Raw genomic sequence first — 99339 nt, 5'->3', positions numbered from 1 at the left:
AAGGGGAAGATTGCCGCGGCCCTCACGACACCCCCGGGTGCGGAACTCCTCGCCAGCCCTCTCGCCATCCAGAAGACCGAAATCCTCGCAGCGAAACAGGATAGGGAGGTCCCGAAGGGCGGGGTCAAGGCCGGCGCCGAAGGCGTTGGTTCTACCCACACGTTGACGGTTGTAGGCGCTGCGGGCCTGGCCGCGGCTGGAGCCGTTGGCTTCGGCTTCGCAGCGCGCCGCCGTCTCGGTCAGCGCTGAACACACCCAGACACCGGACAATCGTCTGAGCCCTTTCGGGCATGCAGGTCCCGCCCAGCGCGGGACCTGCATGGAGGCATCCGTGAATAACACCCCCACTCATAGCCGCCCACGTGCCCGCATGGGTTCTATTGCATCGGCACTCGCGGCAATAGGCTCACTCGCAGCGTGCGGGACGGTTCTACCACCGGAGCCGCAGGTCCGCAGCACAGCATCGTCCCCAGGGCCGGATATCTCCAAGGAGCTTCCGAGATCCCGGCCGACCGGAATGAGGATAACCTCAGCTGGTGTAAAAGCGGCAAAAATGGTCGACCTTAAACTGGACAATTGGGGAGCACTAGGCGCCCCGAATCCCGACACCGCTGCCGACACGCCTGGCTGGTGGAAGGATAGTGTAACCCCCGGAGAAAAGGGCGTCGCTGTGCTTGTTGCCCACTTCGACACCATTCACGGCCCTGCTCTGATGAAGAACGTAGAGAAGATGAGAATCGGAGACGCGATAGACATACCGCGAGCGGATGGCCGAACCGCCACTTTCAAAATCCATGAAATCGAGAACATCGATAAGGAAGCATTCCCCACTGGCAAGGTATACGGCCCCACTCGCCGGCCCGAGCTGCGCCTCATCACCTGCGGAGGTGCACTTAAGGACGGGCACCGGAGCAATAACATCATCTTCTACGCTTACCTGACCAGCGTGAAGCGAGGTGACATGAATTGAGGATGCAAGGCGTTTGAGTCGGCTGCGGGCGATGGGCCCACCACGATCGGCACCCTGACCATGTGTTGGACGCCGTCGACCAGCGCGGTGAAGTCCCGCTCGCCCATGCTCTGCCGCTTGCCCCCGACCGCGGGGAGGGGTGCGCTGGCGGTGCACAGCCGGGTCGGGGAACCTGGCCGCATCGCGATCCCCCGGGCTGCCGACAGCCGTCTCGAGCGGCTCGAGAACGAAGCCGGTTACCCCCGGACGGCCGCCCCGCAGCGGCCCCGCCGGTTGTAGCCCCCGCAGGCCGCCCGCGTCCGTATACCTCCGCCCAGGGCGTCACCGAATGGAGGGAGGTCACCCGCTCGCGTGTCCGCCGCCGTTCACCCTCACGCGCGCCCCAGCGCGGGCCAGCCCCGTGGCGATGGCGGCACCGATCCCCTGAGTGGATCCGGTGACCAGCGCGGTACGTCCCGTCAGATCGATGGCGCATGAGCGGACCTGTCCCTCGCATGGGTGTGATCAATAGTGATCAATGCCCTACCCGGTCCGCAGCCGGTGCCACGGAAGTTCCCTCTCTCGGCATTCGTACGGCTCCGGATTCAGCCGCACTCCCGGCGTCCTTTCGGCAGCGGCTGCCCATATGGGGCAGGGGCTGCCGCTGTCCGCGACGTGTGCGGCTTGGTCTTAGAGGGCATTTGATCTAGGTAATTGGTGTTTTGGGATGTTCTTGTGACTGGAGGCGTCGACGGTCGTTGCCAGGGGCATGACTGCTCGACGTGCGTATCGCAGTGACGTCTCCGATGCCCGCTGGGCGTTGATCGAGCCCGTGTTCGTTGCCTGGCGGGCCGCCCGTTCCGGGCCTGGGGCGGCAGCGCGGGTGCATGATCTGAGAGAGATCGTGAACGCGATCCTCTACGTCAACCGCACCGGGATCCCGTGGGAGTACCTGCCGCACGACTTCCCGCCGTTCAAGACCGTCTACGACTACTACGCCAAGTGGGAGACGGACGGAACCACCGAGCAGGTCCACGACCTGTTGCGGGACAGGACCCGGCGGGCGAACGCCCGAAGTGGGCAGCCCTTCGCCCATCTCCATGCGTTCCGCCGGCTGTGGATCCGCCGGGAAGTCCGCGACGACATCCACGAAGCGTTCCTCAGTCTCGCTGCCCACTGCTGGCGACGGCTGAAGCTCTTCCGATAGTAGTCCTTAGGTTCCGTCGAGGTGATCATTGCAGGGGTGTGACCGCCGCGACTGCCCCTGCCCACCGAAGGCCCCTGAGCGTCCCCCAGGTGCCTCTCCACGCTCCTGGGCTCGCTACTGGCAAGGATGTTGGGTCCCCCCTGGACCGGCCGACCTCAACTGACCTGGCCTCGGCCCTCCCCGCGGCGGTGAGGACACGGCTGAAACGGACTCACCATCGTGCCGTCACGCCGAAACGCATCGCCGTCGAGCAAGCGCCCCGGCCAACGGGGCTCCCCCCGGTATCGGAGCCTCCTGTAACGCGTGTGTGGGAGCTGTTGACCGCCGCCCGGGAGAGGTCAGGGGCACGGCACCGCGCAGCCGTGCCAGAGGAGTTTCGTGCGGTGCTGGACAGACGTCGGCCTCGGTCTGCACGGCCAGGCGCCGCCAGCAGGTCATGCCCGACCGAAGCCCAGTTCCTGCGGGAAGGGTCCACGGCGATGCCGATGTGACGCACGAAGAGGATGCCCTGGAAGACCCGCCTGTACGAGGCCGCTTCCGCCCCGGATGACGAACCCGGCATTTCACTCTCGGCGGTAGCAGCTCGATTACCGCCCACAGCTCGATATCGGCTTCCCACGGCTTCTGCCGAGCCACCCGATTTACTCGGATCAAGTGCTGAGGACCATACCAGCCCGAAGATCACTTCATTAGACGTCGTTTCCTTTGGTTGTGTGGGTCGTTGTGCTGGGCATGACGAGTCTTGCTGAGAGGTTGGTGCCGGATGAGTTGTGGGAGTTGTTCCGCAGGGTGGTGCCGGAGACGGTGGTGATACGTCCGCAAGGGGGCGGCCGTCGATGGTCGGGGGACCGTGAGTGTCTGGCTGCGATCGTGTTCGTGGCGACGTCGGGGTCACGTGGCGGCAGGTCCCGCCGGTGTGCGGGCCGGCCTGGCCGACCGTCTACCGGCGCTTCGCGCGCTGGAGCAAGGACAGAGTCTGGGCTCGTCTCCACCGGGTCATCCTTGATGAACTCGGGGCCCAAGGAGAGCTGGACTGGTCGCGTTTCGCCATCGACTCGGTGAGTGTCTGGGCCCTCAAAGGGGGCTCCTGACGGGACCGAATCCGACCGATCGCGGCGAGAACGGATCGAAGATCCATCTCGTCACCGACCGGTGCGGTCTGCCGGTCGCGGTCGCCATCTCCGCGGCCAACAGCCACGACAGCCTCGCACTGCAGCCGGTCGTCGCGTCGATACCGCCGATCCGCAGCCGCCGCGGACGTCCGGACAAGCTCCATGGTGACAAGGGCTACGACTATCCCCATCTGCGGCGATGGCTCCGCGGCCGGGGAATAACACCTCGGATCGCCCGGCGCGGTGTTGAGAACTCACATCGTCTGGGACGCCACCGATGGGTCGTCGAGCGGACCATGTCCTGGCTCTCCGGCTACCGCCGGCTCCACCGCCGCTACGAGCGCAAACCCGAGCACTTCCTCGCCTTCACAGCCATCGCCACCAGCCTCATCAACTACCGACGACTCACCAAGTGAAACAACGTCTTAGGGGCTGTAAGTGGGGGCTCGATCCGCAGGACTCTGGTTCTGAGCGGGTGCGCTGGGCAATCCCTTCAGTCTCTACGCCCTGTGGACCGCGGTCGTCCTGCCGTCCATCAGTAAATCCCGTCCCCGGCTTCAGCCGGGGGCGGCTCCGAAGCCGGACCCGAGATCCGGGGCCCCGTCAGTGGTGGACTGGCGGCGCCGTGGCCAGGCGGCCTGTCTGCACCCACACGCCCGGCTGTGTGCGCTTCAGACACCGGCCTTACGGAGCTGGCGGCGGGAGGCGACGTTCAGTTTGTTGTAGACGTGGCTGAGGTGGTATTCGACGGTTTTGGGGCTGAGGAAGAGTTGCTGGGCAATTTCCTGGTTGGTGTTTCCCTGGGCAGCGAGGTGGGCGACGGTGTGTTCCCGTTCGGTGAGAACGGCCAATGGATCTTGCTCGCCTTTAAGGGCATCAGTATGGAGGGGCATTCCAAGGCGGGCTAGGGATTGTGAGGTGCGTTCGGCGTGAGGTTTGGCGCCGAGGGCGGTAAATAGCCGTTGGGCTTCGGACAGATGGGTGGCTGCTTCGTGGCGGTCGACGGGTTTGCCGGTGACCAGGAGAAGGTGGGCGTAGTCGCGGTGAGCGAAGGCGCGGTGCAGGGGGATGTCGTCACCGTGTGGTTCCGGGGCGTTGAGGGCGTTCTGATAGTGGGATCGAGCGCCTGTGCTGTCGTGGTGGGCGGTGGAGAGACGGGCATGCAGCCAGAGCCGGGTGCAGGCCAGGGCCGGGACGACGGCGCCGTCACTCCGGGTGGCAATGCGGTCGAAGGCGGCCATAGCCTCATTAGCCCGTATCAGGTCCCCGGCGGCAGTGGGGGACCGGGCGTTGTCGGCAGGGGCATGGGCATCGATCAGCAACGGGGCCCAGTACAGGGGCCACTCGGGGGTGGTCCCGTTGGAGGCTGCCGGGTCCAGATCTTGAAGTGCCTGCGCCATGGTAGGGCGGTCGCCACGGACCTGCCCGAGCAGCGCCTGCGCCATGACCGGGAAAATGGCGCTCAGTTTAGGGAAGAATGACGTGTGCTGCCAGGCGGCGCTCAGATGCTCCATTGCCTGATCGTCGTTGCCCTGCTGGGCGTGGACCATCGCGGTGATTGCGTGGCTGGGAGCCAACGCGAAGGGCTGGTCGGTGGCTTCGGCAACTACCAGAGCCTGTTCGGCGCTGATCAGTGCATCTTCCCACTCCCCGGTGAGGGCGCGGGCGTATGCGAGCATGAAATGCTCCGCTGGCAGGGCCGGTATGTCCGGGTCGTTGCGCTGCCGGGCAATGAGTGTCGTCAGGTCGTCTATTCCAGCCCGCATCTCTCCGGTGAAAATGCGGCAGGTTCCGCGCCACAGCAGCAGGGAGCTGTCACGCTGTGGCACCTGGCTGGCGTGCTCTGGCAGGCCGGCCTCCTCAACAACTGCAAGCGCGGCAGGGGGGCCTTCGCTGAAGAGCTCGCCGTTGGCCAGCAGGCCCCGGGCGAAGTGGCTGGCTGGGCCGGGCGGGGTCTGCTGCAGCAGTGGCCGCATCACTTCCACGACACGCACACCCTCGGCCTTCATGACGTATGCCACGCCCAGCCAGATAGCGGTCAAGGCCTGAAGATTCGGATCGGTCGCCGCATCGTGGGCGCGGGTCAGCAAAACCACCCCCGTCTCCGGATCGCCTCTTACAGCCGCGAGGAAACCGAGGACGGCGTCGCGTCGCGGTGAGGGCTTGCAGGCTTCTAGTCTGTCGCGCAGCCCGTTGACCCGTGCCGGGGATTGATTCGCCAGCAGGAGACCGGTGACGGCAGTCAGGAGGTGTTCTTCACGCTGAGCGGGGGCTGGCGTGAGGTCAGCGGCCCACAGCAGCAGCGTCGCCGCGCGGTTGACACGCCCCCTTCCTGCCTGGCGGTCAGCCTCAGCAACGAGTTCGCCAGCCAGGCCGGTATCGGTGCCACTGGCAGCAGCGACCCGGTGTGCCCAGGCCGCTTCTTCGGAGACCAGAGCGCTGGCAGCCTGATGCAGGTCGCACCGGACCGGTGGAGTCAGTGCTTGGTAGACCGCCTCACGCTGCAAAGCGTGGTGGAGCTGTACTGGCGTGGTGGATTCCTCGGGTCGCCAGGACACCAACCCGGCCTGAAGAAGCGGCTCCAGCGCGGCCACCGGATCCTTGACGGCCGCCAGCGTCCCGGCCTGGGGCAGTGGCACCGTCGCATTCAGCACGGCCAGTGCCTCCACCAGCCGCCGCGACTCCGGTGGCAGCACAGCTAGTTGACTACCGATCGCCCTCTCCAGCGAGTCAGGCACGGGCAACGGCCGTGAAGTGTCCTTCAGTTCCTCGACGGACGCCTGCCCCAGCAAGGTAAGCAGATGCAGAGGATGTCCCCCGGTGTGCCTCATCAGGCGCTCCACACCGGCTTCGCGCAGTCTGACACCAGTCTGCGCCTGTACCAGTGCCTCCACCTCGCGCTCGCCCAGCCCGGACAGGCGGATGGCTTCAACCCGCTCCACCCCCCGCATCAACCTCCGCAGTGCCTCCTCCCCGGCGGCCTCTCCCTCACCGGCCCGAACACTGGTCACCACCAGCACTCGCTCTGACCACAACCGGCGCAACACAAACCCCAACGCCGCCAGCGACTGCTCATCCCCCCAAGAGGCGTCATCCAACACCAACGCCAAAGGCGCGTTCTCCGCCGCCGCAGCCAACACGCTCAGCAGGTGTGCCCCTACATTCAGTGGCGAAGCATTGCGCCGCAGCAGTTCTGTGAGTTCACGCATTTCCGCAACTGACGAAGGTAGTCGCCGCAGCCACTGGTCCACCGCGCCATACGGCCAGTCCTGCTCGCTGCGATCACACGCCGCCCAGCACACTTCAAGGCGGTCGGACCCCTCCCGGAGAGCCTGCCGGACCAAGGCGGTCTTCCCGATGCCCGCTTCCCCCGCCACCGTCACAAGCCATGGATCACCTCCCACCGCCCGGGCCCGGCAACCCTCCAAAACCGCCAGCTGAACTTGCCGCCCCACAAACGATGGAACACCCGTCTGCTTCCCGGCGCTTCGCCCGCCTGCCACGCCGCCACCAGCATCCCACTGGCCCCCTGCCGAGATCACAAGAACCTCCGAGGAACGCAAGCCTGGCCATCGGTGCCCTCAATTTTTCCATTTTGACATGTTTTGTTGAGTAGCGCCTGCCACCCCGCTGGGCGATGGACGGGTGCCTATGGCCGGTCGGGGCACAGGCGGCAATGGACGGTCAGGGTGTCGATGAGGGCGAAGGCGGCGGAGGCAAGGAGGAGAGATGCGATGTGGTCACCGGTGCCGGTGCGGGCGGTGATGTCGGCGGCATGGAGTGCAGCCGGCAGGTGCAGGCACTTAGTACTCCAGCAGTGGTTCGTGTCCTGAGCTGGTTCTTTCAGGTAGTGGCTGTGTTGGGCGGTTGCTTGGCGTCGTCGGCGCCAGCGGGACCACTTCAGTGCGTGATCTCTTTGAGGGTGGTCGGTGTGTTCGGTGGTGGGGGCAGGGGATGTTCCAGGAGCCGGCGGATCTCTGCCACGGTGAGGGGACGATCCTGCAGGTGGGGTCGTTTTCTGCTGCCCCCTTTACCGTCTCGTCGGCGGCCAGGCCGGCGAGCATGGCCAGCGTGATGTGCCGGTACCAGCCCACATACCGGCGGACCTCGTACTCGATACCAGCGGACCTCGTACTCGTCCAGGCCGCACTCGTTCTTCGCGGCCTGGAAGCATTCCTCGATCGCCCACCGCATCCCGGCCACGCGCGCGAGGTCGGCGATGGTGCAGGTCACGGGAGCGTAGGCGAAGTAGTAGGTGATCTCGTCGGGCCGGGTGAGGCTGCGGCGGGCCAGTACCCATCGGTGACGGGTGGGCTCGTCCCCGTCGAGAATTCCGATCGACGGCAGCCTCGCACTCGCTCAGTCATATACGCGCGGTCCCTTCGCCCCGTCACCGCAGGAGAGACGCTGCCAGGCGTCATCGGGTGCCCCGGCGATCAGGTCGTCGATCCGTCAGAAGCCGGCCAGACTCTTGACCTGCTGAGACTTCGGCACCGCGACGACATACCCGACCTCGAGCTCCTCGAGCAGACGCCGGAACTTCCACTCCTGGGCGTAGGCTTCGTCCGCTGTCACCCACGAGGCGGGCAGGCCCGCGGCCAGGCAACGGGTGACCCTCGCCTTCGCGATTCGCCCTTGGTCGCGAAGGCCCGCTCGTCCGGGATCTTCGCGGCTCTGCACCGTTCCCGGTCGCCGGTCCAGGCCTTGGGAAGGTACAACTCCCAGTCCACCAAAGCCCGTCCGCGGCTGGTGGCGTAGGCGGCGAACACCCCGATCTGGCAGTTGTCGATCTTTCCCGACGTGCCGGTGTACTGCGGGCCCACCCCGGCCGAGGTGCTGCCCTTCTTGATGAACCCGATGCCGTCGACGATGAGTACACCGCCCGGCCCGAGCTTGCCGGCCACGCAGTCTCGGACATCGTCACGCAGTGCGTCTGCGTCCCACACGCTTGAGTTCAGCAGCCTCTGGAACCCGTCAGGAGTGCGGTGACCTGCATACTCGGCCAGCTGCCAGCCGTTCTTCCGAGCCAGCGGTGCCAGCAGCCCCCGCAGGTAGTCCCGCATCCGCCACCGCAGATCCGCCCGGGCGAACCGGCCCGCCACCCGAGCAAACACCGACTCCAACTCCGCAGCTCACCCCTGAGCCTCAGCCATCCCCACCATGCCCAGACAACGACAACTAGCAGATCGTGTCCTGAGCTGGTTCTCCGCTGCTAGTGGCAGTGCCGGGCGACTGCCTGGTGTTGTCGCCGCCAGTGGGACCAGTTCAGTGCAGTTCGAGGGTGAGCCAGTCCTCTTCGGCGGCCCAGACCCGCATGGCCTGGCTCCAGTGGGCGGACAGTCCGTCCCAGACCAGCACCACCCGCTCCGCGCGGTAAAACACTTGAGCTGTTCCAGGACCTCGATCAGAGCGGTGGTGTCGTAGCTGCTGGGCTGAGGTGGAAACACAGGCGCGGACCGCGGTCGGGATCGGTGGCGTGATAGCCGAGAGCTGCGGCCATCGAGGCACGCTTCCGCTTTTGAAACGCGACCACTCATGCGCGATCCAGCGGGCGATCTCGGACTCATCCCGTGCCACCGCCCGACGTTCAGGCCGCTGCAGACTCCACCCCAGCCGGCCGGTCAACAGCCGCCACACCGACGCCCGCGACAACAACACTCCCGCCACCCGCTCGACCACCAGGCCGACCCGCTCCAACGTCCACGGACCAGCCTCGAACCCGTGCGCCTGGGCCCCTTGCTCCAGCGCGGTCCGCACCTGCTCGACCTGGTCGTCGTCCAGCTTGGGCGGCCGGCCCCTGGCCGGGCGCCGCCGCAGAGCAACAGTGCCCGCCCGCTTCCCACACCCGTTTCCACAGCCGCACGCTCTTGTCGCTGACTTCCAGCATCCGTGCGATCTCGGCACTCGAGCGTCCTCGCTCGAACAACTCGGCCGCCGCACACGCCGGGCCTCGGCCAACTGTGGCCGTGTCAAAGGAGGAACGACGGATCGGAAAGCGACAAACGATGAAAGTTTCATTTTGACAGCATGTAGCGTCTTCGCCGGACAATAGCCACGCCAATAGTCGCAATGCCGAGTACGGCGAATGATCCGAATGACAAGTATGCAATGTATGTGTGCAGAAGCCCTCTGGACAGGTAGTAACCAGCGGCCACGCTGGCGACGGCGCAAATCGCACGGTCTAGTATCGATTCCATTGAAAGAAGTGTGGACCTGGGGGCAGTATCCGGGATTGCTTCGTTGATCTGGCCCCGCTGCAGCGGATAGGCAAGACCTCCCGCAGCCGCGAACAAGCACAGAAGGCCAACAGAAGTGAGGGAGCCCGGAAAGCTGAGCGCCGCGAGACTCAATGCCATGAGGCCACTCAGGCTGGCAACCGCCAGAGACGCACTCATATGCTTGAGCAATATTCTCGGACGGGAAGAGGAGATTGCCTCGCTGATAGCCATTGCGGACATCACCGTTCCGTGCTGGCTTACGGGAATTTCGTGATCCAGTAGTATTGGCTGAAATAGATCAGACTGGCATATCCGCACGAGTGTGAAAAGACTGACGCCGAGGAGCATCAAAGGCCCCAAGAGCGGTGCTTCACGGAATGCATGAATGATTCTTAGAATGGTTCCGCATTTGGGTTCCCGTGCGTTGGGGCGTGCGACGGGCCGAAGACTGGCCAGTCTCAGAGAAAACGCGAAGGCACCTGCGGACGACGCGGCGCTCAACCAGTAAGGTGATGAATGGACAAAGGAACTGAGCACACTGCCGACAGGCCAGCAGATCACCTTTGCGGTAAGGCCGAGGGCTCTGGCGTTCCCTTCGGCTTGGATATAATGGTGGCTATAGTCATGTCCGCGCAGGCTCTCGTAGAGATAAGCACTGCTGGCGCCCGAGACGAGGGACCGGGCTCCTGCTATGAGAAGAAAATGCAGGCCAAATCCGACAACAGTCGGCGAAGCTACGGGTACAAGATTCGCCGCCGTCATGACCAAAGCGCCCAAACGCATGCACCGGCGCGGGCCAATGCGATCCGCAAAGAGCCCAGTTGGGAATTCTAGAAAGCAAAATGCCGCGTAGTAGGCGCCCTGAATCAGAAATATCTGACCATCCGAGAGGCCGGCCTCTCTCTGGTAGGTATAAAAAATCGGCAACCACCAGTGCAGGCCGAACAGTATCTGAAATGCATTATTGGTAAATAGTAGTCGCCTGACAGGGAGAGGGTGATCATTCCGGCGCTTAAGCAGTCGCAGCGGTGCTGTTCGAAGCGTCACGAAGATACCTCATCTCCCTAGGTCCGACTGCTTTGTATGAGCGCGTCCGTACTCGTTTACACCGAGCCAAGGGTGAGGCCCGGCGGCAGTGTTATCGCGGCGTTCAGGCAGGGCAGCGGCAGGATGCGCAGCTGCCCTGCAGCAGATGTTGCTATGCGTGTCCCGCTCCCGTGCAGATCCAAGAAGGATGAGGAATTAGGGAGAGCCTGAGACGCTGCACCCAATTACGGAGCGTGGAAGGGGCGCACCTGGAGTATGTTCACGTAACCGACCTCGTCGATAATCCATTCGATGTCGAGACGGTGGAGGGAATCCTGATCCCGGAGGAACTGCGATTGGAAAAGGCGCCCTGCCAGAGCCAGGTCGGCCAGTTTACCCCTGATTGCTGCGTCAAGATCGCTGGTGGAACTTCCAAGAGAAACAGTGCGCCCACCACCTTCGACGGTGTTAAAGAGGTACTCCAGGGGCGTGACCGTGCCGTCTACGACGGCCGCTGCCGATCCGGGTGAACAGTTCAGATAGACGTTACGGAAGTCGTCAGGCATTCCTGGGTTGCAGGTCACCATTACGCCGCCGACTTGCGCAGGCACGTATTCTTGGACAATGAATGCCATGCTGGCCAGGTGAAAATCGATCCCGGCGTCGTGGCGCATTCGGACACTTCGTGCGGAGTACAGAGAGGCCCATACAGTACGCACAGCATCGATCAGCTGACGTGCGTCGCGCACATCCGGGACTGAATCGTAGAGGCCTGCTGCCGAGAAGCCGGGAACATCCTCAGCGTTAGACGACGACCGGACTATGAGAGGCCAGCGATCTCCGCAGTATTTGCTGACTCCGTCGACTACGGAACTCTCCACAGATGGCGGTAGATCCGAGGTGAGGATCATTTTGCGAATTTCTTCGCAGGCAGCATCGACAGCGTCAAAATCATAGTTGTTGAGCGCTTCATCGAGACGGCGCAGCGTCGTCTCAACAGACTGAGACTGCTGGATATGCTGCTGCAAAAATGCGAATGAAGCAGCAATGCCACGAGGCACTCGAAAATTCTCAGCGAGAAGGGTGCGAGCCTTCGCATCTAGCGCATCTGTACTCGTGAACGTGGTTCCCAGCCGCTGCGCCAAGTAGCAGAGCAGGTCCTTCCTCGGAGGGCGAGGCGCCGCGTAGTAGGCGAGAAGCCCAGTACCGCTGCCTTGTTCGATGACGCGAGACAGCTGCGCTAGGTTTGCCGCCTTGGTGCCGAAGTGTGATTGCTCATGTACCTCGAGCTGTTCCAGCGGTTTGACGCTCATGCAAACGAGATTCGGAACAGCAATCTGCGGGGTCCGCGTCGTATGCGCCACCGCTGAGTAACCTGACGTCTCGCTGGCGGCTTCCAGAGTGACGCCCCGAGGAGTCACCTCGTAGCTAACGAACTCTTCATTGAGTCGTTGCCGCTTCACCTTGTGCTCGATATTTCGGATGATGGCGTTGGGAACGCCCCACCCTGATGCCAGCATGTTGGTGTGCGACAGCGGGCTTGTAGCATGGCCGCTGATCAGGCCGGCGACCCGGGGAATGTCTTCGGGAACCGTGGGCATAGCAACGATGTCCCGCGTGGTGAGGGTGTCGCGCTTCCGGCGGTATTCCGCGGGCGTAGCAAAATACCGCAGTCGGCCAGTTGCCGAACCGAAGTTCAGGTTCACCGTCTCGGCGAATTCGTGCAGTTGATGGCTGGAGATTCGTGGGACGACCTCCTCGGGAACGAGCTCTAAGGCCTGTTCCTGACTGTGGCTGGCTGGCATGAGGTAGAGGTCCATGTCATCCACGAGACACTTTCGCACGAAACTGTAGAGTTCGGTCACCATGATGGCCGGCATAGTGTCGCTGTCCGAGGTCTCAAGGATCATTACGGAGCCCGATGAGTCAGGACCGTTTGATTTACTTCCCACTACGCGTGGAATCGATCGCAGTGAGAGAGTAGCCAGAAGAAAGCGGCGATCTGTGGAGTCATAGAGCAATGTGTTGATCTCGTCGATGTTCTCCTCTATCTCCTCCGCCCTCATGCCGAAAAACCGCTTGCCGACGTACACGGCATGAAAGCTATGAACCGCCGAATCCAGAACATGAATTTTGCGTTCAATGAGATCGACGACGATCTTCACATAGCGATAGCCGGCCAACGTGCCTGAAAGGCTCTCGAATATCGACATGTCAAGTAGATGGCCGACGTGTGTCCGGTCCGATTGAAGCGTGCTCCGCATTCCCGAGTCGCACATTTTTCCGTTGCTCCTATTCCATGTCGGCTGTCGTGAATGAATGCAGGCCCTGACGTTCCCATCGCCTCAGCGTTTGGTAATCACGGTCGACGAGTCCATGGTCTTCTGAAGCTAGATAGACGTGACCAGGACTGCTGGTTAGGTCCGTAGTCGGCTCCAGAAGAGAATACGAATCGACGTGTGAAACGGTACAGACCGCAGTTTCCAGCGAATCGATGGCTGTTGCTGCCGACGGGTTTGCAAGCCCCCGCTCGTAGTTTATAAAATCAACATTTCGCACACTGCTCGTCCACGCAATCTCCTGTTCGTCAAATGCCGCCCAAGCGTCACTGTCCACCAGCGCCGTGACGAAAAGGCTCACCTGTGAAACGCCGCAGAATTTCTCGACGATGTGGGGTCGAGTCCCTCCGCCTAGCCTTGCGCCAGTCTCAATGAAGACAGGGCCCCGAGAAGTCAGCATCACTTCCGTGTGGGCCGGTGTTTCAGTTATCCCAAGAGCGTTGAGAGCGCGATAGGTGAAGTCGCAGAGTATTTTGCCTTCATGGCTTGTTGTGCTGATTGGTTCTTCGAAATCGTAAATTGGAGTGCTGAGGGATGATGTACGCTTGTGATACCGCCAGATTTCAGCCGTCTTATGGTAGCCGTCCTTCGATACAGTATTTATGAAATACTCATCACCGATTATTCTCTCCTGCGCCAGGAATTCGGTATTCTGCTGCCCGAATACATTTGCCTTGCTCAGGATGCGTTGGCCAGCCTGTCGCACTTCATCATCCGAGCGGCAGAAATGCACATTGTCTGATGCGGCACTGGACATTGGTTTCAGTACGACATCGGAGTGTCCAGAGTCGCGATACCAGAAGAGAGCCTCCTGTGCTGTTCTGCATACCCTTCCGCGCGGGACAGCCAGGCCGGCTCCTTGGACAATGTCAGCCATCAGCTGCTTATTCCGGCGGGCTTCTCGGAGAGCAGGATGATTGGACGCAAGGCCAAGGGCCATAGCAAGCTTCTCCGCCAAGCTGACCCCGGATTCGGCGCCGGCTACTACGTGAGTGACCTGGCGTTCCATCAGCTTGTAGGCAAGCAGGAGCACGTCAGGTTCATATCCTAGGTCCTCGGCGTAATGCAAGGTGGAAAAGGTTCTCTGCAAGTAGTCCAGCGGAACTTCCTGACTGCGAACGTGCAGGCATTCTACGCCAGCGTCCTGCAGGCGTTTCGCCAGAATCGATCCCGTGGAGTACCCGTCAACTATGGCTGCACGCATAAATCTTCTCCGATCGCACGTGTCCCTCGGGACCGACTGATTCGAGAGTCGCTCAAGGGATACTGGCTGTTGTATTCACCTATTAGGGAGTCGACGTCGTGCACATGAGGCGCTTCAACGCCACCGGTCTCAGGACGGGCAGTCGACGGAGCGGAGCTCCGGGGCCCGGCTGAGTCGGTAAGGGGCCCGTTGCCGTTTGGCGCGAGCATCAGGAGCGCACTGGAGGCAGCAGAAGCGTGATCCGCAGGAGGTACGTCTTCAACGAGGGCTCCGTGCCTGCTCTCAACCGTCACGCTGAGCGATGACTGGTGGGTGAGGCGAGAGCACGAGCGCGCGCTGAGGTGCGGCCAGACCGGCGGGGACTGACTGGCTGTGGCGATCGGCCGAAGTCGCCACGGAGGGCGGCTGTGGATGCGGCCGCCAGCGATTGTTGCGTCTCTGCCCGGTTGACGAGGGCGCCGGCCTCCCCTGCAGGCGCGCTCAGGCAAAGACCGAGGCTTCGATCAACAGGTGCGGATGCGCCCGAGTCTGCGAGCCGACACGGCGTCGTGGGCAGAGCGTTCACGCCACCAGAGCGTCCTGCCGGCCTGATTCACTCGCGGGGGCCCGACGCCTTCCCGCTCGGCCTCGCATCCGCGGTGCCGGGGCAGACGCCAGCATCCAAGGAACCAGGGCAGGCGAGGCTCGACGGCGACAGCAGGTTCGCCCTCAATGTGCACCGGGTTCGGGTCTATTGAAGGGCATTCCCCTCGGGGATGCATTTGGTGCCCCTTTGGAGGCTGAGCGTGTGGTACCGCCTTGCTTCCCCATTTGAGGCAGCATCTGGGGCGGGTTGCTCTGCCGACCCGCCCCTTCCATGTGGCTCGTACTGGTCGGATCCCGACACGACGGAGGCTGGTGCCCCTAGCACCGTTGGGCCGGCCCTCGCATGTCGATCGGCCGGCACCTGGCGCGTTACTGGTTTGTGCTTCAGGGATCTGCCCGATGTTTGCCGAGGTGCGGTTGCACCCGCTCTGACTGTCAGGTGGACACCACGCAGGGGGAGGGGAATGGCTCCCTGCTACCCTTCCAGAAGCAGCCCTGCCCTTCGGGCAACCCGGATCCCCTGATGCTGCGCGCCGAGTGCAGACCCGCCGTATGACAGAGCGTACGGTCGCTTCGCAGTCTGACGGAAGGACGGCGTCCTCGACTAGCTCAAGGGCCTCTGGAACTGGCTGGGACGCGAAGCTGAGGGCCAAAAGGCTGAGGCGAGCTGACGCATGCTGAATGCCCGGAAAACGGCTGCGAATTCGAACGCAGCTATGACATAGCCCGATACGTGCTGCCTTATCCCGCGTAGCTACGCCTTGGAACTGTTTTCCTGCCAGCTCGGGTACCACCGCCACCCCACCCCCCCCTGACGGCGGAATCTGCTTTCGCCGCCCCAAATCCTCGTTCTGCATCGCAGTGATCGACTCCACAAGCCAACGCCTCACGCACAACTCCACCCTGAACTGGCGCGACATCTGGCCCCTCAAACCGAACACCACCGTCGAGACTGGCCGTATGACCAGCGTGAGAACGGCCTAGTCAGCCAAGCAGCTTGACGGCCAGGACATCCCCGGACGGGCCCCGGGGGGTCTGTGCGATTTTTCCCCGTTCCGGACAGGCAGGCCAACCCTGGAGTCCTGGGCACCGGGGGGGAAGGTCATGCTGACTCCTTCTTGGGTGTGAGCTTGACTAGTGCCGTAGCACGTACGACGCTGCTTGGGTGCGTCTACCCTATGAGCGGCTGGGCAACTGCAGTCAGGGGCGGATCCGTCGAATCCTTTACCGTTTCAGTCATGCTGTTCGCCCAAGCTCGTTCACACTGGGGTCAGGCACTGTGTGACCCGGCACAATGTCCCGGTGAGCCTCTTTACCTGCGCGAACTGCGAGCACCTTCTCACCAGCGATCTCCAGGAATCACAGGCCTCCCCGGCCAGCGACCACCTCTCGGACCATCGCATCGCCGACCCGCGGGTGGCGCAGGGCACCTATGCGATCAACTACGACGCCACGCTGTTCGTCCTGCATCCTGACGACGTACCAGGCAACGCTCTGCATCCCGACTCAGGGCATCGCGGCGGCTGCTGCGGACTTCACGGTCAGGACGGCCCCAACCTCGTCTGCGCAGACTGCGGTGCCGAAGTCGCCACCAAGGAATCGGACTGCTGGACCGACAACCTGGTAGCGCTGATAGCCGCCGCAGTCGTCAGCCGCACGGGATCTCCATCCGGAACCCGCTGACTTTCGGCGCCACCTCGCACACGTTCGCCGGAACATGTGCGCTTTCCCGAAGGGCTTGTTGCTGGTCACGATCACCGAGGCGCGTTCGTAGCTGCCCGAGATGAACTGGAAGAAACAGGTTCGCTGCCTCCGGCTCGAACGGGATGTAGCCCACTTCGTCTACCACGATCAGCGGGATGCGGCCCAGCCGGGTCAACTCGGCGCCCAGACGTCCTGCTTGGTGGGCTTGGGCGAGCCGGTGACCCACTGGGCGGCAGTGCCGAAGGTGACCCGGTGGCCGGCCTGGCAGGCCCGGATGCCGAGGCCGGCGGCGAGGTGGGTCTTGCCGATGCCGGGCGGCTCCAGGAAGATCACGTTCTCCTTTCCGGTGACGAGGTCCGAAGTGCCAGATGGGCGATCGCGGGAAGGGAAACGCGCCGCCCGGATGCGTTCTTCGGCTCGGTGGGAGTCGCGGGCGGCGACCTCCCGCTTCAGGCATGCGGCCAGATACTTCTCGTGGCTCCAGCCCTTGTCGCGGGCCTGCTCGGCGAGGCGTGCTGCCGCGTCCCGCCGAGCCGGGGCTTTCAGGGCCTTGGTCAGATAGATCAGTTCGGAGCCGACGTCGCGGCTGGGCCGGGCCTGGCTCGTGCCGCTCTTCGTGCTTATCACGCTGCCACGAGCCGACGGCTCCCTCGTTGTCCCAGACCAGCACCCTGGGAATGGCGGCACCCAGCTCGGTCAGCAGCCGCCAGTGCCCAGCGATCAGACCGGCCGCTGACCTGGACGGCAGCATCCGCGTAGTGATCCACAGCGAGTAGCCTGCGAGCATGACCAGCAGCGGACGGCCGACCTGGCCGAAGCCGAGCGAGATGTCGGCCCGGCGGGAACCACAGGTGACACTCGCCGATCTCGCCCGGTTCATAGACCGTCCGCCGCCGGATCCGCAGGCCGAAAGGCCGACCGCAAGTCCCGGACCCGGTCCTTGAGCACGGTCAGCCCGCGGTCCCAGCCGATCCGCTCGGCGATCACCGTCGCCGGCATCTCGGGCCACTGCTCAAGCAGTTCGCGGATCTGTGGTTCGACCGCGTCCACGATCGACCCCTTCGGCGCCCGCTGGTACTTCGGCGGAGCATCGTCCGCGACCGCTCTGCGGATGGTATTCCTCGAGATTCCCAGCTTCCTCGCGATCGCCCGCACCGGCATCTGCTCGGCCCGGTGAAGTCGGCGGATCTCCGCCCAGTCCTCCACGCTGATCACCACTGCTCCCGGCCTGACTCAACGAGCCAGACCCTGAAGGGGGGGGCAACTTTTCAAGCGTCGCCACTGGTCCACTTTTACGCCATCGCCGACAAACGAGACCTATCAGTGCATATTGCATTGCAATGACCAGACGTGCTGCGGAACCGCATCAACCTTTGCTCGGTACTCCGTGCGGCGCGGTGCGAGATAGCTTCGCCCTGTGAGTCGACGTGGGCTTGGCTGTCTGCATGATCGGTCCTCCCGGCTCCGTGCCCGGGCCTCTTCCGCGACGCGACATGGCTCACGTGATGGAGTGCCTGTGCATCGAGTGTCGCTCGAAGGCCGCTGGTCGGAGCAGTGAGGAGAGATTCCCGGGGGTGGGCTGTGCTGATCGGGTCTACTCGTCGGACTGGGTACCGCCGGATCTTTGTATCCGGGTGAGCGGTTGCCTCGCAGCGTGCAGGGTCTGCCTGTCACGGACGCCCATTCCCTGCCGGGACCTCAACCCTGTTCTCTTATGTCTGACTCCAGTGAACGCCGCCGCCCAGATCGGGGGACCGGGGTGTCTCCCTAGTCCTGGCCACGGTGCTGCCTAGGGACGCCACCAGGCACGACCGGGGGCGCCAGATCGCCGGCCTTCGTCCTACGCGGGGACGGTTCGGCTCGCCATATCGGCGTTGTGCGTGCCGCAGAGGAGACCCTCATGTTTTGATCTGCTGTGGCACTCATCGAGGACTACGCCCTCATCGGGGATACACAGACCGGAGCCCTGGTCGGCCGGGACGGCTCGGTGGACTGGCTGTGCCTGCCCAGGTTCGACTCACCTGCGGTCTTCGCTCGCCTGCTGGGCACCGAGAAGCACGGCTTCTGGCGGCTGGGTCCGGCACATGCCCGCAACGAAGCCCCGGCGCGGGCGGTTCGCCGCAGGTACCTGCCCGACACGCTGGTGCTCGAGTCCGAGTGGGACACATCGCGTGGCACGATCCGAGTGATCGACTTCATGCCCCCGCGACAGGGCAGCCCCCCGCAGCTGATCCGGGTTGTCGAAGGCGTCCGCGGCCGAGTGCCGGTGAGGTCAGCCCTGCGGACGCGCTTCAGCTACGGCCGCGTCGTTCCCTGGGTGCACAAGCACGACGGACGCACGGTCGCCGTCGCAGGCCCGGACTCCCTCTGGCTGGATGCCGACACTGACACCTACGGCAAGGAGCTGACCACCTACGCCGACTTCACCGTAACTGCGGGCCAGCGGATTTCCTTTGCCCTGAGCTGGCAGCCCTCCCACCTGAAGCCCCCGGCCCCACCCGAGGCCGAAGCAGTACTAGCGGCCACGGCCGACTACTGGCGCACATGGGCCGGCCGCTGCACGTACCACGGCCCATACGGGGATGCCGTCGTCCGCTCGCTGATCACTCTCAAGGCTCTCACCTACGCGCCCACAGGCGGGATCATCGCAGCCCTGACTACCTCCCTGCCCGAGGAGATCGGCGGAGTGCGCAACTGGGACTACCGCTTCACCTGGCTCCGGGACGCCGCCATCACGCTGTCCTCACTCCTGGGCACCGGCTACCGCGAAGAGGCAAGCGCTTGGCGTGCCTGGCTGCTGCGCGCCGTCGCCGGCGACCCGGAGAACCTGCAGATCATGTACGGCATCGCTGGGGAACGGGAACTAGGCGAGACGGAACTCGACTGGCTGCCCGGCTACGAGAGCTCCCAACCGGTACGGATCGGCAACGGCGCCAGCCGCCAGCTGCAGCTCGACGTCTATGGGGAGGTCGCCGAGACCCTCCATCTCGCCCGGATGACCGGTCTGGCCCGCGATGCCAGCGCCGCTCGCCTCCAGGTCACGCTGATCCGCCACCTGGAGAAGCACTGGATGGAACCCGACGAGGGCATCTGGGAGATCCGCGGGCCGCGACGCCACTTCGTGCACTCCAAGGTCATGACCTGGGCAGCCGTCGACCGCACGATCAAACTGATCGAAGCGGGAGATGCCGACGGCCCCCTGAACCGATGGCGGCAGCTGCGTCAAGAGATTCACAAAGATGTCTGTGACAAAGGCTACGACCCAAAGCGCAACACCTTTACCCAGTACTACGGTTCGAAGGAACTGGACGCCTCACTTCTGCTCATTGCCCATGCGGGCTTCCTGCCCCCGACCGACCGCCGTCTGATCGGCACGATCGAGGCGGTCCAGCGCGAGCTATCGACACCGGACGGCTTCATCCTCCGCTACCCCACGGCCGGAAACGTGGCCGGGGTCGACGGACTTAAGGGCGACGAGGGAGCCTTCCTCGCCTGCTCCTTCTGGATGGCCGACGGCTTGCTGATGATCGGCCGAGTCGACGAGGCGCGTCGGCTCTTCGACAAAGTACTCGCCCTACGCAACGACCTCGGGCTGCTGGCCGAGGAGTGGGATCCGCAGCTGAAGCGACAAGTGGGAAACTTCCCGCAGGCATTCAGCCACGTCCCACTCATCGACACGGCACTGCGGTTGGCTGCCAGCGGCAGCTACGGCGACTATCTGGCCGAGTTCACCTGACGCACCATGCGCGACGCTGTCCCGCGCACTGGCCGGCCAGCTGACAGAGCCGGGCTCCGGCTCCCCGACGGTGCACGCTCCTCCGATCAAGCGCCAACAGCCCGTAGTTGCCACGCCGACCCGGCCTGACCACGCAGGTATGGGCCGGGCCAGCCCACGCCCGAGCACGCCACGTCACCGACCGTCCCTGCGGCGTACACGCGGATGGGTGGCGGCCGCAACAGGGGCAGGCGAACCACGTCGTGGTTGGTGCTCGCTGTCGGTAGCCATCGGCGTGGAGGCGGGGTTGCCGACGCGAGGAGAGCCGCGGTTGCGTAGCGGGGTACACGGGTCGGGCTGTCGGTCCGTCGTCGCGGGTGGGCACCGGTATTTCCTGTCCTCGTTGAGCTCGCGGGGCTCTCCGATTTGGGTCTTGACATCCCCGATGCGGTGCCTAGGTCGGGAAGGAAGGAACACCCGAGGGCGATGGCGCTGGTTGGAGGCTACTCCCTTAGGCGCCGGCAGCACCTCAGCGCACCCGACGTGCGTTTGTACTTCTGCTGACTGCCCGCCCTCCGAAATCCAACGATTGAGATCGCGGCCGTCCGGCGACTTCTCGACAGGCCGAAGGCGAGGACCAGCGCAGGGACCGAGTGGCTATTTGCCATCGACGGGTCTGCAGCCTGGGGCCGGGAGGCGCCCTGCGCCGGCAAGGTGTGGGAGGCCGAGTTAGCGGAGCTCGCGCCGGAAAACAGTCAAAGTATCGACTACACGGAAGCAGTAAGCAGTCAGGAGGCGAAGGGCAGCACTGTTGCCGGGGTCGATGTAGGCAACCACGCGCTGTGCACCCGTGTCCTCAGCCAGTGCGAGGCACTGATGCAGCAAGCGGCCGCCAAGCCCCAATCGTCGCCGGTCGGGACAGACGTGCAGGTGCCAGAGCAACGCCGTGCCGTCCACCGGCGCGAGCAGCACCGCATCGGCCAAGGCCTTTCTGCCTGAGCTGATGCGCACCCGCCAACCACTCCCACCGCGGAGAGGAATAACTGCCACAGGAAGTTCACGGTCGGGGAGTGGCACGGACTCGAGGTCGTCACGGAGGCTGTCCAGACCGTCCACGAGCAGGTAGCGCTGGGAGGTATGCGGGACGAAGTACGCGGCCAGGAGCGCGTCGACGACGACGGCCTGGCGCCGCACGGTTACGCCCGGCACCCCGGCTGGCGCTGACAGCCCGGGATAGGGAAACGCATACACACAGCGCTCGCCCAGAATACGGCGGGCGTGAGCAAGCAGCGCCCGGGGCACAGCCGAGTCTTCCGCGCAGAGCCAGTGGATCAACCCTGCGCCGTCGCAGGGCCGGACGGAAAGGCACACCCCGCCCTGCACCGTTCCGTTCGTGTCCACGGCCACATGGACGGCTGACTGAGGTGGAGACGGTGGCTGCTCGTTCGATTCGACGTGCAGAGCACGATCACCCGGCAGCAGGGTCCGGTTCAGCAGCGCTAGCAGCGGAGATAGATCGTCAGGCCTGTATGGGCGGATCACCACACGTGTGGCGGCGCTCACGGGGGTTTGCTCCATCTGGATCTCCAGTGCCGTGCATACGCACCAGCTGTAGGCGCCCAGGCAGCGGGCCATTAGGCGGGGACGGGCTGGCCGTCAGTTGCATTCCGCTCGGCGTGGAAGCTGCTCGTGGCCGAGACGTGGTGTGGGATCAGGTTGCCTACCTGCACGCTCCCGCAAACAACGCGGCTTCTGGCTGCGTCAGATGACGCGCTGCAGCTGGCAGGGAATCCTCGGCCAGCGAAATGACCGCACTTCCAGCCAGCCGTCACGGACTGGTGTCAGGACCTGGAGCTTGTTGGGATGCAATATGTAGGCCCATTCTGCGCCGACCTCTTTCGCCTCCACTGGGTCCAGCGCCCACTCCTTGTGCTGAGGCTGCATGCCGTGGCAGTAACACTGGTTGCCGCGGTAACGGAAGCCGTCGCCCTTGAAGCCGGCGGGGAGGCGGAAGTCCTGGCCCAATCGGTACCACCCCGCCGGGTGCGCGTCGATCAGATATTCCTGCGCCTTCTCGACGTTCCCACGGAAGTGCATGGCCACGGCCCGCAGGATGAGGTTGGACTGGCGCCCTGGATGGCCACCGCTGACGCAGTAGCGGCCGATGAGCTTCTTACCGACGGGCTTGGCAATATAGGACGTGGACATGGCGACCTCAGGGATGAGAAGCGGTCCCGGGAAGCGCCTCGTGGACTGGCCTGTGGCACCTTGGCCGGGATTTTTGAGGCGCTGCCCGGCTGAGAACTAATTGAATCATTGCTCGCAAATCGGTCGACTGTCCCTAGGGGATCCCCCTAGGGCTTGCCCTGGGCGTCCCTAAATGCGCGCCGTCGGCATCTCACCCATCGAGGGACGGGATCGAGCTGCTCAACACGGTGACCGCTTCATCGGGCCAGGTCACCCGGGACCTCGAGGAAACAAAGACTCGGGCAAAGCGCTGGGCGACCCGTGACGATTCGCCTGCACGTCAGGTGCCATGGCTGATCTTGACGGTGGTGCGGACCTGTGGGGACCCTTGACTCCGGGCTCGAATCGGCTTGAGGGTATGCCGCCAGCACTGTGCCAGCAGCTCTCGCGGGAGGAGGCCACACCCGGCGTCCTGGAGTAGAGCAGTCGGAACGGCGGGGGTCGACTGCACCGATAGCGTCCGTACTGTCCGGCTTGGCGTCCTGCTCGGCACAGACCACGCCGGGCCGGCGCGGCGGCGAACTGCCGTATCGATCCGTCTCATGCCCGGGCCGAGTCGGTTACTGTTCGTCGCCCCCGAGGGGGAGTAGCGCGGCAGGCTGCTGCCTAACAGTGGGCCTCGAGACCTGGTGCATCTGCGTAGGTGGTACACCTCCGCACAGCTCGCCGGCGGCCTCGGCATCTGCACGTGCTGGTGAGCCCGGTCCCGACCACGTCTTGTTCGAAAACGCCGAGCGCAACCGGTCGGAAGTGCCGGGCCGACCACTCCCGGAAGCGCGGTTGAGGAGGCGCGCGGCTAAGTGTCGTGGCGGATCTTCTCCGGGGCCCGGCGCAGTGCACCGGATGCCGTCCGCCGCTGCAGCCATCCGCACCCGAAGCGGAGGTGCTGACAGGCTCACTTGCTCCAGAGACCCCGGCGCCGCCACAAGGCAGACAGGTCGGTACGGGTTGACAGGTCTGCCTCTGAGGGAATCGACAGCGGTCCCCGTCCTTGCCTTAAGTGCCGCCCTTCGGCTCGAGAGAGACGCCATCCTGGGCTATCCGCCCACATCTCCAGTCAGGTGTCTTGATTATGCTGAAGGATAAATCGGAGTACGCCGAACTCCTCACTGCTCTGGGTCGTGACCATGTGTGGGTGAACCTGTCATTCATGACGGATCCGACCGACAATGAGCAGATCTGGAGAGACTTTCTCTCGTACATTCAGGAGAACGGCTACCTGCTGGGTGATCTGCTCCTTGACGTAGTGGACTATAGCGAGACGGACAAATGGCCGTCCTTCTTCCAGCTTTCCCTTACTGTGGATGTGCTGGATTGGAAAGACTGGGGAGACAAGTTCCGCGGATGGCAAGCTCGGCCCCCGCTCGAGACTCCAGGCGCGGAAGATTGGCGCGTCTGGGAGTTTCAGTTCCCGGAGGCACCTGGAGACTGGCGTACGCCGAAGAACTGGGAGCAGGCGGGAGTGTGGCCGACTGATGACATTCACCCTGACCTTCTGTGGGACTCCAGCCGCGAGATGTTCTACATGCAGGACCCCCAATCAGGTTTGTATAGCTTTACCACGAATAAGTCCGACTGGATGTCCCAGGATGAAGCCGACCAGATCGTGGCAGGTCAGGACGCCAGCAGTATTCTCGACAACGGCTATGACGGGGAGTCACCCCAGCCGGCGTCGGAATATGCCGAGGAATTCTTCGAGACTCACACACCCGCCGAAGCCGTCGAGGCCATTCTCCGGACCCTCTCGGCGTCATGGACGAGCTGATACCCGATGGTATATCACGGACAGTCCAGTTTCCTGCCGCATGAAGGATGAATGCGATGAGTACGCCACCCTACTCTGACTTGAACAGCTCTGCTGAGAAGGTTCCCGACCCGGCCCAGGTCGCCAGAGTCCTGAAGAACAAATACGGGATCGTGCTGGTGTACAGCAACATGGACCAGTACAAGCAGGAAATGATGGAACTCCGCGACGAACTCATGCGGGCGGACCGGGTCCGTCAGGACTGCAAAACCTGTGAAATGGACTGGAGCCATGCCACGCAGGATTATATGCAGAAGTGGAAATCTGTAGAGAGTGCGCGCACGGAATTCAGAAAAGGTTCTGCCGGCCCGTTCGTCGATACTGCAGTCGCGTACTTGCGTGCACTGAACGAAGCCAAGCGGTCAGCGGAGTCTTTCACGAAAATTGCAGACAGGGCCATGAAGCTCAGCGCGGAAGCGGAAACATTTCGTCAAACCACAATGCCACCCATCCCAGATGCCCGCAGGATGGCCGGTGAACTCCACCGACGGTACAGTGGGCAAGCTGCCAAGACGCTCTCCCTCATGGCAAAGACTGCGAAAGACGGGGCCTTGGAGGTTCCAGCTGCAGCGAGAGCAGAAGGCCAGGCTCTGGCAGGTAAGTGGGCCACACTCAAAGCGGCCCTCACAACATCCGCGACCAATGCGGCGCACGCATACCAGGCTTACGTGGACAATCCCAACGAAATCTTGGCGAAAAAGCTCCGCAACGCGGCAGATCAGCTCGCCACAAAGGTCACAGAGAACGGCGCACATAGCGACTTGATGGACTCGATCACGAGGCTCAAAAACGCGAGCAAGGCTTTGTCTCGCTACGGTGCCCCGGAAGTGCCAGCTGAACTAACTGAGGCCTCCAAACAGCTGGAGGTATTCCGGAAGCAAGCGGGGTACTACAAGACCAAGGCCAACGCGACCCTCCAGCCAGCCAGGCCGGGACAAAGCATCACGCCGAAAGTCGCAGAGCAGGAAAACAAATCTAAACCGGTCTCGTCGGCCCCGCGCTCAAACGCAGGCCCTTCCGCCGTCCGGAAGCCGCCTGCTCCAGTCACGGAATCCATGTTCGAGATCAAATCTCCGGATGGCAGCATCGAAACAATGCGCATCAACCACACGCGCCCCCTTCATGGGGTACTCAAAGAATCCTGGGACTTGATTTATCGCGCAGATGCCAGCCGTACCAGCTATTCGGCACGCAACGGAGTTCCTGTGTTCCGACTCTCTCCTGGCGACTGGACTGCGAAGAACCAGGGGTCCGTAAAGGAAATGCAAGCGAAAGGTGCGGAGCTGTCCTTCGTTACTCTCGGCGGCACCCTGTACGTTTGTCCCGTCAGTCATGTAGATGTCGAATGCTACACCTTCATTCAGCGCTTTATCAGTGATATCTCCGGGCGCCTCAAGAGCGTGGAAAGGAAGGGAAATATAAGCGTGGGGACCATCACTAGAAAATACAAGTTCGGCCTCAATGGTGATTACTTCGAAGTGAAGGCGGCCGACGACGAAGTGTACGAAAAGGTAGCTGAAGTTGTAAGCAAGGCCTTCCCGAAACGGAAGGTGAAGCGTGCTCCTGAGCCGGACTAACGCAAATGATCGGCGCTCTGGTTGGGTCTCCACTCCTCCGGAGTGGAGATCTGATGCGTTCTCACTCGCCAAAAGAGGCGATCTAGTGGGTTCGTTTGGCGATGGCTGGTTTGTCCGGGCTAGAGTAGGCGAATTGTGGCCCCCCGATGATCAAAAGTACGCCCCGGGCAGTACCCGGCCTCGGCAGGTGAGGGGATTGGCGCCACCGGCTGGGCTCCCTTGCCCGTCCTGTGCTTCGGCGGAGCCACCACGCTGGTCAGCATCGCCCGGCTTGCCGTGAAGCCCACCCTCGAACTGCGGCCACGGACTGGGCCTCCCCACGCCCCAAGCTCCGCGAGCTCTTCGCGATGCCAGGCCAAGCACGGAACCGTGCTGGTCGTGGTCGATCAGCCGGCCTCGATCGGGGCCTTACCTTTGGCGGTCGCACGGGGCATGGGCTGCCCGGTTGCCTACCTGCCGGGGCTGACGATGCGGCGCCGACCTCTGCCCGGGCGAGGCGAGAACGGACGCGAGGGACGCGTTCATCATCGCGGAGGCGGCCTGCGCGATGCCTCACACGCTGCGGGCGATCGACGGCGAGGACGAGACGATCGCCGAGCTGGAGATGACCGTCGGCTTCGACGACGACGTGGTTGGCGAAGCGACCCGCGTCGCCAACCGGCTCCACGGCCTGCTGAGCCAGATCCACCCGTCGCTGGAACGGGTGTTGGGGCCTCGATTGCAGCGCCCGGCCGTCCTGACGCTGCTGGAGCGGTTCGGGTCCCCGGCCCAGATCCGCAAGGCCGGACGGCGGCGGCTGGTCACCCTGCTGCGGCCGAAGGCTCCGAGGATGGCCGCGCGGCTGGTCGAAGAGATCTTCGCCGCGCTGGACGAGCAGACCGTCACCGTTCCGGGCATCAAGGCTTTGGGAAAGTACTGCCGTTGCAGTCCGTTCCGTTCTCGTTCGAGCCTGGCGGGGCCGCAGAAGTAGACCGGGATGTCGGTGGCCAGGGTGGCGCGCAGATGCAGGAGCATGACGTAGCGGGTGCAGCGTTCGACCAGAATGCCGATGGCCGAGGCACCGTTCTTCCCGATGATGAGGCCGCCTTCCCAGTGCCCGGGGATGTCCGATCCGCCGCTTCCGCGGGCCGTTCGATGATCATGACCATGGGGGCGGAGAGGCGGGGCTGGCGTTGCTGGACCTGGCGCCGGGGTTTGCGGCGGACGCGTCCAGATCGCAGGGCGTGTGCGACTCCCCGCCGCAGCTCGCCGCGGCCCTGGACGTAGAGGGCCTGGTAGATCGTCTCGTGGCCACGTGCATCTCCGGCCGGCCGAGGAACTGGACCCGCAAAGCGTGGCGGATCTGTTCCGGGCTCCACCGCAGCCCCAGATGCTTCTGGATGAAGTCGCGTAACTGCTGGTTCAGGGCGATCTTGCAGGGCTTGGGGCGGGGACCGGCGCCGCATCAGCACGGCCCTGGGCGGCATGCGGCCGGTAGTACCAGGTGCGGTAGTCATGCAGCCGGTCCGGTTGCGGCGGATCTCGGGGCTGGCGGTGGAAGGGCTTCGGCCCAGCTCGGCCGCGATCCGCCGGATGGTGGCTTTCTCTCGCAGCCGGTCGGCGATGTGGATGCGTCGTCCTCGCGCAGGTATCGGGAGGGGCCGCAGGCCTCTGCTGCCGGCCTGTGTCCCGGTGGCAGTGGTCTGCGGCCCCTTGTCGGCGTACACGTGAACGTGCATGGCCGCGTACGGATGAACGTGCAGAGTTCCTGATGTGCTGAGGTTCAGGGTTAGGCACTCTGCTGCCTGTTGGTCGAGGTCGCAGAGATGGAGTGGCCGTGGTCCTGGATCCGCAGCGTTGGCTGGAACTACGGCGTTTTCGTGGCCTGGTTGAGTCCGGAGCCATGAGCCTGACCGAGGTTGCCAAGGAGACGGGCCTGAACTGGCGGACGGTCAGCAAGTACCTGGCAGCCGACGGACCTGCCGCTCCTCCGCGCCGGTCGCCGAACGGCAGGTCACGGGCCAGGGTGATCGACGAGTTCGCGCCGCTGGTCGACTCGATGCTGCGGGCGGAGATCCTGATGAAGGCCGCCGTGATCCACGAGCGGCTTGCGGCGGAGTACGAGTTCACCGGCAACTACCAGCGGACCAAGCTCTACGTCCAGGAAGCCCGGCCCCGGATCGCCGAGGAGCTCGGCATCACGCCGAATGAGCTGGCGAGCATGCACCGCCGTTTCGAGGTGATCCCCGGCGCCCAGGCCCAGGTGGACTGGGGCGACGAGGGCAAGATCCTCGCCCACATGGGAATCCCGAAGGTCTACTCCTTCCACATGACGCTGTCGTACTCGCGCGACCCGTTCTGCTGCTTCACCACGAGCCAGGATCTGCAGACGTTCTTCGACTGCCACCGCCGCGCGTTCGCGCACTTCGGCGGCGTCCCGATGACGATCGTCTACGACCGCACGAAGACCGTCGTGCGACGCCACGTCGCCCCAGGTGAGGCGGTTCCGCTGCACCCGGAAGCGGTCGGGTTCGCCGGCCACTACGACTTCGACATCGACGTCCTGGCCGCCTACCGGCCCACGGGCAAGGGACGTGTCGAGCGGCAGGTTCTGATCGTCCGCGACCACGTCCTGTCCGGTCGGTCCTTCTCCTCCGTCGAGGAGATAGACGCCGCCTTCGCCGCATGGGTCCCGCAGCGGCGGGCTCAGGCCCACAGGACTCACCAGCAGATCATCGGTGAGCGGGCGGCCCGTGATCACGTGGCTCTCAAGCCTCTTCCGCCGACCCCTTATCTGGTGGCTGAGCGGCACCTGCGGCCGGTCGGCAAGGACTGCCTGGTCGCCTTCGGCGGCAACCTCTACTCGGTGCCGGCCCGCAGGGTCCGCCCCCGGCAGCTGGTGGAGATCCGGGCCACGAAGTCGCAGATCATGCTGCATTCCACCATGGCCGACTCAAGCGGCGAGACGTTGCTGGCGACCCACCCGCGGGCGATCGGCCGCGGGGTCCGCGTCGTCGAAGAGGCCCACTGGGACGGCCTGCCCGCGGGCAAGGGACGCCGGACCACCACCGGTGATGCTCTCCCGCAGCCCCGTCGTGAGCGTCCTCGGGGCGAGGAATCAGGGCCTTGGCGGGCTCTGCTGAACCGGGCTGCGGCCACCCATATCGAGGTCGGTCGCCGTCCGCTGTCGGTCTATGACGAGCTGACCGGAACCCGCCCCTTCACCACCCACCCGAGCGCGAGGGAAACGTCTTGAGCGAGCTGGTCTCCACCCGCATCCGCGACACGGCCGGCAAGCTCGGCCTGCCCCACCTCGCGGAAACCATCAGGGAGTACACCCGTCGGGCCGACGAGGGGAAGATGGGCTACCTCGACTTCCTCGACCTGGTGTTGTCCGAGGAGCTGGCTGTCCGCGATGACCGCCGTTTCCGCCAGGGCCTGCGGCTCTCGAAGTTGCCGCACCATAAGACGCTCGACGAGTATGACTTCTCCTTCCAGCCCGAGCTCGACCCGCGGAAGGTCAAGGACCTCGCCACTCTCTCGTTCGTCGAGGGCAAGGCGAACGCCGCTCTGCTCGGGCCGCCGGGGGTCGGCAAGACACACATCGCCGTCGCCCTGGCGGTCGCGGCCTGCCGGGCCGGCTACTCGATCTACTTCACCAGCCTCGACGACATGGTCCGCAACCTCAAGGCCGCCGAGGCTGCCGGCCGTCTGACGAACAAGCTCGGAACCTACCTGCGGCCCGGCGTTCTCGTGGTCGACGAAGTCGGCTACCAGCCCCTCGAACGAGCTGAGGCGAACCTGGTCTCTCAGGTCATCTCCAAGCGCTACGAGAAGGGCTCGATCATCCTGACCTCGAACAAGACCTTCAGCGAGTGGGGCCAGGTCTTCGGCGACGAGGTCCTCGCCACCGCGATCCTCGACCGACTCCTCCACCACTGCGAAGTGATCTCCATCAACGGCCCCAGCTACCGACTCAAGAACCGCCTCCAGGCCATCGAGCGAGAGAACGACGTGGCCTGACCAGCTGTGATCAGGACACCGGGTCCTCGTCCGGCGGGATGAACGCGTCGGCACTATCGGCATCCTCGACATGCCCCTGGGCATCGACCGTGATGGCTGTCGCCCGCCCCTGCGACGTGATGAGCCAGGCCAGCACCTGTTCCGTCAGCGGCGTTCCACCCGGGCCCTCGTCCTTCCAGTGCACCCGCCACCCTCCGCCAGGCACTGCGGCCACGACCTGGTCGGCTCGCTCCAGGTGGGAGAAGTCCTCGTAGTCCGTCACCGGACGCAGGGCACCACGCTTGGGATCGACGACCAGGGCTGTCCCGGTCGCCTGGTCCCAGCCCTCCACACGCACCATGCGGCCGATCTCGGTGTCGGTGCCGTTGAAGATCGCGGTCCAGCCGGTCTGATTGAAATAGCGAAGAGACACCGCTCCATCATCTCGAACCACGACGCTCGCGCTTCACAGGACTCTTTGCTCTGCACGTTCATCCGTACGCGGCTCTGCACATAGGCGAGTACGCCGACACCCCTGCCCGGCCGGTACCGTCCGGCAGGCTTCCTTGTTGCTGTAGCCCTGCTGCTGAGCCGGAAGTATGCGCCCCGTTCCCGGGACAGCGGCTTCCGGCCCTGCGGCTTAGTCCGGTCCTCTCGGACCTCGAACTCCATGCCACCCATCAGCGGGGCGTTGCTACGACCGCTAGAACTCAAGCATTCTGGTCATCACAGCAACCAGAAGAAGCTCCGCCGTCAGGCGCGACACCTGCCCTGACGCGAGAGCAGGCTCCACCACGCATCCGTGACAGGGCGAGGGGACCCCTCCGTAGCATCGCCATGGGCCTTAGCCGCCAGCCGGGCAGGACGAACATCGTGACCGCCACTACCGGTCACGAACCGACCATGCGCTCCGCCTGCTCGACCTGAAACGGGAGAACGCATCAGCCTGCCCCGCAGCCCAGCACGCCGCGTGTGCTGGGCGGGCTCGTGTCCGCCGGGGCCAGACCCATTCCACCGTCTCGACCTGTGGAGAAGCACAGGCACTACGAAGACGCTCAATAGTCAAGGTCGAGCTGGCTTATGTATTCCGCTACATCGTCCGGGATGTCTCCATCTTCCTCTGCCAACCTTTGTAGATTACGCGATATTACGTCGCGAACCGTCTCGCTGGCAGCCGTTATGAACTCAGGCTCATAGTAAGCCTTGCGGTACTCCGGCGTGGACGAAATCCAGGAATTGAAAAAGGCTTCCTCTCCGGTTTCGGAAATTTCCCACTCTCCCACCCTTCCATACACCCAGGCGTTTATCCGCTCATCTTTCATGAGGGCGGCTTGCAGTGCGTCATCCAGCGCCTGGAAATACGGCCAAGTGGCATCTGGGTCGTCATTGACAGATTCCCAGAGTTCTTCTACCGCTTCTTCCAGCTCGGCGATAACAGTTTCATCATGATCGGTACCATAGGCCGAAGAGTTCGGAGCCGTCGAATCGGACAGTTCAGAGAGGCAGGGGAGGTAGTGGAACTGCCCGCTTCCTATAACCTCCGGATCGGCAAGAATTCCGTTACAGGTGTGCTTCCCGCTCTCGTCGAGGCACTCGTCAGGAGTGTCCGCCTCGCAGAACTTTCGAGATTCTGAAACAAATATTAGATTCGCACTCGCATGTGCTGCGTGCCTCGTGAGCTGTTCATCTTCTTCTGTGTATTCAGGAGTGGTTTCATAGTTGCGCACATAACACGGCCCGACGGCCTGCCAAACCGATCCTCGAGCGGCATCCTCACCAAGAATGAGGAGCGACAGTCTGTAGTCGACGTCCTCTCCCTCCACCGCGTGAAAATGAATTGTCACCCCTTCGGGAACTTTTGCGTCCGGAGTGGAGTCTGAGTAGGCTCCGTGTCCCACTACGAATGTGGCCATTTCTCCTCCAGATTGAGATTACCGATATATTCTCATTGATGAGTCAATTATGTGAATGCCCAAAAGGGAGGGCAGGGAGGCAAAAACAGGGCCCCTTGATGCCGGTGAGGCTCACTCCTGCTGGCTGGAGATAGCCCTGCTCGCCCTGGACCTGACGGGCATGATGCCCATGCCCGTCAACGGGAGGTGCGCCTGGTTCTTACACGACTGCCTAACCGCTGGCGTCCGTACCAGGCATCATCCAGCCGCCCGGCCGTGGCTGCTCGTCGGCGGTCCTGTCGAAGGTGTTCGTCGCAAGGGGATCGCAACTGACAGTGCTGCCTTCCCCGCGACAGCTGTCCCACGGGGGCGATGCTGACCGGCTAACGGTCCCGGCCAGCTCACCAAGATCCGTACATGTTCTGCCACGGAATGCTTTCCATGGAGAAGACGTAGTCGACTTCACGTACCGACCAGCATTGAGAGAAACCCTGCAGGAGGGAGTCCTTGACGGATGAGTCATTCACTGCCTCGGTGCAGAACACTTCGAGTTTCTTGGACTCGGTCGTGTCGGTGCTGACAGTGATAACACGCACAGTTCCCATGATGACGGAATTGAGTCCGCTGGAAGAATCCGGGGAGTCAGGTACGGAGTCGCAAAGGTAAAGGTCTGTCTCGTTGGAACCCCGAACCAGCGCAAAATAGATGTACTTGTTGACCGCCTGCTCGATTGCGTCGGTGGGAGTCAGGGCCAGGTCCCGCAAGTATTGAATGTATTCAAGGCCGCTGGTGGTCATGTCAGGGTATTCCCCGTACTCCTCCGACCAGTCCGATGAGCTGCTGGTGTCATCGAATTCGCTCATGGGCTCCTCCTTATTTGCCGGGAGTCGCTGTTGTAGAACGATGTGCTACAGCGACACCCATAAATTCCGGCGCACGTCGTTCGTCATGTGTCCGGGCCGGTGTGCAGTTCCTCTCCGAGTGAAGCGAAGTCTCGGATCCTTCGGATGGGCCTATAGGGCAATTCAAGGAGCAGGGTTTATGGCGCGTCAGGCGCCCCTGTCGGAGCGGGCGATTTGTGCAGGGCCGGGCGCTGGACCCCGAGTCTGCGTCCGGCCTGCAGAGGCGGCCTCCCCTTCGCGTACATCGAAGAGGACTCTCTTAAGGATCAGAGAGGGAAGCAGCTCATCCCCTTCTTGGCTCCGCAACGGTGGGGGACCGTAGTGCCGCCAGAGTTGTGACTGTGCTGCGGACACTTCAGGAAGACGGGCTCAGGAAGGTCTCAGTGAGATGATCACTGTGACGTGCTGATACCAGTAGGGGTGGCGCCGACGGACGGCGGTCGGTGCTCTCCGCGTCAGCGGACCGGTCGTGGTGAAGGAAGGCCCCGGCACAGAGCTGCGGCGGGGGGTCCACCAGCGCTGCTGGTCCTGTCCAGGAGGCGCCGCGCAGCACACAGCGGTCATCAGGGAGTTACACAGATGCTGGTGCGAAACCTTCCCGTTTGACGGTCACCTTGCGTCTTTCAATGTCCGTCGCTTCCTGATCGGCGCAGTCGCCCGGGAGTGGTGTTGAGCTGTTGGCGGAGCAGCGTGGCGAGGGTGGATGCGTTCTCGTATCCGACCCGGCGAGCGACGGCTTCGGTGGAAAGGTCGCTGGTGCGGAGCAGGTGGATGGCCTGTTCGAGCCGTATGGCCTGGGCGAATCGCAGCGGCGAGACCCCGACCGCTTTGTGCACGGCCCGCTGCAGCGTCCGCTCGCTCACACCGACGGCTTTCGCGGCCTCAGCGACAGGCGACGGCTGACTGAGGTGGCTTCGTACCCAGTGCTCGAAGGCGCTGACAGTGGGGTCGGTGCGGGCAAGGTGGCTGGGGATGGCGTATCCAGCCTGGCTGGGCCGGTCGTCAACGACCAAGTATCGAGCTGTGAGCTCGGCGAGTGCCGGGCTGGCGTGCCGCACGAATGCCAGAGCGAGGTCGAGGTGGGCCATCGCGGCACCGGCAGTGGTCACGTTTCCGGCGTGGGAGAGCATGCGGCTCTCGTCCAGGGTGACCTGGGGGTATCTCTGCCTGAAGGCGGGAGCCAGCCACCAGCTGGTGGTTGCGCTCAGCCCGTCGAGGACTCCCGCCTCAGCGAGGAGGAAAGTACTTGTGCAGGCCGCGGCGAGCGGTATGCCGCGGGCCCCGGCCTGACGGAGTATCTCGCGTTCGGGCGCGCGTTCTGGCGCAGCCACCCAGTCGACCAGCGCGTCGGCCATCTTGGGGCCGGCTCCAGGCACGACGAGGAGACTGGGCGCAGGGACGCTGTCAGGGGAGACGGCTTCGACCAGGTGACCGCAGGCGCTGCGCACGGCGCCCCGGCCGCTGACCAGGGTCAGTTCCCAGCGCGGAGGAGGATGGGGCAGCTCGGTTCTCAGCTCGTTGGCCATCTGCAGCACGTCGAGAACCGTTGCCAGGCCGGAATCAAATAGACCGTCAGTAACCAAGATGGACACGTTCATGGCGGGAACAGTAAAGCATTCGACGGATCCGCCGCTGACGATGGTTGCTCAGCCGCCCATACAGTGGGCGTGTCGAACCGGGTCGCGTCAGCCGTGATACCGCTTCATACCGGCTACAGCAAGGAGCCAGCATTGACCGCCGCCGTTGCCCAGGTGACCGGGGTCGGCCTGAATTCGTGGATCGAGGCCAATCCTGCGCACGCTTGCAAAGACGAGAGACTCTTCGTCGATGCTTTCGCGGGCTCACAGGGAGATCCCTACCGTTATCTGGTTCGCACTGTGCCTCGGCCCGGTAATGTTCGGCTTCTTCGACGGGCGTGGCAATGATGATGTCCGCCACGCTTATCATGAAAGTCGCATCGTGGCCGCAGTGACGGACAAGACCCGCAGCTACTCGATACACACCCAGGACCTACGGTGCACGTCTTGACCGCTGAGTTCCCTGACTGACCATTCATTGCCGGTCGGAATTGGGATGGCGGACTAGATTAGCTGAGTGCTGCAAATGTACACCGGCCTTCGCTACGGCACATGCACGGATCACTGCCGGAACAGAAATGCTTCATGGCTACTGGCCACTCCGCTACTCGTAGTTAGGAGTTCCATGAACAAGATTTCACTGCGCCGCCTTCTCGCTGTAGGTACGGCCGCAGGCTCCGCCTTCCTGCTCGCCGCTTCACCGGCGTCTGCGTACGACTACACGCCGACCGAAGCGATGATCCTCTCGTGGCGCCCCAACGGGGTAAACACCAACGCGCAAGCGATGGACTACTGCCGAAAGGTGGGAATCGGAACCGGGGAGAGACAGTGCCGGATCGTCTCATTCTACGAGACCAACCGGGAAAGCGTTGACCTCAACTACAAGAGACGCGTCAGCGAGTATGTCTACTCCTGTCCTGGGGTGAGCGGTACGACGTCAGTGTCCTTCACCAACACGCGCACGGCGTCATTCAGCACCGGGACGACCGTCAGTACGTCGCTGTCCGTCGCCGTCAAGGTCGCCCCCTTCGGTGTCGGCACCGACGTCTCCCTCACGTTCGGAGTCGCACAGTCGTTCAACTGGTCCTGGGGATCCATGAGCTCACAGACCCACACCTATGGCATCAACACGAGCCCGGGGTGGGTGAACTGGATCGACTACGCAGTCGATCACGGTACCGCACGCGGAATCCTCACGGTGGATGTTCCCGCTGAACTCAGCACCAACCCCTACCGGATGCGGGGCGGCCAGTTCCAGTTCCCCGAGAAGATCACCGGTGACCTTACGAAGCCGAATACCCCAGACGCAGAGATCCTGCAGAGGCGCGGCTTCGTCCTCAACGGACGGCCCATGACCGTCGGCGAAAAGGAGCAGTGCGGCGCTGGGGGACAGTTCCCCACCGCGCCGCCCAGCACGCAGCTCGGCAAGGTCCTTGGGACTGCGTGACAACAGCTGACACGGTATGCCGCATCGTGGGTGAATGACGAGCGGCAGGCTGGCATCAGGAACACTTCGTGGTTCCGCCCTTGTTAGGGAGGCTCCGGAAACCACGAAGTCGGGCGCAGGTCCTCTTGCCACCTCCCCCCGGGCAGGACCGAGCCCATGCCGTGCCCGGGTCCGTGGCTGGACAATCTCCAGTCCCGGACCCGGCCATGGTAGGCAACTGTGTCAACGCCAAGGGCCGCACACGAACAGCGCCCGGCCCATGATCGGAGGACGATCGACCCGGCCATGAACACAGGAAGGTGGCCAACGCCCGACTCCGAGAAAGACATCGAGATGACAAACGGTACGAATCGGCCTCAGGGCACGTAAACGCAATGACGATCCGCTTCGATCCTGTGGGCTGCTTCGCTGAAGTCACCGAAGAGCATGGTGAGCGTCTCAACCCGATGCCGGCCGGCCACCTGCCGCTGATCGGACAGCCCGCGGACACTGCGGCGATAGACGAGACAGCGGCGCTGCTGTCGGGGTCCAACGACTGGCCCGATGCCCTGTCGGCCGCCAGCCCACCCCGGCACCGCACAGACCGACCGCGAGATTGCGCGGTCATCTGGAGTTGATCGGCGAGGGCGAGACAAAGGCCGATGGCCCGGCGAAGAGGGGTATCCCTTGAGTCGGCACAGCGAGCAGGGGATCCAGATCCCTCGCCCCTCCCACACCGCGCACACCCTTCACTGACCCGGAGGACCAGCATGGTCGCCATGGCAAGCAGACATCAGGATCGAGCGCTGAGTGCCGCGTTCGCGACGTGCATCAAGCGTCATGAATCGGTCCCAGGCCGTATTGCCGACGGTGACGCCTCTTGGCCGCAGCGACTCCGCCCAGCTCTTCGCACCCACCTCATCCAGTGGGGCTGCGGGGACCTGGTCGAGACTGCCGAGCTGCTCCTCACGGAGCTGCTGACCAACGCCCTTCGCCACGCCGCCGGACCGGACGTCCTGGTCCGCGCCTACCTCCGCGGCAGCGAGTGCGTGATCGAGGTGAACGACGGATCCCCTCGTCGCCCGGAGCTACGGTACGCCAAGCCCGACGACGAGAGCGGCCGCGGACTTCTCCTCGTTGACGCCCTTGCCTGCTCATGGGGCACCAGCGACGACGGCGCCACGACCTGGTGCACCCTCCCCTCACCGAAGGAACCAGCGACGATGCCCCCCCGCACCTGCTGAGCAGGTCCTACAATGAGGCGCGCCTCCAAACGCACCGGGCAGATCGGATGCACATACCTGCACTCCGCACGCGATGACTCTTCCCGCTTCGCCTACACCGATGCTTGAGCGAGGAGAAGGCCATCACCGCCGTCGCATCTTCATCCCACCACATCGCACCGGTATGCCGCTGTCTCACTGGTAGTGGTGCCTGCCCTGATGCGCCAGCCCAGGGGACCCGTGGACGCACACCATGCTTGCTATGGGCGGCGCCGGGGCCGGTTCAATTCCGGGTGACGGTCGTGGCGCGCTCATGAAGGAGCATGAGCACGGATGTCGTGCGTGATCGGCTCGCCCCGGCGGAGCGCCGGTCGCGCCCCGCGAGAACGAGCGGGAGTCGGCGACCTCCTAGTACTCCAGCAGCGGATCGTGTCCTGAGCTGGTGTGGTTCGTTGTCCGGACATGGTGGGGATGACGGATGGTGTGGCTTGGGCTGCGGAGTTGGAGTCGATGTTCGCGCGGGTGGCGGGCCGGTTCGCCCGGGCGGATCTGCGGTGGCGGATGCGGGACTATCTGCGGGGACTGCTGGCGCCGGTGGCGAGGAAGAATGGCTGGCAGCTGGCTGAATACGCAGGTCACAGGACCCCGGACGGCTTTCAGAGGCTGTTGAACTCGAGTGTCTGGGACGCGGACGCGGTCCGTGACGACGTGCGTGATTACGTCGCTGAAAGGCTTGGTCCGGGCGGGGTTCTGATCATCGACGACACCGGATTCATCAAGAAGGGATCCACCTCGGCGGGGGTAGGCCGGCAGTACACCGGCACGTCGGGGAAGATCGACAACTGTCAGATCGAGTGTTCGCCGCCTATGCCACAGCTCGTGGACGGGCTTTGGTGGACCGGGAGTTGTATCTACCCAAGGCCTGGACATCGGATCGGGAACGCTGCCGGGCGGCGAAGATCCCCGACGAGCGACAGTTCGCGACGAAGGGCGAGCTCGCCGAGGCGATGGTCACCCGCTGTCTGGCCGCTGGATTGCCCGCGGCGTGGGTGACGGCGGACGAGGCCTACGGCCAGGAATGGAAGTTCCGCCGTCTACTTGAAGAGCTCGGCGTCGGCTACGTCGTCGCGGTTCCGAAGTCTCAGCAGGTCAAGGGCCTGGCGGGGTTCTGGAGAATCGACGAGCTGATCGCCCAGGCACCGGAGGACGCCTGGAAGAGGATCTCCTGCGGCGACGGTGCCAAAGGCCCGCGAGTCTACGACTGGGCCAGCGCGAAGTTGCCGGCGATCGGCTTCTTCGATGGGGACACCCCGACGCACAACCGCTGGGTGTTGGCCCGCCGCAGCCTGGCCCGGCCGGACGAGATCGCCTACTACTTCGCATACGCGCCACTGGCCTGCACCGTTGCCGGCCTCGCGAGGGCGGCCGGAATGCGGTGGGCGATCGAGGAGTGCTTCCAGGCCCCCAAGAACGAGTGCGGCCTGGACGAGTACGAGGTCCGCCGCTAAGTCGGCTGGTACCGGCACATCACCCTGGCCATGCTCGCCCACGCCTTCCTCGCCGGCCTGGCCGCCGACGAGACGCTAAAGGGAGCAGAAACGACCCCACCAGCATCGTCACCCTCACCGTGGAAGAGATCCGAAGGCTCCTGGAACATCTCCTGCCCCAGACCAGAACCCAGCGCGACCCTCGAGATCACGCACTGAACTGGTCCCACTGGCGCCGCCGACGCCAAGCCAACGCCCAACACAGCCACTACCTCAGAAGAACCAGCTCAGGACACGATCCGCTACTGGAGTACTAGGTCGTGTCCGTAAAGTGGATCGCTCGTTGCTCCGTTCATGGTGCGACGGCATGAGCTTACGGATGAGTCGTGGGCAATGATCGCTCCGTTGCTGGCGCCGGTCCCGCATGGGCAGACCTGTGCGGGACCGGCGCCAGGTCGTGAACGGGATCTTGTGGAAGCTGTCCACGGGTGCGCCTGGCGTGGCCTGGCCGTGGAAGACGGTCTACGAACGCTTCCGGCACTGCTCCGCCGACGGAACCTGGGACCGCCTCCTGGCCCATGTCCAGCAGCATTCCGACGCGGTCGGGCAGGTGGGCTGGACGATCGTCTCCGTCGACTCGACCACCGTCCGGGCCCATCAGCATGCTGCCGGGGCCCGAAAAGGTGCCTCTATGTCCTTTCGTTAAGCCGTAGTGGGTGTGGGCGGTTGGTAGAAGGCGCCGTCTCGGAGCATGGCGAACAGGAGGTCAATGCGGCGTCGGGCGAGCGCGATGAGGGCGACGACGTGGTGTTTTCCCTCGCGGCGTTTGCGGTCGCAGTAGGCGCGTGATTCAGGCTGAGGCAGCGAGGCGAACGTGGCGAGGTAGAAAGCCCGCTTCAGTTGTTGCCGCGTTTTGAGGGGTGTTCTCCACGGATGGATGAGCCGGAGTTCCGGGTCACGGGCGCCAGGCCGGCGTAGGCGGCGAGGTGGCCTGCGGTGGCGAAGCTGCTGCCGACGTCGATGAGGATGCGGGCGGCGGTCCTGATCCCGATGCCGGGCATGGAGATCAGGACCTGGGAAAGAGGGTGGGCGTCCAGGAGTTCCTCGATCCGGGCGGCGAGGAGTTTTCTCTGGCTGAAGGACGGCCTGGAGTGAGCCGGCGAGACTGGGGACGATCAGCGAGGCGGCGTCGGTTCCGGGGACGACGACGGTCTGCTCGTCGAGTGCGGTGAAGATGTCGTCGACCAGCCGCTCGGCCATGCGGGGCGCCTTCGGCCGTATCAGCGTGACCAGACGTCGCCTTCCTGCCTTGCGGATCGATGAACGCGTCCCGGGCGTCGGTCTTGGTCTCGCCGGGATACAAATCAGCGATCCGCCGCATCGTCAGGCCGGGTAAGTAGGCCACTTGGCAACCCGCATCGCGGGCAACCGCCAGTGGAAGGGCCCCGATGGAAGCCGGCTGATCGACTACCACCAGCACTTTCCCGTGCTTGGCCTGCAGTTTCTCGAACAGCTCCCGCAGCTGCGGTTCGCTGTTGGGAAGCGGCTTGTCGAACACCTTCTTCCAGCCCGGCTGACGGCGGTGGCGTGGGACGCGGAAGAAGTCCTCGACGACGTGAGTGGGTATGTCGTCGAGCATCTCGGTGACCGGGACGCGGTGTTGATCGTCGACGACACCGGATTCCTGAAGAAGGGGGTCCGGTCGGCCGGTATTCAGCGGCAATATTCCGGAACCGCGGCCCGGACGGAGAACTGCCGGGGTCTTCCTGGCCTATGCCGGTGCCCGTGGCTGCACGCTGATCGACCGGCGCCTGTATCTGCCCGCCTCATGGACCGACGATCGTGACCGGTGCCGTCGGGCCGGCATCGACGACGGGGGCGTCTTCGAGACGAAGGTCGCGATTGCCAGGGCGATGGTCCGCCGGGCGATCGAGGAGAAGATCCCCTTCGGGTGGGTACCACGGACACCGGCTACGGCTACTCGAAAAGCTGGCGGACCGAGCTCGAGCAGGCCGATGTCTTCCACCTCATGGCCACCACCCGGCACGACACCGTCGTCACCCGCTGGGCCATCGACCGTCCGGATCACGACCTGTTCCACGACCTGCCCAGGCAGAAGTGGAAGCGCCGGTCCTGCGGCAACGGCTCTCACGGCCCACGGGTCTTCGACTGGGCGAGAGTCGAGGTCAGGCCCTGGCACCGGGAAGACCGGCGGCATTGGGTGATCGCCCGCCGCAGTGTCAGCCGACCCGAGGGGATCTCCTACTACATTGCCTATTGCCCAGACGGCACCACCCTCGACCAGTTGATTCGCGTCGCCGGCAGCCGATGGGCCGTCGAGGAATGCTTCCAGTCCGCGAAGCAGGAATGCGGCCTGGACGACTACCAGGTCCGCCGCTACCCCGGCTGGCATCGCCACATGACCCTGGCCATGGCCGCCACGCCGGCGGCTTTGTCGAGCCGACGGGAGACCGGGTAGGCGCCCCTGGCGGCGGGCAGGGTGTAGGGGTTGCCCCAGGTCCACCACCACCCTTTTGGTGCAGCGGGTGAAGGTGAAGCTTGCTCATTCCGGTCCCCGTGGGAACAACTGCCGCAGGTGGCGTTCCGCGTTGGCCGTTGCTGCAATACGACGTCGAGCGGGAGCCGTTACCCATGATCCCGCCAGTTGCCGGTGATCATTGCACGAGTGCGTTCACCACCATCCGATCATGATCCGCGATCAAGGGCTGGGCCTCTCACCTCACACCGTGCACGAGCTCGCGAGGTGACCGTCTCTACGCGTCCGGGTCAGTGGTCTGGACATGACGTGGTGGCCCTGGGCTCGGGCGCGTAGGACTTGACAGGCTCCTGGGCCTGGGAGGCGCCCTGACTTGAGCGGGAACCAAAGCACCTCGGGAACCCTTTGAGACAGAGCCGGGGTGGCAGAAGGTGGCATGGGGCACTGCCGATGTCAAGGGCAGGACCGAGACAAACAATTTGCTCCTTTCGCTGTCCAATCGGGCATGTCGAACTCCCAATGCGCGTGGAAAATTTGGAGCCTAAGGCGTGCCGTCTGCGGTCCAGACTTCCTCCGAGAAACGACTGGTGGGACGCGCCGCTACCGAACGGACACACATCACGGGACCATCATGTTGAACTTTCAGGAAGTTCTAATTCGTCTGGCTAGCGAAGATGACAAAGTTGGAAAGCTCCTCAGAGGGCATGAGGGCGATTTTCCCTCATTCGAGCCCGAAGATAAAGAAAGCGTAGTTGAAATCTACAACGCGGACGGCTTGAGTGACGAAGAGAAGGCGGCAGAGCTCAAGGTTCTCTTTGCGAAACTCGTGGAGCCAACGTTTGAACTCGATTTCGCCCCCGCTGTCGAGGAGTTTGTCAAGGATGGGGGTCAGCTCGACGAAATGTGGAATCAGATAGAGTCTGAGATTTGGGGCGCCTATCTGATGATGGCAGAGAAAATGGGTGACAGTCGATTGACGGAAGAGGAAAGGTCGAACGCGTCAGCCGAACTCGTTTATGCGCTGCGCCAGTCTCTCATAGAGGCACTTGAGGAGACCCTGCAAGAGCCCGGAGCGTGGGACGGGGAGGACCTGGCTAGGGCGGCGGAGGAAGCTCTGCAAGGATAATCTTGTAACGAAACACTGATCAAAGGATTGCATCATGGGGACACCGCGTCGGGTCTACTCCAAGAGTGAGTTCAAGGCCATATTTGCGAAATGGATTCGGGCGCAGAGGGCGATTCAGTACAGCGTCATCCTGCAATACTATAGCCGTGCACAAAATGGGGGTTATGTGTACAACGGTACCAGTCGCACTGATGCCCTGAAAACGAAGCTGCCCGATGTGTGGAGCAAGGGTTCATCGATTGCGACCGAAGGTAATGCAAAGGCGCTTGATGAGTACCTGGAAGAGATGATTGCTGGGTGGGTTTATTCTCTTTCTGAACCCGAGGAGAAGGAGGAGAAGGAGGAGAAGGAGGAGAAGGAGGAGAAGGAGGAGAAGGAGGAGAAGGAGGAGAAGGAGGAGAAGGAGACTTCCTTCTATGGTGACGGCAGTGAATTCGCGCAGGAAGGCGGGGCGGGAGTGGGCTCCGGGGGAGGCGGGGGTGGGGTGGGTTCCAGGGGAGGCTACGACTGGAATTCCGAGTCGGACGACAATTATGACCGGACCACGGACGGTAATACGGTGTTTGCCGCGAAGGATTATCTTGCTGATAAGAACTTCCTGCACACTCTGCAAAAGTACATCGCGGACGAATTTGAGGATGAGAGGGGCCAGCGCGCCAAGGCTGTACAGGTCCTGCGGAGTGTCCGAGAAGAAAATTCTGGCTATGTTACCTGCGCAGAGATCATGGCGGACCGTGTTGAAATGCTGTACGGCTTCGCGGGGAATTTGTTCTCGGATCATATCGGAGATCACTATGATGACATTCGCGATATGCTGAAGCGCCCGGCCACGGCTGAGAACCTCAGGGCCATAGCAGAGAGGGAAACGGAATATTGGCACAGCATAATCCTTCACTCTCCGCTTGCCGGTTCTGCGGGCCGCCTGCTCACAGCTAATGTTCGCTACAGCCTTCTCATTGGGTCGCTGGAGGATCACAAGAAGAAGCATCCAGACAGGTGGAGCTACTGAGGTTTTCGGGTTGTTGTCGGGTGGTGACGGTTGTTGATCCCTGCGGTATGCCGGTGGGGTGAGGTATCCAGAGGGCGGGGGACCTGACCGCTGAGCGTGAGGCGTTTCGTGAGGGATCCGGTTTCAGGCCGGGCAGAGGTTCGCGGCGGGCGAGAAGACGGCGATGATCGCGAAGGATCTGCGGGTGAGTGTGCGGTCGGTGGAACGCTGGCGTCGTGCCTGGCGCCAGGGCGGCATGGAGGCCCTATGAGCTCGTACCACGATCTTGCGGGCGGGTGCAGGTCAGCCGTAACCGGTATGACGATTGACCTGCTCGTGAGGGCGTGAGCGTCAAGCCGTGGGTCGTGGACGACGAGTTGTGGGCGATGATCGAGCCCATCCTGCCGCCCTGGCCTGAGCACTCCCCTGGACCCAAACCAGTCCCCGACTGGCTGTGCCTGCAGGGTGATCCCGTGGCAGCAGCTGCCATTGGAGCTGAGCTTCGGCTCCGGCCAGACCTGCTGGCGGCACCTGGAGCGATGGCGGGCAACCGGGGTCTTCGACAAGCTGCACCGGATACTACTGTCGGAGCTGAACGCGGCCGGCGAGCTGGACTGGAGCCGCGCGTGCGTGGACGCCTCCCACGTGCCCGCGAAAAAGGGGGTACCGCGACGGGCCCGTCGCCGGTCGACCGCCGCAAGACCGGCAGCAAACACCACCTAATCACCGATGGCGGCGGCATCCCACCCAAGGTCATCACCACCGCGGCCAAACGTCAACGACGTCACCCAGACCCTCGCCCTGGTCGACGGACCTTGCTGTCTGGGAAGGCGATAGCCAGCGGAGGTGGCACGACCGGTCCCTGTCGGTCACCAGCCGTCGGGTCTACGCCAGGACTCCTGCCCGCTGCGGGCCACGAGTGTGGTCAGGATGTGGTCAGGCGGCGCGCCACACGCCCCAAGTACCCCCAGAGAGGCTCATGTGCGTTCCTTGGGGTGGACGGGTCGGTCGCTGCCAGCTCTTCTCATCTGCCCAGTGTCACCAGCGCCACGATGCGCCGTGTCGGGTTGAGCGCCGTCGTGACCGCTTCGGACTGCAGAGCGTGGTTCACCACCACCGGCTGTGGTCGGCTTGTTCGGCCATCAATGCAACAACCCCGCTCTCAGCGCGGGATCCAGCGCCCCAGCCTCATCCGAAACCTGAGCGACCTATTACCAGCGGTGAGCGGGCCGTCGCTTTCACGAGCCCCGGGCTCCTTCCGGCAACCCGGCCGGCTGCCGCACCACCGCACCCGTCAGCGAGGACGACACTGGCAGCCGTTCCCGTCCCTGCGCCACGGACTCCTCCGGAAACTCGGCGAGCAGCGTGCTCACGTACAGTGCGTTGCCGTTTGTGTGCTTCCACAGCCGCTCCGCCGTCCAGCATCCAGCAGACTTGTCGGAGCAGGACTGGCGCTGTGGAGTGCTCAGCCCGCTAGGCGATGTCTTCAAACGATCTTGTCTGGTGGATCATGGTGGGGTGTTCGTCGCCATGAACTGTCTGATGCCGAGTGGGAGTTCGTCCGGCCGTTGCTGCCCGAGTCGTTGCGGGGGCGGAAGCGGCTGGACGACCGCAGGGTCCTGAACGGGATCGTGTGGAAGTTCCGGACCGGGACGGCCTGGCGGGATGTGCCCGAGCGATACGGCCCATGGGCAACGCTGCACACCCGTTTCCGCAGGTGGGCGTTGGACGGAACGTTCGACCGGATGCTCCGGGCCGCCCAGGCCAAAGCCGATGCGGCCGGCGACGTCGAATGGCTCGTCGCGGTCGACTCGACCGTCGTGCGCGCTCACCAGCACGCGGCCGGGGCCCGAAAAGGGGGCTTCGCAATCCGGCACTCGGCAGGTCCAGAGGCGGGCCGACCAGCAAGATCGATCCACCTGGCCTGCGACGGCCGGGGTCGCCCTCTCGCCTTCGTCGTCACCGGCGGCAACACCAACGACTGCACCCAATTCACCGCTGTGATGGAAGCCATCCGAGTGCCTCGGATCGGCCCCGGACGGCCCCGCGTCCGGCCTGATCACGTCCTGGGCGACAAGGGCTACTGGCTCCGCCGCCATGGCATCGCGCACACGATCCCGGAGCGGGCCGACCAGGCCCGCAACCGGGCCCGGCGCGGCAGCCACGGAGGCCGCCCGCCGGCCTTCGACCGCGAGGCATACAAACACCACAACGTCGTGGAACGGTGCTTCAACCGTCTCAAGCAATGGCGAGGGATCGCCACCCGATACGACAAGACCGCCCAGTCCTACGAAGCAGCCGTCACCCTCGCCTCACTCCTGATGTGGGCCTGACATTTGACGACAGAACCTAGTAGTGCTTCGTTAGGTCTGCTGCCTGGGAGGCCGCGCACGGTGTCTAGGATGCCGAGCATGGTGACCATCGATGTAGCTTCAGTCGCAAGTGAGGACGAACTGCACCGACTGCTGCAGCGAGAGTTCGACTTTCCGGACTTCTATGGTCGGAACTGGGCTGCCTTCTGGGACGCCGTCAGCGGCCTCGTCCTGGTCCCTGAGCATGTGCGTTTCGTGGGTTGGAATCCGTTGGTTCAACGTGTCCCGGAGGGGGCGAGGATGCTGACCGACTGCCTTGACCGATACCGCGACCTTTATCGGCCAGGTCTTCGGGTGGAGTACTTGTAACCGTGACGATCACTCCGTTGTACTGACAGATCTCGGCCGCAGGTCATGCATGTGCCGGTCCAGCACCGCAGCAGGCCCTGGAGGGTGTCGAGGACCTGGTAGATGGTCAGGTCGGCGTGTGGGCTTTTGGGTCGAGCCGCCGCAGGGTGAGGAACGCCTGGGCGGCGGTGACGAGGGTGACGTGGTGGTGCCAGCCGCGCCAGGTGCGGCCTTCGAAGTGGTCCAGGCCGAGGCCGTGCTTGAGTTCGCGGCAGTCGTGTTCGATCCGCCAGCGCATCTTCGCCCAGCGGACCAGATCGCCGATCGGGGTGGAATCGGGCAGGTTGGAGATCCAGTACCCGGTGGGAGCACTCGCCCCGTCGGGCCATTCCACCAGCACCGACCGCACCGGCAGGACCCCGTCCCACCGGTAGTGGCCGCCGCCGGCCTGCTGGGCGGCCCGCAGGGACTGCTTGCCTGCGGGCCGCACCCGCAGCACCGCGAGGTCATCGCCCCTTTGCTGCCCTGCCGCCAGGTGACGCTCGTGAAGCAGGACACCGGTGTCTGGCCGGCCAGCAGCGGCAGTGACTGCGGCTGGTCGCGATAGCGCGGCAGTGTCGGTGGCCCCAGTCCGCCATAGGCAGGCTGATGCGGTTCGGCCGACTCAGGATGGGCGACCTCCTTGCCCGACAGGGCCAGAACATAGGACAGGCCCCGTTCCTCCAGGGCCAGGCGAAAGGGTGTGCTCGTCCCGTATCCGGCGTCGGCCACCACGACCCCGGAGGGCACCTTCCAGTCGGCGAGCGCATCGAGCAGGCCCAGGGCCAGGCGCCACTTCTCCTGGTGCCCGACACCGTCAGGCACCCCGGCCGCCCTGCGGCGATCAGGATCATCGGTCCACTCTCTGGGCAGATACAACTGCCAGTTCAGCGGGCACGACGCGGTGTCGGTCGCCGCATGCACGCTGACCGCGACCTGGCAGTTCGACCGCTTGCCCAACGCACCGCAGTATTGCCGGGCCACCCCGACCGACCGCCTCCCGCACTTGGGAAACGACACATCGTCGATCACCCAGACCTCAGGCCTGATCACCTCGGTCAGACGCTCTGCGATCCGCCGCCGGACCGGCAGCGGGTCCCACGGCGACTGGTTCACGAACTGCTGCAGGGCCTGCATGTTCCCATCCGGCAACCGCTCGGCCATCGGCTGGATCGACTTCCGCCGCCCATCCAGCATCAAGCCCCGCAGATAACACCCACCCCACCCACGCTGATCCCGCCGCGGAAGCGAAGCGAACACATCGGCAACGAACTCCGACAACTCACCCCGGAGCCCTTCCACCTCCCCAAGCCTCATCCCACCAACGTGTCCACAACCAGGCGAGATCACTAAAGGTAACGAAGCACTACTAGTCGTTTGCGTGGTGATCTCACTCATCACACCGGCGACCGAGGGGCCCTGGCCTGTCACACCCCCGCCCATCAGGCCGTTTCACCATCGCGGCACAGGATGAAAAAGGTCCGCTGGCGAGACCACGACTTCAAAACTGCCGCGCTCAGGGAGTCCGCTTAGACCGGCAGCACTGCACGATCCACTGCACGAAGAGGACTGCCGTGGCGAACTGCACACTGCAAGCCTTGCACGAAGCGCAAGGAGCTCCGGACAGCATGTACGACCCTCAACCATGCGGGTGGGTGGGTGACCGAGAGCACTGCGTTCAGAGCCGACCAGGGGAAGGCAGGCACCGCGCTGTGATGCACCGTGCTCCGCGAGCGCCCACGAAGAACACCCAATGGATGCTGAGCAGCCACCGCATTGTGCTGCTGCCGATCACCCCAGCCGCTGCTTCCGACCTTCTGGCCGGTGGCACTGGGGGATTCACTTGGGTCCCGGGAGCCCCGCGCCGGGGCACGCTGGTGACCGCGCGCAGACTACTTCGGTCCATTGAGCACGGCACCTACGACGCGGCATGGTGTCCTTATGTCATCATCCGCAGGGAGGACGGCTGTGCCATTGGCGGCATTGGCTTCCACGGAGCGCCACAGAACGGCCGAGTCGAGATCGGGTACAACCTTGCCGAGTCCGCGCAGGGCAGCGGCTACGCCACCGAAGCTGCACGTCTTATCACCTCGCACGCATTGGAGTGGTCGGGAGCGGAGGTCGTGGTTGCCCGCGCAATGCCGGACAACCATGCGTCCCAAGCCGTTCTCCTCCGCGCAGGATTCACTCTGGAAGCTGTGACCGGAGGAACTCTTCACTTTGCTTTCCACCGCAAGCCGGCCCCGCCGTGAGCTGCGAGCTCCTTCCCCGGCCAGCAGCGGCGCGGATGATGGACGTGGTGGGTGATGCAGCAGCGCCGTGCGGCCACCGGCCGTCCGCATCGTGTCGCGGGCTGAGCCCGTCGCTGCGGGCACCTTGGTGGGAATCACCGAAGGACGACGAGGCGAACGTGTACCGCCACGGCCTCCGCACTGTCGGTGTCAACTCGACCGGGGCGACCGGGTAACGCGCAGGTCCCCGAACTGACGGCCCGGCATCGGATGCAGGAATCTGGGGGCTTTGCTGGATCCCCGTAGGCCAAGGCGCTTCGACCTGACCCGGACACCCTGGCACAGCAGGCCCCCGCTCTCGGCCCCTGATGGACTGCGGTGCCGCACGAGTAAGGTGAAGGCCAGTTCGGCGGTCGCGCACACGAGATAGGACAACTGTGCCAGCTGGCAGCTGAGGGAGACGGGTAGTGACGAGAAGCCGGACCCCGGGCCACTAACCTCGACCCTGTATGAGGGGACTCGTCAGCTAACAGGTGGGCCCTTCCCTTTCGTGGGGACGGAATGGCTGCGGGGCGGCCCAGGAAAGCAGTGCTGTGCCGGGCGGGGGAGCTGACGAACTGTGGTGACCAGCTGGCTGTGGCGGAGAAGCAGCGCCGACGGCGCGGGAGGGCGTGTCAGCTCGGCGGTTTCCGGCGAAAGGAGTCACGTCCTGCAGAGGGTCACCAGGTACCGCCCGTTCTCTCCGGAGTGGGTGTCCACCACCTGCCACCCGGTACCGGCAACGACGTCGGAGAATTCGGGGATCGTACAGAACAGCCGATCGACCCACCTGCTGCGCAGTTCACCGTATCGAATGCGCACCCGCTGCTGACCGGGCATCCGACCGCGCAGTCGATTCCACTCCCGGTAGCGGATGTCCTGCTCGTGGCCGCCGCAGTAGGCAGCAGAGTTCTGGCCGACGATACGCGCGCCGGGCGCGGCGAGCACGTGCAAAGCAGTCAGGAAGTTGGCTGCCTCCCGGCGGCTGCTGAGCAGGGCGAGGTTGTTGCCGTACAGGAGGAACGTGTCGAAGCGTCCGGCTGACGGCGTCTTCGCGTACTGCGCGACCGTCCCGACGAAACAACTGCGCACTCCGCGTTGGACGCACACATCGATGGCGCCGGGTGAGACGTCCAGCGCGGTGACCGACAACCCGGCCTGTTGCAACGGGACGGTGCATCGACCCCCGCCTGCACCGATGTCGAGGACCCGGCCACGCGACAGCGTCAACGCGTCACGCAACTCCGCCGATTCCTCAGCCGACTCGAAGTAGCGGCCCGCCGGCGCGGCGGATACGGCTCCGTCCTCGCGCTCCACCGTCTCCACCGCGCCCGGCGCACCGCGGTCGACGAGTCGCTGCCTCCAGGTCTCCTGGAGAATCGCACCGTAGGCGTCCCGCAGGTGTGCCCCAGTAACTTTTGGTTGCACTGTCGCCCCTACCTACTGGATTGGCGACCGGCTTGGCGGCCGCGGCTCACTCAAGAATCGTGCCTGTTCCTCCGGGTCGCCATGCTCATCCTCGTTCGTCCTCGTCCGTGTCCGGAGCATCATCTGGGACCACGGCATCAAAGATATTCATGAGCATGTCACGCAGTTCGTCTTCAGTCGCGCTGTCCGCATCAGGAGCAAGATTGTCATCCATGGCGGTTCACCCTTCCATGATTTCCGTGGAAAATTGGTTCACAAATTTGCAAGCGTGCGAAGCTGTCCGCCCAAAGCCTGAGCCGCATTTCGGGTCGTGCCAAGCAAGGTGTTGATCGCCGCGATTTCAACCTGGTAACTGTTCTGCACGCCGGTGCATCCGGAGATGTAGGCCATGAAATCTCCAGAAACGTACGAAGCGGAATCGTATTTTGCCACAGACCGCGTGCTTGTGTAGTAGCGCTCGGCCGCTGCCCTGGTGCCACCTAGATAAGCTTGGGCGATATCCACACACGCCCTGCGCAGTCGCTTGACGAAGCTATCTAGAGAAGTGTCCCAGGCGGCGGGTTGAGCTGTAGAAACTGTGGAGTTGAGGACGTTAGCAAATCTCAATAGTTCGGCTACGTAGGATTCTGCCAACTCGTTGGCAGACGCTCGTCGTTCAGCTGCCGGTTTACCGCGTGTCGGACTGGACAGCACACGGGCGAGATATTCGGAGAATTCATTTTCCAGCCTGTCTTGCATGGGGCGGACGAGCGCTGGGACATCACTCTCACTGCTCAGCCCGGCCATCTGCAACAGCCTGAGCAGCCGAGGAGTGCCGTAGGAATGCTTCTCGCGCAGCCAGTCGAACATGTCGGCCTTGAATGACAAGAAGAGGAGCCATCGGATCGGTTTGAACTCGCTGAAGATTGTCTTAAGCTGATCCTGTGCAGGGGCATCAGATTTGTGTACGTGATACTCATCCTTCACGTAGCGCTTCAGGGCATCCAGTACGACATCCGATTTGAGGTTTTTCATCGGATCACGTTTCGTTTCCCCTTCGATGTACTTCTTTTCCTTCTCTGTTCGGGCGTCGGCGGGCCGGGTAGGTGCGGTTGTTTCAGAGCCGAGGGGAACTTTTTCCTGGTGGTATATCGAAAATATTTGAATGTACTTATTGGAAGCGCCGAGCCTCGTCAGTTCAGGCTTGCCTTCGCCGTCGATCGATAGCCGCAGTGCGCCGCTGCGCTCCTTTGAACGAGACCTCAGTTTTCTTCCGCTGTTGATCATGGACCAGTCGATGTCTACATGGGACTCATTGTCGCCCTCGGTCAGATATCCCATGCCGGAGAATTTCAATTCACCGGGCTCGTGGAAGAGGTTCTTGTAGCGGATGTCTGCATCTGACCAACGTGTGATGCGAGCACTTCTGAACTGGTACTCCTTGTGGACCTCTCCGTTCTCGATGTAAGGAAATTCGATGACCTGGCATTCGACCTGAAGCGGAATGATGAACTTCTCCTTCTCCCCCAGAAGCTTGTTCAGCAGGTCCTCCGCCTTGCTGTACTCAATTTCATTCTCTTCGGCTATTCTCCTCTTAAGGTGACGATCCTTTATTGGCCGCTTCTCGTCGCCAACGGTCGACGATGCCTTGGCGCCCCTTGCTGTGCGGCTCTCAAAGACCTTCCTTGCCGCTGTCCTTGCACCGAGGGCTGCTGTCGCTCCCATGACGGGGGTGCCGACGGCGCTGACTCCCCCGCCGACAATAGCCGCTTTGACATTACTGTCAAAACTGGACCTGCGGATAAGGACGAACGGAATGAAATAGCGCGTACATTCAGCCCGAAGAACGCCTCCCTGCTTGCGCTTGATCACTTGGATATACTCCGCGGTCAGAGTGGATGCTGCAGCGCCACCTTCAATTGGGACTGGCCCCGTCTGCCCTATAACGAAGTTGGCGAAGTTGGCGAGGTTATTGGCCATCAAAACACCGGTCGCCCCGGCGCCGATGATCGTGATTGGGTCCATTCTATCCTCCGAAATCCACTGAGTTGCCGGTGGTAATAGACTTGCTAGTCCTCGTCGTACTCGGCATCCGCGCTCATAAGTAGAATGAACTTCTGCACAGCATCCACTTCAGCGACAGACATATCTTCGCCCTTGTGGTAATTTAGCACGCCGTTCTCCAGTGTTTTTGCATCGATGTCCCCGAGGGTGATCCAGCCGTCCTCGCCGCCGTCGGCTTCCTCTTCGGCTTCGTCGTGCGAATTGCTGCCGCGGTCGCCGCCAGATGCCGGAGCTTCAATATTCCGGCTCGGCAATGGAGGGGCGACATCCTCAGCACCGGCCACGACAATGCCATACCTCGCCAGCGCGGCAGCCTTGTCCGCGCTCTGCTCTATCTCCGCAATGAACGCAGCGGCGCCGATTTCGGCGTGCGCGGATTTCGCGTATTTCAAGAAGTATTGCTTGAAGGGGCCCCACTCGTTCTCCTTGCCGCTCCATCCGCCCCACCCCCCAGCAAGAGCGTCATACCAGTCCTTCGGTTCATAGGACGCCCACTGATCAGCGAGTTCGGGTCCGGCGGCGACATTTTCTGCGACCGTGATGGCTACACCGCGTTCCCTGAAAGCCTTCACCCGGTCCGGCTGCTTTTCAACGTAGTCAAGCAATTCTGTCGCCTGAGGCAGTATGTTTTCGTGCTCGGCGTACTGCAGGAAGTAGTACCTGAAAGAGTCCCACTCGCTGTCATCTCCAGTCCATCCCTCCCAGCCCTTGCCGGTCACCTGAGTAAGATGCATATACCACTGACCCGCCAGTTGGGCATCCCATGGCAGGACGAACTTGTCGTATTTGGCTCGAAATTCCTCGGGGGAAAGTTCGTAAATCCCTTGAAGTACATCGCCCTGGTTGCCAACCTCATGCTCCATGGTTTCGATGAAGGTCATGGCGACATCGTCCGAGAATCCGTTTTCGTAAGCCCTGCCGATCAGTGAATCCTTGAAGAGGCGCCAATCCTGGCCGCCGAAATACTTGAAAGTCTCACAGAGGACGCTATGCCATGCGTCAATGCGCCCGGGATTTTTCAGTTCGTCATGGGTTTTCACTGAAACTATGGCTCGGTCTATATCTTCCATGCCGATTCACCTCCTCGAAAGATCAGCTGCTATGCATGCTGTACCGCCCGGGCGTAGATGGCCCACCAAGAGCATTTCAGGCCCCACGTCCCCTCCGCGGTCCATGTAGGAACCATTTAATGCAGTCTTCGGTGCCCAATGGTGCACTTCTCCCCATAAGCCTTCTGATCTACCGTTCCGTGAGACAGATGGAAGGCTGATGGGGTCGGCGGATCACCGCCGGTCCCGCCGGCCCTTGACCAGCGCCGCCAGGAGACTCAGGGCGTGCCCCCGAGACTTTGTGGTTGCGAGGTGAGTGAGAGTCGCGGAATGCGCTGTCATGTCGGGTCGTCGGCGGACGCAGTGCCGGAGACAGGTTCGGTGATCAGGCGAATGCCAGGTTCATCTGGCGAGACAGGAAGAGCCGTGCCCGTTCCCTCTTCTTCCTCCGTGCTGTCGGGCCTGGAGCGGTTGACCCGTCCCCTCTCACCGCGGCTGCTGCCGACGTGGTTGCACGGCCCGGCTCCTGTCCGCCCGGGCCGCGCAATTGGCGGTCCCCTGGTACCTGTCGTGGCCGTCCCCAGCCACGCGTGTGCCGGCCGGGTCGCTGACCAACCGCAGTGGGCACTTCGCCTGGTGGGCTTCACCGTCGCCGCCCCCTCACGAAGGAGATCACCGCGCCGCAGCCGGCGGGTGATGCGGCTGACGGTCCACCTCACACCGGCACCGTGGCCGCACAGCGACAGACCGACGTGAGGAGCAACAAGAGCCCAGCGTCTCCGCTGCCGGAAGGACCTGACCGGCGCGAAGACCACGACCGGCGGCGGTACTTCGCCCCAAGCACGGCGGGCGGCGTGCCACCGGAGCACAGACCGCCAGCGGGATCCGGAGGCACTGGACGATCGAGAACCCCACCATGTGACGGTGTTTGCCCAGGCAAGCGGGGAGGAAGAGGAGGGCAGGGAACTTCGCAAGTCCAGCCCGGACGGGTAGACCAGCATGCGAAGCCTCTGGTGGGCAGGGGCTCTTCCTGGTTGCAAAGCCAGCTGCCAGGGACTTGGCTGTCAGCCCAACGGCCCGGCTCGTCAGCAGGGTTGGAACCTCGCTGACGTCAAACGCGCAGGCGGTCAGCGGAAAGAATCGCCCCTGAGTAGACACCGATGAATGGTATGGATGCGGATAGCCTCGGCCATGATGGACGTCACGCCAGACCAGCCGGCGAAACTGTCACTTCCCGAGGGCGCTGATGAACGTGTGGAGAGAGTCAGGGTTGATGCACAGTTTTCGCAGGGAGAGGATGCTTCTGGGCGCGATGACACCGGTCGTTGCGCTGATCCTTGCATTTTTTTTGACGTCCATCGTACTCGTCGCTTCAAATCACAATCCGATCGAGCCGTATCTCCTGATGCTCCAGCAGTTGTCGCGTCCGGGTATTCCGGTCCTGATCATCAATCTTGCGTCGCTCTACTACTTGGCTGCCATCGCGGTCGCCCTCGGCTTTCACATGCACTTGTTCAACATCGGTGTCGACGGCCAGTACCGCCTCGCCGCTGTGATGTCCGCCGTCGTAGGGGCGAGGATCGCCTTGCCCGGCGCTCTGCAGATCCCGCTCCTGATTATTGTCGCCATGGCAACAGGTGCTCTGTGGGCTGGCATCGCGGGTGTTCTTAAGGTTACTCGCGACATCAGTGAAGTCGTGTCCACCATCATGCTGAACGCGATCGCCAGCAGCCTGATTATCTATCTCACTCTCCCAGAGGTATGGGGGGTGCCTGTAGGCAACAACATGACGACAGGCGTCTTGCATGAGTCAGCTTGGGTCCCGGGCATCGACCTGGGGCAAGACGTCGGCGAAATTTACGGCCTTGTGTTCCTCTCTGTCGCGCTGGGTATCGCTTACCGGTTTCTCCTCGCGCGCACTCGCTTCGGCTTCGACCTGAGGGCTACTGGCGCTTCCAAGAGCGCTGCCGTGGCCTCAGGCGTCGACACCAAGCGGACGATTATGATCACCATGTTGCTGTCTGGTGCTATTGCGGGCATGTCCGGCCTGCCCTTGTTGCTCGGCGCCTCGCACACCTTCAGTCTGGCTTTCCCGTCCGGTCTGGGCTTTACCAGTATCGGCATTGCCTTGCTCGGCCGCAGCAACGCCGCCGGGATCGCCTTCGCTGCTCTGCTGTGGGCCTTCCTCGACAAAGCCTCGCCCGCCCTCGACTACGCGACTCCAGTTGCGTACGAGAAGGAGATCGTCGCGATCATGCAAGGTCTGATCGTCTTCGCAGTCGTCATCTCGTACGAGGTCGTAAGGCAATGGGGCCTGCGCAGGCAGCAGCGGCGAATCGGTGCTGAATTGGCCGCGTCTGCCGCTCCGAACGACCAGCGGGCATGACGTCGACTCTTCTCCAGGCCGCATCGGATCCTGTGGGGCCGACGGTCGCGGAGTCGGCGCCAGAAGACATCGATGCGTGCGTTCCCCAGGGCTGTGAGGGATTCGCATTCATAACAGGCTCCCCGCCGGCAGACACACGACGCCCCAGCCGACGGTGCCACTTCCTTCCACCGTCCCTTGGTCGGGCGGTGCCGCCCTCAGAGTCTCACGGCAGCCGAAAAAGATGGCAATCGAAACCATTCATCCTGTATCCACGCGACACTGCCGCTTCGGCCAGCCGGGCGGCACAAAGAAGGTAGGACGGCATCATGTCGACCGTGATCGCCCTCGCTCCGCAGGCAGCACCGTCTGGCAAGAGAAGCAGGCGAACGCTACGCACAACGCTCCTGATCATCGCAGGCGTGCTGGTACTGATTTCGGCCGTTCGTCTGATCACGGGTGCGAATGGGATCGACTCGCCCGGCCAGATGTCCAGCGCACTGAGACTTGCCGTGCCGATCGGTCTCGCAGGCCTTGGCGGCCTGTGGGCGGAGCGGGCGGGAGTCATCAACGTCGGCCTTGAAGGCATGATGATCTCCGGTGCCTGGTGCGGAGCCTGGGCCGGATACGTATGGGGCCCGTGGGTTGGCGTCCTCTTCGGAGCCATCGGCGGCGCGCTCGGCGGCGCCCTGCACGCCATCGCCACCGTCACGTTCAACGCGAACCAGATCATCTCTGGTGTAGCGGTGAACATTCTTGCTGTGGGGACCACCCGCTACCTATCGAAGTTTACCTTCGCTAACACTCCGCAAGGGTCCGCCAAGCAGTCCCCCCCGATCGACTCGATCGGCACCTTTAGCATCCCGCACCTGTCTGCCTGGCTAGACGCACTCAATGCGAAGCACTGGTTCCTCATCTCAGACATCGCGGGCCTGCTCGGTGGGCTGGCCACTGGTCTCTCGCCGCTCACCGTCATCGCGGTCGCGTTCCTGCCCGCCACATGGTGGTTGCTGTGGCGCACAGCCTTCGGTCTGCGGCTGCGCAGCTGCGGCGAGAACCCGGTAGCGGCGGGGTCCCTCGGCGTGAACGTCCGCAGGTATAAGTACATCGCTGTCATTGTTTCCGGCGGCTTCGCTGGCCTCGGCGGCGCGTTCTTGTCCATTGTGGCCTCGAACCTCTACGTGGACGGACAAACGGCAGGGCGTGGCTTCATCGGTCTGGCCGCGATGATCTTTGGCAACTGGCGGCCTGGCGGCATGGCTCTCGGCGCCGGGCTGTTCGGCTACACGGACAGCCTCAACCTGCGCGGCGGACTCGTGAACGTCCATGCGTTGATTCTTTTCCTGGCGCTTCTGCTGTTGTGCGGAGCGGCCAGCCTGGCCTGGAGGAAGAGGTATCTCGCCACTGGCTTCACCACGGCCATGGCTGTTCTTGTCTTCCTCTGGTACGTCACCACCGATGAGGTGTCACGCCAGCTCGTCACGGCTGCTCCCTACATCGTCACCTTGATCGTTTTGGCCCTGACAACACATTCCCTCCGGATGCCGAAGGCGAACGGCAAACCCTACCGGAGGGGACAGGACTATTGATGACCCGTCAGTCCTCTGCCCGGGCTGCAAGTAAATCTGTCAAGCGCGCGCTGCAAGTGTCCGTGCATGGTTCAGCAGGCTTGGCCCTTGCAGTGGGGTCCAGGTTCATGATGGCCATCTAGTGCACTGCAAAGGCGGGGGTCTCGTTGGGGAAGTAGCCACGGCCTCGACCACCCCGGTTCCGGGCACTCGGGTTGACGGACTCGATCCCGGTCGTGATGCAGACGAACGGCGCGGAACTCGGCGTCGAACCGGAGGAGCGGCACGAACTCCTTCCCCGTATTCCCCAGTGCCAGACGACCGCCGGGCACTCCCGAGACCACGCGTCAAGATCCGCGGACCGCTCGAGCGCGACATACCCGGTCGCAGTGGTGTAGAAATTGGTTGAGGACCGCTGCGTCCTGCGGCGACTGTGCAACTCGGTCCCCGCCGTCGATGACCTTGTCAGCCGACCGTCAACTACCCGGTCCAAGGGCCGGCTTGCAGGCAGAGTGAGACATGACGTCTTAGAGGGCATCTGATCTATGTAGTTGGTGTTTTGGGATGTTCTTGTGACTGGAGGCGTCGACGGTCGTTGCCAGGGGCATGACTGCTCGACGTGCGTATCGCAGTGACGTCTCCGATGCCCGCTGGGCGTTGATCGAGCCCGTGTTCGTTGCCTGGCGGGCCGCCCGTTCCGGGCCTGGGGCGGCAGCGCGGGTGCATGATCTGAGAGAGATCGTGAACGCGATCCTCTACGTCAACCGCACCGGGATCCCGTGGGAGTACCTGCCGCACGACTTCCCGCCGTTCAAGACCGTCTACGACTACTACGCCAAGTGGGAGACGGACGGAACCACCGAGCAGGTCCACGACCTGTTGCGGGACAGGACCCGGCGGGCGAACGCCCGAAGTGGGCAGCCGTCCGCGGCCGTGGTGGACGCGCAGAGCGTGAAGACCTCGAGCAATGTCGCCGAGGGCAGTCAGGGCATTGATGCCGGCAAGAAGATCAAAGGGCGCAAGCGTCACCTGATCACCGACACCCTCGGCCTGGTCTTGACCGTCCTGGTCACCGCCGCCTCGGTCCACGACTCCGCCGGCGGCAAGCAGGCCCTGACCGAGCTGGCGGCGGCCCATCCGAGCGTGACCAAGGTATGGGCAGACGGCGGCTACCAGACCAGCGTCATCCAGCACGGCGCCCGCCTCGGGATCGACGTGGAGGTGGTGCAGCGACCGAAGGAGAAGGGCTTCCAGCCGCTGCTCAAGCGGTGGGTGATCGAGCGGACCTTCGGGTGGCTGATGCAGCACCGCCGCCTGGCGCGTGACTACGAAGCCCTGCCGCAGAGATCCCGGACGATGATCCACTGGGCGATGGCTAACAAAATGAGCCGCGAACTCACCGGAGAATCAACACCAACCTGGCGAATCGAAACAGACATCCCACCCACAACGGCGTGAACATTGATCAGATGCCCTCTAAGAGGTCCTAACAGAAGCTGTTGATCATGTGGCTGTCGGCCTAGTTGCTTGTTGGCCTGTTCGTGGCGAAGAGGAGTCCCGCACGGCTCCGGCCTCGGCATTCACCGTTGGGTTGTCGAGCGCACCATCGCGTGGCTGCACGGCTTCCGACGCCTACGCGTCCGCTGGGAACGACGCGACGATATCCACGAAGCCTTCCTCGGCCTCGCCACCTGCCTCATCACCCGCCGACACGTCTAACGCCCTTGTTAGGACCTCTTACTGTGGGTTCCTACGTCCGCTACTGCTAGGCGGTACTGGGGCGGTTGACTGCGCCCCGCTGCCACGCAGCATCGGCCCGGTGGGCGATGTTGCGGAAGCCGTTGTGGGACGCGTGCATGGTCGTCCCGCCGGATTTGCATGCGAACCCGCGTGTTTCACCTGGTTGGTGCGATGGGTGTGCTGGCACTCGGAGCACTGGCGGGAGATGTTACGCGGGTCCACATAGACCACAGGCACACCTGCCCGCCGTGCCTTGTACTCGACGACCGCGCCAAGCAGGGCGAATGCCCAGGAGTGAGTTGTGCCCGCTGGTCTTTCCTGGCCTTGACCCTCTCGCCGGAAACCGGTCAGGTCTTCCAGACCGATTCCCCGGAGTTGCGTTCAGCGGTGGCGACGATCTTCCCGGCGATGATGTGGTTGCGCTGGGTCGCGTACCGGGCTTCCTTGCGCCGCTGGCGCTTGAGGACCCGGGCGACCGGCGGAGTGGGTGACGGCGGACGGGGCTTACGGTCAGGAGTGGATGTTCCGCCGCCTGCTCGAGGAGCTCGGCGTCGGCTATGTGGTCGCGGTGCCGAAATCGCAGCAGGTCAAGAGCCGGGCCGGGTTCTGGAGAATCGCCGATTTGTTCGCCCAGACGCACGAGGAGGTCTGACAGCGGCCCTCCTGCGGTGACGGTGCTTAGGCCGTGTCCTATGTGGTGAGGCGGAGAAGTCGCTTGTAACAGCAGAGGGCTGCGGTGGGGCCGAGGAAGGCCAGGTAGTTGCGGGGATGACGTTCGTAGCGGTGGTTGAGTCTGCGGTATCCGGTCAGCCAGGACATGGTCCGTTCAATCACCCACCTGCGGCGTCCGAGCCGTTCTGACGACTCGATGCCTTTGCAGGCGATGCGGACGCCGGTGCGTCGGCCGCGTAGCCATTTCCGCAGTTCAGGTATGTCGTAAGCCTTGTCGGCGTGCAGGCGTTGGGGCTTGAGATGACGGCCGCGGTGGGAGTCGTGTCTCCTTACGTTGTTCCTGGGTTGATTCCGGTCACTCGTAGGATCGGAAGGCCCAGGGATGCTGGGTGTGGCTGCGTGTCTCCAGCCCAGTGGTGGCTTCAAACGATTGGCCGCCTGGCATCCCGCGACGACTCGACCACTCAGGGATGCGCGCGACAGGATCGCTCGGTAAGGACAAGCTGGCGATGTCGTCTGCTGGGACAAATACAGGCAACGACTTCGGAGGTGGCCGTGCCCGAGCTGTGGGTCGGTACGGACGCGGGCAAGGCCGAGCATCACTGCGTAGTGATCGACGCCGACGGCACGCGAAAGCTGTCGCGGCGTGTGGCCAACGACGAGGCCGCAGCACTGTTCAATCTAATCGGTGAGGTCCTCGCGCTGAGCGAGGGCGAGCCGGTGACCTGGGCGATTGACCTCACCGCCGGCGGGGCCGCGCTCATGATCGCGCTGCTGACCGACAACGGGCAGCAGGTCTTATACATCCCCGGCCGCACCGTCCACCACGCTGCCGGCTCCTACCGAGGTGAGGGCAAGACGGACGCGAAGGACGCATTCGTCATCGCGGACCAAGCCCGCATGCGTCGTGACCTCCAGATGATGCGCCGTGGCGATGAGATCGCTGTTGACCTGCGCATTCTGACCTCGCGCCGCCTGGACCTGGCAGCGGACCGAACGCGGGCGATCAACCGGCTGCGGGCCCAGATGCTGGAGTACTTCCCCGCCTTGGAACGCGCCTTCGACTACAAGACCTCCAAGGCCGCGCTGGTCCTCCTCACCAGCTATCAGACCCCGACTGCCTTGCGCAGGATCGGTAACAACCCACTTGCGACGTGGTTGAAAAACCGCAAGGTCCGCAATCACAAGGTCGTCGCGACCACCGCGCTTGAGGCCGCTGAGGCCCAGCACACCGCTGTTGCTGGGGAGAAGGTCGCCGCCGCGGTGGTGGCGAAACTGGCGAGGGCGGTAATGGCCCTCGACGAGGAGATCGCCGAGACCGACGCCCTGATCGAAAGCCGGTTGCACGACCATCCACACGCCGAGGTCATCCTGAGCTTGCCCGGCGTCGGGCCTGTCCTGGGCGCCGAGTTCATCGCCCATGCCGGCGGCGACATGAGCGTTTTCGGCACCGCCGACCGCCTCGCTGGTGTCGCCGGCCTGGCTCCCGTCCCCAAGGATTCTGGTCGCATCAGCGGGAACATGCGCCGACCACGGCGCTACTGCCGACGCCTTCTGCGCGTCTTCTACATGTCCGCTATGGTCGCCGCCCGATGCTGTCCCGTCTCAAAGGCGTTCTACGAGCGCAAACGAGCCGAAGGGAAGAGCCACAAGCAGGCCGTCATCGCCCTCGCACGCCGCCGCCTGAACGTCCTGTGGGCACTCATACGCGACGGCCGCCCCTTCGAAACCACCGCACGCCGAACCCCATCGTGCTGAGCTGAGCCACTCACAGCCATTCACCAGCCAACCTTGACAACTCCATTGGGAATCGTTTGGTGACCGAGCTCCATGGGCTTCAGGGCCTGGCTGTCGTAGGTGTTGGCGGCCGAGAGGCCGATGAGGATGGGCAGTCCGTTCGCGTCCGACAGGACGTGCATCTTGGAACCCGCCTTGCCCCGGCCCACGGGGCTCGGACCGGTGAGTTCGCCCCCTTTTTTCGCCCTCACGTGAGCGGAGTCGAGGACCGCTCGGGAGAGATCGAGCAGGCCGGCGTCGTCGAGCCGGTACAGGATCGCCTCGTGCAGCCGCCCCACACGCCGGCTCTGGACCAGATCAGGAACCGGCGGTGTGCGGTCAGCTTCGAGACCCCGAAGCACGGTGGCAGGGCCCGCCAGGCGCAGCCGGACACCAGCACGTAGATGATCGCGGCGAACAGCGTCTCATCAGGCGTGTCCTGCGTCCCACCACCCTGAGGCCGCACCTTCGACGGCGGGATCAAAGGCTCCGCGATCTCCCACAACCCGTCCGGAACAATCCAACTCCATGTACCCCGCCCCATGACGAACCCAACGACCGCCTCAGCACATAGGACACGGTCTAAGCGTGTGCTGGTTAGGCTGGAAGAGGTGTTTGCCTCCTCTGCGGTCGTCTCAGGTCATACCGGTACCGAGGACGCGAGCCTCCTCGCGAGACCGCAAGGAAGGAAACGGGGCGCACACCGGCCCGATCCCCGTGGACCGGAGGAGCCAGGTTCCAGGTGCCCATCCCGTCGGACGCGGATCAGCGAAGAACTGAAACTCATGGCCAAGGATCGCCAAAGAACGAGTAATTCGCCTCACAACGCCGCCATTCCAGAATCCAGCGCCCTATATGCGAAAGAAGCGCATAGACCACCTGACCTACACGGATTCCCTACGGTGGGAAGCGCATCTGCGGGCGCATGGCCAGCAAAGGGATTGAGCAAAGTAACCAATTTGGGGGATGTGCTGCTGGGTCTAGAGCACACCATGCCGTGGCTTGCCCCGGCTACTTGTCCAATCGGCCCCCACAAGGCCTGCGACTGATCCTCTCGTCACAAAGGACAGTCAGGACACGCCCCAGGCTTTGAGGAACGTGTCCTTATAGGCGTCAGAGCCGTACCAATCGATAGTTGCGTACGCGGCTGGTGTGAGGGTGAGACCTTTCACAGTGTCCTTGTTGAAGACGCGGGTCACAGCCGGCACCACCTGCACACGCTGGCCGGTCAGCATCCGGATAATGCCATCGGCGTAGGACCATCCTGAGTAGACAGGACTGAGGCCCACATCGACGAGCTGAGTGCCGGCAGCCACGCGTTGCAGGGCGTCAAGGTTTCCGTTGCAGGAGGCCAGTTTGACCTTGGATGTGAAACCGGCCGATTGAATTCCCTGGATTGCCCCGGGGGCACCGGAGTCGACTTCGACTGCGACGTGAGTAGTGTCGGGGTGCTGCAGCAGCGCCGCGCTGACCATGGAGGGCAACTTGTTGGCTTCGTATGTTGAGTACTCGACGTCGTGCAAGGTACAGCCGGGACACTGCTCGGCGATAAATGCCTTCGCGTAGATCGAGGCGTTGCGAGTCAGCGAGGAGTTGGTGACCCCAACATAAAGGATCTTGGCTTTGCCGCCACTATCGACCATGATCGACTCCATGGAGAGCTTCTGGGTCAGTTCGAACGCGGATGTCACGTCATAAAAGGCGAGGCGAGAGGATGATGTCCGGCCGCCACTGGGCGCCTCGCCGGCAACTAGCACAGGGATGTCATGCGAAAGCAGGTTGTCGAATCCAGCAGAGACGAGCGAGTAGTCGATGTAGGCGGTGACGACCGCGTCGGCATGCTGGGTTACTGCCTGCGACATGCACGAGGCGATAGTAGTGGGAAGTAGTTGCCCATCACATACGTGGACGTCGATCCCGACCGAAGCAAGTGCGGACTGCATCGCGGATCCCGTGGCAGCCGCCACGGGGATGGAGGAGCTGAGTGGGATGTACCAAACACGTTTACCTTTGAGGCTGATCACCCTGGAAACAGGTTTGATCGCAGGGTAACTGGTGAGTGGTGGGGAGTGAGCGGCAATATCAGCTCTTGCTTCCGTGAGTGCTGTCGCCGTTGCAGCGACTGACGCCTGGCTGGAGGGGGTGCCGCTGCCGCATCCACTCATGATCAGAACAGCCATCACCGCAGACGCAGCAATCCAGAACCAGCTCGGTCCCCCTGTTCTGTTACTCGACTGACGCGTCACAGTGAATTCCTTCCTCGCCATTCGCGGTGTGCGCGGGAGCACATTCCAGCCGTTCGGCTTGATGGCGAGACTCATGCACCCGAGCGGGAAGATCAAGGACATCCTGCGCCCATCACCCGAACAGATGCGTCGGTTGCCCGGGCTCTGCCGCCCGCCGGCAAGGATGGGGCTCGCTCTATTAGGCCCCTGAGGTGTTTCACCACGCGGGCGATCAGTCCGAGTTTGGCCGCCAGCCTGGCAACGGTATTCACCGAGACGTGCAGCCCTTGGGGCGGCTGCGGTGCCGCAGCTCGCCGCGTAGGCCCCCGGGCGAGGGAGTGCAGTGAGGAAGGGACGCAGGAGCGAGTGGCCGGTAGGAGCTTTCGACCTGGGGGAACTTGTCAGCCCAGGTCCGCTGTCAGGAGTAGGCGTTCGCGCTCGGCCCGGGGTTGGGCCAGCTTTGAGGCCAATACCAGGAGCGGGCCTGCTCGCTCCGCCGCCCGGTGCCGGCCTGCTGCCGGGCCCCGGATCTCCAGCTCAGCCGCAAGGCGGCCGTCGTGAGGTCCGGCAGAGGCAACCCTGTGTGCCCACGAGGCAGCCCGGTCCACCATCGGGGCCGCCGCGTGCAGAGCCCCGCGTGTCCCGGGACACGCCCCGCGAACTGCGCTACTTCCTGTAAGGCATCCCCTTCAGTACCAGGTGGCACGACCGCTCCCTGTCGGTCACCAGCCGCCGGATCTACAGCAGGTGCTCCTGCCTGCTACAGGCCACGAGTGCGGTCAGCCCAAGTACCCCCAGAGACTTCTCATCTGCCAGTGCTCGTCCATCACCAGCGCCACGGTGCCGTCGTGTCGGGTTAAGCGCCGTCGTGACCCTTCGGACTGCAGAGCGTGGTTCACCACCACCGGTGTGGTCGGCTTGTTGGCCACCAACGCAACAACCCCGCTCTCAGCGGGGCTCCCAGCCTCATCCGAAACCTGAGCGACCTATTGCCAGCGGTGAGCGGGAGTCCGACACCGCCGTCGCTTCCACCAGCCGCCGGGTTGCCTCCGGCAACCCGGCCGGCTGCCGCATCACGGTACCCGTCAGCGAGGACGACACTGGCAGCCGTTCCCGTCCCTGCGCCACGGACTCCTCCGGAAACTCGGCGAGCAGCGTGCTCACGTACAGTGCGTTGCCGTTTGTGTGCTCCACAGCCGCTCCGCCGTCCAGCAGACTTGTCGGAGCAGGACTTGGCGCTGGGGAGTGCTCAGCCACCTGCTGGGGACAGGATCCACACGTGGTCCAATCCTCTGCTGAGTGAGGGATCGCTGTTCGATGGCCCGTCCCATTCGATGGCCCGTCCCAGGTGGGAACGCAGTTTCTGGCGCCGCTCGGCCAGATCCAAGCCGATGGACCAGAGCCCGCAGAACGGTGAACTGCTTGATTCCGGTTCACTCAGCCATTGCCGTACGGTCTTGCCGGCTCCCGCCTCTCCCTTGACCAGCACCATCCATGGTTGGCCCTCTCGCGCCCCTGAGGCATACGCCCGCAACTGGGACAGCTCGCTCACCCGACGAACGTGCTCCCCGCGCCTGGTGAAATTTCATGGGCTGGCGCCTTTTCGGTGAACCGGCCCAGGCATTCCGTTCTACAAGAGAAAGGTCATAGCATTGACAAAGGAAGATGCCCGTGGTGTGCATGTGCTGAGGAGTTCAGCGGTCTGTTAGTACCGCTGTCATCGCCGGAGCGCGTCCGCGAGCAGTTCCCGGCAGGCAGCAAGGTACGGCCGAGCCCCGAGCCCTTCGAAGCCGCGGTACGCACGATGCAGATGCTCGATGGCCCGGGTGTCGTCCCCCAACAGGGAGAGGACGCGCGCGTAGTCCTGTTCGGCACGCGCTAGTTGTAGGGGCACCTCGTCCGAACCGGAGGGGTTCGTTATCGCGGCCTGGTACTGGTGAGCGGCGCTGGAAAGGTCGCCTCGGGCTTCAGAAAGCCGGCCAGTGAGCCAAAGGACGGCTGCCGGCGGATCCTGTCCAGAATCGCCGCGAAGTCGCTCCAGTCCGGCCTCGGCGTCAAGAAGGCTGGAGCAAGAGATCAGCGCCTCGATATGGAGCGGAAGCCACCATGCGGCGTAAACCTCACGCCACCCGTTCGGACCCGGCATGTCAAGCAGAGGTGACAGCGCACGCAGCATTGCTGGGTGGTCGCCCTGTGCCTGTGCCCGAACGGCACGGGCCATGGCTGGGAAGAGGACGTACTGTGGGGGGCCCGAGCGGAGACAGGCTTCCGACTCGGCGATCCACTCGGCCGCGCGGCCCCATTGTCCCCGGGAGGCGGCTACGAAGGCCGCTAGCGCGTACGAGCGAACGCATGCCCATGGATGCTCGAAGGCCACGGCGAGCGAGATCGCACGTTGCGCCGCTTCGTCGGCATCCTCCCAAGCCCCCATCCAGTAGTGCGCGGCGGCGAGGCTGTAATGGGCGAAATCACCGGTGAACGCCGAGGTACGCCCCTGCTTCTCGGTCGAGAGGGCCTTGAGGGCGTCGTCCCGTCCCGCTTCCAGCTGACCGACGAGGATGCGGCAGAGCGAGGCCCAAGCGAGGAAGTATCCACCGACGTGAATATGGGCTTCGGCCGGCTGATTGGTGCGGTCCGCGGACAGACTGTCCAGGTATGCGACGACAACGGCCGGGCCGTCTTCTAGGAGCCGGGCGGACAACAGGTTCCCCTCTGCCTCGCTGACCAGGTGAGACGCATGATGGCCTATGGCCATCGCTTTGCGCTGCATCCGCATCGCAGCGGTGCCGAGACCGAGCCAGACGTAGAGCGAGGCGAGTACGCCACCGGCTTCGCGGGCGACCCACTCCAGTCCCGGATGGTCACAGGTGGTGCGTATGACGCTGGACAGAAGCCGTTCGGCGTTGACACGGTCCCCCCGCCAGGCCGATGCCATGCCGAGTGCGCAATCCCGCAGTGGGGAGGGCGCGCAGTCCGCAGCGGAGCCCAGCAGCGGCAGAGCCCGGTCCGTACGGCGTGCGGAGAGAAGGTGAACCACTGCGGTGAGCAGACGGCACTCGCGGCTTTCCCTGGTGTCCGACAGCTCAGCGGACCACAGCAGCAAGCTGGCGGCCAGGTCCACGTCTCCGTCCGCAATCCAGCGCTCGGCAGCGTTCTCCAGACCGCTGGCGATCTGAGCCATATCTGTACTGTCCGCTGCGGCCACCCGATGCATCCACTTCGCCGGACCGGTGACCGCAACTGCCGCGGCCCTATGGAGGTCCCGCCGGCGTGTGGGGCTGAGCGCAACGTAGATGGCATCCCGCTGGATGCGGTGCGGGATGGAGGCGGTCACGACACCGTCGTGGACTGTCTGTACGACCAGGCCTAGATCAACGGGCTGCCGCAGTGCCTGCTCGGGATGCGTTACGGAGGCGACGCGGCCGGCGACCTCGACGGCGACCGCCGAGTCGAAGACCGCGAGCGCCTCGACCAGCCGCCGGGCATCAGCATCGAACGTGCGGAGTCGGCTGTGCACCATCGCGGAGAGCGTTTCGGGCATCCGCGTGACCCATTGCATGTCGTCCGATCCGGCAGGGTCGGCATGCGTGAGCACGGACCGCACGTAGAGGGGGTTTCCCTCAGTACGCCGCCAGAGCTTGTCCAGGGCAGCTTGACTCCACTTGTGTCCCGGTACGAGTGCACGAGCGAACTCCGCGACTGCGGCGGCGTCGAGACCGGGCAGGACGAGCTGAGTGCGATGCCCCAGGCCCAGGCCTTTGAACAGCTGGTTTGCGAGGTCAGTCGAGCCAGGGACGGCTCCCGTGTCCAGGGTGGCGACGAACAGCACAGCGCTTTCCTGCAGTCTGTCCAGCGCGATGCGCAGGGGCGGCAACGACCGCCAATCGGCCCACAGCGCGTCATCCATGATGATAGCCAGCGGCCGGATACTCGTAAGGTCATCAAGAAGACAGGCCAGCTGGAGGCCCAGGCTGAAGGCCGTGGCTTTGAGCTGACGTTCGGGTACTACCGATAGGTCGTCCAGCAGGGGGTAGCGCGACAGCAGTTGTCTGGGCACATTGCCCAGCAATTGGCTCACCAGCCCCAGGGACATATGCTGCTCCGCGGGATCGCAGATCGCCCGCAGCACGGTGAAGTCTTTCAGAGAAGCGGCAAAGCACTGGCACAGGGCAGTCTTTCCGCATCCCGGGGCACCCTCGATCGACACTGCGACGCCTTCACCCGTTCTCACCTGATTGGCGATTCGCCGCAGTGTCGCCAGTTCTGCCGAGCGTCCGAACAGGACGCTTCCCGCACGCGATGGCGGGGGGTCGTGCTGCGGACGACGATGCATGGAGACCACGATCCAAGCCTAGCCACGACCTGCCGTGCCGGCACTGAAGATATGGATCCAATTCCTCCGCCTGGAGATCATGAGGCTTGGGTCCGCTCGATCTTGTGCAAGGGCGGCGGATGGGCTCGCCAGTGATCGCTTTCCCCCAGGGCCAGGGACGTGGTCAGAGTGAGCCTCAGCAATAGCGCGTCCCTCTGCAAGAAGATACGAACGCACCCGACACTCGCCCTGCCCGGCGGATCATGGCGGGAACCAGGATCTGACAGCCGCAGTCCTGGCCGTGCAGCGTGGGCCCCTTGTCGAAGCTCTCTCGTCACGCACCATCTCGACCGGTATGTGAGGGGCTTCTTGCCTCGACGCCTGCCCGTTCGCTTGCCGAATTCTTGGTCTGAGACTGCACCATCAGTTCCAGCGATCGCCGTCTCTGACGTGCCCACTCTCTCGCGACCGATGTGGCGCTGCTGCCAGATGTAACGCGACAAAACTAGCCGTTTGGCTTGTGGAACGGATACACGATGGAAGAAGAAGACCCGGGCACCGTATATCTGGACACGGACACCGTTGAAAAGCTTAAAGATGCTATCTGTGATGCCCTCCTCGACGAAGATGAGCCCTTCAGCGAGGAACTCAAGGAACTCAGCCAGCAGATTGGGGCGCTGATATTCGAAGACGAGCAGTGGTTCCGCTACGATGCGCCGAGAATCGTCTCAATCCTACTGCCGTGGCTGGACGCTCGCACTGCTGAAGAACTCAAATCTCACCTGGGGGCAGATTACTCCCCCGATGAATTCGTTCCTTGGCTTCGCTCGATTCTCGCCGCATGGATCGAATATTCAAGATCTGCAGCCGGCGCCAGTCGCCACGAAGGGGAAATATCGAATATCGGAACACTGAATACGGACTTCGATCGGTATCAAATTCCAGGAACAGAATTCTACAAGTACGATTCCGCCACCCAGACGTGGCTGTACTCCGATCGCGATGACGCCCCGGAAAGATCATGGGCGCCTTTGGAGCAGCGCATGGATGAGACCCGGGAGGGATTGACGTCGACTTCTCTGCGCGGATACCCGTACCCCGAAGGCACTATTCGGGGCACAAGATTCTACGCAATGAAGATCGACGGTTCCTACGTATTCAGCGACCGCGAGGACGGCCAGGACGACGACGGATGGCAGCCCTATGCGTACTGGCAGGAACTCCATGATGCCGATCCCTCGGGGATCCGCGCCCTGGAGAGTCTTACACAGGTGATCAGCGAGGCGATTCTGAACGTTCCCGGAGCGGCTGACCTGTCCGATGACGAGATCCTTAAAATTACCTACCTCGCGATGAGCAGGCTATCCAAGCAGTGATGAGACACGACCCACTTCCGTGCACCATACATCACTCATGGAAGTCTGGGCAGCATCGTTTTGCTCGGCGGGACATGGCATGGAGATGACCCATGGAAGAGAAAATTCAGGAAACCCTGGAAGACGAGATCTATTCCCGCGCGGTGGCGGCTGGACTCACCGCGCTGGAAGACCGATCAACGTCTTCGATAGCGTCGTCCGTAAAGAAAGGTGCCAAACTGGCACGGGAGCTAGGAAGAGCTATTCGGGAAAAGGAGGTGGCAAAGAAGGACGAGGTCGCCGCAAAAGATTTCGAGAAGTCCATGAGGGATTCAAACCTCCAGAAAGACTCAGAGTATGCTGGCTTCTCTAAGGATCTAGACACGGAGGCCATTGCTCTGGCTGGAAATGTCGAAGGATTTTCCACCGACGCGAACACAATCGTCGTACTCCCAGCCGGATGTGTCGGGAATGCCGGATTGTGTCTCACCAGGGCAGACGCAGTCGTGAACATAAGGACGAAGCTTCGGAATGTCTACATTCCAAAGATGCTCGACATGGGAATCTCTCGTGACTACATAGGCTGGCTCAAGCGGATAAATCTGTACACAGTCGTTCTCGACGAAGTCGAGTACAAGAACAAAAGCAAGGGCAGCGGGATCGTATTTCATGAGTGTGGGCATGCGAAGCTGATGGAGGGGTCTGAAACGGCGGGCGTCTTCTTGATCGAATTGGAGACCTTGCTCAAGACAAGTGGCAAGGGTAAGACGAGAGAATACCTTGACAGCGTCAGAACCGCGGCATACATCCGTGACCCCTTCTTGAAGAACGGCTCAAACGAGAACAAGGTTGCCGTACTGAAGCTTCTCTACGAGCTCTACAAGGACGACAAAGAGACCGAGAAGACCTTCTGGACGGAGTACGCCCACAATTGGAACGAACACAAGGAGCTCCAGAGCGTAGCAAAATCGCCTGTCATCACCAGGTCCCCCAAGGGTTCCACCATTTTTGGTACGCTCATCGAACTGAAGGCGCAAGTTCCGACAGCTGACCTTGTGGGACCCAATTCAAGGATTGCACCTATTACCGCAGACGCCGGCGATGATGTGGAGTTCGCGGGGCGGAAGTGGAGGGTACTTTCGAAGGAGCTGAACAACATGGGAAGCTCCGTTTGGAAGCTCGAGGCAAGCGGTGATTGATATTCCCGCATGGAGCCATTCCGGTACGATCAGGGAAGAATGAGTCTTTTCAGGGTAGGCAGCGATCGGGTGCCGGTCCGGATATCCGCAACGCACGAGGCTTCCGTGCCAGTGAGATAGATGTTCGCAGTCGCAACCCGCGGCACAGGCGCCTCGCGTTCCTATCCTGCTCACTCGACCTGCCTCACACGCCGGTCGAGTGGGGTCATCGTTATCACCACTTGTGGGGGATCACCACCCGTGGGGACGACCGCCGCCCGCAAGCTCCCGACCGGCCAGCCGAGTTGTCGACACGAGGTGGATCGCGAGGCCGGTCGGGACTTCCTTGTCGAGCTTGATCGGGAATTTCTTGAACTCTTCGGCCCGGTGTCTGCGGTGAGCTGATCACTCTGCCGGTGGCGACCTCGAGTGCAGTAAGCATTGTGGTGGTCCCGGCGCGGACGTAGTCGTGCGTTGCCCGTGCGGGAACCCGGGCATCATCGGCAGGATCGGTTGTGACCTGTCCAGGGGATTTCTCGTCCAGGCAGAACACCAGTGCCCGCTCGGGCGGGTCCAGGTAGAGCCCTACCACATCGTGGACCTTGTCGATGAAGTACCGATCGGTCGAGAGCTTGAATGTCTCCGACCGGTGAGGGTGCAGGCCGAACGCCCGCCAGATCCGCTACGCCAACGACTGTGAAAGCCCCCTCTCCTTCGCCATCGACCGCGTCGACCAATGCGTCGCGTTCTTCGGCGTGGACTCCAGCGTCTTCGTGATGACCGCGGCTACCTGTTCGTCGGTCACCCTCCGGGGCCCGCACGGACGCCGCATGTCACCCAGGCCGGCAATCCGGCACTGCACGAACCTCGACCGCCAACGGCCCACCGCATGAGGTGTGGAACCAAGCCGCTCCGCCACATTCTTGTTGGAAGCGCCCTCGGCACGCCAGGATGATTCGGCACGCAACGCCCGCGCTTGCGGCGTGGCACGACACCGGACCCGCTCTTTGAGTGCAGCACGTTCCTCGACCGACAGCGTCAACTCGGCCTTCAGCGGCCCCACCCCCGCCATGCAACAAGCCTGCACATCTGAGCAGAATTCCAGGCTCAGGACACTAGCTAGTAGGCATGATCATCGGAGATCAGTTGAGCTACTGACAGATCTGCAGAGAACTCTGCCGCTGCCCGGCTCCGCCACAAAGGAGCCATTCCTCCCGGGGCTGAAGCCCCGGGCTTCCTGGCTAGATTGAGATGGATCTCCCCTTGCCCGGCCACGACCTCACCGCGGTTGCACCCACCGGAGCATCCGGATCTGTCAAGGCCAAACGCTGCTGCTCTTGCCGCCCGCGCTTACATAGACCGGACCTTGGCGGAACGGCACCCCTCAGACGCACGTCAGGCCGCGACCTCACACCGGTCCAGCTAACCGTCAGCCGAGCGCGGAATCGCATGAGTGACGCCGTGCCGGATCTTCCCCAGATCCCCGTGCAGCCCAAATCGAATTTCGTCAATCTCGCCGCGTCCACACCCTGGAGCGGCATCACGGAAAAGGGTCCTGATCGCGACGGGATCCAAGGTCCGTGCCTTCCTCCAACTGTCGGTCGCCACCATCGGTGGATGCCAGCCCAGGCTGCGCCTGTCTGGGGCCGGCCTGGCATGCGCCCCCTCCCCTGCGTCGGCGTCCATGCGCTTCGCCGTCGAGGCCGACGCCGATGTGCTGCTGCTCCCGACAGCAACGGTCCCTCCTCCCCCCCCCGCACATGCTCACCGCCTCCGGCTACGGTCCCGGCCGTCGCCGAACGCATGCGCAGAAGACAGCCAGCCGGAGTGGGTACGGCTGGGAGGAAGAGGAAACATGGCCAGCTGGCGATCTAGGCAGTGTCCTGGCGATCATGCGCGAAGCCAGATGACGAGTGCGGCTGCGGTGACGGTTCCGAGGAAGACGTAGCCGCGCTTGTCGAACCTGGTCGCGACTGCGCGGAAAGTCTTCAGCTTGTTGATCGCCCGCTCGACGGTGTTGCGCTTCTTGTAGCGATCCTTGCCGAAGACGGGCGGTCGGCCCCCGGCTTTGCCGCGTCGGACACGGTTGGCTGCCTGGTCGGCTTTCTCCGGGATGACGTGCCGGATCCCGCGTCTGCGTAGGTAGCGGCGGGTCCGGCGGTTCCTGTAGCCCTTGTCCGCGCTGACGCTGTCCGACTTGGTGCGAGGCCGGCCCAGCGTCAGTCGAGGCACGCGGATTTTGTTCATGACCTGCTCGAACTGGGTGCAGTCGGCGCGCTGACCAGGGACAGCACGCGGCAATGGCCGTCCGCGCTTAGATGGAGCTTGGTGGTGAAGTCGCCACGCGAGCGGCCGAGCGCCTCACCTCCCGCACCACCTCCGCCAGCCGGTCGACCAGTTCCGCCCGGATCCGAGCGGTTCTGAGCGCTGCAGCGGAGCCCCTTTTGGGAACGGGTGGCGGAGCCTGCCGGGCGCCGGCAGCGTGATAGTGCGCGCGCACGGAGGTCGAGTCAACCGAGATGTCCCAGTCGATGTCACCTGCCGCGTCCGCCTCGGCCTGGACCCGCTTGAGAAGCAGCTCCCACGTTCCGTCCGCCGACCAGCGGCGATGCCGCTCGTGGACCGTCTTCCACGGCCCGTACCGATCCGGCAGATCCCGCCACTGCACGCCCGTCCGAATCCGGTACAAGACCCCGTTCACCACCTGCCGATGGTCCCGCCACCTGCCACAACGGCCGTTGCTAACCGGCAGAAGCGGCTCAAGCCGCTCCCACTGGGCATCCGTCAGATCGCCCCGACTCCCCATAGCTGTCTCAACGAATCACGCGCTCGGCGGACGCGGCTCACGGTCGATCCTCTCGGCGCTGGCCAGCAGTTCCGGGTGCAATCGGCGTCGGGCGCTGAACAGCTCGATGCCCAGAAGCCGTCCGTGTGAGTCGTAGTCGAGTATCGCTGTGTCGTCCTCGGCAGGTACCTGCCGGACGCCCTCTCCTGGGGCGATCGTGTCGACAAGGTAGATGTACGCCATATCCGCCGATGCGTCGTACTCGACCCGCATTACTGGCCTTCCCCGTTGTTCGCCGACCTGGGGTGTCAGGTCCTGGTCTCCCGGAGAGCGTGCTGACGTCGAAGATCGCCAGGACAGGCCCTAGTCGCCGTGGGGTTCGGGCCAGAGTTTTTCCGAACGGCCGTAGTCGCCGTGGGGTTCGGGCCAGAGTTTTTCGGAACGGCCGAGCATGCCATGACAGCCGCGGGGAGAAGCTTTCACAGCCTGCTGACAGCCCCACGCCCCGGCCAGCCCGTATACGTCACTGCGCGCCGAGCGGCGAAAGGGCGCAAGATGCATCATGGGGGCATCTGATCGGCGGAACCTTACGTGAAGGGCGCCTGTCATGCTTCTGAAATCCCAGAGGGCCAGGTTCTCGCAAGCAGCCGTGACAGTTGCGATTGTCGCCATCGCTGCATCTGGCTGCGGCGACTCCGGCTCCAGCGGCGGTGCCAATGAGCCCGGCAAGTACTCGGGCAAGGGCGTTGCGCTGGCATATGACCTCGGTGGTAGAGGTGACCAGTCCTTCAACGACGCCGCGTATTCCGGTTTGGTGAAGGCCAAAGAGGACTTCGGTATCGGCGGCAGAGACATCGAGCCGCAGCCCGGCGAGTCCGACGCAGACAAAGCGGAACGCCTGACCCGACTGGCCGAGGAGGGATACAACCCGGTGATCGGCGTCGGCTTCCTTTACGCGCCGGTCCTCAAGGAAGTCGCTGAGAAATACCCGAACACCACGTTCGGAATTGTCGACGACGAAACGGTCCGGGCCAAGAATGTAGCTGACATGGTATTCAACGAGGAACAGGCCTCCTATCTCGCAGGTGTCGCGGCAGCCAAGACGTCGAAAAAGGGCCACATCGGTTTCGTCGGTGGTGTGGACATCCCAGTGATCCACAAGTTCGAAGCTGGGTACGTCCAGGGCGCCAAGTCCGTTGATCCGACCATCAAGATCGAGTCGCAATACCTGACCGGGACGCCGGAGGAGGGCGGCTTCTCCAGCCCTGGCAAGGGCCAGGAGGCGGCTAACGGCCAAATCGAAGCGGGCGCCGACGTGCTCTATCACGCGGCCGGCCTGTCTGGGCAAGGTGTGATCAGAGAAGCCGCCGACAACAAGATCTGGGTTATCGGCGTCGACTCCGACCAATACAAGCAGAAGTCGTTGGCCGCGTACAAGGAATACATCCTCGGATCCGCTCTCAAGAACATCGGTGGAGCTGTTTACGACCTTGTTGAATCCGTGTATGAGGGTAAACCTCTGACGGGTGTGGTCAGTGGAAACCTCTCCAACAACGGAGTTGGCTTCGCCGACTCCAACCCGAGGTACAAGGAAATGACAAACGTCGTCGACGCCGTTGACCAAGCAAGGAAGGGCATTGTTGACGGCAAGGTCACAGTAAATACCAGCTGAATCTTCATCCAGGGCGGAAACAGGGAGAAAGATTGACGTCAAGCTAAGAGGGGCGTCGCACCCACCCGCCCTTCGATGTCGCTCTGATCTTGTCGGCAGTGGAGTGCCAAGAGTCCGCCTGATCGAAAGGACTGGGGCCGCGAGAGGGGTTGCGCGTGATGGCTGCGCCAGATGCGGAGGGCACGTTCGTCGGGCGCGAGACGGCGCTGTCGCGGCTGCGGCGGTGTGCCGTGGAGGTGCGCGCAGGCCAGTCGTGGGCTGTGTGGGTCGAGGGGGAGCCGGGGGTCGGCAAGAGCGCGTTGGTTCGGCAATGGCTCGGTGATCCAACACTTGAGGGGTTCACTGTGCTGTGGGCCTCGGCGGACGAGTCGGAGCAGGACCTGGCGCTGGGGGTGGTAGGACAGCTGCTGATCAGGGTCGACTCAGAGGTAGCAGAAGATTTTCCGCTGTTGTGTGGGCGATCGCCAGCAGCGGCGCCGCTTCAGGTGGGAGCGCAGCTTCTGGCGCTGATGGGTCGGCTTCAGGTCGGCGGCCCCGTGGCGTTGGTAGTGGACGATGTGCAGTGGGCGGACGAAGAGTCGCTGCGAGCGCTCGGGTTTCTCGTACGTCGGCTGGAGGCTGATCAGGTTCTGACAGTGTTGGTGGCACGTAGCGGGCAGGAAGGACTGTCGAGCATCCGGCGGCTGGTTACCGATCGGGAGTGGTCGTATCAGCTGATGCTTGAGGGGCTGGATGCGCAAGCGGTGGCCCGGTTGGCTGAGAGAGCCCTAGGGCGCACGGTGAGCGTGAAGGCAGCTGAGCGATTGTGGCGTCACACCCATGGCAACGCCCTGTATGTGCGTACGCTGCTTTCGGAATTCTCGGCAGAGTCGCTGGTAGAGGGACGCGGGCGGCTGCCGGTCCCGTCGTCGCTGGCAGGGGCAGTGCTACAGCAACTGGCCGGGCTGCCGGAAGCAGCCCGGCGGCTGGTGGAGGCAGCGGCGGTGCTGGAGGCGCGCTCGCCGCTGGCACTGGTGACCCAAGTCAGTGAGGTGACGGATGCGGTCGGGGCACTGGAGTCGGCGCTGACCGCTGGCCTGGTGCAATGGTGGCCAAACGAGCCGACCACACCAGTAGCCATGCACGCATTGCAACGGGACGTGGTCGTGACGAATATGGAACCGAGTCGGCGGCGGGCCATGCATACGACGGCGGCCCCGCTGGTGGACCGGGCCGCATCGTGGGCACATAAGGTTGCCGCGGCAGGAGGCCTCGATGACCAACTTGCCGATGAGCTGGAGGCCGAGGCTCGGCTGCAGGCCGAAGCCGGAGCAGTCGAGCGGGCGGCCACACTCATGGTGTGGGCCTCCAACCTGGCGAGCGCCCGCGTCCGGCATGAACGCCTACTGCTGACCGCCGCCGCACAGCTCACCTGGGCCGATAAATTCGTCCAGGTCGAGTCCCTCCTGCCCGCGATACGTGCCTGTGCCCCTTGTCCCTTGCGCTCCCTCGTCCTCGGCTCCTATGCCCAAAGCCGAGGGGCCGCGGCTCTGGGCGAAGCGGAGGCGGAGCTGACCAATGCTCTCACTGCCGCCGCGTCCCGTCCGGATCTTCGCTGGGCGGCCGCTATGGCAGGCTTTTGGCTGGGCTGGCTGTACCTTCCCCAGGAGCGCTATGGGGAGTCCGTCAGCACTCTGGAATACGTGTGCGGGCTTGACGGGGTTGATGAGGACCTCGCCCATCGGATCGCCGGTGCCCTTTGCATCACTCGTAGCTGCCTCGAGGGTCCGCAAATAGCTCTTCACCAGTTCTCGCATATCGCTCGTGATGCCCCAATCGGCCGACAAACGCCTTCGGGGCCGTACATGCTGGCCGTACGTGGCCTACTCCGGGCCATCGCCGGGCAATTGGCTAGCGGCGCCGAGGATCTTGGCACTGCGCTGCGACTCTCGCACACCAGTGGTTACCCTGCCATGGAGCAGCACGCCTATGTACATCTATCATGCGCACAGTACTGGTTGGGCGAATGGGACGAGGCAATCATCAATGCCGACCATGCGATAACGTTCTCCACAACGGAGAACCGTCCCCGTACGTTTCCCTTCGCTTACACGGCTGCTTCCTTTGTGCCCTCCGGACGGGGAGAGTGGAGTAAGGCTGAACAGCTGCTGACCGGGATAAGGCGCTCGACGGAACTGATGGGAGGTCGGGGCTACTTCGAACCCCTCCCCGCGATCGCCGAAGCGGTCCTTGCACAGGCTAAGGCTGATTACCGCGGAATGCTCATCGCGATGCAACCCATTCTGGCTGCACCCGACAAGGGCCTTTCCATGCACTTTAGGACGTGGTGGCGACCACTGCATGCGGAGGCCCTGATTGGCAGCGGCGCGTTCGACGAAGCGGACCGGGCGGTTGGCGCATTGGAAGACCTCAGCCAGGACGCCCATCCGCACCTACAGACTGCGGCGGCTTGGCTGTCCGGATGGCTAGCGCATCAGCGCGGGGATCTCCAAGAAGCTCGGACTCATTACGAAAGGGGCCTTGGTCCTGCGGCTGATCGCGATGAGCCCCCCCTGCACCGAGCACTGCTGGAAAATGCCCATGGGCGCCTGCTGACCGCTTGCGGAGCCCCTCCCGAGGAAGCCCTCCACTGGCTGCGCGCGGCTCACCGACGCTTCACCACACTAGGTGCCGCTCCCTTCGTAACCCGCTGTGCAGCTGACCTCAGCGCTGCCGGCGTGACAGCCGCGGCGGTCCCAGTCGGCGCCAGTGCGCTCGCACAGCTGACCCATCGCGAACGCGATATCGCCCACCTCGTCAGCGACGGTCTCACCAACAATGAGATCGCAGACAAGCTGTTCATCAGTTCCAAGACTGTCGAGTACCACCTCGGTCACGTGTACGCGAAACTCACCCTTACCAACCGCCGCCAACTCCGCCGCCAACTCCAACAACAGACATCCGGATGAGCGAGCGTTTTCAGCGTTGCCTCTCCAGGGTGGGGACGGCAGCGGCGATTGACGTGAGGCGGTTCGGGCTGCATCGGGCCCGGCGGAAGATCCGGCAGGACTCCACTCGCGCGATGCCCCGAGGGGTGGGCGTCTGAGCGGGTGGTGACCCAGGGGCCGGTAGGCGAGATCCACAGCAGCCTGCCCGCGGGATCTGCTACCACCTGCACGTTCACGCCGTGGCGACACCAGGTCCACGAGCGCCCGCTGGTGAGGCGGGAGCTTGCAGCGGCGGTCACCCTCACGGGTGACGATACCCACTCGACCAGGGCGTGAGCACAGGTCGCGTGCGGCAGGATAGGGACCCAACGAGGACTCCACGCTGATGAGTTGAGACGGAGAAGGACCGTCCGGCCAGGACGTGGTCGCGGACGATCAGGACCTGCCGCTCGACGCGGCCTTTCCCGGTGGGGCGGTAGGCGGCCAGCAGGTCGCTGTCGAAGTCGTAGTGCCCGGCGAATCCGACCGCTTCCGGGTGCAGTGGAACGGCCTCGCCCGGGGCGACGTGCCTGCGGACGACGGTCTTGGTGCGGTCGTAGACGATCGACATCGGCACCCCGGCGAAGTGGGCGAACGCCTGCCGGTGGCAGTCGAAGAAGGTGGCCAGGTCCTGGCTGGTGGTGAAGCAGCAGAACGGATCCCGCGAGTAGGACAGGGTCATGTGGAACGAGTAGACCTTCGGGATCCCGACGTGGGCGAGGATCTGACCTTCGTCTCCCCAGTCGACCTGGGCCTGCGCTCCGGGCACGACCTCGAACCTGCGGTGCAGGCCGGCCAGCTCACCCGGGCTGATGCCCAGTTCCTCGGCGATCCGTGGCCGGGCCTCCTGTATGTAGAGCTTGACCCGCTGGTAGGTGCCGGTGAAGCCGTACTCGGCCACCAGCCGCTCGTGCACCACGGCACCTTTGATCAGAATCTCGGACCGCAGCATCGCGTCGATCAGCGGCGCGACCTCATCCACCATCCGCCGACGGCCGTGTCCGGGCGCGGCCCGACGGGGCGGGGCGACCGGTCCTTGAGAGGACAGGTACTTGCGGACCGTGCGGCGGTTGAGCCCGGTCTCCTTCGCGATCTCCGACAGGCTCATCGCCCCGGACTCGAACAGCCCGCGGAAGCGTCGAAGCTCCATCCAACATTGCGGGTCCAAGACCACGGTTAGCCGCCCTCCGCCACCCTTCACAGGCCGGCAGCAGACTGCCCACGGTCAAGCTCCGGTACGTCAAGAAGTGGGCACGTTCATCCGTACGTGACTGGGCACGTTCACGGCTCTGGCAAGATTTTCGTAGCCGGAGATCATCTCAGTGAGATGGTCGACCGGTCCGCATAGCGGCGGCGAAGGTGGGCCATCAGGACGACGCGGTGGCGGAGGAGTGGGACGCCAGCCCGCCCGGCCATGATCCGTTTCTGGGGCTTGACGTCGGTGATGCGGCCTTCGTTGACCCCGGAGTTGTAAGGGGTGGTGATGCCCTGCGCGACGGCGTGCCGGTCTCATGCAGGGCTCCGGCGAGGCCGGCGAGTGGGGCCAGCCCGCTGTTCGCGAGGTCGTTCAGCCAGCCTGGCAGGGGTGCGGCGTCCCGGTTGTCGAGCATGGTGGCGAAGCGGCGGACCAGGTCGTGGGTGAGCTTGAGTTCGGGACAGTGTTCGAGCAGCCGGGGCAGGCGTTCGTTGATGTGCGGGTTGCGGTGGCGCGGGTGGGTGGTGATCCAGCGGGCCGCTTCGCGAGGTGAGGGTGGTCGCTCGCGTGGCTCGTCGATGGGCAGGCCCTGCCGGAGCGGCGCGACGGCCACTTTCACGCGTTGGTAGTGGCCGAGGTAGCCCTTGGCCTGCAGTTCTTCGTGAAGGATCTTCGCGCTGTGCTGTCCTTCGTCCCAGCGTTGTCGCAGGTACTCGAGGTAGGCATCCATGGTGGAGGGCTTGCGGGGTGGCCGGCGCATCACTTCCTGCCAGGTGCAGGCGCGCGCGTACTTGCCGACGGTTCTGCGGTCCAGGCCGAGTTCGCGGGCCACGGAGCTATGGCTCCGGCCGGTGCGGGTCAGAGCATGGACAGCCTCGAACAGACTCTGGGCATGGCGCCCTGCCCGGGTGTTCGCCGCAGCGTCCTCGGTGGTCTCCTCGACCGGTGGGGGGATCGCCTTCACTGACCGTGGGCAGAGCCGCAGGCAGGCAGCCGCGATGGGCAGAGGCGATGTCTTGAACTCGGCGGGACAGGCCCTGCCAGAGGTGAAAGCGGTCGCTGACCTGCACGGCTTCGGGGGCCCCGGCCGTGATGCCCTGCCGGTAGGTGAGGGAGCCGTCGCGGCAGGCGACCTCGACGCCCGGGTGCTCTCGGAGCCACCGTCCGAGCTGTTCCGCATCGCGTCCTTCCCAGAGGGTGAGCGGGAGCCGGGTGGTGGCATCGACCAGAAGCGTGCCGTAGGCGCCGCCGTAGAGCGCGAAGTCGTCGACCCCCAGCACCTGGGGCGTGACAGTGGCGGCAGCGGCACCCGCATCAGCTGGGACAGGACGGCGACCCGCGAGAGCCTGATGTTCAAGATCCGAAGCATCCGGGCTCCGCCCCGGCCAGCCAGCACCACGCCGACGTCCTCCACCAGGCACTGCAGTCGCGGTGTCCGCCGCTGATAGCGCGCTGTCAGGCCGGGTGCTTGCTCGGCGAAGGTCACCTTCGGGCGAGTCGTGTTCTCGCAGTACAGACGGCGCACGGACAACTCGACGCGCAGAGGCCGGCCCGCGAGGTGACGTCGGCCAGGCTCCGTACATACCGACTGTGGCACCACACGCTGAGCTGACCGCATCCTGTACATCTCGCCGGTTCACCCGATCTCGTGTGGGCGCCGACCGTCACCGCGGCATCGGAGACCTCGCCCGAGCTCACCAGCACATCAGACAACTGCGGTAACAGACTGGCCAGTTCAACAGAGCACAGTCGCAGGCTGCCCGCTTTGCAGACCGGCCGACCATGCCACCGAGATGATCTCCGCCTACGAAAATCTTGCCAGAGCCACGTTCCCGTGTACGCCGACAATCCCGCCTCCGCCACCGCAGATCCGCCCGGCCGAACCGGCACGCCACCCGCGCAAACACCGACTCCAACTCCACAGCCCACACTCGGGCCTCAAGCACCCCCACCATGCCCTGAAACGACTACAACCAGTTCAGGACACGATCCGCTGGTGGAGTATTAGGGGGTTCCGATTTGAACCGGTGATCCCGCTCCAGGAGACCGCAAACACGGTCAGATCTCTGTCCGCAGAACGCTAGGCTCCTCATCGGGGGAGCCCGGCGGGCTAAGGGCGCGGCGCAGCTGGCGTCGGGATGTGAGGTTGAGTTTGGTGAAGATGCGGCTGAGGTGGTACTCCACCGTCTTGGGACTGATGAATAGCTGGCGGGCGACCTCCTGGTTGGTGTGCCCTTGGGCGACGAGCCGGGCGATGGTGTGTTCGCGGTCGGTGAGATTCTCCGTGCCGACAGCGGCAGAGGGAGCGGCGATGCCACAAGAGGTCAGGTCTGAGGCGGCGCGTTCGGCGTAGGGATTGGATCCGAGCTGGGCCAGGGTTGCGTGGGCCTGCTTTAGGAGGGCGGCGGCACCGGCTCGATCCCGATTGGCTAGGCGGAGGCGTGCAGCGGTGTGCTGAAGCAGAGCTCGCTCCAGGGGCGCATCATCGCTGGCAACGGAGATATCCAGGCCTTGCTGGTAGGACGCCCGCGCGGAGTCCAGGTCGCCGCGGGCTTCGGCCAGCAGTCCGGCGATTCGGGCCACAGCCGTCCGCAGCCAGACAGCCTCTTTCCGGCCGAGTTCTCTCAGACGGGCGACAGACTCAGCCGCCTGATCTAGGCGGCCGGTGCGGACCAGGGCCTCCGCCCACAGCACCCACCAGTCGTAGTGAGGCCAGATCGCGACCCAGTCCCGGTCGGTATCCTTCAGCGCCTCATACATAGCGGAGGGGTCGTCGTGTGCCCGGGCTAGCAGCGCCGCCGCAACGTCCGTGAGGCCCCCGAAGACTGCAGGGGCGGGGGTCCAGGTACGGCACGCCTCCAGGTGCTCTTGCGCGGCGCGCCAGCGCCCCTGCGCCGCCGCGATGCCCACGGAGTACCCGTGCGCGACGCCGTGGAAGGTGTGCATGCCCATAACCTCTCCCTCGGCGATCGCCTGCTCGGCATCTGCCATTCCCTGGTCCCACTCGCCGAGGCGATAGCGGCAAACGGCGAGGTAGCAGTGCGCGTAGATGCGCATGATCCGAGTGGCCTTCAATGCGGGCGCCACGACGGCTGCCAGGTCGTTACGCGCGGCTCTGAGTTGGCCCAGGCCGAGGCGAGCCATACCTCGGCCCACCAGCACCAGGGCGTCGGCTGCGTCAACGCGTTCCCGGTCAGCTGGCAGGCATAGCTCATCCTTGATCACACTCAGCGACGCAGAGGCTCCGTGCCCCCACAGTTGCGCACAGGTGTAGAGCCAGCGGGCCTCCTGCATCGCGTCCGGCCATGTGGCGCCGTCGGTGAACACCTGCCGGTGCAGGGCCAAGACCTGGTCGAAGTCAGCCAGGTTGGAGGCGGCTGTGGCCTGCCACACCCGCGCAAGGGTGGCCGTATCTGCATCCCCCTCGGCCTGGGCCTCGCGCTGCGCTTGGTCCAGCAGCCGCACCGCGGTGGTGAAGTCCGTCTCTCTGTATGCATAACGGCCCAGTAGCGCCGTGCGTAGCGCCCGCGGGGCGCAACGCTCAACCCGCTCGCGCAGCGTCCGTGCTCGCTCAGGGTCGTAGTGCACCAGGCTGTTGGCGTGCGCGGAAGCAGTCAGCAGGCGCTGTTCGCGCTGCTCACGAGTGGGGGACAGATCAGCCGCCCAAAGCAGCAGGGTTGCGGCTCGTGAGACCTGCCCGGCCGTGCGCTGGCGATCAGCCTCCCTCTCGAGCGCGTTCGCCAGCGTCTGGTCCACCGACTGGCTGGCTGCCACCCTGTGAGCCCAGGCCGCGTCCGCGTTTACCGCTTCCACTGCCCTGGCATGCAGTACTTGACGGTGCACAGGTTCCATGGCCTGGTCGACGGCCTTTTGCAGTAGTGGATGTGCAATGCGCACTGGAGCAGACGGCTCGCTCGGTCGCCACAAGGCCAGCCCTAGCTCCAACACAGGTCCGAGAGCCTCGGCTGGATCTTCTGAGCCGGCTACCTGAGCAGCCACTGCCAGCGGTACCTCCGAGCCAAGCACTGCCAGAGCCTCGGCCAGCCCACGACTTGCCTGGGGCAGGGCGGCTAGCTCGATGCGCACTACCGAAGCCAGCGAGTCGGGCACCGGCAGGGTGGTCTCTGCCGCCAACACCTCTGGGGGCATTGATCCCAGCACCGACCGCAGATATAGGGGATGTCCGCCGGTGTGCTGCCACAACCGCTGGACTGCTCCGCGCCCTAGCTTTCCTGCACCCGCTGCCCGCGCAAGTTCTACCACGTCCGCCCGTTCCAGACCGGCTAGCCGCAACGTCACACTGTGTTCCATACCTGTTACCATGCGCCGCCACTCCTCCATCACAGGCGAGCCTGCATGCGCACCAATGCCCCCTGCCCCTACCCCTGTACGGGCTGTAGCCACAACCAGCACGCGATCCGCCCACAGTCGGCGCATGACGAACCCGAGTGCCTTCAAGGAGGCCTCGTCCGTCCACTGCACATCGTCGACGACGAGCGCAACGGCGGTGGCCTCCTGCATCACTCCTAGTAGCTGCACCAACTCTGCCCCCACTGCCACCGGCTGCACCGATGGGCCCAAGCGGTCCCCCAACAACTGGGACTCCTTGAGCAGCGTGGGCTCAACCTGCCGCTGCCACTGTTCCACCATGCCGAATGGCCAGTCCCGTTCCACCTCATCGCACTGAGCCCACCACACGCGGAACCCATCCAAGCGTTCCATCGCTCGCCGCACCAGCGCCGTCTTGCCGATCCCCGCCTCCCCCTCGACTAGTACTAGCCACGGAGTCTCCTTGTGAGCCTCCTCCGCACAACGCGCAATTACCCCCAGCTCCGACCTGCGCCCCACAAACCCTGCATCGGCAACCTCGGAATCGCTCAAAGTGGACATAAAGCCATTAAACCTGGCGTATGTGGTGACGTCGTTGTGTTTGCCAAGCCTGTCATCGTGACCAAGGCTGGCAGCTCTGTTAGTTGCGATGTGGCACGGATCGAGCCGTTGATGCCGGCCGATCCGGTCCGTGGTCGGCGATGGGCCGACCATCGTCGAACCCTGGAGCCATCGCGTGGAAGTACCGCACCGGCTCGCCCTGGCGGGACCTGCGGGAGGAGCTGGGCTCATTCCAGACCGCTCACAAACGTCTGCTCAGGTGGGCCGTGGACGGCACCTGGGAACGTATTCTTGCCGTGCTCCTGGCAGCGGCCGACGGTGCTGACGACATCGGTTGGACTGTGTCGGTGGACTCCACCGTCTGCCGGGCTCACCGGCACGGCGCCGGAGCCGGGAAAAGGGGGCGCCGTTTCGGGCCGAGCCGGATGACCATGCTCTCGGACGTTCGCGCGGCGGCCTAACGAGATGGTGCGTGATAGCGGATGAGGCGTGTTTCTCCTGGCCGTGGCTGTTGTCAGTCGGTGGTGGTGCGGTCGGAGACGAGGCCGGCGATAGCTCGGTAAGTGACGGGCAGGACCTCACGTCGGTGTGTCCAGCGGGTCAGTTGCTTCCAGCGTTTGTGGTCGGCGAGGGCGTGTTCGACGGTTATGCGCTGTGAGGAGTGACGGTGACGGACTCGGCGTCGGGCTTCAAGGACCTCGGGCGGGCTGATCTTGTTGCCCTTACTCGGAGGGGATGGCCCGAAGTTTCGCACCCTGCCGCCGACGCCGACACAGGTTATCGATCCAGCATGCAGCACCCTGCGCACCGCACTTCCAAGAGACAGGCTCTAGTGCGTATTGATCCGCAGGGTTGCTGACGCGGCTGATGGGCGGGTGTCCGTCGAGTGCGGTGTGGCAGCGGTGGTGGTTGTCGGTGTGCAGGAAGTCTGCCAGGGCCCCGGTCCGCTCCGTGTTCGATGTGTAGGGCCGCCGCAGGTAGGCCCACTCGTCGAGCAGGGTGTGGTTGAAGCGTTCGACCTTGCCGTTGGTTGTGGCCGGTAGGCACCGTGAGTTTGCCGGTTGCGCCGAGGTCGGCGAGGACGTTCTTCCAGGCCAGGCCTTTGCGGTAGGCCCAGGCGTTGTCGGTCAGGACGCGGTCGATCCGGTCGATGCCCTGGCTTTGGAAGAACATTGGCCGCGCGGGTGAGGAAGTTTGCGCAGGTCGCGACCTTCTAGTCGGGTGGATCTCGCTGTAGGCCAGTCGGCTGTGGTCGTCGGCGGCGGAGTGGACATAGTCGTAGCCCATGCTGTTGCGGTGGCCCGGCCGGCCTGGCGGCCCAGCGTTCTGTGGCCGCCGCCGTCGGGGATCCGGCCGAGCTTCTTCACGTCCACGTGGATGAGTTCGCCGGGGTGTTCTCGTTCGTAGCGGCGGATCGGCTCGCCGGTGGGCCGATCCAGCCAGGCCAGGCGGTTCAGCCGGTGGCGGACCAGGATCCGGTGCACGGTCGAGGCGGGAAGGCCCAGGATCGGGCCGATGCGTGCCGGGCCGAGTTGCGGCTTTGCCGCAGGCCGCAGACGCGCTCTACCAACGCGGCCATGGTCTGGTGCGGGGCCGGCTCGGCCGGTCGTGCAGACCTGCCTCGCCCTCGGTCCGCCACCGGCGGTTCCATTTGTGGGCCGCTGCCCCGGAGATGCCCATCTCGGCGGCCACATGCGCGGCCGGACGGCCTGATCAGACACGTTCGACCAGCAGTCTCCTACCGAAGCCGGTCAGCCGGGCATTACGGTGGGTCACGAAGACCTCCGTGCGGTGAGTTCCTAGACAGCTCCCACCACACCGGAGGCCTTCGCCATGTTCAAGACCAGACCAGTGTCAACAACGCTCGTGATCAATAGATCTAGGTCCCCCAGCTACGGCAGTCGGTGGCGCGGGTCCGGGGATCCAGCCGGCCGGCGTGGCGGCATTACCTGTGGCCGGGATGAGCAACTCGGCGATAGGGAGCGTGGCCAGTGCGGTCATCTCGGGGCAGCGCCGACGAGCTGGCGCGCAGGACTTGCGGCGCTGCGTCGAGGCGGTCAGCCAGGTGGGCAGCAGGCCGGTGATGCGGCGTGGGCGGGAGGTCAGCCTCGACACGGCCGGAGTTGATGTAGCGGACCAGGAGGTTCGCACTTCCGATTTCCGAGGTAACCCATCTCTCGGAGCAGAGTGGTGGGGACGGCCGGTTCCTCCGTGCGGCGTCTGTGGAAGTGTTCGCGGTAGGGATCGGCCCGGCCCGGCCGATAGGTGTGGTGCGGATCAGGCGGTCGGGCTCGCCGTGCCGTGCGTAGCGTTTGACGGTGTTGTTCAGGGCCAGGCGGCGGGAGCACTCCAGCGGTCCGAACCCGTCATGGGCAGCGTCTACGCGAAACGACCCCGGACGATCGTCGTGACGGTGACCGCGAGGACGAGGCCGGCTCCGTAGAAGACATCCTGTACCCAGCCGGTGTATCCCAGCACTTGGAGGCCGATAACCCCGGTTTCCAAGAAGTAGACGCCAAGAAGAGTGCCTATTGGATTGAACTGGCCCGGACGCACCACGGCAGTGCCGAGGAAGACTGCGGCGAAGGCCGGGAGCACGTAGTTAGTGCTGCCGGTCGGGTCCAGGCCTCCGACGGTGACCAGAAGGACGAGACCACTGAAACCAGCGAGGACGGCACCAGCGATGAAGCCTGCAGCACGGATACGGTCCACATTGATACCCGCTAGTCGGGCCACTTCCCGATTGGCTCCAACGAACGTGGCATGGCGGCCTAGTGGGGTCCACCCAATTGTATAGGCAAGGATACTGCACAGAACGAAACTGTAGTAAAAGGAAAAGGGTAATCCCAGGAAATGGCCAGTAATCAGCCTACTGAGAGACGGGCTTTGCAGCGAAACCGTGCTCGACGATGAAATGGCTTCTGCGAGGCCTAGGTACACGCTGGCCGTTCCCAATGTCACAATCAGCGACGCCATTTTGACCTTGACGACGAAGAACGCGTTCATCATGCCGCAGCACGCGCTGACCACCAGTGCAGCGAGGCAGGCGAGCCACACATTGACATCGCCCAAAGTGGACAGGACGGGAATGATTGTGGCGGTCAGTCCCATGATGGAAGCGAACGACAGATCGAACTCGCCTGTAAGGAGTGGGCAAAGCGCGGCAAGCGACAGGAGAATGAGCGACGGTTGTGAGCCCAGGACTTGCTTCAGTATCGAGGGACGGAGGAAGACGGAAGGAGTTAGGGCTCCATAGATGATAATTATGGCGAGCCAGACAGCGAGCAGACCGTAGCGGGAGGCGAGGCTCTGCCAGATGGCCGCGGTAGTCACCCGGGGCGCGGAGCCTCCAATCCTTGTCGGCACTAGCCCTCACTCTGTTCATCGGTAGCCTCGCTGGTCCGGTAGACCTCACGCAGGATCGTGGAGGCCTTGACCGACGGGGCTTGCCTCAGCCCACCGCTTGGGTCGTACACAAGCACCCGATCGCAGACCGTTGCCAGATCGTTGGGCTCACTGCTCACCAACAGCACTGCCGCGCCCGAATCCGCAGTGGAACGCAAAGCGTCTAGGATTACCATGCGGGCTCCGACATCGACGCCCTGAGTGGGCTCATGAAGAACCAGAAAGAGGGGCCCAGCGGCCAGCCACTTGGCAAGAAGCACTTTCTGCTGATTGCCACCGCTAAGTTGTTTGACTTGCAGACGCATGGGTGCCGATGGCCTGATGTCCAGGTATCGCGTTGCGGCTTCGCATTGCTTGGATTGCCAAGAATACCCCATAAACCAAGGGTAGCCGTGGGTCTGCAGCGAGGGAAGGCAGATGTTGTCTCGAACGCTCAGATCGTAAGCGAGGCCAGCCCGTTCACGTCGTTCAGGGACAAGTAGAACACCTTCGCGGATGCAGTCCGCCACTTCGACACGCCTAAGGTCTATTGACTTGGGTCCGAAGCGCAGCTGGCCAGCTGACACTGGGAGAGCCCCCGTCACAAGTTGCGGGATGTCCTCGTACCCGCTCCCAGGGAACCCCGTAATCCCAACGACTTCCCCCGTGGCAACGGCGAAGCTCAGCTCCTCGACTCGGTCACCGCTCAGACCTGTGACCTGAACGGAGCTGAAGGGGGGGAGGACCTGACGAACCCTGCCGGGATAATGGACCTGCGGGGGCCGTCTAAGCGGCAACGCTTGCTGCCCTAGTATGACGTCGGCGAGGCGGCTTGTGGTCAGCGTGTCGGTCGTCAGGCCTGCAGCGACAACCAACCCGTCACGCAGGACAGTGATGCGGTCGGTGACCTGCAACAATTCAGACAGGTTGTGGCTGATTAGAAGGACACCACCCCCTTCTTGAGCAATTCGCCTCAGGAGCGCATGGACTCTGGCCAGTTCAGGCCCAGCCAAGGCGCGGGTCGCTTCGTCCAGGAGGAGGAGACCTGACCCGGGTTTGCGATTGCGGATCGCTCTCGCGATAGACACTTCGGCTCGCCGCGCCGGCGGCAGGTCACCGACGCGGGCAGACGGATCCAGCTCCACGCCCAGGCGCTCCAGGGTCTCCCGCGCGAGGTTGTCACGCGCCAGGCGATCGATTCGTCTGCTCCAACGATGGACCGGGAAACCACCGACGCAGATGTTGTCCGCGACGCTGGCATCGTCGAACAAACCGAGTTCCTGGTGCACCGCGGACAGTCCTGCGGCCTGCGCTTCATTCCAGTGGACCGGCAACCGCACAGGGTCCCCGCTGACAAAGCAGCGGGCACCCGGATCGGGGGTGAGGACGCCAGTCAGGATACGCACGAGCGTTGACTTCCCCGAGCCGTTCTGGCCTGCCAGGCCATGAATCTCGCCAGCCAGGACGTCGAGACTCACGTCGCGCAGGACCTCATTCGAACCGAAAGTCTTGTAGAGGGCGCATACCTCTAGCAAGGGTGAGCACCCGGACATCAGGGGTTGTCCCACGCCGTGCGAGAGGTGGCATCGTGGCCACGTCGGCCGACGCAGAATGTGGCCGCAATGACATGCTGCGTGCGCGCACGATAGCTCATGGGCGGCAGGCCCGCAGCGGCGTCTGCCTGCGTTGCACTGCTGGTTGGGCCATCGGGCTCCATACGGGAGGCGGTCTCCGCACCGCTGTGAGCGACCCTGATCGGATCACCGATAGGCGATACATGCCAGAAGTTGGAAGATGACATCCTGCCAACGATCCCTCCTCCTAACGCTTTTCGCCTGATATTAGCCGACGCGGGCCCTTGACCAGTGGTAACACGACTGCGGTACCTCAGACGGCTCTACCTCGGTGAGAGGGATGGCCGTGGCTGTAATCGTGAGGGCCCCCTGGACCAACTTGCTGCCGTTTTTAGACGACAAGGACGCGCACGTTTCCAGAACCTGGTCGGCGCCCCACTTGATCCGGTTCAGCAGCCGGTGGATACGGTCCGGGCCTGCGTGCACGGTCTCATCGCCAGCGTCCAGCCGTCTTGCGCTACAGCGGAGCAACCAGCCTGTCGTCGACGGGTGAAAAGAGGACCACGGGCGGCGAATCAAAGCGGGCCATTGCGTGATCTCTTGATCATCCTGACTTCTCTGGTACGGGAGTCAGGAGGAAGAGAGGTGATCGGCGTGGAGGACTGGGCTGAGATCCGCCGGCTGCACCGAGCCGAGGGCCTGTCGGCCCGGGCGGTGGCACGGCAGTTGGGGATCTCCAGAGGCACTGTCCTGCGGAGCTGACCTCGGACCGGCCGCCGGTCTATCAGCGGCCGTTGAAGGGATCGGCGGTCGACGCGGTGGAGCCGGTGATCCGCGAGCTGCTGAAGCAGACGCCGACGATGCCGGCCACCGTGATCGCCGAGCGGATCGGCTGGGACCGCGGGCTGACCATCCTCAAGGAGCGGGTGCGCGAGCTGCGGCCGGCCTATCTGCCGGTCGACCCGGTCTCGCGGACGGTTTACTCGCCCGGCGAGCTCGCCCAGTGTGACCTGTGGTTCCCGTCGGCTATGGACAGACGGGTCGGCCCCCGGCCCTGGTCATGGTGTCGGGCTACTCCAGGATGATCACCGCGCGAATGCTGCCGTCGCGGACCACCGCCGATCTGATCGACGGGCACTGGCGGCTGCTGACCGGCTGGGGCGCGGTCCCGAAGATGCTCGTCTGGGACAACGAGAGCGGCGTCGGCCAGGGTCGTAGCCGCGGTCGGCAAGCAGTGTGTCCGGTCGTCGCCTCGGCCAGCCGACCAGGCCCGCGATGGACGGGATCTTCGCGGGCAGAGACATCAGCTGGGTCTCATCGTTGAGGCTTCCGCCGGTCAGCGACACGGCGAGCGGGATGCCCCGGCCGTCGACGAGGACGTGGTGCTTGCTGCCCGGCCGTGCCCGGCCGACCGGGCTGGGACCGTTTTGGGCCGCGTCGAGTGGCCCGGACATGGCTGGAGCCATCACCGTCCGCGACCAGCTGCTTGGCCGGGCGCAGCTGCTCGAGCAGGCCGCCGGTTCGCTCAGCGGAGCCGGAGCCGGAGCCGGGCGAGGCTCTACCGCGTGATCCTTGACGACCTCGGTGCGCGATCGACCCGAGCAGTTTGCGGCTGCAAAAGAGGGGTCGACTGGGGTGGAGTCTGCAGCGCCCGGAGCGTCGCGCGGTAGAGCGGGACGAGTACGAGATCGCCCGCTGGATCGCGCACGAGTGGCCGCGCATCAAGAAGGGGCGGTGAACACACGTGCCTGGATCGTGTTCCTCGACGAATCAGGCGTCTCGCTACTGCCCCAGGTCCGCCGCACCTACCCCGCGGCCGCACCCCGCTCCTGCGGCATCGGCTGAACTGGAAACGCGCCTCGATGGCCGCGGCCCTCGGCTACCACGCCACCGACCCGGCCGCGGACCGCGTCTGTGGTTCCATCTCAAGCCCGGCAGCTACGACACCACCGCCCTCATCGAGGTCTTAAAGCAGCTCAAGGCGTTCTACCGCGGGGAGCGAGTAGTGCTGGTCTGGGACGGCCTGTCCGCCCACTGGAGCCGTGCGATGAGGGCCCGGGCCGCCGAACAGGACTGGCTCACGCTCGAGCGATTACCCGCCGACGCACCCGAGCTCAACCCGGTGGAACTTCTGTGGCGAACTCGCCAACGTCGCCGGCGACCACCTCGCCGATGTCGCCGACGCCACCGAACAAGGCATCCACCGCATCAACCAGAACCAGCAGCTGCCCTGGTCCTTCCTCACCCACACCGGCCTGACCATCCAGCCACCAACCCCACGGAACTAACGAAAAGAACAGTAGAGGTCGTTTTCATCTGTGATGCTCGTACCCCTAACGATTCATGGACTGCGGGATCGTGGTGGCGGTGAGGTTGTGGGGGCGGTCGGGGCACTTCGGCCGGATGGGGTGACAGGTGGGGCGGTGTAAGGCTTGTTCCTGTCTCATCCCGGGACGCCCGGCCTCCCGAACAGCTGACGCAGCCGCGGTTCGCTGTTGGGCAGCGGCTTGTCGAACACCTTTGCCCGCCGGAGTGATGGCTGTGCCATGATGTTCGCCCTTGTCGACGTCCAGACCTAGGTAGATGTCGATCTCGCCGTCGTGCTGCATAAGCCCTCCCCAGCAGGTCCCCTCCCGGCCTCGCCTGCGACATCAGCGTGCCGGCATCCACGTTACGAGGGCCTGCTTCACCTCGACGAACAAGGCGAGCGGTCACGCCCCTCTGCCAATGCCTCTTGGCCCGGTGACACCACTTTTTCGACCATGATCGACAAGGGGCGCAAGTCATGCCGGACCTGGAGACCGGGAACCCCATTGCGGGGCCACGAAAACGGTAACGGGGCGAACACACAGGTCCGAGCCTCGTGGACCGGGGCAAGCTGGTTCCAAGATGCACGTCCTGTCGGACGCGAACGGACTGCCCCTCCTCGTCGGCGTCTCGTCCAGGATCACGAAACGAGACACGACCCCACCGCGGCCGCCACTTCAAGCCCCAGCGCGTCCACGCGGACAAAGCCTACGACCGCGCCGACCCGCGGAAATAGTTGCGTGGCAAACGTATCGGCGTAGGGATCGCCCGCAAAGGCATCGAGTCCAGCGAACGATTGGGCCGCCGCCGCTGGGTCATCGAGCGGACGATGTCCGGCTGTCCGGCTACCGACGTCTAAGCCCTCGCCACGAGCGCGATCTCCGCAACTACCTGGGCCTTCTCGGCCTCGCTGCCGCCCTCTGCTGCTACAAACGACTCGTCCGCGTCACCACGTAGGAAACGGTCTTAGACCGTGAAGGCCGTCCTCTCCCCTCGATATCACTCGTCGTGCGGTAGGAAAAGGCTCGGCAATTCGGTCACTCCCATCCTGCCTGTTGAGGTAGCCGAAAAGCGCCGATCGGCTTCCCTCGAGGGAGGGCTTTTCCCTTCCCGGGCGCAGCATAATTGCTGATTGCAGCCCGGCGCATCGCGTTGAAAATCCGCCCCGCTTGGGATGAAAGCCGAGTATGCCAGTAGCTGATGGTCCTTAGGGCGGCGGAAGGAGTCCCGGCTGTGTCAGACATAGTTGAGTGGCCGGACGGTGAGGGAATCCCAAGGATCGTCCCCGAGTTGCCTGAGGACGTGGACGTCCTTGCTGTGTCACTGCTGGAATGCATCTGTATTTATGACTACTCCGATCTCGGTGATCTTGTCGACCGGCTTGAGGCGGCTCAGGCCCGAGAGGAATATGCGAGTTACGCGAAAGAGATCCAGGCTGCGATTGATTTAGTCAGCGGGATCGAGACATACAACGAGCGCACGCGACTGATCAGAGACATCGAGAGCCGTCAGGATGCTGCAGAGATCCTGAGTGTTGTGGTTGGCGTGATTCAGTCAGCTGCCCAAGAGCTTGAGGAGCACGGACTGGTCGACTCGAGGCTGGTGGACGAATTACAGCAACTAGCCCATTGGTGGATTTCCCTTGCGCCTATAGATTTCAGGGCTGCGCTACGTGTCAACTGTGACGACCGTGAAATTGAAACTCGGGGTATCAGCGTGTCGGGCGGCGCCGATCCGCTGATCGAATTCCGCTATTGTGTGGGCAGTATCGGGCTTCTTGGCGAGGTAGTCGACAGCAGCTTTGAGGATTTTGTAAAATCTGTTACACGCCGGGAGAGTGCAGGGGGAGTGCGACGGAATTGTCAATCTGATGACGGGCTCACAAATTACACGGCGGAATCAGCCGGTAGCGGAACATTCGTTCGTACAGTCGAGTGGAGTCTTGCCTCGCGTGCGGAGCTCATCGGAGACGTCAAGGTGATTGGTGCTGACGTGTTGAGGAAGTTGCAGTGCGGGCCGGGGAAGTTCGAACATTGTTACTACGTGCAATGCCCCCCCGACGTGTTCGCGCTGTCGGCGGATCCCCATTTCATGGATTATGAAGAGGGTACTCGTGGTGTACTCCTTTTGCTTCTCCATGACAGTTGGCGGCGTGGTAAGAAGTTCGACTTCGACGAAGGGCTTACGGAGCATGTAGGGAAGATCCGGAGGGTTTGCAAGGTTGAATCTCGTCAGGACTATTTTATATACGAGAATCCGGACTTCTATTTCGTGCGCCACGATATGATGGTTCAGGTGATAGCGGAACTCTCCGCCGGGAAGAATGTATTCCTGGATTCATGAATAGAGCAGGGTGGTGCTGGGGGGGGAATTAGCCACCGTCATGTCGGCCCGGGCCGGGCCGGGCCGACATCGCAGGTGAATCAGATGAGCCCTTCGCGGATCGCATAGGCTACGGCGTGTGATCGATTGCGAAGCTGCAGTCTGCTGGTTACGTCATGCAGCACGTTCTTCACTGTTCGCTCGGAGTAATTCAGCGTGGTGGCTATGTCACGGGTATCCAGTCCGTCGGCGACGAGTTTGAGCACTTGGATCTCACGATCAGACAGTCCCGCGACATTGAGCCCCATGGGGGAGAGCACTTGGTGCTGAAGCCGTGACACCTGCTTGAGCAGCCGGCCGAGTAGATCGGGCGGCAGTGCGGCCTCTCCTGAGTAGGCACGTGTGACGATCTCGACCAGACGCGTTGGGGTGGCATCGGCCCGCTTGATCACGGCGCAGACCCCGTTCTCGACCGCCTCCAGCAGGCTGGCGTCATCCAACGCCCCTATGACGAGCACGATCCGAGTGCAGCCCTTGCGACTGATGGTGCGCAGCGCCCGCATGGTCTCGCTATCGGCACGGTCGGCCGCGACGATGGTGACTGCATCCGCTTCGCCCGACTGAGAGTCCACGATCTTTATCTCTGGCTGGAAACGCAGTTGGCTGGCGAGTCCCGCTTGCGAGAGCGGATCGGAGGCATACAGGTGAATAGGTACTTGTGTGTTCATCCGGCGCTCCTTGAGTGGATACGCAGGAGTATGTGCCGAGTGGTCCGAACTCCACACTGGGGTTGTTCCCTAGGATGCATCCGGCGCTTCCCTAAGGGGTGACGCACGTCCAGGGGGCGGGCTCGGCGTGACGTCGTTCACGTCTCCAGGGCGAGGTGCCTCTCGGTTGTCCTGTGCAGGAAACAGCTAAGAACAGCGTCGGCACTGGTGGCATCATGCCCCGCCGACGCCGTTCCGAGTGGCTGATGGGAGCCGGATCTGGGGGAGCGCCAGCAACAGCGGCACGTCCGCTTCGGCCGGGCGCATCGGGATTTCGCGAAACCGAGTACCGCGCATGCCTTCAGCAAGTCCAGCGGACCGGCTCACGGAAAGCGTGGTCGAACCTCACTTGCCGAGTCGGCCGGAGAACGACACCGACGGGGTGCACCTGGTCTGGCCCGAACCGGGAGTCGTACAGCTCACCGCCACCACGACTGGTTCTTCCTTGGCGACCTGGAGAGGGGCGACAAAGTGGTAGTCGAGATCCCGGAAGTTCGCCATGCCCTGCTGCAGAATCACATGATCGCCGATGCGCAGCTCGAGCAGGCCAGTATCGCCACGCGGGTTCTGCAGCACGATGTCGGAAATCGACACGGTCGCCTGCTTCGGCGCGATGTAACTGAATCGCTGAAAGGAGCCGTCGGTCACGGGCCTCGCCGACGCCGCGATGCGGAAGACGACCGGTCCGGTAGCTCCGTTGTTGGTCGAGTCGCTGCCCCCACTGCTTGCGCTCGGCGACGGGCTGGCACCAGGCTTCGTCTTGGGGTCTGCACCGGCTGACGAGTTCTGGTCCGATCCCCCCTGGGCATCGGACGCCGCGTCGGCGGCATCGGCCGCTGCGGCCTGGGCACTCTCGGCGGCATCGGCTGCCTGGCTTGCCTGCTGGCTCGTCGCTTCCTGCGCGAGGGACTTCACACTCGGCTTCAGCAGCGTGTACCACAGGGCGACGAGGGCCAAGACTGCCACCACGAGTACGACCAGCGCTGGTATCAGCCAGCGGGGGAACAGCGCAAGCTGGAGCATCGTCCCGTTCGCGGTGACTGGATCTTGGTTCTCAGGAAGCACGACCAGCTGGAACTGGTGTGTCTTCGGTTCCCCCCGTAGGAAGCGCTTGTTCGGCGCCACCTTCGCTTTGACGACGGTCGCGGTACCCGGCGGCAGCTCGACGACCTGGGGGCGCAGTTCGATCTGGAGTTCGTCGTCAGGGTCGACAGACGCCACCTCGGCGGTGACCTGCTGGTTCCCGGTGTTGTCGATGACAAGCCGGTACTTCGCCCTGCGGCTGCCCCGGCCCGTGGGCGGCACGATCTCTGCGGTCACTTCGACGAACGGGGCGACAGTTACCTCGCCCTCCTCCACCACCGACCCGTACGCATCCTCACTGGAGCGGATCCGGATGCCGAAGGGAACCGCCCCTGCGCGCACCTCGGAGCTCCGTGGCGGGGAGAAGACGACTCGTACCGCCGCTTCCGTGCCTGGGAGGAGATTGACCGCCCGAGGTTCGACCGCGGACCACTCGGCCGCCGCGCCCATCACCTCAACGGTGAACTGGTCGACGAGGTCTCCGGAGTTGTGCACGAGCACTTCGCAGACGGCCTCGGCTCCCGGGACAACCTCGAAGTGGGTGCGGTTCAAAGATGCTGTTACGCCCATGGGAGCGAGTGTGGGCTCACTATGCGCCCCGGGAGTAGCCAGGTGAGGGAACGGGGCGGGGTAGCGGGATGTGCCTCATCGGGCTGCGAACCCGTCGTCGTTGTCGTCCCCTTGGGCTGCCATGAGAACCGAGGGGGATCACTAGGGTCGGCTGTGCGACACGTAGAGGTGAGGAGACTCCCATGCTCCCGTCCGGACGAAGACGCCCCGCCACGCTACGGCGTACGGCAGGCAGCCTGGCCGCACTGCTCCTTGCCACGACGGCCCTGGCACCGCTGCTTTCGCCCGCGGCTGCCGCGAGTTTGGCGCCAGGAGCCACCACGCGGGTATCAGTGACCGATGACGGCTCACAGAGCGGAGACGCCGCCGATATCTCCACGCTCGGCAGTACCCAGAGCGCGATCTCGGGCGACGGCCGGCACGTCGCCTTCGACAGCATGGTCGCTTACGATGCCGTCGTCATTCAGGCGCGAGCCGACGGCGCGCCCGTCGTGGATCTTGTATACGCAAGGGATCAACAGCGGGGGGACACCACGCTGATTAGCCGTGGAGCACAACCGGCCAACGGGCACAGCTTCGGTCCGTCGATCTCGGCTTCGGGCCGCTATGTAGCCTTCCAGACGACTGCGACCAACCTGCCGGACGGCGATACCGATGCCACGAGCGACGTGGTCATCGTGGACCGTGACCCGCAGGGAACTGGTGTACTGGACGGCGAACTGCCCGACGGCTCACCTGACTACCGCTACACATTGATCGGCCGGCAGGGAACAGACGGTTCCGGCGATCGGATCTACGCCAACTCCACGCCCGCCCTGTCCGCGGACGGCGCCACCATAGCCTGGGTGCAGACGAACCAGAGCAACTTTGCCACCAACGTCGTGGTGGCCCGGCTGGGGATCGGTGCGAACGGCCAACTCACGGCGCCGACGGAGAACCTCTACCACACCCTGCCAGGCGGACCCACGCATTCACCGGCGCTGTCCGCGGACGGAACGCACCTGGTCTACTTGACCGACTGCAGCGGCTGCCCGTCGTCGCAGGTGGAGGACGTCGTCCTGGGAGTCGGGGCGCAGGTCGGATCGGCCACCCGCCTCGACCTCGACACATCGGGAGCACCACTCGGCCAGCCCCCTCTTCAGGTCGCCGTTTCAGGGAACGGCCGGGTAGTCGCTCTCGCCGTGCAAGCGGCAGACGAGGGCGTACCGGGCCCTCAGCTGTATGTGATGAACCGGGACCCGGACGGCGACGGTTTCTTCGGCCCGGGCAGTGGCCAGCAGTTCACATCCACCCTCGTCAGCGGCGAGACGGGCGACGGCTGGTCTCCCGCCTTGTCCGCGGACGGCAGGTATCTGGCGTTCCTCACGAACGTGCCGGGGCTGTACGACGGGGTCGACCGCTCCAGCGCGCCCGTTCAAGTACCGGAACAAGTCGTGGTGCGTGACCTGGCGGTCGACGCGGCGCGGACCGCGGCAGGTCAGCCCCTGCTGCCGGCTCAACTCGCCTCACCGGGAACCACCTGCGCTCAGGGTGCGCCGGTCGGCGCACCCTGTGGGGGCAACGACGGCAGCTTTCAGCCCGCGCTGTCGGCCGACGGCGGCATGGTGGCCTTCCCTTCCCACGCCAGCGACCTGCTCAGCGGTGACACGAACGGAAAATCGGACACGTTCGTGCGGCAATTCCAGCCAACCCTGCGGGGCACACCGCTGGACTTCGGGACGAGCAGCGGCACCATGACCCTGGTCGTGCACCACTCGGGGTTCGGCCCCGTGCGCGTCACTGGAGTCAGCGTGGCCGGACCAGACGCCGACCAGTTCAGCGTGAACCCGGCAGAGACGTGCACCGGAGCAGTGCTGCACGAGACGGAGACCTGCCTGGTCTCCATCAACTTCGCACCGAAGGGCAACGGACCGCGAACCGCCGATCTGAGAGTGAGTATTCGCGGGGCGGCAGAACCGGTGACCCTCTCCCTGACGGGCATGGCAACGACGCCGCCGCCGGTGGTGCCCCCGAGCCCGCCGACAACGCCCCCGGGGCCCGGAGTCTTCCGCGCTAGCCCTTCCACACTCGTCGTCCCTGGTCAGCTCCTGGCCCTCTCGCCCAGTAAGCCTGAGGCGGTGACTGTCACCAACAGCGGGGCCACGAGCTACACCGTCACGGCCGTTCAGGTCCTGGAGGGGCCGAGGCTCTTCCCCGGTGATTACGCAATCGTCCGCGACGGATGCTCCGGCGTCACACTGCGGCCGGGTGGTTCATGCCAGGTGCACGTGGTGGCGACCCTGCACGGGCCGGGGGCGCGGCCCGGGGCGCTGCAGTTCACCGATACCGCACCCGGTGGCCCTCACCTGGTCGGTCTGTCCGCGACCGGCGTGGTCCCGTCCGTGCAGATCTCGCCCACCGTGGTACCGGGTGGCCGAGTGGTCACGGTGAGCGGTAGCGGCTTCCCCGCGCGCCATCCGGTGGTGGGGACCATGCAGGCGCCGGGCGGCTCCAGCGCGACGGTGACGACCGACGCGAGCGGCGAGTTCGTGATGTCGCTGCCCGTTTTCGCGCATGGCGTCGTGGGCACCTGGCCGGTGCGGGTCACCTCGCCGGGAACGACGCTCTCCGCGGACGGATCCGTACTGGTCGTGTTGGGCACGCTGCAGCCGCCGGGCTTCTTGATCCGCCGGTAGCCGACAGGCCGAATTATTCTCCGAGAATGACGCATTCACTGTGAGAGGGGCGGTACGAGAAATCCGTACCGCCCCTTTTGGCAAGCGCTCGTGAATGGCACCCGCTGTGTCAAGGCTCCGACAGCTCGACACGGTGCGGCACGTATGCCGGCTTCGAGGCGGCGACCAACGCGTCCACGGCATCGGCATTGACCGATTCAGGATCCACCCCGTGGACGCGGACGGTGACTAGGAGCTCTCCCGTGTCTGGGAAGTCGGTGCCGGGCGTCGTCGACCACACCACTCCGGCATTGTCCTGGACGTCCACCTGGGCCCCGGTGACCAGTTCTACATGCTCGCGAAGTCCGTCGACGGTACCTCTGCTCCGATAGAGCATGATCATGCGGTGTACCAGTGCACGCTGCCGCTCAGGTGGCCATCGATCGTCGAGTTCAAGGCCCACCCAGTCGCCCAGCCAGGCAAGGAAGTCCGGCGGGGCCAACCGCGGGTCCATGTAGGCGTGGAGGCAGTCCAGTGTGCTGATGACCGGCGCCAGGACAGCATCGAGTGCGTCGGTCAGCCGCATTGCCACCGGGTCCTCCTGGAACACCGCGGGCAGCATGGAACCCAGCGGATACGGCGTGTTCAGTTCAGGCACCATCGTGCGCATAGAGTCACCTCGTTGTCTCCCGGGGTGGCGTCAGCCGACCCCGAACAGTTCGATCTCGGATATCGCCACATGCTTGGCGTTTTGTGCCTCGCGCACGTTGAGCACAGTGATTTGGACGCTCTTCACGCCGATGGCTTTCTCGATACCGAACTGCTGTGGTTTCGGGGTATCGGTGAGATTGATCAGCTGAGTTGTGCCGTTGGAGAAGGAGAGTTGCAGCACCGACGGTCGGTGATATTTGACGAACTCCTTGGTCGCGCCGACTGTGATGATCATCTTGCGGAGCGCGATAGCCTTGTCGAACTTGAGGTCCAGTGAGGGTCTCGCGTTCGCGCCATACGGAGCCAGCCAGTACGTATTGGTGAGCTTGTCGGTGGCATGCGTACCGGGGTGGTCTTTGACCTGGGCCTTCGCCGTGACGGAGACGGGATGCTCAGGGGATAGGCTCTTCTGGGCGAAGCGGGACGCCCAGTCGCGGATTGCACTGACACGCCCGTCAACCGCTTCCTTCAATGGCGGATAGACCCCGTATAGAACTCCACACAGGATGACTGTTATGGCGATACCCGCGCGTATCTTACGGCTGGCATTGGCCATGGACCGGCGTGTTTTAGTGCCCGCAGGCTTGCCGGGCCGCTCCCCAGCCTTCAGTCTTTTGGGCCCACGGTGCGGCAGCATCCTGCGCCACCACGGCGGACGCTGCTCCACCGCGGTTTCCAGCGACGCTCCGCATCGGCTGCAGAACTTGCGGCTGGGCAGGTTGCCCTCCCCGCAGTCACCGCAGACCAGGTCGCCGGCGCGCAGCCGTCGGCTGGGCGGCGCGGTGCGGCGCACCGGGGCCGCACGGTGCTCGCCGGTCTGCGGCAGCATCTCGTCGAGACCAGCGCCGGCCGATGGGCGGTTCGCTGGCTGCTGCGGCCGCTCCGCGACCACCGATATGGGCCGCACGTCAGGGATATCCCGGACCACTGGTGCGGCGAGCGCACCGGCCGCGCCGGAGGCGTCGTCGACTGACGGTGCTGGTGGCACCGGAG

Annotated in this window: 61 protein-coding genes and 28 pseudogenes (1 of these 89 running past the window's edge); 42 read left to right on the top strand and 47 right to left on the bottom strand. The window is 64.0% G+C overall.

Annotated elements, in window-relative coordinates:
* A partial coding sequence (locus tag ACZ3IJ_RS27975) for a hypothetical protein (RefSeq protein WP_467472516.1) occupies nt 1–249 on the top strand: 249 nt, incomplete at its 5' end.
* A 121-nt stretch (nt 250–370) separates the two neighbouring features.
* On the top strand, nt 371–970 hold the full coding sequence (locus tag ACZ3IJ_RS27970; protein ID WP_467472514.1) for a sortase domain-containing protein: 600 nt from the start codon (nt 371–373) through the stop codon (nt 968–970).
* A 360-nt stretch (nt 971–1330) separates the two neighbouring features.
* Here ACZ3IJ_RS27970 and ACZ3IJ_RS27965 read toward each other — a convergent pair.
* Nucleotides 1331–1438: pseudogene (locus ACZ3IJ_RS27965) on the bottom strand (SDR family NAD(P)-dependent oxidoreductase); the annotation flags it as partial.
* 280 nt (nt 1439–1718) lie between these two features.
* On the opposite strand from ACZ3IJ_RS27965, the gene ACZ3IJ_RS27960 reads away from it, so the two are divergent.
* Complete coding sequence (locus ACZ3IJ_RS27960) at nt 1719–2156, top strand: transposase (protein ID WP_467472513.1); 438 nt, start codon at nt 1719–1721, stop codon at nt 2154–2156.
* 732 nt (nt 2157–2888) lie between these two features.
* Nucleotides 2889–3684 (top strand): annotated as a pseudogene (locus ACZ3IJ_RS27955) (IS5 family transposase).
* Between the two features lie 255 nt (nt 3685–3939).
* On the opposite strand, the gene ACZ3IJ_RS27950 reads toward ACZ3IJ_RS27955, so the two are convergent.
* The 6 genes and pseudogenes from ACZ3IJ_RS27950 to ACZ3IJ_RS27925 all read right to left on the bottom strand — a co-directional run bounded on the left by ACZ3IJ_RS27950 (nt 3940) and on the right by ACZ3IJ_RS27925 (nt 14055).
* The gene (locus tag ACZ3IJ_RS27950) at nt 3940–6723 is read right to left on the bottom strand and encodes a helix-turn-helix transcriptional regulator (RefSeq protein ID WP_467472662.1); all 2784 of its coding nucleotides are present in this window, start codon (nt 6721–6723) and stop codon (nt 3940–3942) included.
* A 997-nt stretch (nt 6724–7720) separates the two neighbouring features.
* Nucleotides 7721–8331, bottom strand: a pseudogene (locus ACZ3IJ_RS27945) (IS701 family transposase).
* A gap of 532 nt (nt 8332–8863) precedes the next feature.
* Nucleotides 8864–9286 (bottom strand): annotated as a pseudogene (locus tag ACZ3IJ_RS27940) (helix-turn-helix domain-containing protein); the annotation flags it as partial.
* Nucleotides 9283–10533, bottom strand: coding sequence for an MFS transporter (locus ACZ3IJ_RS27935; protein WP_467472511.1), 1251 nt, complete (start codon nt 10531–10533; stop codon nt 9283–9285). The gene ACZ3IJ_RS27935 and the pseudogene ACZ3IJ_RS27940, both read right to left, overlap by 4 nt.
* A 224-nt stretch (nt 10534–10757) precedes the next feature.
* Nucleotides 10758–12725 (bottom strand): PEP/pyruvate-binding domain-containing protein, encoded by a 1968-nt coding sequence (locus tag ACZ3IJ_RS27930; protein WP_467472510.1) that lies wholly within the window; start codon nt 12723–12725, stop codon nt 10758–10760.
* A 79-nt stretch (nt 12726–12804) separates the two neighbouring features.
* Complete coding sequence (locus ACZ3IJ_RS27925) at nt 12805–14055, bottom strand: ATP-grasp domain-containing protein (protein ID WP_467472508.1); 1251 nt, start codon at nt 14053–14055, stop codon at nt 12805–12807.
* A 1887-nt stretch (nt 14056–15942) separates the two neighbouring features.
* Between ACZ3IJ_RS27925 and ACZ3IJ_RS27920 the strand changes: the two genes are divergently transcribed.
* Nucleotides 15943–16323 (top strand): hypothetical protein, encoded by a 381-nt coding sequence (locus tag ACZ3IJ_RS27920; RefSeq protein ID WP_467472507.1) that lies wholly within the window; start codon nt 15943–15945, stop codon nt 16321–16323.
* On the opposite strand, the gene ACZ3IJ_RS27915 is transcribed toward ACZ3IJ_RS27920, so the two are convergent.
* From ACZ3IJ_RS27915 to ACZ3IJ_RS27905, 3 genes are all read right to left on the bottom strand, one after another.
* Nucleotides 16289–16570 carry an ATP-binding protein gene (locus ACZ3IJ_RS27915; protein WP_467472505.1) on the bottom strand — a complete coding sequence of 94 codons (282 nt, stop codon included), beginning with the start codon at nt 16568–16570 and terminating at the stop codon, nt 16289–16291. The two genes, ACZ3IJ_RS27920 and ACZ3IJ_RS27915, sit on opposite strands and share 35 nt — an antisense overlap.
* Complete coding sequence (locus tag ACZ3IJ_RS27910) at nt 16516–16971, bottom strand: ATP-binding protein (protein WP_467472504.1); 456 nt, start codon at nt 16969–16971, stop codon at nt 16516–16518. The genes ACZ3IJ_RS27915 and ACZ3IJ_RS27910 overlap by 55 nt, the downstream gene beginning before the upstream one ends.
* A 249-nt stretch (nt 16972–17220) precedes the next feature.
* Entirely contained in the window at nt 17221–17550 is a 330-nt protein-coding gene (locus ACZ3IJ_RS27905; protein ID WP_467472502.1) for a helix-turn-helix domain-containing protein, read from the bottom strand.
* 709 nt (nt 17551–18259) lie between these two features.
* Here ACZ3IJ_RS27905 and ACZ3IJ_RS27900 point away from each other — a divergent pair.
* Complete coding sequence (locus ACZ3IJ_RS27900) at nt 18260–20080, top strand: glycoside hydrolase family 15 protein (RefSeq protein ID WP_467472501.1); 1821 nt, start codon at nt 18260–18262, stop codon at nt 20078–20080.
* A 708-nt stretch (nt 20081–20788) separates the two neighbouring features.
* Here ACZ3IJ_RS27900 and ACZ3IJ_RS27895 read toward each other — a convergent pair.
* Both ACZ3IJ_RS27895 and ACZ3IJ_RS27890 read right to left on the bottom strand, forming a co-directional pair.
* Entirely contained in the window at nt 20789–21622 is an 834-nt protein-coding gene (locus ACZ3IJ_RS27895; RefSeq protein WP_467472499.1) for a GNAT family N-acetyltransferase, read from the bottom strand.
* A 198-nt stretch (nt 21623–21820) separates the two neighbouring features.
* A complete protein-coding gene (locus ACZ3IJ_RS27890) occupies nt 21821–22267 on the bottom strand; it encodes a hypothetical protein (protein WP_467472497.1) in 447 nt (148 codons plus the stop codon).
* A 1111-nt stretch (nt 22268–23378) separates the two neighbouring features.
* Between ACZ3IJ_RS27890 and ACZ3IJ_RS27885 the strand changes: the two genes are divergently transcribed.
* The 3 genes and pseudogenes from ACZ3IJ_RS27885 to ACZ3IJ_RS27875 form a co-directional block, all read left to right on the top strand.
* Nucleotides 23379–24071, top strand: a complete 693-nt coding sequence (locus ACZ3IJ_RS27885; RefSeq protein WP_467472496.1) for a hypothetical protein — start codon at nt 23379–23381, stop codon at nt 24069–24071.
* A 56-nt stretch (nt 24072–24127) separates the two neighbouring features.
* The gene (locus ACZ3IJ_RS27880) at nt 24128–25687 is read left to right on the top strand and encodes a hypothetical protein (protein ID WP_467472494.1); all 1560 of its coding nucleotides are present in this window, start codon (nt 24128–24130) and stop codon (nt 25685–25687) included.
* A gap of 209 nt (nt 25688–25896) precedes the next feature.
* Nucleotides 25897–26591: pseudogene (locus ACZ3IJ_RS27875) on the top strand (IS110 family transposase); the annotation flags it as partial.
* Here ACZ3IJ_RS27875 and ACZ3IJ_RS27870 read toward each other — a convergent pair.
* Nucleotides 26591–27380 (bottom strand): annotated as a pseudogene (locus ACZ3IJ_RS27870) (IS30 family transposase); the annotation flags it as partial. The pseudogenes ACZ3IJ_RS27875 and ACZ3IJ_RS27870 overlap by 1 nt on opposite strands.
* 189 nt (nt 27381–27569) lie before the next feature.
* Here ACZ3IJ_RS27870 and istA (ACZ3IJ_RS27865) point away from each other — a divergent pair.
* Both istA (ACZ3IJ_RS27865) and istB read left to right on the top strand, forming a co-directional pair.
* Nucleotides 27570–28922: an IS21 family transposase gene (gene istA / locus ACZ3IJ_RS27865; RefSeq protein ID WP_467472493.1), complete on the top strand. Its 1353-nt coding sequence runs from the start codon at nt 27570–27572 to the stop codon at nt 28920–28922.
* A complete protein-coding gene (gene istB / locus ACZ3IJ_RS27860; protein WP_467472491.1) occupies nt 28919–29689 on the top strand; it encodes an IS21-like element helper ATPase IstB in 771 nt (256 codons plus the stop codon). The genes istA (ACZ3IJ_RS27865) and istB overlap by 4 nt, the downstream gene beginning before the upstream one ends.
* A 10-nt stretch (nt 29690–29699) precedes the next feature.
* On the opposite strand, the gene ACZ3IJ_RS27855 is transcribed toward istB, so the two are convergent.
* From ACZ3IJ_RS27855 to ACZ3IJ_RS27840, 4 genes are all read right to left on the bottom strand, one after another.
* Nucleotides 29700–30101 carry a hypothetical protein gene (locus tag ACZ3IJ_RS27855; RefSeq protein ID WP_467472489.1) on the bottom strand — a complete coding sequence of 134 codons (402 nt, stop codon included), beginning with the start codon at nt 30099–30101 and terminating at the stop codon, nt 29700–29702.
* A 622-nt stretch (nt 30102–30723) separates the two neighbouring features.
* Entirely contained in the window at nt 30724–31581 is an 858-nt protein-coding gene (locus tag ACZ3IJ_RS27850) for a putative adhesin (RefSeq protein ID WP_467472488.1), read from the bottom strand.
* Nucleotides 31582–31961: 380 nt separating this feature from the next.
* On the bottom strand, nt 31962–32423 hold the full coding sequence (locus ACZ3IJ_RS27845; protein WP_467472486.1) for a hypothetical protein: 462 nt from the start codon (nt 32421–32423) through the stop codon (nt 31962–31964).
* Between the two features lie 662 nt (nt 32424–33085).
* Nucleotides 33086–34060: a GlxA family transcriptional regulator gene (locus ACZ3IJ_RS27840; protein ID WP_467472485.1), complete on the bottom strand. Its 975-nt coding sequence runs from the start codon at nt 34058–34060 to the stop codon at nt 33086–33088.
* 604 nt (nt 34061–34664) lie between these two features.
* Between ACZ3IJ_RS27840 and ACZ3IJ_RS27835 the strand changes: the two genes are divergently transcribed.
* The 5 genes and pseudogenes from ACZ3IJ_RS27835 to ACZ3IJ_RS27815 all read left to right on the top strand — a co-directional run.
* Nucleotides 34665–35486, top strand: coding sequence for a hypothetical protein (locus ACZ3IJ_RS27835; RefSeq protein ID WP_467472484.1), 822 nt, complete (start codon nt 34665–34667; stop codon nt 35484–35486).
* A 374-nt stretch (nt 35487–35860) separates the two neighbouring features.
* Nucleotides 35861–36103, top strand: a complete 243-nt coding sequence (locus tag ACZ3IJ_RS27830; protein WP_467472483.1) for a hypothetical protein — start codon at nt 35861–35863, stop codon at nt 36101–36103.
* A 141-nt stretch (nt 36104–36244) separates the two neighbouring features.
* Nucleotides 36245–36709, top strand: coding sequence for an ATP-binding protein (locus ACZ3IJ_RS27825; protein WP_467472482.1), 465 nt, complete (start codon nt 36245–36247; stop codon nt 36707–36709).
* 441 nt (nt 36710–37150) lie between these two features.
* A pseudogene (locus ACZ3IJ_RS27820) lies at nt 37151–38280 on the top strand (IS701 family transposase); the annotation flags it as partial.
* Nucleotides 38281–38529: 249 nt separating this feature from the next.
* Nucleotides 38530–38857, top strand: a pseudogene (locus ACZ3IJ_RS27815) (transposase); the annotation flags it as partial.
* Nucleotides 38858–38877: 20 nt separating this feature from the next.
* Here the strand turns inward: ACZ3IJ_RS27815 and ACZ3IJ_RS27810 are convergent.
* Nucleotides 38878–39814: pseudogene (locus tag ACZ3IJ_RS27810) on the bottom strand (IS110 family transposase).
* Between ACZ3IJ_RS27810 and ACZ3IJ_RS27805 the strand changes: the two are divergent.
* The 7 genes and pseudogenes from ACZ3IJ_RS27805 to ACZ3IJ_RS27775 all read left to right on the top strand — a co-directional run.
* A pseudogene (locus tag ACZ3IJ_RS27805) lies at nt 39758–40073 on the top strand (transposase); the annotation flags it as partial. The pseudogenes ACZ3IJ_RS27810 and ACZ3IJ_RS27805 overlap by 57 nt on opposite strands.
* Nucleotides 40074–40126: 53 nt before the next feature.
* A complete protein-coding gene (locus ACZ3IJ_RS27800; protein ID WP_467472480.1) occupies nt 40127–40654 on the top strand; it encodes an IS701 family transposase in 528 nt (175 codons plus the stop codon).
* 649 nt (nt 40655–41303) lie between these two features.
* Entirely contained in the window at nt 41304–41798 is a 495-nt protein-coding gene (locus tag ACZ3IJ_RS27795; protein WP_467472479.1) for a hypothetical protein, read from the top strand.
* Between the two features lie 34 nt (nt 41799–41832).
* Nucleotides 41833–42807: a hypothetical protein gene (locus tag ACZ3IJ_RS27790; RefSeq protein ID WP_467472477.1), complete on the top strand. Its 975-nt coding sequence runs from the start codon at nt 41833–41835 to the stop codon at nt 42805–42807.
* Between the two features lie 58 nt (nt 42808–42865).
* Nucleotides 42866–43054: pseudogene (locus tag ACZ3IJ_RS27785) on the top strand (helix-turn-helix domain-containing protein); the annotation flags it as partial.
* A gap of 1228 nt (nt 43055–44282) precedes the next feature.
* Nucleotides 44283–45119, top strand: a complete 837-nt coding sequence (locus tag ACZ3IJ_RS27780) for an IS5 family transposase (RefSeq protein ID WP_467472476.1) — start codon at nt 44283–44285, stop codon at nt 45117–45119.
* Nucleotides 45120–45197: 78 nt separating this feature from the next.
* Complete coding sequence (locus ACZ3IJ_RS27775) at nt 45198–45467, top strand: barstar family protein (RefSeq protein ID WP_467472474.1); 270 nt, start codon at nt 45198–45200, stop codon at nt 45465–45467.
* A gap of 106 nt (nt 45468–45573) precedes the next feature.
* On the opposite strand, the pseudogene ACZ3IJ_RS27770 reads toward ACZ3IJ_RS27775, so the two are convergent.
* Nucleotides 45574–46802: pseudogene (locus ACZ3IJ_RS27770) on the bottom strand (IS701 family transposase).
* Nucleotides 46803–47242: 440 nt separating this feature from the next.
* On the opposite strand from ACZ3IJ_RS27770, the gene ACZ3IJ_RS27765 reads away from it, so the two are divergent.
* On the top strand, nt 47243–47737 hold the full coding sequence (locus tag ACZ3IJ_RS27765) for a GNAT family N-acetyltransferase (RefSeq protein WP_467472473.1): 495 nt from the start codon (nt 47243–47245) through the stop codon (nt 47735–47737).
* A 681-nt stretch (nt 47738–48418) separates the two neighbouring features.
* On the opposite strand, the gene ACZ3IJ_RS27760 is transcribed toward ACZ3IJ_RS27765, so the two are convergent.
* The 4 genes from ACZ3IJ_RS27760 to ACZ3IJ_RS27745 all read right to left on the bottom strand — a co-directional run bounded on the left by ACZ3IJ_RS27760 (nt 48419) and on the right by ACZ3IJ_RS27745 (nt 52296).
* A complete protein-coding gene (locus tag ACZ3IJ_RS27760; protein WP_467472471.1) occupies nt 48419–49081 on the bottom strand; it encodes a class I SAM-dependent methyltransferase in 663 nt (220 codons plus the stop codon).
* A 187-nt stretch (nt 49082–49268) separates the two neighbouring features.
* Entirely contained in the window at nt 49269–49397 is a 129-nt protein-coding gene (locus ACZ3IJ_RS27755; RefSeq protein ID WP_467472470.1) for a hypothetical protein, read from the bottom strand.
* Between the two features lie 38 nt (nt 49398–49435).
* Nucleotides 49436–51187 (bottom strand): hypothetical protein, encoded by a 1752-nt coding sequence (locus tag ACZ3IJ_RS27750; protein WP_467472469.1) that lies wholly within the window; start codon nt 51185–51187, stop codon nt 49436–49438.
* 44 nt (nt 51188–51231) lie between these two features.
* Nucleotides 51232–52296 carry a hypothetical protein gene (locus tag ACZ3IJ_RS27745; protein ID WP_467472467.1) on the bottom strand — a complete coding sequence of 355 codons (1065 nt, stop codon included), beginning with the start codon at nt 52294–52296 and terminating at the stop codon, nt 51232–51234.
* 1252 nt (nt 52297–53548) lie between these two features.
* Here ACZ3IJ_RS27745 and ACZ3IJ_RS27740 point away from each other — a divergent pair.
* The 4 genes and pseudogenes from ACZ3IJ_RS27740 to ACZ3IJ_RS27725 form a co-directional block, all read left to right on the top strand.
* Nucleotides 53549–54661 carry an ABC transporter permease gene (locus tag ACZ3IJ_RS27740; RefSeq protein ID WP_467472466.1) on the top strand — a complete coding sequence of 371 codons (1113 nt, stop codon included), beginning with the start codon at nt 53549–53551 and terminating at the stop codon, nt 54659–54661.
* Between the two features lie 308 nt (nt 54662–54969).
* Nucleotides 54970–56229: an ABC transporter permease gene (locus ACZ3IJ_RS27735; RefSeq protein WP_467472464.1), complete on the top strand. Its 1260-nt coding sequence runs from the start codon at nt 54970–54972 to the stop codon at nt 56227–56229.
* A gap of 585 nt (nt 56230–56814) precedes the next feature.
* Nucleotides 56815–57666 (top strand): IS5 family transposase, encoded by an 852-nt coding sequence (locus tag ACZ3IJ_RS27730; RefSeq protein WP_467472463.1) that lies wholly within the window; start codon nt 56815–56817, stop codon nt 57664–57666.
* 87 nt (nt 57667–57753) lie between these two features.
* Nucleotides 57754–57927: pseudogene (locus tag ACZ3IJ_RS27725) on the top strand (transposase); the annotation flags it as partial.
* 18 nt (nt 57928–57945) lie between these two features.
* Here the strand turns inward: ACZ3IJ_RS27725 and ACZ3IJ_RS27720 are convergent.
* The gene (locus ACZ3IJ_RS27720; RefSeq protein WP_467472660.1) at nt 57946–58170 is read right to left on the bottom strand and encodes a hypothetical protein; all 225 of its coding nucleotides are present in this window, start codon (nt 58168–58170) and stop codon (nt 57946–57948) included.
* A 247-nt stretch (nt 58171–58417) separates the two neighbouring features.
* Between ACZ3IJ_RS27720 and ACZ3IJ_RS27715 the strand changes: the two are divergent.
* Nucleotides 58418–58597, top strand: a pseudogene (locus ACZ3IJ_RS27715) (transposase); the annotation flags it as partial.
* A gap of 41 nt (nt 58598–58638) precedes the next feature.
* Here ACZ3IJ_RS27715 and ACZ3IJ_RS27710 read toward each other — a convergent pair.
* Nucleotides 58639–58947: pseudogene (locus ACZ3IJ_RS27710) on the bottom strand (transposase); the annotation flags it as partial.
* 222 nt (nt 58948–59169) lie between these two features.
* Between ACZ3IJ_RS27710 and ACZ3IJ_RS27705 the strand changes: the two are divergent.
* Nucleotides 59170–60378, top strand: a complete 1209-nt coding sequence (locus ACZ3IJ_RS27705) for an IS110 family RNA-guided transposase (RefSeq protein ID WP_467472461.1) — start codon at nt 59170–59172, stop codon at nt 60376–60378.
* Between the two features lie 53 nt (nt 60379–60431).
* Here the strand turns inward: ACZ3IJ_RS27705 and ACZ3IJ_RS27700 are convergent.
* The 3 genes and pseudogenes from ACZ3IJ_RS27700 to ACZ3IJ_RS27690 all read right to left on the bottom strand — a co-directional run.
* Nucleotides 60432–60940, bottom strand: a pseudogene (locus tag ACZ3IJ_RS27700) (IS5 family transposase); the annotation flags it as partial.
* Nucleotides 60941–61466: 526 nt separating this feature from the next.
* Entirely contained in the window at nt 61467–62717 is a 1251-nt protein-coding gene (locus ACZ3IJ_RS27695; RefSeq protein WP_467472459.1) for a sugar ABC transporter substrate-binding protein, read from the bottom strand.
* Nucleotides 62718–64338: 1621 nt separating this feature from the next.
* Nucleotides 64339–66954, bottom strand: a complete 2616-nt coding sequence (locus tag ACZ3IJ_RS27690; RefSeq protein WP_467472657.1) for an ATP-binding protein — start codon at nt 66952–66954, stop codon at nt 64339–64341.
* 515 nt (nt 66955–67469) lie between these two features.
* Between ACZ3IJ_RS27690 and ACZ3IJ_RS27685 the strand changes: the two genes are divergently transcribed.
* A complete protein-coding gene (locus tag ACZ3IJ_RS27685) occupies nt 67470–68309 on the top strand; it encodes a hypothetical protein (protein WP_467472457.1) in 840 nt (279 codons plus the stop codon).
* Nucleotides 68310–68401: 92 nt separating this feature from the next.
* Complete coding sequence (locus ACZ3IJ_RS27680) at nt 68402–69487, top strand: hypothetical protein (RefSeq protein WP_467472456.1); 1086 nt, start codon at nt 68402–68404, stop codon at nt 69485–69487.
* Nucleotides 69488–69872: 385 nt separating this feature from the next.
* Here the strand turns inward: ACZ3IJ_RS27680 and ACZ3IJ_RS27675 are convergent.
* From ACZ3IJ_RS27675 to ACZ3IJ_RS27665, 3 genes and pseudogenes are all read right to left on the bottom strand, one after another.
* A pseudogene (locus tag ACZ3IJ_RS27675) lies at nt 69873–70538 on the bottom strand (IS630 family transposase); the annotation flags it as partial.
* A gap of 818 nt (nt 70539–71356) precedes the next feature.
* Nucleotides 71357–72272 (bottom strand): annotated as a pseudogene (locus ACZ3IJ_RS27670) (IS5 family transposase).
* A 15-nt stretch (nt 72273–72287) separates the two neighbouring features.
* A complete protein-coding gene (locus ACZ3IJ_RS27665; protein ID WP_467472454.1) occupies nt 72288–72524 on the bottom strand; it encodes a DUF2283 domain-containing protein in 237 nt (78 codons plus the stop codon).
* 334 nt (nt 72525–72858) lie between these two features.
* Between ACZ3IJ_RS27665 and ACZ3IJ_RS27660 the strand changes: the two genes are divergently transcribed.
* Together ACZ3IJ_RS27660 and ACZ3IJ_RS27655 are read left to right on the top strand one after the other, a co-directional pair.
* Nucleotides 72859–73923, top strand: coding sequence for a BMP family lipoprotein (locus ACZ3IJ_RS27660; RefSeq protein WP_467472452.1), 1065 nt, complete (start codon nt 72859–72861; stop codon nt 73921–73923).
* A gap of 158 nt (nt 73924–74081) precedes the next feature.
* Nucleotides 74082–76871: a helix-turn-helix transcriptional regulator gene (locus tag ACZ3IJ_RS27655; RefSeq protein ID WP_467472655.1), complete on the top strand. Its 2790-nt coding sequence runs from the start codon at nt 74082–74084 to the stop codon at nt 76869–76871.
* 10 nt (nt 76872–76881) lie between these two features.
* On the opposite strand, the pseudogene ACZ3IJ_RS27650 reads toward ACZ3IJ_RS27655, so the two are convergent.
* The 6 genes and pseudogenes from ACZ3IJ_RS27650 to ACZ3IJ_RS27625 form a co-directional block, all read right to left on the bottom strand.
* A pseudogene (locus ACZ3IJ_RS27650) lies at nt 76882–77219 on the bottom strand (hypothetical protein).
* A gap of 40 nt (nt 77220–77259) precedes the next feature.
* A pseudogene (gene istA / locus ACZ3IJ_RS27645) lies at nt 77260–77997 on the bottom strand (IS21 family transposase); the annotation flags it as partial.
* Between the two features lie 259 nt (nt 77998–78256).
* On the bottom strand, nt 78257–78916 hold the full coding sequence (locus tag ACZ3IJ_RS27640) for a hypothetical protein (protein ID WP_467472451.1): 660 nt from the start codon (nt 78914–78916) through the stop codon (nt 78257–78259).
* Nucleotides 78917–78920: 4 nt separating this feature from the next.
* Entirely contained in the window at nt 78921–79667 is a 747-nt protein-coding gene (locus tag ACZ3IJ_RS27635; RefSeq protein ID WP_467472449.1) for a transposase, read from the bottom strand.
* A 475-nt stretch (nt 79668–80142) separates the two neighbouring features.
* Entirely contained in the window at nt 80143–81858 is a 1716-nt protein-coding gene (locus ACZ3IJ_RS27630) for a LuxR C-terminal-related transcriptional regulator (RefSeq protein WP_467472653.1), read from the bottom strand.
* Between the two features lie 639 nt (nt 81859–82497).
* Nucleotides 82498–82974 (bottom strand): annotated as a pseudogene (locus ACZ3IJ_RS27625) (AAA family ATPase); the annotation flags it as partial.
* Between the two features lie 111 nt (nt 82975–83085).
* Between ACZ3IJ_RS27625 and ACZ3IJ_RS27620 the strand changes: the two are divergent.
* Nucleotides 83086–83515 (top strand): annotated as a pseudogene (locus ACZ3IJ_RS27620) (transposase); the annotation flags it as partial.
* On the opposite strand, the pseudogene ACZ3IJ_RS27615 reads toward ACZ3IJ_RS27620, so the two are convergent.
* The 4 genes and pseudogenes from ACZ3IJ_RS27615 to ACZ3IJ_RS27600 all read right to left on the bottom strand — a co-directional run.
* Nucleotides 83489–83665: pseudogene (locus ACZ3IJ_RS27615) on the bottom strand (transposase family protein); the annotation flags it as partial. The pseudogenes ACZ3IJ_RS27620 and ACZ3IJ_RS27615 overlap by 27 nt on opposite strands.
* 145 nt (nt 83666–83810) lie before the next feature.
* Nucleotides 83811–84750, bottom strand: a pseudogene (locus tag ACZ3IJ_RS27610) (IS481 family transposase); the annotation flags it as partial.
* A 603-nt stretch (nt 84751–85353) separates the two neighbouring features.
* Nucleotides 85354–86307 carry an ABC transporter permease gene (locus ACZ3IJ_RS27605; protein ID WP_467472447.1) on the bottom strand — a complete coding sequence of 318 codons (954 nt, stop codon included), beginning with the start codon at nt 86305–86307 and terminating at the stop codon, nt 85354–85356.
* Nucleotides 86308–86339: 32 nt separating this feature from the next.
* A complete protein-coding gene (locus ACZ3IJ_RS27600; RefSeq protein ID WP_467472445.1) occupies nt 86340–87836 on the bottom strand; it encodes an ATP-binding cassette domain-containing protein in 1497 nt (498 codons plus the stop codon).
* Nucleotides 87837–88577: 741 nt separating this feature from the next.
* Between ACZ3IJ_RS27600 and ACZ3IJ_RS27595 the strand changes: the two are divergent.
* Nucleotides 88578–89148 (top strand): annotated as a pseudogene (locus ACZ3IJ_RS27595) (transposase); the annotation flags it as partial.
* Here the strand turns inward: ACZ3IJ_RS27595 and ACZ3IJ_RS27590 are convergent.
* A pseudogene (locus ACZ3IJ_RS27590) lies at nt 89137–89359 on the bottom strand (transposase); the annotation flags it as partial. The pseudogenes ACZ3IJ_RS27595 and ACZ3IJ_RS27590 sit on opposite strands and share 12 nt — an antisense overlap.
* A gap of 179 nt (nt 89360–89538) precedes the next feature.
* Here ACZ3IJ_RS27590 and ACZ3IJ_RS27585 point away from each other — a divergent pair.
* Entirely contained in the window at nt 89539–89670 is a 132-nt protein-coding gene (locus tag ACZ3IJ_RS27585; RefSeq protein WP_467472443.1) for a winged helix-turn-helix domain-containing protein, read from the top strand.
* 108 nt (nt 89671–89778) lie between these two features.
* Nucleotides 89779–90303 carry a transposase gene (locus ACZ3IJ_RS27580; RefSeq protein ID WP_467472652.1) on the top strand — a complete coding sequence of 175 codons (525 nt, stop codon included), beginning with the start codon at nt 89779–89781 and terminating at the stop codon, nt 90301–90303.
* A 90-nt stretch (nt 90304–90393) separates the two neighbouring features.
* Here ACZ3IJ_RS27580 and ACZ3IJ_RS27575 read toward each other — a convergent pair.
* A pseudogene (locus ACZ3IJ_RS27575) lies at nt 90394–90541 on the bottom strand (IS110 family transposase); the annotation flags it as partial.
* 230 nt (nt 90542–90771) lie between these two features.
* Between ACZ3IJ_RS27575 and ACZ3IJ_RS27570 the strand changes: the two are divergent.
* Nucleotides 90772–91196: pseudogene (locus tag ACZ3IJ_RS27570) on the top strand (transposase); the annotation flags it as partial.
* 276 nt (nt 91197–91472) lie between these two features.
* A complete protein-coding gene (locus ACZ3IJ_RS27565) occupies nt 91473–92582 on the top strand; it encodes a hypothetical protein (RefSeq protein WP_467472442.1) in 1110 nt (369 codons plus the stop codon).
* Nucleotides 92583–92662: 80 nt separating this feature from the next.
* Here the strand turns inward: ACZ3IJ_RS27565 and ACZ3IJ_RS27560 are convergent, their stop codons facing one another.
* Nucleotides 92663–93289: a response regulator transcription factor gene (locus ACZ3IJ_RS27560; RefSeq protein WP_467472440.1), complete on the bottom strand. Its 627-nt coding sequence runs from the start codon at nt 93287–93289 to the stop codon at nt 92663–92665.
* A gap of 384 nt (nt 93290–93673) precedes the next feature.
* Entirely contained in the window at nt 93674–94981 is a 1308-nt protein-coding gene (locus tag ACZ3IJ_RS27555) for a COG1470 family protein (RefSeq protein ID WP_467472439.1), read from the bottom strand.
* Between the two features lie 332 nt (nt 94982–95313).
* Between ACZ3IJ_RS27555 and ACZ3IJ_RS27550 the strand changes: the two genes are divergently transcribed.
* On the top strand, nt 95314–97656 hold the full coding sequence (locus ACZ3IJ_RS27550) for a choice-of-anchor D domain-containing protein (protein ID WP_467472437.1): 2343 nt from the start codon (nt 95314–95316) through the stop codon (nt 97654–97656).
* A gap of 109 nt (nt 97657–97765) precedes the next feature.
* On the opposite strand, the gene ACZ3IJ_RS27545 is transcribed toward ACZ3IJ_RS27550, so the two are convergent.
* Nucleotides 97766–98305 (bottom strand): phage tail protein I, encoded by a 540-nt coding sequence (locus ACZ3IJ_RS27545; protein ID WP_467472435.1) that lies wholly within the window; start codon nt 98303–98305, stop codon nt 97766–97768.
* A 30-nt stretch (nt 98306–98335) separates the two neighbouring features.
* The gene (locus ACZ3IJ_RS27540; RefSeq protein WP_467472433.1) at nt 98336–99253 is read right to left on the bottom strand and encodes a zinc ribbon domain-containing protein; all 918 of its coding nucleotides are present in this window, start codon (nt 99251–99253) and stop codon (nt 98336–98338) included.
* A 68-nt stretch (nt 99254–99321) separates the two neighbouring features.
* Here ACZ3IJ_RS27540 and ACZ3IJ_RS27535 point away from each other — a divergent pair, with 68 nt between their 5' ends.
* Nucleotides 99322–99339, top strand: partial view of a hypothetical protein gene (locus ACZ3IJ_RS27535; RefSeq protein ID WP_467472431.1) — the beginning only. It continues 771 nt past the right edge of the window; 18 of the gene's 789 nt are visible here — the first part of the coding sequence; its start codon is at nt 99322–99324; its stop codon lies beyond the right edge, outside the window.

The sequence above is a fragment of the Streptomyces sp. NPDC013317 genome (assembly GCF_055563155.1).
This window is presented reverse-complemented; position numbering and strand designations above follow the sequence as displayed.

What these genes read in the sequence shown, in the direction of transcription:
- ACZ3IJ_RS27970 (WP_467472514.1), top strand. Translation starts at nt 371, where the DNA reads ATGGGTTCTATTGCATCGGCACTCGCGGCAATAGGCTCACTCGCAGCG.
- ACZ3IJ_RS27960 (WP_467472513.1), top strand. Translation starts at nt 1,719, where the DNA reads ATGACTGCTCGACGTGCGTATCGCAGTGACGTCTCCGATGCCCGCTGG.
- ACZ3IJ_RS27930 (WP_467472510.1), bottom strand. Translation starts at nt 12,725, where the DNA reads ATGTCGATATTCGAGAGCCTTTCAGGCACGTTGGCCGGCTATCGCTAT.
- ACZ3IJ_RS27925 (WP_467472508.1), bottom strand. Translation starts at nt 14,055, where the DNA reads ATGCGTGCAGCCATAGTTGACGGGTACTCCACGGGATCGATTCTGGCG.
- ACZ3IJ_RS27890 (WP_467472497.1), bottom strand. Translation starts at nt 22,267, where the DNA reads ATGTCCACGTCCTATATTGCCAAGCCCGTCGGTAAGAAGCTCATCGGC.
- ACZ3IJ_RS27885 (WP_467472496.1), top strand. Translation starts at nt 23,379, where the DNA reads ATGCTGAAGGATAAATCGGAGTACGCCGAACTCCTCACTGCTCTGGGT.
- ACZ3IJ_RS27880 (WP_467472494.1), top strand. Translation starts at nt 24,128, where the DNA reads ATGAGTACGCCACCCTACTCTGACTTGAACAGCTCTGCTGAGAAGGTT.
- istA (WP_467472493.1), top strand. Translation starts at nt 27,570, where the DNA reads ATGAGCCTGACCGAGGTTGCCAAGGAGACGGGCCTGAACTGGCGGACG.
- ACZ3IJ_RS27850 (WP_467472488.1), bottom strand. Translation starts at nt 31,581, where the DNA reads ATGGCCACATTCGTAGTGGGACACGGAGCCTACTCAGACTCCACTCCG.
- ACZ3IJ_RS27845 (WP_467472486.1), bottom strand. Translation starts at nt 32,423, where the DNA reads ATGAGCGAATTCGATGACACCAGCAGCTCATCGGACTGGTCGGAGGAG.
- ACZ3IJ_RS27840 (WP_467472485.1), bottom strand. Translation starts at nt 34,060, where the DNA reads ATGAACGTGTCCATCTTGGTTACTGACGGTCTATTTGATTCCGGCCTG.
- ACZ3IJ_RS27835 (WP_467472484.1), top strand. Translation starts at nt 34,665, where the DNA reads ATGAACAAGATTTCACTGCGCCGCCTTCTCGCTGTAGGTACGGCCGCA.
- ACZ3IJ_RS27830 (WP_467472483.1), top strand. Translation starts at nt 35,861, where the DNA reads ATGACGATCCGCTTCGATCCTGTGGGCTGCTTCGCTGAAGTCACCGAA.
- ACZ3IJ_RS27825 (WP_467472482.1), top strand. Translation starts at nt 36,245, where the DNA reads ATGGCAAGCAGACATCAGGATCGAGCGCTGAGTGCCGCGTTCGCGACG.
- ACZ3IJ_RS27795 (WP_467472479.1), top strand. Translation starts at nt 41,304, where the DNA reads ATGTTGAACTTTCAGGAAGTTCTAATTCGTCTGGCTAGCGAAGATGAC.
- ACZ3IJ_RS27790 (WP_467472477.1), top strand. Translation starts at nt 41,833, where the DNA reads ATGGGGACACCGCGTCGGGTCTACTCCAAGAGTGAGTTCAAGGCCATA.
- ACZ3IJ_RS27775 (WP_467472474.1), top strand. Translation starts at nt 45,198, where the DNA reads ATGGTGACCATCGATGTAGCTTCAGTCGCAAGTGAGGACGAACTGCAC.
- ACZ3IJ_RS27765 (WP_467472473.1), top strand. Translation starts at nt 47,243, where the DNA reads ATGCTGAGCAGCCACCGCATTGTGCTGCTGCCGATCACCCCAGCCGCT.
- ACZ3IJ_RS27755 (WP_467472470.1), bottom strand. Translation starts at nt 49,397, where the DNA reads ATGGATGACAATCTTGCTCCTGATGCGGACAGCGCGACTGAAGACGAA.
- ACZ3IJ_RS27750 (WP_467472469.1), bottom strand. Translation starts at nt 51,187, where the DNA reads ATGGACCCAATCACGATCATCGGCGCCGGGGCGACCGGTGTTTTGATG.
- ACZ3IJ_RS27745 (WP_467472467.1), bottom strand. Translation starts at nt 52,296, where the DNA reads ATGGAAGATATAGACCGAGCCATAGTTTCAGTGAAAACCCATGACGAA.
- ACZ3IJ_RS27740 (WP_467472466.1), top strand. Translation starts at nt 53,549, where the DNA reads ATGCACAGTTTTCGCAGGGAGAGGATGCTTCTGGGCGCGATGACACCG.
- ACZ3IJ_RS27735 (WP_467472464.1), top strand. Translation starts at nt 54,970, where the DNA reads ATGTCGACCGTGATCGCCCTCGCTCCGCAGGCAGCACCGTCTGGCAAG.
- ACZ3IJ_RS27730 (WP_467472463.1), top strand. Translation starts at nt 56,815, where the DNA reads ATGACTGCTCGACGTGCGTATCGCAGTGACGTCTCCGATGCCCGCTGG.
- ACZ3IJ_RS27695 (WP_467472459.1), bottom strand. Translation starts at nt 62,717, where the DNA reads ATGAGTCTCGCCATCAAGCCGAACGGCTGGAATGTGCTCCCGCGCACA.
- ACZ3IJ_RS27690 (WP_467472657.1), bottom strand. Translation starts at nt 66,954, where the DNA reads ATGCATCGTCGTCCGCAGCACGACCCCCCGCCATCGCGTGCGGGAAGC.
- ACZ3IJ_RS27685 (WP_467472457.1), top strand. Translation starts at nt 67,470, where the DNA reads ATGGAAGAAGAAGACCCGGGCACCGTATATCTGGACACGGACACCGTT.
- ACZ3IJ_RS27680 (WP_467472456.1), top strand. Translation starts at nt 68,402, where the DNA reads ATGGAAGAGAAAATTCAGGAAACCCTGGAAGACGAGATCTATTCCCGC.
- ACZ3IJ_RS27665 (WP_467472454.1), bottom strand. Translation starts at nt 72,524, where the DNA reads ATGCGGGTCGAGTACGACGCATCGGCGGATATGGCGTACATCTACCTT.
- ACZ3IJ_RS27660 (WP_467472452.1), top strand. Translation starts at nt 72,859, where the DNA reads ATGCTTCTGAAATCCCAGAGGGCCAGGTTCTCGCAAGCAGCCGTGACA.
- ACZ3IJ_RS27655 (WP_467472655.1), top strand. Translation starts at nt 74,082, where the DNA reads ATGGCTGCGCCAGATGCGGAGGGCACGTTCGTCGGGCGCGAGACGGCG.
- ACZ3IJ_RS27635 (WP_467472449.1), bottom strand. Translation starts at nt 79,667, where the DNA reads ATGTACGGAGCCTGGCCGACGTCACCTCGCGGGCCGGCCTCTGCGCGT.
- ACZ3IJ_RS27560 (WP_467472440.1), bottom strand. Translation starts at nt 93,289, where the DNA reads ATGAACACACAAGTACCTATTCACCTGTATGCCTCCGATCCGCTCTCG.
- ACZ3IJ_RS27555 (WP_467472439.1), bottom strand. Translation starts at nt 94,981, where the DNA reads ATGGGCGTAACAGCATCTTTGAACCGCACCCACTTCGAGGTTGTCCCG.
- ACZ3IJ_RS27545 (WP_467472435.1), bottom strand. Translation starts at nt 98,305, where the DNA reads ATGCGCACGATGGTGCCTGAACTGAACACGCCGTATCCGCTGGGTTCC.